This is a genomic window from Janthinobacterium rivuli (assembly GCF_009208735.1).
In the GTDB taxonomy this organism is placed as follows: Bacteria; Pseudomonadota; Gammaproteobacteria; order Burkholderiales; family Burkholderiaceae_D; genus Janthinobacterium.
Genome location: NZ_WFLJ01000001.1, coordinates 168,549 through 282,836 on the forward strand (window position 1 = coordinate 168,549; position 114,288 = coordinate 282,836).

Genomic DNA, 114,288 nt, shown 5'->3' on the forward strand with positions numbered 1-114,288 from the left:
CGTCGCTTCCAGGGTCGATAACTGGTCTGGCGCGTGCGCCTTGCGGATCAGGTAATGGGAAGCGGGCGTATCGCGCAGGGGCAGGCGCGGCAACTGTTGCAACGGGGGATTCAGATACAGCATCTTGCGGCTCTTGCGCCAGGTGGCGTCCAGCACCACCAGCCGCAATCGGCTCAAGAATCGGGCCGGATCGAGCAAGATGGCGGGGTCGAGCGCTGGCGGCGGCGCGATGCCCAGCGAACGGTCGCCTGGCGTGTCCGGGTACAGCAGCACATTGTGCTTGTCGGCCAGCAATTCGGCCAGCACCTCCGGGGCAAACTGCTCGCCCGTCAGCATGCGGCTGTTGGGCAGACTCAGGTGCAGCAAGCGGGCGCTGCCCTTGGCGTTGTGGGCTTCCAGCGGATGCTGCAGGATCAGCACATCCACCGCATGCGCAACGGGGGCGATCCAGCGGCAGATGCAGCTGGATACGGCGCGCAAGCAGGCTGGGCAGCGCGCGCGTTTGGCCGGTTCAGCCTGGAAAGACGATGCAGCGGCAGGGCTGGAGGGATGGCTGGAGGTAGAGCTTGAGGTACGGCGGGTGGTCATGGCGGAGCGCGTGCGCGGCTGTCTTCAAGCCGCGATTGTAGCGCCCGCGCCATGCCAAGGGGAATCTGCGCTTAAAACTCTTCCCATTCGTCGGCGCCGGACGCCACCGGCGTCTTCGGCACGCGTGCGCGCACCGCTTCCGCTGGCGCCGCTTTGTCCGGCGTCGGCGCGGTCACGGCGGATGCCGACGCGCGTCGCATGGTCGGCTGCGTGGCGCGCCGCGCGGCAGGTCGCGTGGCAGCGGGTGCGGACGCCGTCACGGACGGGGCGGCACTGGCGGAAACATAGTGCTGCGTTGCATCGAGTTTGAACACGCCCACCACGTCGGCCAGCCTGGCCGCCTGTTCCTGCATGGATTCGGCCGCCGCGGCAGCCTCTTCCACCAGGGCCGCGTTTTGCTGCGTTACCTGGTCCATCTGACCGATGGCCTGGTTGACTTGCTCGATGCCGGCGCGCTGTTCATCGCTGGCGTCGGTGATCTGGTTCATGATCTGCGTCACATGGCTGATGCTTTGCACGATCTCGTCCATGGTGCGGCCCGCCTTGTCCACCAGTTGCGAACCGGCCTCGACCTTTTGCACGGAATCGTCGATCAAGCCCTTGATTTCCTTGGCCGCCGCGCTGGAGCGCTGTGCCAGGTTGCGCACTTCGGAAGCCACGACGGCAAAACCACGGCCCTGCTCGCCGGCCCGGGCCGCTTCCACGGCCGCGTTCAGGGCCAGGATATTCGTCTGGAAGGCGATGGCGTCGATGACGCTGATGATGTCGACGATCTTGCGCGCGGAATCGTTGATCGAGCCCATGGTGCTGACCACTTCCGATACCACCACGCCGCCCTTGCTGGCGATCTGCGAGGCGTCGATGGCCAGTTGATTCGCGCTACGCGCATTGTCCGCGTTGAGTTTCACGGTGGAAGTCAGCTCTTCCATGGAAGACGCCGTCTCTTCCAGCGAGCTGGCCTGCTCTTCCGTGCGCGACGACAAGTCCAGGTTGCCGGCGGCGATTTCGCTCGACGCCGTGCTGATCGATTCGGTGCCGGCGCGCACCTGGCCCACGATACTGACCAGTTTATCGTTCATGTTTTTCAGCGCATGCATCAATTGCCCCGTCTCGTCGCGGCTTTCCACGACGATATGGCTGGTCAGGTCGCCAGCGGAAACGGCTTCCGCCACCTCGACGGCACGCGTGATGGGACGCGTGATCGAGCGCGTGATCCAGTAGGCGCAGGCGATGCCCAGCAAGATGGCCACCACGCCCAGCGAGATCAGCAGCAAACGGCCGTTTTCGTAGCGCGAACGGATTTGCGCGGCCGTTTCATCGAGCAATTTCGCTTCCAGCACTTCCAGTTTTTTGAGCGACGCCAGATAGATATCGCGCTTGACGGCCATGTCGCCTTCGTACAGGCGCTTGCCCAGCTCCAGGTCGCCCGCATTCTTGGCCTTGAACACATTCTTGCGCACGTCCGTGTAGGCCTTGCGCGTGCTCAATACTTCCTGGTAGAGCGCCTGCTCGTCCGCGCTCAGTTCGCTCTTGCCGATGGCGTTCTGGATTTCCGTCGCGCGTGCCGACGACACCGCCATTTCCTTTTCAAACTGTTTCTGGTGTTCGGGATCGCTGACTTTCCAGGCGGCCGCCGTGCGCGCCGCATTGACCTCGATGACCTTGGTCCACTCGGCGATCAGGCGCTCGTTGCGCACCTTGACGTTGACGAGCGCATCGGTTTCCTTGCTGGCGCTTTGCATCTGCACGATGCCCACCACGGTCAGGCTGGTCAACAGGAACAGGACGGCGGCAAAAGCGCCACCGAGGCGTACGCCGATTTTGAGGTTTTTCATTGCGTGATTCCTATCTGAAAAAAAACAATGCACAGACGCCACGAAACCGACTGACCACTACCAACCAAGATAGCAGGCATCTGCCGTGCGGCAATCACGAGCGGCGACGCGACGCGACCCGCGTCACCAGAATGGCAGCACGCCGCAGCGCACCACTTTGGAGCAGATTGTGAGTGAATCAGAGTGGTATTGCAAGAAATAACATGCAGAAAAGCAACAACCGGAAGGCGCTATGCCGCCACGAACGGGCGGCAGGCAGGCAGAGTCAGTTTTGCTTCACGTAGATCAATTTTGACGTATCAAAACCCAGGCCACCGGCTTTCTCGATCAGGCGCTGCTGCAAGGCAGGGTCCATGGTGGGCGTACGCGACAGCAACCAGAAGTACGACTTGTCGGGGCCGCTGATCATGGAATAGCTGTAGTTTTCCTGGTCCAAATCAAACACGATGTAGGAACCATAGAAGGGGCCGAAAAACGACACTTTCAGGTAGCCCACGTCTTTCTTGTCCACGAAATACGCCTTGCCTTCCGCTTCCTTCCACTTCGCATCCGCATCCTTGTAGCCGCGGTTAAGCACTTTCAGGCCGCCATCCTGGCGCAGGCTGTAATCGGCCGTCACATGGCTCAGGCCACGCTCGAACGAGTGATCGAGGCGCGCGATCTCATACCACTTCCCCAGATAGCGGGTCGTGTCGAAGTGACTGACGGGATGAATATTCTCGGGACGGCCCACGCAGCCGGCCAGCACGAGCACTGTCAGGAACAGCAGTTTTTTCATGGTCTTCTCCACAGATGGAATCAGGGTTGCAGCGCGTGGTCGACGATGCGACGGATCGCGCCATTGTTTTGCATGCGCACGATGGCGGCATTGAATTGTTCGATAAAGTCATCGCGATAGGGGTAGGCGACCGGCCGGCGCACCGTAAAACCGAGGTGGCCCTGCTGGCTGGCCAGCTGCGCCGTTTCCTGTATCGCCTGCATCGGCGTGCCCGGCGGCCCCTCGCGCCGGATGCGCTGCAATTCCCACTGCGCCGACAGACGGTCGCTGACATAGCAATCGATACGCCCGCGCATCAGCTTGAGCAGATTCGTGCGCGTACCCTTGGCCGGGTCGAGCACGATTTTTTCAGCGCGCAAGGACGCCATCAGCCCTGCATCGCCCAGCAAAAACCCCGCGTTCACGCCGAGGTGCAGGCCGGCGTAATCGACGGGCCACTGCTGCAGCCTGCGCCTGGCCAGCACGTCCTGGTTGCACAGCACCACCAGCTGCTCCATCAGCAGCGGCACGGAATAGCGCAGGTACGGCCGCTCGCTGCGCCACGAATACGGCGGATACAGGGCGAAGGCATCGCCCGTCTGCAGCATCAGCACGCCCCGTTTCCAGGGCACGGGACGCAGCTGCACCGCATACCGCGGCATCGATTGCGTTGCTTCGCGCACGATCTCCGTATAGATGCCTTTCATCCGGCCATTCTCAACGTAGGAGTACGGCGGATAATCATCGTCGCCATAAATCACCAGCGGCACCGCCGCACCGGCCCGCGCGCTGGCGGCGATGGACAGGCATAGGGCGGCAGGCAACATGAGCATTCTGGACATGCCCGAAGAGTAGCATGGAAGGGGGTAACGCCATCATCCATTCGCGCTGTTCGTGCCCAGCATGTCGTCGAGCTGCGCCAGGGTATTCGAGTCCTTCACGACGGCGCGCAGCCACAGGTGCAGCGGCAGCTCGCCCCAGCTGGCGGCCTTCTCGGCCAGGTAGGCGACGGGGCTGTGCGGCTCCGTGCGGCGAAAAAAATCGGCCACCTGGCGCAACTGGGCCAGCGCCTGCTGGCGCTGCACGATGGCGCCCCCGCCCCCGCCGGCGACCTGGCCGGAAGCGGACGGCGCGTCGGCAAGATCCGCCCCAGGCGACAGCGGCGCGATGAAATGGATGGCGCTTTCCAGCGCTTCGCGCGCGGCGCGAAAACTCGGGCCATCGGCGCCGAAGCGCGCATCGACGCTGCGCTCGAACGCCAGCAGCGACTGCATGCAGTATTGTGCATCGGCCAGCAAGCCGGCGGAAAAGGCGCGCGTGTTCCTGTGCCGCGCCGCCTCCATCTGCGCCAGGGTCGCCCCGTCGTCCTGGTGCGCATCGCCCCAGCCCTGTTCCGCCGCGCCCTGCGCCAGGCTGGCGGCCGCGCGCTGGCGCGCCGCCTCGAAATCCTGCAGCGCATACAGGCCTTCGGTCCCTTCGGTCAGCGGGATCTCGCGCAGCAGCTGCGGCGTGCGCGACAGCAGCCAGAACACGTTGCCGATGCGCTGTTCCTGATCGCCCTCTTCCGCCGGCGGGTACAGCCCCTCCCAGTAACGCTCGCACAGGCCGGCCAGCAGCGCGTAGCCATCGCCCAGGCCACGGAAGTGGCGCGTCTTCGCGTGCGCCTCGGCCAGCCATACGGCCACGCGCAAATCCTTGCTGCGCGCCGCGATCAGTTGTTCGCAGCGCGTCGCCACGAAGGGCCAGTCGGCTTCCTTCAGCGCCGTCACCCACTCGCCCTGGTCCAGGCTGGGATCGTCGTGCTGGCGCGCGCGCGCGATGGCGTCGAGCTCCTGGCTGAAGGTGAGGTCTTCGCCGCATGGACTGACGGCGCTGACGGGGTGCAGCAACTGCTCCAGATTGAACATGGCGCTCTCCGGAAGGTGGATTATCGGATCGTGTACTTGAACTGTCCCTGCTTGCTCGCGCTGACGCGTATCGACGCGACCGGCTCGCCGTCCGCCATGCGCGCCAGCACCGCTTCGGCGATCGCCGGCAGCAGGCTGCCGTTGAGGATCTGGTCGACATTGCGCGCGCCCGAATCGACCTCGGTGCAGCGCGCCAGCACGGCGTCGACCAGGCCCGCGTCATGGCTGAATTGCGCCTGGTGGTTGCGCGCGATGCGCTGCCCGATGCGCGCCAGCTTCAGCGCGATGATCTCGGCCAGCACCGCGTCGTTCAGGGGGTAGAAGGGCAGCACCTTCAGGCGCCCGAGCAGGGCTGGCTTGAAATGCGCCACCAGTTGCGGGCGCACCAGTTCTTCCAGCGCGGCCGGTGTGGGCAAGTCTTGCGCCGCCCGGTTCAGGCAAGCGGCCATCATGGCGCCCGAACCCAGGTTCGAGGTGGCGATGATGATGGTGTTGCGAAAATCGACCTCGCGCCCTTCCGCATCATCGAGGACGCCCTTGTCGAACACCTGGAAAAACAGTTCCAGCACGTCGGGATGGGCTTTTTCCGCCTCGTCGAGCAGCACCACGCTATAGGGCTGGCGCCGCACGGCTTCCGTCAGCACGCCGCCCTCGCCATAGCCGACATAGCCGGGTGGCGAGCCTTTCAGGCCGGCCACGCTGTGCGCCTCCTGGTATTCGCTCATGTTGATGCTAATGAGCTTGCGTTCGCCGCCATACAGCAGGTCGGCCAGCGCCAGCGCCGTTTCCGTCTTGCCCGTGCCGGACGGTCCCGTGAACAGGAACACGGCTTGCGGCTTGTTCGGGTCGTCCAGGCTGGCGCGCGCCGTGCGCACGCGCTGCGCCACCGCCTCGATGACGTGGTCCTGTCCCAGCACCCGTTCGCGCAGCGCCCCATCGAGGGTCAGCACCGTGCGGATCTCGTCCTTGAGCATCTTTCCCAGCGGGATGCCGGTCCAGCCGGCGACGATGCCGGCCACCACCTGGGCATCGACTTCCAGCGGCGACAGCGGCGCCTCGCCCTGCAGGGCCGCCAGTTCTTCCTTCAGCGCCAGCAGGCGCGCCGCGCCGACTTCGCCCGGCCGCTCGCCGCGCAGCTGCGCGCGCAAGTCGCCGATCTGCATCACCAGCGCCTTTTCACGCTCCCAGCGCTGCGCCAGCGCCGCGATCAGCGCCTGCCCTTCCTCATGCTCGCGTCGCAGCTGCGCCAGGCGCGCGGCGCCGGCCTTGCCGGGCGCGTCGCCGTCACCTGCCTCGCGCATCAGGGCGGCGATTTCCGTGCCGGTGCGTTCCTGGCGCCGGTGCGCGTTTTCCAGCTGCGCCGGCGTGGCGCGCTGGCCCAGCGCCACCTTGGCGCACGCCGTATCGAGCACGCTGATGGCCTTGTCGGGCAGCTGGCGCCCGCTGATGTAGCGGTGCGACAGGCGCACCGCCTCGACGATGGCGGCATCGCGCACGCGGATGCCGAAATGGCGCTCCATCAGCGGCGCCATGGCGCGCAGCATGGCGCAGGCGATGTCTTCGCTCGGTTCCTCCACCTTCACCACCTGGAAACGCCGCGCCAGCGCCGCATCCTTTTCAAAATATTTCTTGTACTCGCTCCAGGTGGTGGCGGCGATGGTGCGCAGGGCGCCGCGCGCCAGCGCCGGTTTCAGCAGATTGGCCGCATCGTTCTGCCCCGCCTGGCCACCGGCGCCGATCATCGTGTGCGCCTCGTCGATGAAGAGGATGATCGGGTGCGGGCTTTTCGTCACCTCGTCGATGACGTTCTTCAAGCGGCTTTCGAATTCTCCCTTCACGCTGGCGCCGGCCTGCAGCAAGCCCATGTCGAGCGCGTGGATGCGCGCGCCCTGCAGAACCTCGGGCACGTCGCCGGCGGCGATGCGCAAGGCCAGGCCTTCCACCACGGCCGTCTTGCCCACGCCCGCCTCGCCCGTGAGAATCGGATTGTTCTGGCGCCGGCGCAGCAGGATGTCGACGGCCTGACGTATCTCGGCCTCGCGGCCGATCACGGGATCGAGCTTGCCGTCGCGCGCCAGCTGCGTCAGGTCGGTGGTGAACTGGTCCAGCGCCGGGGTCTTGCTGGCCAGACTAACAACAGGATCGTCGCCGGTGTCGGAAAGCCGCGGCACCGCCGCGCTTTCCTCCTCGCCGGAGCCGGCCGTCAGCTTGTCCGGATGGTGCTTCAATTGCTCCACGCTGAAGCGGGCGAACAGCTTCGAGCCGCGGTAGGCCAGCTGCGACAGTTCCGGCTCCGTCAGCAGCGCCAATAGCAGATGGCGGCTGCGGATGGGCCCCGGCTGCGCCGTGTCCAGCGAGGCGATCAGCCAGGCGTGTTCGAACAGCAGCGGCAAGTGGGGCGAAAACACGGGCGTGCGCGCGCTGCCCGTGCGAAAGCCGCCGATCTCGCGCCGCAGGTCCGCCTCCAGCGCCGTCAGGCTGATTTCGCTGCGCCGCGCGATGGTGACGAAATCGCTGCTCTCCTGCTCCAGCAGGGCCAGGAACAGGTGTTCGATATCGACTTCGTACTGGCCCAGACCCACGCAGATGCCGGCGGCGCGGGTGGCGGCCGTGCGCGCCGTGTCATTCAGTTTGGCGATCAGTGTCTTGAGGTTGTTGCTCATGCGGCGGCTCCCTTGCGGTTGATCGAATAGCGCAGCGACGATGGCTGCAGCACGGCGTCGAAATTGACCGTCTCGCCGCCGGACTTCACTGCCAGGGTGCCGCTGATGACGAAGCCGACGCGGTTGATGCTGCCCGCCTCACGCTCCAGGCGGGCGCGCACATTGCGCAGGCGCGGTTCGTGGCGTTCGATGGCGGCCTTCAGCGCGGCGCAGATGCGGGCGCGGTCATCGCTGCTGGACAAACACATGCCGGCGAAATCGATCAGGCCATAGTTGACGATGGAAGCCGTGCATTCCGGATAGGCGTCGAGCGCGCCCGGCGGCAGGGCCACGCGCGTGTTGAGCAGCTCTTCCAGGTCGCGCGCCACCGCATCCTTCAATTGTTCCAGCGACAGGCGTGCCGCCACGCCGCCCGCCGCACCGCCGTCGCCCATCAGGCGGTCGAACAGGCCAGGTACATAACTGTCCATGCGCTCTCCTGAGAGTGAGCGCGCCGCGCGGGCGGTGGTGGCCGCCGCGCGCCGCGCGCCATGGATCAAGCCACGCGGTTCGCGGCCAGGTCCCAGCCGCCCGAAGTATTGCCGCCGGCGCCGCCCGTCACTTTTTGCTGCGTGTATTTCCACTTCACTTTCGAAAACTTGAAGCCGACGTGTTCACCGAGGATGTCGCCCTCTTCCACGTTCGGTGTCACGGCACCGATCAGCACATTTTCGATTTCGATTTCAAAGTACTTGACGCGCTCGCCCTGGCCGTCGGCGCGCATAAATTCGAAGCGCGCCTTGGGGATGGTCTTGCCGGCCGAGCAGGTCTGCAGCAGCACCGGCGAGGCCAGGTCGGCCAGCTTGGAAATGACGATGTCCTTGTGCTCGCAGCGTTCGGCCGTGTGGCCGCCGCCCGTCGACGCGGTGGCCGATTTCGGCTGCTCGACGCTCCAGCTGACCGATTTGCACTCGATCCAGTCTTTGTGCTTGTCATCGGTGGACTCGCCCTTGATGCCGTCTATCTGCAGATATACATCGATTGCCATGGTGTACTCCTGTGGTTGAAAGAGGGATGAATCAGGAATTGGTCGACTTCGGCAACTCCGCGACCAGTCGGAGCGAAACGGATAATTCATCGAGCTGGAAATGCGGCCGCAGGAACGACACGGCGCGGTACACGCCGGGCCGGCCCGGCACTTCATGCACCTGCACGGACGCTTCGCGCAGGGGGAACTGCGCCTTCTGTTCCTGGCTGGCGTTATCGTCGAGCAGCACGTACTGCATCAGCCAGCGGTTCAAGAAATCTTCCACGTTGGAGGCGGCGGCAAAGCTGCCGATCTTGTCGCGCATCATGGCCTTCATGTAATGGGCGATGCGCGAGACGGCGAAGATGTACTGCAGCTGCGACGACAGCACCGCGTTCGCATTGGCCGCGTCGCTGTTGTACTTGCGGCTTTTCTGCGCCGATTGCGCGCCGAAAAACGCCGCATACGCCGTATTCTTGCAGTGCACCAGCGAGATGAAGCCGAGGTCCGACAATTCCTTTTCGCGGCGGTCGGTGATCGCCACTTCGGCCGGACATTTCAGGGCCACATCGCCCTCGTCCGTCTTGAACGTATGCGTGGGCAGATCGTCCACCAGGCCGCCGCCCTCCACGCCGCGGATGGCGGCGCACCAGCCGTAGTCGGCAAAGGCGCGCGTCAGCTTGCAGCCGAACGCATACGCGGCGTTACACCACAGGTATTTGTGATGGTCGCTGCCGTCGACTTCCTCGACGAAGTTGAAACCTTCGACGGTGGTGCCATCGACGGGGTTGAACGGCAACCGGCCCAGGAAGCGGGGCAAGGTCAGGCCGACATAGCGCGCATCCTCGGATTCGCGGAAGGCTTTCCATTTCGCGTACTCGATGGTGTCGAACACCTTGGCCAGGTCGCGCGGCTTGCCCAGGTCGCCGTAGCTTTCCAGTCCAAACAACTCGGGTGCGGCCGAGGCGATGAACGGCGCATGCGCGGCGGCGGCGATGTGCGACATCTGCTCGACGAAATACATGTCTTCCGGCTGGCGCGAGATGGCGAAGTCGCCCAGCAACGCGGCGAACGGCGCGCCGCCGAAGGTGCCGAATTCCTCTTCATACACCTTCTTGAACATGCTGCTCTGGTCGAACTCCAGCGCGGCCTGGAAATCCTTCACCAGCTCGCGCTTGGTGGCGTTGAACATGCGGATCTGCAGGCGCGTGCCGGTATCGGAATTGCCGACCAGGTAGCGCAGCCCCGTCCAGCTTTGCTCGAGCTGCTGGAACGGCGCCGCGTGCATGATTTCGCTGAGCTGGGCGGAGATCAGGCGGTCGATTTCCGCCACCCGCGCGTCCAGCGTGGCCGACAGGTTGCTGGACATCAGCACCGTGCCGTCGAGCACCTGCGCGACCAGTTCCGAGATCAGGTCGCGGGCGCGCGCATGTTCGGCGCCGGACTTGGCGACGCGGCTTTGCTCGACGATCTGGTCCAGCAAATCGGTGGCGGCCGGCGCATCGGGTGCGGATACGGCGAGGGATTCTGGGGCTTCTGCCTGGGCGCTCATCTCAATCCTCCTGCGCTGGGAAATGCGGTTTCAGGGTGGCCAGGCTGTCCGTGTTGTTCAGCACTTCCGTCAGCAAGTCTTCCAGCTTGTCGTTGCCGGCCAGCTTGTTGCGCAAATCGGCCAGCTTGGTGCGCGCCTCGAGCAGCTTGCGCAAGGGGTCGACCTGGCGTACCACCGATTCCGGGCGGAAGTCCTCCATCGAACGGAAGTGCAGGTCGACGGCGAACGTGCCGCCCGCCTCGCTGAGACGGTTCGGCACGGCGAAACGGGCCACCGGTTCCACGCCGGCCAGCACCTCATCGAAGTTGTCGCGGTCGAGGGCGACAAACTTGCGGTCCTTCAGGCGCTTTTTTCCGCTGTCCGGATTGCCGCCAAAGTCGCCCAGCACGCCGACCACGAAGGGCAGCTCCTTGTTTTCAATCGCGTCGCCAATCTCGACGTCATAGGTCATTTGCACGCGCGGCGCGCGTATCTTTTGCAGGCGTTTCTGCACGCTGTCGGACTTGGGCATGTCGCTTCCTTTACTCAGGGGATGGTGGGAATGCCGGCTTATTTCAGGCCGCTGAACGGATCGGCCGCGCTGCCTGGCGCCGCCGCGCCCTTCGCCGCCGGCGCGCCGGAACCGGACGTGGCGGCGCGCTTGCCGCCCGCCGACGGGCGCTTGGCCGGCGGCACCAGCACGTCTTCGCCGATGCTCGCGCGCAGCAGCTTGGCCAGGTCCTGCGCTTCCGATCGCAGCGAGCCATTCAGATTGTTTTGCCGCGACAGGTCAGCCAGCGCCTTGCCGGACAGGCGCAAGCCGCTGACGGCAACGATGCTGTTGGCGACCTTGTCGTCGGGGTCGCGCTCCAGCGCTTCGAGCGCATGGCCGATGGCGTCGCCGTACTGGCCGCGGTCGAACTTCATCTGCGCCATTTGCAGCCACGGCGCCTTGTCGGCCGGGTAGCTGCTGCCGCCGCCCCGAAGCAGAGTCATGGCGCGCTCGTACTGGCCGGCGCGCGCCGCCGCATCGGCATCGCTCATCACTTGCGCCAGGGTCGGCGCGGCAGGTTTCTTGGGCGCCGACTGGTCCGGCGTGGCGCAGGCGGCCAGCAGCAAGGCGCTGGCGAAGCAGGCAATACGGGGCAACACGGTGGCTGGCTTCATCGGGGCATTCCTTCACGTGGAGGACGCTACCGCTGGGAAAGATGGGCGGCGCCTTAGTGGAGGCCATTATTGATCGCCAATTTTCTTGCCAGATTGAGATTAATCAGCAAAGAAGAAGTTCCACATCAGAGCCGCGCGCGGCGACATGAATCCTGATCTGGCGCAGTAATTGCCACGATCGCGGGCGGATTTTGCGCCAACGCAAACAGGTCGCCCCTGCATGCGCTTAAATGACTGCAACACTTTTATTTCCACCCTTCATCTTGCGAAGATAGTCCAGCCCATGCCATCTGACGCCCCGCTCCGCCGCCTGGTCCGCGCCACCGCGCTGGCGCTGCTGTTGCTGCAGACGCTGCCGCTGGCCGGCTGTGCGGGCGGCGCCATCGGCACCCTGGCCAACGCGGCGCTGCAGATGGCCGGCGTGGCCAAGCCGCCGCCCGAGCTGCCCGACGCGCAAAAGCCGCCGCGCAATGTCAGCATCCGCCTGCATGCGGCGCAGCGCCTCAACACGGATGCGGCAGGACGGCCGCTGGCGCTGGTGGCGCGCATCTACAAGCTGCGTCAGAGCGCCGCCTTCGAGCAGGCGCCCTACGACAGCTTCCTCGACGCGCAGCGCGAAAAGGCCGCGCTGGGCGCCGATCTGATGGAAGTGAAGGAAGTGCTGCTGGTGCCGGGCCAGCGCTACGAAATGCAGGAAAAAGTCAGCAAGGAAGCGTATTTCATCGGCGTCGTGGCCCTGTTCCGCGCACCTGCGGCGCAGCGCTGGCGCGCCATATTTGCCGCCGCCGACGCGGAACGCGGCGGCATCACCGTCGGCCTGCACGCCTGCGCGCTCAGCGTCAGCGGCGTCGCCGGCATGGACAGCGGCCTGGCGCCGCTGGCGGCCCTGCGCTGCCAGTGATGCAAGCCAATGAAGCAAAGCGACACGCCACACATTCAAGGAGAAACGCAATGGGCATGGCAGCGAAAGTCTTGTGGGGCGAAGGCCTGTTTTTGCGGCCGCAGCATTTCCAGCGCCAGGATCAGTATCACGAAGCGCGCCTGCATCACACGGCCAGCGCGCTGCATCCCTACCTGTGGGGCGTGGCGCACATGGAGTGGGATCTGGCGGCGCTGAAGACGGGCACCCTGCGCCTGCAGGCCCTGTCGGCGATCTTCCGCGATGGCGAAGTTTTCGAAGCGCTGGGCGACGGCGCGCCCGGCAGCGATAGTCTGCCCCCGCCGGTGGACCTGGAAGCGCTGCCGCCGGCGGTGCAGGAAGTGACGTACTACGCGGCCCTGCCCATCCTCAACGGCGACGGCATGAATTACACGGCGCAGACGTCAACGGCGGGCACGCCGGCGGCCACGCGCTTCGCGCACGCCATGCGCGCCACGCCCGACCTGTTTACGGAGTCCGCCGTGGCCGACGTGGCCTACCTGAAGAAGACCGTGCGCCTGATTCCCGACAGTGAGGCGCGCGGCTCCTATGACTGCCTGCCGCTGATTGCACTGCGGCGCACGGTATCGGGCGGCTTCGAGCCCGTGCCCTCGTTCATGGCGCCCAGCCTGGCGATCGCCGGCGCGCCGCGCCTGCAGGGCGTGCTGGAGCACCTGCTCGACGCCTTGCAGGCGAAGGTGAGCGCGCTGCACGGCCACCACCGCGAACCGAGCCGCAACGTGATCGAATTCCGCTCGGGCGACGTGTCCTCGTTCTGGCTGCTGCACACGGTCAGCACGGCCGCCGCCGCGCTGATGCACTACGTGCGCCACCCGGCCCTGCATCCGGAACGCCTGTACGAGGCGCTGCTGGGCCTGGCGGGCGGCCTGCTCAGCTACTCCAAACATTACACGCTGGCCAGCCTGCCCGCCTACGACCACGCGCAGCCGGGCGCCTGCTTCGACGCCATCGACGCGATCATCCGCGAACTGCTCGACACCGTCATCTCGTCGAAATATTTTTCCATCGCCCTGCTGGAAGACCAGCCGTCGTACTACCTCGGCAAGCTCGATTCGGGCAAGATCGACCAGCACACCACTTTATACCTGGCGATTCGCGCCGCCATGCCGGCCATCGAACTGGTCGATGTGGTGCCGCTGCGCGTGAAAGTGGGCGCGCCCGACGACGTGGAAAAATGCGTGCTCACGGCCATGCCCGGCCTCAAATTGTCGCATGCGCCGCAAGTGCCGGCGGCCATTCCCGTGCGGCCCGACACCTATTATTTTGCGATTGAAAACCGCGGCGCGCTGTACGAACAGATGCTCAAAGCGCAGTCGATTTCCGTGTATGTGCCGGCCGGCATACGCGACCTGCAGCTGGAACTGATCGCGGTGACGGCATGAGCCAGCTCATCGAACGGCGCGCTGCGCCCTCCCTGCTGGGTCCCCGCGGCGCATCCCCGGCAGGCGGCAGCCGGCATGCCGGCAGCGCCCTGCTGGACCTGATGCACGAAGGCTTTTACATGCTGTTCATGCTGAAGCACGGTTCGGCGCCCGGCGACGAGCAAAGTTTCATGGACCGCATCACGGCCTTCCTCGACGACTTCGAACGCGAGGCGAAAAAGATCCGCGCCGATGGCGACGATATCGAGGCGGCCAAGTACGCGTTTTGCGCGGCCGTCGATGAAATCATCCTGGCCTCGCCCTTCACCCTGCGCAAGCAGTGGGAGCGGCGCCCGCTGCAACTGCTGATCTTTGGCGACCAGCTGGCCGGCGAACATTTTTTCGACCGCCTCGACGCCTTGCGCGGCAAGGGCGCCATGCGCGTGCAGGCGCTGCAAGTCTTCCACATGTGCCTGTTGCTGGGATTCCAGGGCAAGTATGCGATCGACGGCGGCGAAAAACTCAGCTACCTGACGGCGCGCCTGGGCGACGAGATCGCCCACATCAAGGGCAAGAGCCGCGGCTTCGCGCCGCGCGCGGAACGCCCCGACCAGGTAGTCAACAAACGCGGCAGCGACGTGCCGCTATGGGCCCTGTCGAGCTTTTTCGCCCTGCTGGCCATCTGCGCCTACCTGGGCCTGAAAACGCATCTGACGCGCGGCACGCAAACCACCCTGGCCGCGTATGCGGACCTGGTCAAGCTGGCGCCGCGGCCAGCGCACCTGACCATCACCCTGCCCTGAACACCTCACAGAACCTACTGCGCGTCGAGATTTGCGGCCTGCGATGCTCAATGTGCATTCGCACACCTGCGCTTCTCGGCCACAACTCTCATCCGCTCGCTACGGTTTTGTGAGGCGTCAACCCAATCTATTGCGCAATACGGAACTCGATGCGCCGGTTTCTCGCCCGGCCATCGGCCGTGGCGTTGCTGGCCACGGGACGGTCCGGTCCCTGGCCCGACACCAGCACCGAATCGGCGACGACGCCCTTGCTGGCCAGATAGGCGCGCACGGCTTCGGCGCGCGCCTGGCTCAGGGCCACATTGCTGGCGCGCAGGCCCGTGTCGTCCGTGTGGCCGATCACCTCCACCTTGCGACCCCGCAGCCTGAGCATGGCGGCCGCCATCTCGTCGAGGATGGCCAGGCCGGCCAGCGTGATGGACGCCTTGCCGCTGTCGAATTCGATGATGCGCTTGTCCAGCGCCGCGTCGAGCAAACCCTGCTCGGCCTCGGCCGCCTTGACCCGCAAGCCATTGTTGACGACATACGTGGGATTGAGGCTGGTGGCGATGTCGCTGGCGATCTGCTGGCGCTGCGCCTCGTTCGCCACTTCGCCGCGCACGCTGACGTTGTTGCCGTCGATGCTGATCTGGCCCCGTGAAATGAGCTTCAGGTTCGGCGCGATCAGTTTTTGCACGTAGCCGTTCCAGTTGGCCGGCACGGCAACGTTGCCGATGGCGATCTGGTCGACCACGCGCTCGGCGCCATACAGTTCGCGCAGGCGAGCCAGCACGGCCGCCTTGCCCGCCTCGTCGGCCAGGGTGCCCGTGACGAGGATCTGCCCCGGCATCGGCGTCTGCGGCGCTTGCGCCTGGGCGTGGCAGGGAGCGGCCGCGGCAAGCAGCAGCGGAAAAATGAGGGGAGATTTCATCGCAGTCCTTCAGGCAAAGGTATCGGCAAACATGGCGCAGGCCGAGCGCAGCGACAGTTGCTCCTGCTGCAGGCAGGCGGAAAACTGGCGCAACGCCGCATCGTGTCCCAGCTGCTCCTCGACCCAGTCCAGCTGGTCGAACACGATCAGCCGCTCGCTGCCAGCCTGCGGATCGATCAGCGCGCGCAAGCCATTCGGGTCGGCGCCGCAAAAGCCGATCACCAGCACGGGCGCCTCGTCGAGGTGGGAAAAAAACAGCGCCAGTTCGAAATCGGCCAGGCGCAGGAAAGGCGCGATCAGATGCAGCCAGAAGCTGGCCACCAGTTCGCGCAGCTGCGCGTCCTGCGGCAACGGCAGCACCAGGCTTTTCTCCAGGCGCGGCAAGCCGCTGTGGCGCACGGGCCGCAGCAGCAGGCCCAGGCCCAGCAGCAATTCGCGCACCGTCACGGGAAACGCGGGCGAGGCCAGCATGGCCTGCAAGCCATGCAGCGTCTGCGCCTGCAAAAAGGCCGCCAGACGCGCCGCGTGGCCAGGTGCGTCCGGTTCGACGTCGACCACGTTGCCGGCCAGCGCCAGCAGCGCCGGCCCCGGTTCGGCGCTGGCCACGATGCCATGCGACAGCTGCTCCACCCGCTGCCACAACGGCGCCAGCGCCAGCGGGCTGCAAGCGACAAAGGCCTCGGCGTCATCGACTTCGAGCGCGCCCATGGCCATGAAGGGGAAGCGCCTGTGCGACTGGTCGTTGCTCGCTTCCAGGCGCCCGGCGATGGCGCGCCGGCTGCGCATGCCGACAAAGGCAAAGCGCAGCGGCGGCAAGGCGTCGTAATTGAGCTTCCAGCGCGGCTCCACCGTCAGGGCATTCATGACCTGCGCCAGCCAGTCGTCGAGCAGCTGCACCAGCGCGTGATTGTCGCAAGCCTTGATGAAGTCGCCGCGCGCGGGGATCTTGCCAAAATAACCGAGGCGCACCTGCTGTTGCGCGCGCATCATGGCGACACTCCCGCTGCCACGACAGCAACGGCGGCCATGGCCGGCGCGGGTCCGGCAGGAACAGCTGGCGCGCCGACGATGGTCTCGGGCAGCTGCATGCCGCGAAAGCCCTGCTCCTGCACCGCCGCGGTCCCTCCGGCGCCGGCGCCCGCCGTCTCCGCGCTGCTGGTGATTTTCAGGTCGACCGCCACGGCCACCTCGCCGCGCGCCCAGCGCAGTTCGAACACGCCGCCCTCCTTGCGCTTCTTGGTCGCCGCGTCGATCATGCGCTTCAAGCCGAATTGCCCCGGCTCGTTGAACAGTTCCACCGTGCGCCCGTCGAAGGTGACGGCCGTGATGCGCGCGCCCTGCGCACCGGCCGCGCCCTGCGGGCCCGGATGCACCATGTTGGTCCACTGCGCCGGGGTATTGCGGTAGCGCAGCTGCTGGCCGTCGATCTCCACCGTGTATTCGAGGGTGCCCGGCGCGGGCGACGGCTGGATCTGGAACACGGTTTGCGCCGCCGTCGAGGTGGCCGCCACGCCGCCCGCGCCCAGCGGCGCGATCCAGCCGGGGAAGCGCGCCACCACCTGCGGCGACAGGCTGATGCCCATGTCGGCCCAGGTGCGCGGCGCCAGCACGTCGCCGCGCCGCACCACCAGCGGTCCCATGGAGGTCGTGACGAATTTCGCCACCAGACCTTCGGGGCCGAAGAACTGGCCGATCTCGAGGTTGCTCGCCTCGATGCGCGCCGTGGGCGCGAACGGATATTTGTTGGCCAGCGATTTCTGGAACGGTTCATACACCTGCGCCGCCCAGGTCTTGTTGATATCGAGTTCGGCCGGCGCGACGATGACGGCGAAGGTCTGCATCAGCGGGCGCACGAGGATGGGGCGGATCGCCTGCTTTTGCGCATCGCTCATCCCCGTGAGCACCTGCTCGTCGACCAGCTTCAGGGCGTCGGCCAGCTCGGAGCCGCTGCCTTCCAGGGTCTGCTGCATGAACTGGCGCGCGCCCGGTCCCGCGTCGCCCTGGTTCTTCATCTGGTTCAAACGGCTGCGCAGTTTCGACAGCGCTTCCAGGTAGGCGCGCATCAGGGACGCATTATTGTCCCTGGCCGCCACCAGCTTGCCCACGCCGGCAAATTCGCGCCCCACGGGTCCCGTGGGCTTGTCCAGGCGGGCCGGGTCGAGCTGCGCATTGAGACCGGGATTGGCCGTCAGCGGCGACGGCGCGCGGCGCAGCACGGTTTCCTTGAACCAGGCGATGATGCCCCGCTCGGCCTTGCGCAATTGGGCATTCTGCAGCGCCGGATTGTCCCACGAGGTTTCCTCGTAAATGGTCGTCAGCAGCTTGGCGATCGGCGACGACTGCGGGTCGCCCAGGCGGTTCATCGCCTGCACGGCGCCGTCGAAGCCTTTCAGGTCGGCGACGGCGACGCCCTGCACGATTTTTTGCCACTCGCGCGCGTAGTCGGCCTTGTACATGGCCACCAGGTTTTTCTCGATCTGCTCCGGACTGCCTTCCAGCGTCAGGTCGTCGGTGGAGGCGCTTTTCAGCACCCAGTCGGCGCTTTGCAGCTCGCGGTTGGCGGCGTCGCGAAACGCGCCCTCGACGAACTTTTCCCACGCCTGGCGCGTAAAGGCGCCGGAGACGGCGTGACTGCCCGCCAGCAGGGCCTGATCCTGTTCGCCGACGATGCGCGCCACCGTCATGCCGGGAAAGCGCGTCGAGGCGCGCGCCTTGACGTCGGCATACACGCGTTCGCGCGCCGGCATGCCGCGCACCACGCGGCGCAGGTTTTCGCGCGCCTGGTCGACCAGCGCCAGCTTCTGCTCGATGCGCGGCCAGGACGGGTCGCCGATCTGCGCCAGGTAAAACGTCAGCAGCCGTTCGGCGCTGCGTATCATCTGTTCGCGCGGCATGGCGCCCCGATTCCCCTCCAGCCAGCCGCGCCAGAAACGCGTCAGCTGGTCGTTCAGGTGGCTGCTTTCCGCATGCGTCTTATCGGCCAGCATCAGATAGGTTTTCAGCGCGTTGTAGGCATCTTCCACATTCGTCGCGCTGGCCGCCTGGTACTGCACGCCGCGTGTCGCCGCGGTGGGCGATACGGGCGCCGGCGTCTGCGGCGTGCGCGCCGTGGGCTGCAGTTGATCGGCGCTGGCGTTCATCTCGAACAGCAGGGCTTCCAGCGCGCCCGCCACAGGAGCGAGCATGACCTGGCGCGCGCCGGCAAAGTATTCCTCGCGCAGCTTACGCTCAAGCAAGTCGCCCTGGTACAGGCCCAGTCGCAATGACCAGGGGCGTTGCGTGCGGTACGCCTCCAGCTGCTCGATGCGGTCCTGCAAGATCTCCAGCGCTTCCAGGCGCGACTGCAGGTCCAGGCGCCGCTCCTGCAGCTTCACCACCTTGTTTAAATCGGCCTCGACATTGGCCACCAGTTGCCGGTTGCCCAGGTAGGACCAGCTCCAGCCGCCCAGGCAGGCGCCCAGCGACACCGTCGCGGCGAAGAACACGGCATATTTGAAGCGCAGCTTGGCGCGGTTGGCATAGTTGGCGACCAGGTGCTTGTCGGCAAAAATCACCTTGCGGAACAGCTCCAGCAGGAAATAGCCATGCTGGCGCGCGCCGGACGGCGCCGCGGCCGGCGCCGGCGCGAAGGCCAGGTCGAAGCGGCGCGCCACCTGCTGCGAGGAGGCACTGACGGGCTCGCCCTCCTGCAGCGCGCTGGTGAAATAAAAGCCGCGGAAGACAGGCTGGAACTGGAACGGGTTTTCCTCGAATAGGGTGGCGATGAAGGCGCGCAGGGCCGGCTTGATGGCGGCGAATTCCAGCGGAAAGGTGAAGACGCCGGGGGCCATGGTCTTGCGCTGCCGGTGCGCCATGTTGGCCAGGCTCAGCTCCGTCAAGCCATCGTGCAATTCATCGAAACTCTGGTCGAAAAACGCCAGCAAGTCGGCCGTGGGCAGCTTGCGCTGGTAGGGCATGGTGGCGCCCCAGACGCGCTCGCGCTCGCTGCGTTCGGCATCCGCGAAAAACTCCGTGAAGCCGGCGATCAGGTCCGCCTTGGTAAACACGATGTACAGGGGCGCGAACACTTCCAGGCGCTCGATGACGTCCTGCACGCGCTTGCGCAGGCTGCGCGCCAATTGCATGCCGACATCGGGGTCGCCGCTCAGCTCGGCGATGCTGACGGCGATGAGGATGCCGTTGACGGGCGCCTTGCGCCGGTATTTTTTCAGCAGGTCGAGAAAGCCGAACCACTCGCCGCGGTGCTCGTCGACGACGGAGTAACGTCCCGCCGTGTCGAGCACGATGCCGTCCGTCGTGAAAAACCAGTCGCAGTTGCGCGTGCCGCCCACGCCTTGCACGATCTTGCCGTCGGCGAAAGGGAACTGCAGGCCCGAATGCAGGATGGCGCTGCTCTTGCCGGCGGCCGGGTTGCCGATGATCATGTACCACGGCAATTCGTACAGGGCGGCGGCGCCCGATTTGAGGCCCAGCTTGGACGTCTTGATGGTCTCGATGGCGGCCAGCATGCCCGTGCGCACGGCGCCGATTTCGCCCGGCTGGGTGCTGCTGGCCGTCGACGCCGAGGCGGCCTGCGCGGCGGCGATCTCGGCCTCGTTGAGGATGGCCTGGCCCAGCGCCTGCGCATCGCGCCGCGCGCGGCGCCGGCGCCACAGCCACAGGCCCAGCCAGGTGACAAAGGCCAGCAACAGCAAGGCCAGCGCCCAGATCAGCGCCACTTCCAGCACCTCGGCGCCCAGGTACAGGAACACGGCCAGCGCCACGAAGCCGAGGATGGTCAGATTGCGGCTGTCGGTGAGGAAATGCCAGATTCGTCGCAGCATGATGAGCCCAGGGTGAGGTCGCAAAGCAGGAGGAATGTCGCCGCATAGCGAGGCGGAGTCGGCCCATGCTGACAGCAATGCGGCGTGCCTTTGTTGACATATGACAAGTACCAGGTGCCAGCGCGCGGCAGGCGCCGGCGTGCCATTGACGCTGCGCAAGCAAGCTTGCAGCCGTGAAAATCTGGCCGATACGCGGCGCTAGAATGGCTGGCGCGGCTTACTTGCCCAGCACGCGCGGTTGCGGCAATTCCGTGTGGCCGAAGTCCATCATGGTCCAGCGTCCGCCCCAGCGCAGGCCCACCGATTCGGCCGTCACGCCATATAAACGGTAGCCGCGCATGGCCCAGGCATTTTTTTCAGAAATGACGAGCTTTCCTTCATGCATGAATGCGCAATCGGCCGCCAGGCCATACTGGTGATAGCTTTGAAACGCCCTGGCGTTCGTCACGTTCGGGCCGGCCGCCGCCAGCTGGTCCTGGCGCGCCGGACTGCGGTAGCCTTCCAGCAAAACCATGTCATAGCCATGCACGTCCTTCATGATCTTGAAGACCAGCAGCAGGCGCTGCGCGTAATCGTGGTCGAGCAATTGCCAGTTGCGGCTGGCGCCGCCCAGCAGCGGGCGCAGCTGCGTCACTTCCGCCGTGGAAAACAGCAGCGGCGGCAAGGTCGGTGGCGGCACCAGTTGCTCGCCCTTGAGCAAGTCGCTGACCTGGTCATTGATCGCGTGTTGCTGGTCCGCATAGCCGCGCAGGGCGATGCGGTCGCTGGACAGCCAGGCCAGCAGCGGCGGCAAGATGACCAGCACGCTGCCTGCCAGGCTCAGCCAACGATGCCGCCACAGCAGCTGCCAGGCGCGCGCCATGCCCGTGCCCGCGTGCCGCTGCACGCGTTGCCACTGCGCGCCGCTGCCGCCCTTCAGGTGCTGCGCGCGCCGCTGCATGCGCCAGCCCAGGTTGACGAGCGTGTGCAGCACGATGGCGCGGCCGCCAGGAAACAGCAGCAGCCAGCAGGCAAAACAGGCGAGCAGGAAATACATCAGGACCAGGGCGACGAACATGGGGCGCTCCGTGATGGGATAGTCGGGGCCGGGCAGGCAATTGCTCGGCGGTATCGCTAGATCGTAGGCGTCCGCGGCCCGCATGAGCGCGGTTTACATCAAGGTCAGTCGAGTTTGATCCACTGCGGAGGTGATATTTTGTCTGTATTGAAAACCGGGGATGGCCAGGCGCGCGGTCCCAACCTGCTGAGCAAGGCCGGCGCGGCTGGCGCGCCCATCGAAGGCAAGGGCATCCTGTCGCAGCTCGAACACGGCGTCGCCGCGCCGGCGGCCATGCCGGCCCTGCGCTGGCGCCCCGGCTGGCGGCATTGGGCCGCTGGCGCGCTGGGCGTGACGGTGCTGGTCACGGCCGTGCTCACGCATGACACGAGCCTCGCGCCGCTGCCGAGCGCCCCTGCCACGGCCTCGACGGCACCCGTCATGCCGGCGCCAACGGTGCCGCCGCACGCGGCGCAGGCCGCCACCATCGTCAATACCGCGGCCCCGCCCTTGCCTGCCGCGTCGGCCACGACAGCGGGTGCGGCGCCAGGCGCAAGCGCGCCGCCCAGGACGCCGCAGCCCGTACGGCAGACGGCCGCGCGTCCACAGGGGACGAGGCCGGCGGCCGCGCCAGGCGACAGCGACGTCGCCTTGTTGACGGCGATGGTGGCCCATGCGCACGGGCAGGAAGGCACGGCAAAGCCCGTGCGCGACGTGGTGCTGCGCCAGCGGGAACAGGACCAACAACAGGAAACGGCGGAACTGTTGCGGCGCTGTCAGCAGCTGGGCTTGATCGAAGGCATGCTGTGCCGCTCGCGCATCTGCTCGGGCCGCTGGGACAGCGATCCCGCCTGCCATTGAGCGCCTGCGCGGGCCATCACGTGTTTCTCGGGTGAGCGGCCGCGTCCATGCGGCCGTGCAAAAAGCCTTCCATCAGCGCCAGCAATGCCTGCGGTTGCTCCTGGTGCGGCGTATGGCCGCACTGTTCGACGATGGCGGGCACGGCGTTGAGCGCCTGCGCCACGATGGTGTCGACCTGGGCCGCGCTGCCATACTGGTCTTCGCTGCCCTGCACCACCAGCGCCGGGCATTCGACGGAAGGCAGCAGGTACTCGATGTTCCAGAACTGGAACCCATAGCTGAGCCAAGTGTCAGACCAGGCCTTGAAGATGGTCTCCGTCTTGTCACCATGGTATTTCGCCAGCGCGCGCAGCTTGCCCGCGCCAAACGCCGCGTCCGCCACGCGGATGCCATCAAGCGTGATGCCTTCGACAAACACGTGCGCCGCTTCGGTGATGATGCCGCGCAAGCGCGGCGGCTGCTGCGCCGCATAGATCAGGGCGATGCTGCCGCCATCGGAGTGGCCGACGAGAAAATGGTCCTGCCCCGGCAGCAGTGCCGCGAGCACTTGCGGCAGCTCGCACAGCGCGTAGTCGTGCAGGTAATGGAGCTGGCGGCGCGCCGCCAGCGGCGACGACTGCCCATAGCCTTGCCGGTCATACAGCAAGCCGCGGCAACCCGTCGCCTGGCATAGCTGCGCGGGAAAATCTTTCCACATCGCACAGCAACCCAGCCCCTCGTGCAGGAACACCAGGCAGGGCTTGGCGGGGTCGCCTTCGATCAATTCGTAATAGATATCGGTTTCGGCACTCAGGTTCAGTATCGGCATGGGCTAGGCTCGCAACGGGTTGCGCATCGACAGATCGGCTGCGCCTATTGTGCCATTGTCCTGCGCGGCATGCGTGGCGGCCCGTAAAAATAGCCTGCGGGAAAAGACCTTGCCGCCTTCCTGCAAGGTGTTTGCGCCAGCACAAACGAGCACCGTTTTTCCGGCCGCCTTGCGTGCCTTTTGCCCGCGCGTTTGCCTAGAATGGCTTACTCCAACAGCATGGAGCAGGCGGCTACCTTATCAGCCAGGACGTGACACTGGCCGTCACGGCAACAGATAGGGCGTCTTGCCGCACGACGACAGGCGCGGCGTCCAAACTATCGATCAGGAGTACATCATGGAAATGAAAGTAGAAGACAGGGCTGGCAGCAATCTGGCCGAACAAGAACTCACCGACTTGCCCGCCCAGCAGGAAAGCAAAACGGCGAAAGGTACGGCCGCGAAGGATTTGAACCTGAGCGGTAATGCGTTCACCACGTATTACACGTGGCGGGCGAACGGGGTTTTTCACGCGGTGAACTTCGTCAACGGCAACGTGAATGCCAATTCGCGCGTCTTCGTCAATATCAGCGAATTCAGCACGGATGCCCAGCACCGTTTCATTGGCGCTGCCCGCATGGCGGTGTACAACATCGCCCCGTACAACGGCGGCTTCCTGGCCTGGGTGGAAATCTCCTGGGGCAGCCCGCTCAATATCCGCTTTGACGTGTTCGTCGATCCCTGATGCGGGAAACGCTGTGCGTGCCACTGGCAGCAGCGGGCCGGCATCGCGCACGTCGCTAAGAGACTGAAGGGACGGCCAGCGTGGACGGAAACCGTGCGCGCATGACAAAAGGGCCACGTGTTGCCACGTGGCCCTTTGCTACTACTTGTTCTGGCTCCCCGACCTGGACTCGAACCAGGGACCTGCGGATTAACAGTCCGTCGCTCTACCAACTGAGCTATCAGGGAAAGGAGGCCGAATTATATACGTCAAAATTTCTCATGTCCAGTCGTTACTACATGGTTGCTGCATGGTTGCTGCATGGCCAGCAAAACAGGCCGCTTGCGGTGCCTGCCTCGCCAGGTGGCCGCGTTCGTCTGCGCGGCGCCATGCAAGATAGTAGAATAGCCAGGCCTTGCCGACCCGGAAGGCGGACAACGGCATGCCGGCAACGGGGCGTCAACCACGCCGCCGCGCGGACATGCGCTTGCAAGGTTCATCCTTGCCCCTGGCTGACTGCTCTCACCCGACATGACAGAATCAAGCGCACCCTTGGTGGACCATCTCCGCAGCGGTGACAGCTCGGCGGAAATCGCCGAGCATATGGCGGCCGCCATCGTGGCGCGCCAATTGCCGCCCGGTACACGGCTGCGCGAAGAGGCGCTGTGCCGGCTGTATGGCGTCAGCCGCACCAAGATCCGCGCCGCCCTGCTGATCCTGTCCAAAGACAAACTCATACGCATGGTGCCCGACAAGGGCGCCTTCGTCAGCCAGCCGACGGAAGCGGAGGCGCGCGACATCTTTGCCGCGCGGCGCATCATCGAAGCGGCCCTGGCGCACGCATTCGTCGCGCGGGCCAAACCCGCCGATTACCGGATGCTGGAGCGCCACCTGAAAGCGGAACGCCTGGCGCTGGCGCAAGCGACGCCGCTGCGCTCGCAACTGCTGGGCGACTTCCACGTATTGCTGGCCGACATCGCCGGCAACGCCGTGCTGCGCGACATCGTGCGCGAACTGGTGGGCCGCAGTTCGCTCATCACCATGCTGTACCAGACGGGCCACGCCGCCGCCTGCTCGTGCGACGAGCACGGCCGCTTTCTCGACGCAGCGCGCAGCGGCGACGCGGATCTGGCTGCGCGCCTCATGGTCGAGCACCTGGCGCACGTGGAAGCGGCCTTGCGCTTCGACGGCAGCGTGTATGACGACAAGAAAGACCTGGTGGCGGCCCTGCTGATGTAAGCGGTGCCATCAAAAAAGGCCGCCGATGCGGATGCGCGGGCGGCCTTGTCATTGCGCCGACAACTGCTTGCCGGCAAACTCGCTATTCGCCCAGGTAGATAAACTTGAACAGGAAGATGGCGGCGATGATGTAAGCCACCACTGATACCTGCTTGCCCTTGCCCGTCAACAGTTTCAATACGGCATAGGTGATGAAGCCGAAGGCGACGCCGCTGGCCACGGAATACGTGAATGGCATCATCAAGGCCGTGATGGCGGCTGGAATGCTTTCCGTGCTGTCATCCCAGTCGATGAAGGTCAGTTCGCGCAGCATCAGGCACGCCACGTACAGCAGCGCCGGCGCCGTCGCGTACGGCGGCACCGTGTGCGCCAGCGGGGCGAAGAACAGGCTGCCCAGGAACAACAATGCAACGGCCACGGCCGTCAAGCCCGTGCGGCCGCCCGCCTGCACGCCAGCCGCGCTTTCCACGAAGGCGGTGGTGCTAGACGTGCCCAGGCAGGCGCCGGCGGCGATCGCCGTGCTGTCGGCCAGCAAGGCCTTGTTCATGCGTTCCATCTTGCCGTCTTTTAATAAACCGGCACGGTTGGCCACGCCCATCAAGGTACCCGTCGCGTCGAACAATTCGACCAGGAAAAACACCAGCACCACGTTGACGATGCCGATCGACAGCGCACCCATGATGTCGAGCTTGAACAAGGTCGGTTCGATGGCGGGCGGCGCCGAAACGATACCGTTGAACTCATTGCCGCCAAAGAAGAAGCTGGCGACGGTGATGGCGAGGATGCCGATCAGGATGGCGCCCGGCACTTTCAGGCGGTCCAGCGCGACGATGATGAAGAAGCCGAGGATGGCCAGGATGGGCGCCGCCTTGTGCAAGTCGCCCAGGGCGATGATGGTGGCCGGGTTCGACACCACCACGCCCGCGCTTTTCAGGGAAATGATGGCCAGGAACAGACCGATACCGACGGTGATGGCCGTGCGCAACGCGGGCGGGATGCTGTTGATGATCATCTCGCGCACCTTGAACAGGCTGACCAGGATGAACAGGCAGCCGGAAATGAAAACGGCGCCCAGCGCCACTTCCCAGCTCATGCCCATGCCCTTGACCACCGTGTACGAGAAATATGCATTCAAGCCCATGCCCGGCGCCAGCGCGATCGGGTAGTTCGCGTACAGGCCCATGATCAGGGTGCCGATGGCGGCCGCCAGGCAGGTGGCGACGAAAACGGAATCTTTCGGCATGCCCGCGTCGCCAAGGATGGACGGGTTGACGAAGATAATGTAGGCCATCGTCAGGAACGTGGTCAGGCCGGCCAGCAGCTCCGTGCGCACATTGGTCCCGTTGTCCTTCAGTTTGAAATAGCGTTCCAGGAACTGCATGATTAACCCCTTGTTTTGGTAAAACCGGGCGCCTGCGTGTGGCCAGTGCGCCTCTTTTTATGACGAAATGACTACTTTCCCGCTGCGCCGGCCGGCTTGAAGGCCCACCAGCGGCTGCCCGCGAAATTCCAGACCAGCCCGATGCCCGTCGCCAGCACCTGCGCCAGCCAGTAATACCAGCCCAGCTGGTGTACCAGCAGCCACATCAGGCCCGTATTGATGCACCAGCCGATGCCCAGCAAGGTGAAATACTTGCTGGCCGCCTCGCCATGGCCCTTGTCGCTCTTGAACGTGAAAAAATAATTGAGCAGGTAGTTGACGACGGAGCCGAGGATATAGCCGATGCCGGATGCAAAGGCGGCGCTGATGCCGGCCCATTCCACGCCGCCCCACAGCACGCTGTATTGCACGGCCGTGCCGGAAGCGCCGACGGCGGCGAAACGTAAAAATTGGTGATGCAGGGAATGAGACATTGTCAATTTTCAAATAGGGCGAGAACAGGATAGTGCCAGAATAAAAAATGGCTACGATTGCTCGTAACCATTTTTCAGCCTGCATTTTACTGCAAGTTGCGCCCAACGTTCATATCCGCCGCCGTTTCTACGCTGATTCCTTGCGCTGGCGGCGCCGGCGCAGCCACACAAACAGCGCGATCAGCAGCAAGAGTCCCACGATGCCGCCTGGCAGCATGAAGGGTTGCACGCGCGCCAGCACGGGTTTCTCGCCGCCGCTGCGCGCCTGCGCCACGTAGGCGGGCGTGACGGACACGTCCGGGTTGCCGTACTGCTTCAGCACGTAGTTGGCGATAGCGGCGATCTGCTCGTCCGTCAAGGGTTGCACGTAGGAACGCTGGTCGAAACGGGGCATGAACGCTTCGTGCTCCTCCCCTTCGATCTTGCGCTCGACACCAAACAACATGGCCGAGACCAGGTTGGCCGGCGTGTTGCCGCCCGTCGCCGTATTGTGGAACAGGGCCGGATACGCCTGGCCCGTGCTGCCGGTGCCGCTGGCCGAATGGCAGCTGGCGCAATAGCCGGAAAACAGCACGGCGCCGCTGTTCAGCGAATGGCGCTCGGTGGCGCCGGCCATGCCGCGCAGCAGCGGCTCTTCGCTGCCCGCGCTGCCGTGGCTGAAGGCCGCCTTCGTCTGCCCCGGCGCGCGCACGGGCGGCACGGTGCGCAGCCACGCCACGATGGCCGCCACGTCATCGTCGCGCAAAAACTGCAGACTGTTCTGGATGGCTTCGGCCATGCCGCCCGCCGCCTGCCCCTTGCCTTCCACGTGGCCCGTCTTCAGGTAGGCGGCGAGTTCCGCATCCGTCCACGCGCCGATGCCGCTGACCTTGTCGGACGTGATGTTCGGTGCGTGCCAGGAACCGAGCGACGCGCCCGCCAGGGTCTGGCTGCCGATTTCGGCCATCAGCGCGTTGCGCGGCGTGTGGCAGGCGCTGCAGTGAGCCAGGCCTTCGGCCAGGTAGGCGCCGCGGTTGATCTGCGCGCTCTTTGCCGGGTCCGGCACGAAGCGTTTATTGTCCAGGAACAAGGTATTCCAGCCCAGCATGGACAGGCGCACATTGAACGGGAATGGCAGAGCCGTCTGGCGCGCCGGCGCGTCGACCGGTTGAACCGCCTGCATGAAGTAGTAATACAGGTCGCCCACGTCCGCGTCCGTCAGACGCGCATAGCTGGTGTAGGGCATGGCCGGATACAGATGGCTGCCATCGGCGCGCACGCCTTCGCGCAGGGCGCGCGCAAAGTCGGCTTCCGTGTAGTGGCCGATGCCGCCTTGTTTCGACGGCGTGATATTCGTCGCGTAGATCGTGCCCAGCGGCGAATCGATGGCGTAGCCGCCCGCGTACGGCGTGCCGCCGGCCGCCGTATGACACGCCATGCAGTCGGCCGCGATGGCCAGGTAGCGCCCCCGCTCCAGGCGCGCATCGGCGCCCGAAGCACCTGCGGCGACGGGCGCGGCCGGGCGGTCCGGCGTCAGGGTGACGGGCGGCGCAGGCGGCGCAGCGTGCGCGGACAGCGGCAAGCCGGCCGCCAGGGTCAGGCTCAGTAACAAACGGCGCATCATGCTGCCTCCCTTGCCAGGGTGCGGGCGATGTCGTCGGCCGCGCGCAAGCCGAGCGCGGCCATGCTGAGGGTGGTGTTGACCACGCTGGCCGACGGCATGGCGCCGCCACCGGGCAGCCACAGGTTGGCGTGATCGTGGGCGCGGCAATTGCCATCGACCACGGAGTCAAGACGGTTACTGCCCATGATGACGCCACCCATGATGTGGTTGTTCGCGTTCAGGCTGTCGGTGATGTGGAATTCCACGGCGCCGAACAGCTTGCCGATGTGCTCGAGCTGCGCATGCGCGGCCTTCGCGCCAGCGCGCACGTAATCGCCCACGTCATAGTAAATGTCGGGACAGGCCAGGCCCAGCGGATCCTTGCGCGTCTTGCTCAAGGTCAAACGATTATGCGCTTCGGGCAAGGGTTCCAGGCTGATCGACAAGTCCACGCCAAACGCGGCGCGGCGGCGGATCTCGTCGTCGAGATCCTTGCCCACCAGGCCCAGCTTCAACGACTGCTGGGTAGCGGGTCCGACGCGGGTGATATTGTTCAGGATCATCTTGTTGGCCGAATACTGCGAGCGGAAGGCGCCGTCGCGCGGGCCCACCAGGCAGCTGCTCTGCGCGGGACCGCGGCCCGTCCAGATCGGCTCATTGGCGAGGAAGGTACAGTGGAAGCCCGAGTGGTCCATCATGTTGCGGCCCACTTGGTCGGAACTGTTGGCGATGCCGTTCGGATTGTTCTGGTTCGCCGCCAGCAACAGCAAGCGGGGCGTTTCGATACCATTGCAGGCAATCACGAAAGCCTTGCCCGTCGCCATGTGCGACTGCTTTTTCGCGTCATACCAGTGCACGGCCGTCACGCGATTGTTGTGGTCCGTGTCGATGCGGTAGACGACGGCCTCGGCCAATACGCCCGCGCCTTTCAGCTCGGCCCGCTCCACATGGTGGATGCCGTTGTACATGGCGCCGATGGGGCAGATCGGCTGGCAATTATTATTGCCGCAACAAGTCGGGCGTCCCTGCCATGGGCGCGTCGAGCGGCCTTGCGGGATCGGCACGGAACGGTAGCCGTGCGGGTTGACCACTTCGGCGAAACGCTTGTCGCCATAGCCCCAGGGCACCATGTCCATCGGGTACGGCGCGCTGCGTTCGCTGGGTGACTGCAGGGCGGGATCGTTGGGGCCGGCCACGCCCATTTCCTGCTCGGCGCGGCAATAGTAGGGTTCCAACTCATCATAGGAAATGGCCCAGTCGCGCCCTACCCCGTAATCGCTTTTCATGCGCATGTCGGACGGCAGATGGCGCCAGCACGACGCGGCCCAGTGCCAGGTCGTGCCGCCCACCGTGCGCAGATAGCCCTGCTGGAAACTGCTGCCGCTGGGGCCGGACAATTCCACGTAGTTATTCTTCGGAAAATACAAGGGCGCGGGCGCGTTCTCCGCCTGCGGATACAGGCCCTGGAAATCGGAACCGACGCGGTTCTCGAACGGCATGTTGCGCCAGTTTTCCACGGCCTGCCCCCGCTCGATGCGCAGACCCGCTTCCAGCATGATCACGGAGTGACCCTGCGCGGCCAGCTGGTCGGCCATCATGGCGCCGACGACGCCAGAACCGACGATGACGACATCGGCGACGACGTCGCCATTACTCTTGAATTGGGGTGATTTCATTTTGCTTGCTTGCCTTTCGGTTCGGGAGTGCCGGTGGTGGCCGGGGCCGGGACGGGTTTGGGCGCCACGGGCGCGGAGACGCCCACGGCCGGCGGCGCCTTCAGCCACCACAGGGGGCCGTAATTGCAATACGTGGGCACGACCTGGCCATCGGCCACCGTGCGGTACATCAGCGCTTCCGCATACGCGACGACGATGGACTTCGTGCCCTGCGCCGCGTTGCCCGCGACCGTGCCCGTGTACCAGGCGGCGACGATGGCCAGCGCCAGCTCGCGCAAGCTGGCGTCCGCGGCGCTGGCGGCCGCCAGCAGGGCCTTCGCTTCCTGGCCCGTGACGAGCAGCGCGCCCAGCCGTGGCAACTGCTCGGCAAAGCCGGGCACGTTGGTGCGCATGGCTTGTTCGATGCGCGCCGCCGTCGCGGCGGACAGGTCGCGGTGGCCCGTGATGGTGTGCGACAAGGTGTAGAACAGCATGGTGGCGGGCGCCGGGCCGGTGGCCGGAGCGCTGGCCGGCGCCTGCATGGCGGCGGACAGGGGATTGCTCCAGAAACCGGCCTGCGCCAGCAAGGCGGCCAGGCCGATGAGAGCGTGGCGGCGGCTGATGCGGGGAAGGGATGAAACGGATGTTGCAGATGGTTCGCTGCCTGGATGGTTCATGAGACTCCCGCAAGACTTGTTGTTTTATTGACTTCGATGATTGCGCTACATTGCATTTGCGCATAAATGGAACCGGTTCCATATTATCCTACAGAAGTAAATTGTCTGCCAATGTAGTACTACTACTGAGTATCGGTCGTGTGCCATTCCCGCATGGATGCACGCGCGGCTGCATGCAGGGGAAGGCCAATGCCAATGAAACCAGCTTTCTGACAAGGCGACATATCGACGCACCCGCCGCAGACCTTCTACGGATGCATGGCGCAAACCACGGCGGAAGCGAAACCCGTTTGCGCTGAAGCCAGCACCACCCCATCGCCCGACATCGGCGGCATCCAGCAGGTGCTGGAAATCAAGACGGACGACGCGCACAAACCCGCCCTGCGGCTCCTGTCAGGCGGGCCGGGAAGCCGCATGAACAAGGGCGCGGGTGATTTCAAGAAGCCATCATCAAGACGCTGGAGACAAGTCAAGCGAGCAGGTGCGAGCGCCTGAAACGCAAAAAGCCCAACCGGTGAAGGCTGGGCTTTGCAATACTGCTGATGTTCTGGCTCCCCGACCTGGACTCGAACCAGGGACCTGCGGATTAACAGTCCGTCGCTCTACCAACTGAGCTATCAGGGAAAAGAGGCCGCATTCTATAGGGGAAATTTTACGATGTCCAGATTTCCACCATAAAAATGTGCATTTCCCCGACGTTCCACTGCCCGGCAGCGCTCAGCCGGGATGCTCTTGCGGGTAGTAATCAAATACCAGCACCCGTCCCAGCCATGGCTTGAGCTGTTCGACAAAGGCCAGGTGGGCCGCATGGCTCAGATACCCGTCGCGCGCGGCGGCGTCATCGAAGGTCAGCGTGAAGCAATCGGTAAAGCCGTCATCGAGGCCTTCCGGGCTGACGTTCGGCCCCCATTCGAATTGCCGCACGCCGGGAATGCGGTGTTTCAGCTGGGAAAACTCATAGACGAGCTCGGCGTGCTTGGCGGACGTGATGCCATCGAGGAAGTCGCACAGGACGATATGGCGCAAGGCGGAGGTACAAGTCATGGGAAGGTGCTCCTGAAGTGATGCATTCAGGATAGCGCAAAACGCGATCACGCACAGGCAAGGCCTGCCGCCTGCGGCGAAAAACAAAAAAGGCCATGTTTTTCAACATGACCTTCCGAATTCTGGCTCCCCGACCTGGACTCGAACCAGGGACCTGCGGATTAACAGTCCGTCGCTCTACCAACTGAGCTATCAGGGAAAAGAGGCCGTATTATATAGGGCAAATTTTCAATTGTCTAGATTTCCATAGGGAAAATCTTATCTTGCCCCACGCTGCGCGCCGGCCACGCACAAACAAAAAAGGCCACGTTTTTCAACGTGGCCTTTCGAATTCTGGCTCCCCGACCTGGACTCGAACCAGGGACCTGCGGATTAACAGTCCGTCGCTCTACCAACTGAGCTATCAGGGAAAAGAGGCAATATTATATGTCGATTGTTTCGCATTTGCAAGACCAATACCGCATCCTGACAAACACGGCCATCGCCGACTTTCTACCGCCATCAGCGCCACACTTGCATGCAGCGCCGAAGAAGCAAGATCTTAAAGCACTTTGGCGATCGCGTCAATAACGATGTCGATATTGCGCGAATTCAATGCTGCCACGCAGATACGGCCCGTGTCGACGGCGTAGATCGATTGCTCGCGCAGCGACGCCACCTGCTCCTTGGTGAGACCGGAGTACGAGAACATGCCGATTTGCTGGCGCACGAATTCGAAGTCGTGGCCTGGCGCCTTGGCTTTCAGCTTTTCCACGAAGGCGTTGCGCATTTCGCGGATGCGCACGCGCATGCCGGCCAGTTCCTCTTCCCACAGCTGACGCAGTTCCGGCGTGGCCAGGACGGTGGCGACCACCTTGCCGCCGTGTACTGGCGGGTTCGAGTAGTTGGTGCGCACGACGCGCTTCAGCTGCGACAGCAGGCGTGCCGCTTCATCGGCGCTGGCCGCGACGACGCTCAGGGCGCCCACGCGCTCGCCGTACAGCGAGAACGATTTCGAGAACGAGTTCGACACCAGCAGCGGGCCGCCCGCGTCGGCGAAGCGGCGCACCACGGCGCCGTCTTCGGCGATGCCGTTGGCGAAGCCTTGATAGGCCATGTCGAGGAACGGCACCAGGCCGCGCGACGTCACCACGCTGATGATCTGATCCCACTGGGCGACGCTCAGGTCGGCGCCGGTCGGGTTGTGGCAGCAGGCGTGCAGCACGACGATGGAGCCGGCTGGCATGGCGTTCAGGCTGGCCAGCATGCCGTCGAAGTTCACGCCATGCGTGGCGGCATCGTAGTAGGTGTAGTTATTCACGACGAAACCGGCGTTCTCGAACAGCGCGCGGTGGTTTTCCCAGCTTGGGTCGCTGATGTAGACTTGCGCGCCCGGCGCGAAGCGCTGCAGGAAGTCGGCACCGATCTTCAGTGCGCCCGTGCCGCCGATGGCTTGCACGGTGACGGCGCGGCGCTCTTGAATTACGGCGCTATCGGCGCCAAATACGAGTTCTTGCACCGCCTTGTCGTAGGCAGCGAGGCCTTCGATCGGCAGATAGGTGCGTGGCGCGGCCTGCTCGATCAGGATGGCTTCCGCCTTGCGTACGCAAGCTAACAGAGGCACTTTACCGTTGTCGTCATAATAGACGCCAACGCCCAGATTGATTTTGGCGGGATTCTGGTCCGCGTTAAATGCTTCGGTGATGCCCAGGATCGGGTCGCGTGGGGCCATCTCGATGGCGCTAAACAGACTGGCAGAAACAGTTGGGTTCGTCATGATAAGATTGGATTCGATTGGAAGCAGGTTCACAGCGGAGTTGTAGACAGCGCCCCAAAATACAACGCCAGGGCCGCCAGCAGAGCACTATTCTAACAAAGGTCTGATTCACATGCCCGAATTATCTACCGCCAGCGAGGCGGAAAGCGCAATTATCTCTTTCCCGGACTCCCCCTTCAAGCTGCACCAGCCCTTCCCTCCGGCCGGCGATCAGCCGGCGGCGATCGCCCAGTTATCCGAGGGAATTGCCGACGGACTGGCTTTCCAGACCCTGCTGGGCGTGACCGGTTCCGGCAAGACCTACACCATGGCCAACGTCATCGCGCGCATGGGCCGGCCCGCCATCGTCTTCGCGCCGAACAAGACCCTCGCGGCGCAGCTGTACAGCGAGTTCCGCGACTTTTTCCCGCAGAACGCGGTCGAATACTTCGTCAGCTACTACGATTACTACCAGCCGGAAGCCTACGTGCCGCAGCGCGACTTGTTCATCGAGAAGGACTCGTCGATCAACGAGCATATCGAGCAGATGCGCCTGTCGTGCACCAAGTCGCTGATGGAACGGCGCGACGTCATCATCGTCGCCACCGTCTCGGCCATCTACGGTATCGGCAATCCGAACGAATACCACCAGATGATTCTGACGTTGCGCGTCAAGGACAGGGTCGCGCAGCGCGACGTCATCGCGCGCCTGATCCAGATGCAGTACACGCGCAACGAGGTCGATTTCGGCCGCGGCACCTTCCGCGTGCGCGGCGACACCATCGACATCTTCCCCGCCGAGCACGCGGAACTGGCCGTGCGCCTGGAAATGTTCGACGACGAGATCGAATCGATCCAGCTGTTCGACCCGCTGACGGGCCGCGTGCGGCAAAAGATCCCCCGCTTCACCGTGTATCCGGGTTCGCACTATGTGACGCCCCGCTCCACCGTGCTGCGCGCCGTCGAAACCATCAAGGACGAACTGCGCGAGCGCCTCGAGTTCTTCCGCAAGGAAAATAAACTGATCGAGGAACAGCGGCTGGAACAGCGCACCCGCTTCGACCTGGAAATGATGGCGGAAATCGGCTTCACCAAGGGCATCGAGAACTACTCGCGCCACCTGTCCGGCGCGCTGCCGGGCGAACCGCCGCCGACCCTGGTCGATTACCTGCCGCCCGACGCATTGATGTTCCTCGACGAGTCGCACGTGCTGACGGGCCAGCTGAGCGCCATGTACAACGGCGACCGTTCGCGCAAGACCAACCTGGTCGACTACGGCTTCCGCCTGCCGTCGGCGCTCGACAACCGGCCCTTGAAGTTCGAGGAATTCGAACAGAAGATGCGCCAGACCGTGTTCGTCTCGGCCACGCCGGCCGAATACGAAAAGAACCATTCCGACCAGGTGGTCGAGCAGGTGGTGCGCCCCACGGGCCTGGTCGACCCGCAGATCATCGTGCGCCCGGCCAGCAGCCAGGTGGACGACCTGATGTCGGAAATCGTCGAGCGCATCAAGAAGGACGAGCGCGTGCTGGTGACGACGCTCACCAAGCGCATGTCCGAGCAATTGACGGAATACCTGGGCGACCATGGCATCAAGGTGCGCTACCTGCACAGCGATATCGAGACGGTGGAGCGCGTGGAAATCCTGCGCGATCTGCGCCTGGGTACCTTCGACGTGCTGGTGGGGATCAACCTGCTGCGCGAAGGCCTGGACTTGCCGGAAGTGTCGCTGGTCGCCATCCTCGACGCGGACAAGGAAGGCTTCTTGCGCTCCGAGCGCAGCCTGATCCAGACCATCGGCCGCGCCGCGCGTAACCTGAACGGCACGGCGATTTTGTACGGCGACCGCATCACGGACTCGATGCGCCGCGCCATCGACGAGACGGAACGCCGCCGCGCCAAGCAGATCGCCTTCAATACGGCCAACAACATCATCCCGATCGGCGTCAAAAAATCGATCCGCGAAATGATCGACGGCGTCTACAGCCCGCAGGAAGCACGCGAAACCCTGCAAGTGGCGCAGGAAGCGGCGAAGTTCGAGGCCATGAGCGAAAAGCAGGTCAGCAAGGAAATCAAGCGCCTGGAAAAACTGATGGTCGACCACGCCAAGAACCTGGAGTTCGAAAAGGCGGCGCAGGTGCGCGACCAGCTGCACATCCTCAAGCAGCAACTGTTCGGCGCGCCCGGCACCGACAATGTGGCGTCGATACTGGGCAAATAAACGGCTATCCGTGCCTTGGCTGGCCTACGGCTCCGGCAGCGAATAGTCGATGTCGTAGAAATGCTGGCCGTTGACGATGCGGATGGCCAAGGTGCCGCTGATGCCCGTCAGCTGCCCCGTGCCGGAATGCGGCACGATGACGATGCTCAGCTCCTGCCTGCCATCGGCCATCGTGCCGGCATGCTGCGCCACGAAGCTGCCTTCCCTGCCCTGCAGCACACCCGTGATGGCTTCCATGGCGACATAGCCGGCCGCGCCTTGGGTGTCTGTCACGGCGTTGAGCATCTCGCCCTTGGCCGTGGCGACCAGGTCGCCGGCATAGACTTTGTCGAGCAGCACCTTGCCCAAGGTCGTGCGCCCCGCGCGCTGCGGTGCCGCGGACGGCGTCATGCTGATGCTGAAAGTTCCCGTGGCGTGCGCTTGCATGCGATGATCTCCTTGTGTCGATATAGACGAGGCGGCGCCGGCTGGCGCCACCGATAGACAACATGCGGCCAGCACCAGGCCAGCCAGGCTGTGTGATGTCATGATTCCCTTTCCATCAATGCGAGAAGACCATCTTAAAGCCGCACAGGAGACAAATCTTGGATAAATCCGACAGCACGCGCAATGTGCTCGCCGCGCGCGGGCTGGCGCCGAAAGGCATCGTCGACCCGCGGGCGGCGGCGCGCCGCATACGGCTGGCGACCTATCCGCCGGCTGGCGCGCTGGCGTCGTTCGTCGAGTACTTCTGGGTCGTGGAATGGGACCGGCGGGGCTGCGCGCCGGAGACGCAGCGCGTGCTGCCCTACCCGAACGCCCACCTGGTATTCGACCTTGGACGCAGCGCCATCCATGGCGTGGTGCGCGGCACCTTCGACCGGCCCTTGAGCGGCGCGGGCAAGGTGTTGGGCGTGCGTTTCGCGCCGGGCGGCCTGCGCCCGTTCATCACGCAGCCACTGTCATCGTTCACCGACACGACCATCGCGGCAGATGCGCTGCTGGGCATGCCGGCCGCGCAAGCCGAGGCGCGGGTGTTAGGTCAGTCCGACGATCTGGCCATGGTGGCGCAGGCGCAGGCGCTGCTGCTGGCACGGTTGCCGCAGGTCGATGAGGCCGCGCTGCTGGCCGCCAGGCTGACCGCCGCGGCGGCGGCCCATAATGGCCCGGCGAGCGTGGCGCAGCTGTGCGAAAACATGGCCATCGGCGAACGCCGTCTGCAGCGCCTGTTCGCCAACTACGTGGGCGTGCCGCCGAAGTGGGTGATCCAGCGCTACCGCCTGCAAGAGGCGATCTGGCGCCTGGCGCAAGCCGATGCGCCCGACCTGGCCAGCCTGGCGCATGCGCTGGGCTTCTTCGACCAGGCCCATTTCAGCCGCAGCTTTACGGAACTGGTGGGCAGCACGCCGCTCGACTATCGCCGTTCGCAGCTGGCGATGGTCGCCTAGCCCGGCGCTTCGGCGCGCTCACCGCGCCGCACTGCGCTCATGCCCGCCGCCCCTGCTTGACGATGCTCGCGCTCATCATGTCGAACAGGGTGCGTGACGCGGGCGGCATCGCGTGCCGATGCCGGCTGATCAAGCCCAGTGTCCGCTTCACGGCAGGATTGACGAGCGGCACGCCGACCACCGTGCTTTGCCGCTCCGGCAAGATGGACAGCCCCGGCACGGCCGCCACGCCCAGCCCCGACTCCACCAGCGCCAAGATGCCTGACACGTGGTTGATCTCGCACGAGATCCACGGGTGCTTCTCCACGCCGGCCAGCGCCGCGTCAAGCACGCTGCGGTTGCCGCTCGACTTGGCCACCGAGATATAGCGTTCGTCGACGGTGTCCTTCCAGTTCAGTTTCTTGCGCTTGGCCAGGCGGTGATCGTGCCGCATCGCCAGCACGTAGGTCTCGACATAGATGGGCTGGAAATGAATCTCCGGATTTTCCGCGCCGGTAAAGCAGATGCCGAAGTCCGCCTCGCCCGCCAGCACCAGATTGAGCACGTCCTGCGCGCTTTCGTCATGCACGCGCACGCGAATTTTCGGAAACTGCGCGCTGAAGCGCTTGAGCACGTCCGGCAGGAAATGCCATACGGCCGAAGGCACGCAGGCGAACGTCACCGTCCCGGTGCGGTGCGCGGCGAGGTCGGCGACGCCCAGCACGGCATCCTCGAGGCCATTGAGCGCATCGCGTACGTTCACCAAAAACACCTGCCCGACGTTGGTCAGCTGCACGCGCCGGGTGGTGCGCTCGAACAGCTTGACCCCCAGCGCATCCTCGAGTTTTTCAATGCGGCGGCTGAGCGCCGGCTGCGACAGGAACAGGTCGGCCGCGGCCTGGCGAAAGCTGTTGCGCTCCGCCACGGCCACGAAGGCCCGCAAATCATGAAGGTCGTAATTGATGCGTGACATGCATTAATCCCTGGAAAAATTGCAATTATCAAATTATGCCATTTCAACGATGATGGGGTCTTAATGCTGAGCCTCGCCAAGAAGGCATCACCCCAAAAAAAACGGAGACACCATGCCCGCCATCCGCCGCGGCATCAACAACACAAGCCACTGGCGACCCGCTACGCCTCATCCCATCCGAACGTCAACTGCACGCAGCGCCACGCGCGCCCTCATGCACCCATTTTAACGACAGGAGAAACAACGATGCTACAACATAGCCTGGTGCGGCGAGCCGCACCCTTACTGGCCGGCTTCCTGCTGCTCGCCGCGAGCGCGGCCCATGCCGCCGACATCCGCGTGGTCAGCTCGGGCGGTTTCGCCCAGGCCTACAAGAACCTGGCGCCCGCCTACGAGCGCGCCAGCGGCGACCATCTGGTATCCGAATGGGGGCCGTCGATGGGCACGACCAGGAATGCGATCCCGGCGCGCCTGGCACGGGGCGAGCCGATCGACGTCGTCATCATGGTGGGCGACGCGCTCGACAAACTGATGCAGGAAGGCCGCCTGGTCCCCGGCAGCAAGGTGGTCCTGGCCAATTCGCCGATTGCCTGCGCCGTGCGGCGCGGCGCGGTACAGCCCGACATCAGCACCACCGAGGGCTTGCGCAGCGCTTTCCTGCAGGCGCACAAGGTGGCCTATTCGGACAGCGCCAGCGGCGAATACATCGAGAAGCAACTGATGAAGACACTGCACATCGAGCAACAGATGCAGGGCAAGGCGGCCAAAATTCCCGCCACCCCCGTCGGTGAAATCATCGCGCACGGCGAAGCCGATTTTGGCTGCCAGCAGCGCAGCGAGCTGATGCCGGTCGAGGGCATCGTCATCGTCGGCCTGCTGCCGCCGGAAGTGCAGCGGATGACGCAGTTTTCGGCGGCGCTGGTCCCGGGCGGCAAGCAGCCGGAAGCCGGCCGCGCCTTGCTGCGCTTCCTCGCCGCCCCCGCCAACGCCGGCGCGATCGATGCGACCGGGCTGGAAGCGGCAGCGGCATCGGCGCCAACGACGCACTAGCCGACGTCACTCATCTTTCATCAAGAGGTAAACCATGGCCATTCCATCCACCGCCACGCCCGTCGCCGAGGCAGCACCACCGCGCGCGCAGGTACGCCCTCCCTCGCGCATCGCCACCGTCATCCGGGTGACGAGCGGGAACTTCATCGAAATGTACGATTTTTTCCTGTTCGGCTTTTACGCGACGTATATTGCCAAGGCCTTCTTCCCCGCCACCAGCGAATACGCGGCCCTGATGATGACGTTCGCCACCTTCGGCGCGGGATTCTTCATGCGGCCGCTGGGCGCCATCATCCTCGGCAGCTATATCGACCGCATCGGCCGCCGCAAGGGCCTGGTGCTCACCCTGGCCATCATGGCTTCCGGCACGGCGCTGATCGCCTTCGTGCCCGGCTATGCCACCATCGGCCTGCTGGCGCCGTTCCTCGTGCTGATCGGGCGCTTGCTGCAAGGCTTCTCCGCCGGCGTGGAACTGGGCGGCGTGTCCGTCTACCTGTCCGAGATGGCGACACCCGGCAACAAGGGCTATTACGTGAGCTGGCAATCGGCCAGCCAGCAGGTCGCCATCATCTTTTCCGCCGCGCTCGGCTACTTCCTCAACGAGACCCTGAGCAAGGAATTCATCGCGGACTGGGGCTGGCGCATCCCGTTCTTCATCGGCTGCTCCATCATCCCGGTGGTGTTCTACATCCGCCGTTCGCTGCAGGAGACCGAGGCCTACCTGTCGCGCAAGTCCCATCCCACGTTCCGGCAAATGCTCAGGACGATCACCCGCAACTGGCCGCTGGTGGTCGCCGGAACGATGCTGATCGTGCTGACGACGGTCGCGTTCTACCTGATCACCGTCTATACGCCGACCTTCGGCAAGAACGTGCTCAAGCTGAGCACCGAGGAAAGCCTGCTCGTCACCTTGTGCATCGGCTTGTCGAACTTCATCTGGCTGCCCGTCATGGGCGCGCTGTCCGACCGGATCGGGCGCTGGCCCATCATGGCCGTGTGCTCGGCGCTGACGGTGCTGACCGCGTATCCGGCATTGTCCTGGCTGGTCTCGCATCCCAGTTTCGACCACATGCTCATGGTGGAGCTGTGGCTGTCCTTCCTGTACGGCAGCTACAACGGGGCCACCATCGTCGCGCTGACGGAAATCATCCCGGCCAGCGTCAGGACCACGGGGTTTTCGCTGGCCTACAGTCTGGCCACCGCGCTGTTCGGCGGCATGACGCCGCTGGTATCGACCTGGCTGATCGAGAGCACCGGCGACAAGGCGGCGCCAGGCTACTGGATGGCGGGCGCCGGCGCCATCAGCCTGCTGGCGACGTGGCTGATCTATCGCGGCATCGTCAGGGAGCGCCATCCCGTCCCGGCGTAAGCCAGTCCGGCCTGGACGGACATCGCGTCATGGCCAGGCGGGCCGGCGCATGTGGAACAGGCTGTCCGGCCCGATCTCAAAATAATCGGCCGGCCCGCCGCCGCGCAATATCGGCGCGGCGGCCGCCGTGTCGTACACGCCATCGGTCAGCAGGTGGCACGCGATGTGCACGCCCACCACTTCGCCCAGCACCAGCCAGCTGCCGACGCCATCGCCATTGACGCCTTGCAGCTCGATGATCTGCGTGCGCCGGCATTCGAAGGACACGGGGCTTTCGGCCACGCGCGGCACGCTGACGATGCGCGAGGCGGCCGGCGTCAGGCCGGCCAGCGCGAATTCGTCGACCTCGGGCGGCGCCGGCGCGCAGCTGGCATTCATCGCCTCGGCCAGCGGACGCGTCGCCAGGTTCCACACGAATTCGCCCGTCTGCTCGATATTGCGCAAGGTATCCTTGCGGCCGATGCTGGAAAAACCGATCAGCGGCGGATGGTAATTGAAGGCGTTGAAAAAGCTGTACGGCGCCAGATTGAGCACGCCTTCGCCGCTGCGCGAAGCGATCCAGCCGATCGGACGCGGTCCGACAATCGCGTTGAACGGGTCATGCGGCAGGCCATGGCCCTGTGCAGGTTCATAAAAGTGAATGGGGTCAAGCACGCGCGTTCCTGAAGTCAAAAGAGGTCAACGGCGCCCGGGATGGAACGCCTGGAACGACAGCTTACTGGAATTGCCGCCACCGCGCTGCCTGCCCGCCGGCGCCGGGTGCGCTCGCGCACGCAGCGCAACAATTGTATGGCGCGCCGCGCCGCGCCTCGCTTATGATGGGACAACTCAACCCTGATCATTGCGCCTCTCATGCTTACCCTCACGCTGCACCAGAAAGTGTTCCTGCTCCTCCTGAGCGTCGTCACCATCGGCTTCGGATGGATACTGGCGCCGTATGCGGGCGCCATCTTCTGGGGCGTCATCCTGGCGATCCTGTTCGCGCCCGTGTACCGCTGGCTGCTGCGGAAAACCGGGGGCCGCGCCGGCCTGGCATCGGTGCTGACCTTGCTGCTCATCGTCGTCATCGTGATCCTGCCGCTGTCGCTCATTTCCGTGTCGCTGGTGAACCAGGCGGCCAGCGTCGTGGAGATGGTGCGTTCGGGCGAAATCACGGTCGCCATGTTCTTCGATAAAATCATGGCGGTGCTGCCGCAATGGCTGATCAACTTGCTCGAGCGCTTCCACCTGACCAGCCTGGCCAGCCTGCAGGACAAGCTGGCCGAGGGCGCCACGCAGGTGAGCCAGGTGGTGGCGGTGAAAGCCATCAATGTGGGCTTGTACACCTTCGAATTCCTCACCAGCCTGTGCATCATGCTGTACTTGCTGTTTTTCCTCATGCGCGATGGCTCCGCCCTGTCGGGCCGCATCAAGGGCGCCGTGCCGCTGAGCCGCAAATACAAGCAGCGCCTGTTCACCAATTTCACCACGGTGATCCGCGCCACCGTGAAGGGCAACATCCTCGTGGCGATTGCCCAGGGCGCCCTCGGCGGCCTGGCGTTCTGGTTCCTCGACGTGCCCGCCCCCCTGCTGTGGGCGGTGCTGATGGCCTTCCTGTCGCTGCTGCCGGCCGTCGGCGCCGCCCTCGTCTGGGCGCCCGTGGCCGTCTACTTCCTGGCCACGGGCGCCATCTGGCAAGGCGCGGGCCTGGCCGCCTTCGGCGTCTTCGTCATCGGCCTGGTCGACAACGTGCTGCGCCCCATCCTGGTGGGCAAGGACACCAAGATGCCCGACTACGTGGTGCTGCTGTCGACCGTGGGCGGCATGGCCCTGTTCGGCCTGAACGGCTTCGTCATCGGCCCCGTGGTGGCGGCCCTGTTCATCGCCTCGTGGGACCTGTTCGTCTCGGCCAGCGAATTCCAGGCCGAGGATTGAGGCGTGGCGGCCGAACAAAATCATCGCGCAGGCGCATTTTTCAGTACCCTGGGGAGCACCATCCGCGTTCTGCCCGAAACCTGTTTACAGCGCTGTTGCAAATTTGCATACTGGTGCCACCTTCATCACAGCAGACGTGACACCGATGCGCATCGACATTGCACGACAGGAGCAGGATTTTTCTCTCGGCCGGCGCCCTCAGGGCCCGTACGTCGCCGCCATTGTCCTGCTGCACCTGGCCCTGCTCTGGGCCGCCACGCGGCCAGTCCACACAAGAAGCGAGCACGATGACCGAGTCTGGCTGCAGCTGATGCCGTCACTGCCGCCAATGCAAAGGTTCATTCCACCCGCCAAGCCCGATCCGGCGCCCGCACGTCCGCCAGCAATCCGAACCGTCCCCGCCGACACGAGGGCATCGGCGGCGCAAGCATCGACGCAAAACCGGCCGCCAGACGATGCCCCGCCGGCAGATCCGCTGCCTGTCGCCCCCAGGGCCAGCCCCCTCACCCTGGCGCAACAGGCGCTGCAGGCCGCCGGCGCCATCGACCGCCAACTGCGCGCCGAGCATCCGCAGGAGTTCGTGGCGCCGCCCGATACGCCGCAGACGCGCCTGGCAAAGGGCTTTGCGGAAGCGCACGCGGCGGTCAAGCCAAAGTGGTTCGAAGCGGCCCGCATCGAGCTGTTCAGCGCGCCAAACGACCCGAAGCGCATCTACCGCGTCATTACGGCAACGGGCGAATACTGCATCTATATGCCAGACAAAGGCAACATGACCTTGAACCTCAGCGCCAGGTCCGGCTATGCCGGTTTTGGCGAAGGGACCGCGGCGCCTTGCCCCATCCGGTTTTAACAGCGGGCGAGGCAGCGCGTCTCCTCGGTGCAGCGGTGCATGGCAACCTGGCAGCCGTCCCATCTTGCAGAAATAATCCCGCCAGAATCCGGCGCCGCCAACGGCGCCCCTTGCGCTTCCCGAAACAGGCCGGAACAGCCTGGCGGCAGAGTGTCCGCCGGCGCCGAGCAGCGCCGGCAACTATCCACATGAGACCGCATTTCGCCTCAACTATCATGTTGCAATAGTGTGTATTTAACAACAAATTCGAAAATATAGTTTTTGACGCAATGGGCGCCGCGGCGTAGTGTCGGTCGTCCCGACAACCACGTAATGAGGAGCCTCCCATGGCAAATCCACTGTGCTTAATGATGCCGGTACTGCCCGGCACCAATCCGACCGCCATCGCCGCAACGTTGCTGGAATACCAGGCGAAGATCAATGCCGCCCTCACCGATATCGGTACCGTGCACTTTGCCCGCTTCACCCTGCTTGACCGCTCCCAGCCCAATCTGCTGCCCAACCTTGGCTCGATGGGTGCTTCCGATACCCTGATCATCGGCGTGATCACCGAGTATGACGGCAGCTTCAACAGCTACATCGAGGATTTCGTGGCACAGTTGGGCGAAGTATTCGACGCGCTGCTGCAGTTTGTCGTGGGCGGCAAGGCACTGATGCCCGTTGCCAACCATGTGGCCGCGTTTGAAGCCTTCATCACCGCCAACGACGCCGCGCAGCACTTGCCCAATACCGGCCTGTATAGCGCCTATCCGCAGACCGTCCAGCAAATCCTCGCCTCAGTCTGAGCCTGAACCGCACGCCACGCCGGGGCCGCGCAAGCGGCCCCGCCACCCTGTCAGCCACACCCCCCAGCCCCCGGAGAGACAGCATGGCCGATTCCCCCATCGATTACGACGACGTGCAAGGCACGATCCTGCGCGGCTACCGCGTCAACCTGGCGCGTCATTTCATCTTCAGCATCGCGGACGCGGCGCAGGCACGGCGCACCATCGCGGCCCTGCTCGACGGCAGCGACGGACTGCCGTCGATTACCACGGCGCGCCATATCCATCCCAAGCCGCCCTGCTTCCTGAATCTCAGTTTTACCGCGCCCGGCCTGTCCGCACTGGGGGTGAACGCAGCCGACCTGGCCACCTTCGACCAGGCCTTCCAGCGGGGCGCCGCCGACCCGCTCAGCGTCGCGGCCGTCGGCGACGTGGGCGACAGCGCCCCCGCACACTGGCTCGGCAACCTGGGACAGGCCACCGAGGATCGCCAGGTGCATGCGCTGCTGAGCCTATGGGTCAGCGAATCGGAGGAAGTTCTGGAGGCGACGTCGGCCAAGCTACGCCGCGCCTTTTCCGCCGGCTGGCGTGAACTGTATGCGCACGACGGCGTGGCCTTGCCAGGCAACCGCGTGCATTTCGGCTACCGCGACAACATCGCCCAGCCGGACGTCGATGGCGCCCCGCCGCGCAAGCACGAGTACGAACCTGACCCGCTCAACAGCGTCAAGACGGGGGAATTCCTGCTCGGCTACGAGAATGAAAACGGCGGCATTTACCAGGTGCAGCCGCCGCAACTGTCCACCAATGGCAGCTATGCCGCCTTCCGCATCCTGGAGCAGGACGTGGCCCTGTTCGACACCATCCTGAGCCAGGGCGCGGCCAGTTCCGGCCTGTCCACCGAGATGGTGGCCGCCAAGATGTGCGGGCGCTGGCGCAACGGCAACCCGCTCGTGCTCAGCCCGGACGAAGCCGGCCCCGTGCTGCCGGACGCCAGCCTGAACCGCTTTCACTATGTCGATGCCCAGCCGGAACAGGACGACACCTTGGGCCTGAAATGTCCGATCGGCGCGCATATCCGCCGCAACAATCCGCGCGACGAAGGCGTCGTGGGCACTTCCGCCCGCCACCACCGCATCGTGCGGCGCGCCATGCCCTACGGCAGCGAATACGATCCCGCCGCGCCGGCGACGGAACGGCGCGGTCTGGTCGGCTATTTCATCAATGCCAACCTGCGCAATCAGTTCGAATTCCTGATGCAGCAATGGAACGATGACGATACCTTCGTCAAATCGGCCGTCGGCCCGGCCGGTCCCGAAGCGGGCAATGCCACGCTCAACATCAGCGGCCAGGACGTGTTCCTGGGCATCAATGACCCGGCCGTCAGTTCCTTCACCCTGCCCGGCGTTGGCGCCAAGGGCAGCGGCAATACGAAACTGCAGCATTTCTCGCGCAGCGTCATCACGCGTGGCGGCGTGTATTGCTTCTTCCCCAGCATCACGGGATTGCGCTATCTGGCGAACCTCGGCTAGGCAGGCGAGCCACGGATGCAGGCGGGAACGGCGGCGCACGAACGGCCCGGACCGCTTGCATTGAACCTGTCATGGCACTATCCTTGCCACACGCCCGTGTTGCCAACCTTGCACTGGAGATCCCACCGTGTCGCTGATCCTCTACGGCCATCCCTTTTCCTCGTACACGCAAAAGGTGCTCATCGCCCTGTACGAAAACGCCCTGCCGTTCGACTTCCGCACCCTGGCGCCGGACATGCCGCAGCACCTGCAGCAGTGGCTGGAGCGCTGGCCGCTGCGCAAGTTTCCGCTGCTGGTGGACGGGGAGCGCAACGTCGCCGAGACCAGCATCATCATCGAATACCTGCAACTGGCCCATCCCGGCCCGCTGCGCCTGCTGCCGGACGACCCGATGCAAGCGCTGGAAGTGCGTTTTCTCGACCGCTATTTCGACCTGCACGTCATGTCGCCCGTGCAGCATGCCGTCGGCGCCGCCCTGAGCGGCGACCCGGCGAAAACACGGGAAGGCCGCGCGTTTGCCGGCGAAAAGCTGGACCTCGCCTACGCCTGGCTGGAAGCCCATCTGGCAGGCAAGACGTGGGCCGCCGGCGAACACTTCAGCCTGGCCGACTGCGCCGCCGCTCCCTCGCTGTTCTACGCGGATTGGACGCAGCCGATTCCCGCAACGCTGCCCCTGCTGCGCGCGTATCGCGCGCGCCTGCTGGCCCGCCCATCGTTCGCCCGCGCGGTGGAAGAGGCACGTCCGTACCGCCACCTCTTTCCCCTGGGCGCGCCGCAGCGCGATTGACGCCGTTCAGCCAAACACGGGCCGGAAAAAGCTGCGCTCGTAGCTGACGATGCAGCGCGTCTCCTCGGCGTAGCGGAAGGCGGCCTGGCAGTCGGCGTCCAGCATCGAATCGATGCGGTACTGCTCGTACAGGGCCAGGCTGGGAAACGAGAACATGGCCAGCGCGACGTTGCTGGCGCCTTCGGACGGTAAAAAATAACCGTGGTGCTGGCCGCCGAAACGTTCGACCAGCGGTATCCACAGCTTGCCGTAGGCTTCGAATTCCTGCAGTTTGTACGGGTCGATGATGTAACGCAAATAACAGGTGATCATGCGGTTTCCTTGTGAAGGTTCAACTCCATCAGCATGCCAGCTTCCCACGAGCCGATGGCGGCCAATGGCGAAGCAGGCAAAAAGTCCAGCGCGCAGGGATACTTGACGTCTTCCTGCGCCAGCACACCGAGGCCAGGCCAGGCGTAAAACAGCAGCTTGCCCTTGCCGATGCGCCCCAGCGCACTGCCGTCAGGCAGCCAGCGCAAGGCATCGCCCGTGCCGCCGCCCTCCTCCACCGGCACCGTGGCCAGCACGCGGCCATCGTCGATCGCATGCACGGACAGGTATTCGTCGCCGCCAGCGTGGTGCAGCACGGCCAGGCGCTCGCCGTCCGGCGATGTCGCGCAGGACTTCCAGCCTGGCAGCGACAGCACCACGCGGCCGCCCCCCGCCTTCAGCGGCCAGTCCCACACGCTGCAATAGTCGGGCGGCTGCACCTGCCCCTCGTCCACCGACTTGACGCCATGCTGGACCAGCAAGCGCCGCCCGCCATCGATGGCGCAGATATCGCGCAGCATTTCGCCCGCATGCGCCTGCGTGAAGAGCACCTCGCCCGTTTGCGCGTCGCGCAGCCGCAGGCTGCCATCCCAGCCGCCGTCGGCCAGATACCGGCCGCACGGCGACCACACGGGACCACAGCCTTCGCCCTCCTTCTTGTTCTGGAAGTTCAGCAGCAGCTGGCCCGCCTCGGCATCCACCACGGCCATCTGGCCCGTCGTGCTCTTGATGGCCAGGCGGCTGCCGTCGGGCGAAAAGGCCATGTCCGACATGTGCGCGATGAACTTGCCGCGCCACAGCTTCTGACGCACCGCCACGTCCCACAGGACCAGGTCGCGTCCCAGCACGGCCAGGCGCGTGCCATCCGGCGAAAAGCACACGCCGTAGCTGCAGCCCAGTTTCAGGGGCTTGGGCCTTGCCGTCATGGGCGCGCCAGCCGGTACACGACGCTATCGAGGTCGTAATGGCGCTCCATGCCCACGTACTGCATGCCCAGGCGCGTCATGACCTTGATCGAGGCGGCGTTGTCCGGATGGGCCACGGCCACCACTTCGGGCGCGCCGACCACATTGAACGCATGCGCGACGATGGCTTGCGCCGCTTCGCTGGCGTACCCCTGGCCCCAGCTGGTGCGCGCCAGGCGCCAGCCGATTTCAAGGGGATTGGCACGGTCGCCGGAGAGATGCTGCAGGCACGCCATGCCCACCAGCGCGCCATCATCGAGGCGTATCATCGCCCACCACGAATAACCCCACTCGGCCCAGCGGCCCATGGTGCGCGCGATGGCCGCGCGCGTCACCTCTTCCGTCTCTGGCTGGCCCGCGTTCAGATAGGTCATCACCTCGGGGTCGGTGTTGAGCGTGCGCATGCGCTCGTAGTGCTGCTCGGTGATCGGTTCCAGGCGCAGGCGCGCCGTCGTCAGTATGGTCATCGCATTTCCTTGGTCGAAAAAAAAGACGATACACGATCGTCTTTTTTTAGCAAGAGTGCACGCAAAATTACTTGCCTGCTTCGCCCTTCTTGATCCACGCCGCCAGCTGGTGCGGGCGCAGGCCGTCGTAGTCTTCGAACGGCTGGTGGATCCACGGATTGTGCGGCAGTTCGTCGAGGAAGTAGTCGGGACGCACAACGGAGCAGCCTTTCAGCCAGATCACGGCCGATTTGACTTCGGTCACGTCAGGGAAGTTTTCCTTCAGGTGACGCGTGACCTTGTCCAGCGTGACGCCGGAATCGGCCAGGTCGTCGACCAGCAGGATGCGCCCGGCCAGCGGACCCTTGGTCATGGTCATGTACTTGGCGATATCGAGGTCGCCGCGCACCGTGCCCGCGTCTTCGCGGTAGGAGCTGGTCGACAGGATGGCCAGCGGCAAATCGAAAATGCGCGAGAATACGTCGCCGGGACGCACGCCGCCGCGCGCCAGGCACAATACCTGGTCGAATTTCCAGCCCGATTCGTAGACCTTGAGCGCCAGGCGCTCGATCAGGCGGTGGTATTCTTCCCAGTTGACCCAGAGATGTTGATCGTTCGATTGTGGGGTAGTCATGATAGTGGAATCTTATTATTAGCGTGATTAAAAAAATCCGCCTTGCGGCGGATTGTGTCCAGCAGCTTACTCGAATGGGTGGCGCAGCACGATCGTTTCTTCACGATCCGGACCGGTCGAAACCATGTCCACCGGCACGCCGACCAGTTCTTCGATGCGCTTGATGTAAGCGCGGGCCGTTGCCGGCAGGGCAGCCAGCGATTTCGCGCCGACCGTGCTTTCCGTCCAGCCTGGCATCTCTTCGTACACCGGTACGCAACGGGCGGCTTCTTCGGCGCCCGATGGGAAGATGTCCGTGGCCACGCCGTCGATGGTGTAGCCGGTGCACAGTTTCAAGGTGTCGATACCGTCCAGCACGTCCAGCTTGGTCAGGCACATGCCCGTCACGCCGTTGATCTGCACGGAACGGCGCAGCAAGGCGGCGTCGAACCAGCCGCAGCGGCGGGCACGGCCCGTCACGGTGCCGAATTCATGGCCGACTTGCGCCAGGTGATGGCCGACGCCCGCATCCGTTGGCAGTTCCGAAGGGAACGGGCCGGAACCGACGCGCGTCGTGTAAGCCTTGGTGATGCCCATGATGTAGTGCAGCATGCCTGGGCCCACGCCCGAACCGGCGGCGGCATTGCCGGCCACGCAGTTCGACGAGGTGACGAACGGATAGGTGCCGTGGTCGACGTCCAGCAGGGAACCCTGCGCGCCTTCGAACAGCAGGTTGGCGCCGGCCTTGTGCGCCTTGTACAGCGCGCTCGACACGTCGGTGACCATCGGACGCAGGCGCGGCACGTAGGCCAGCGCGTCGTCGAGGGTCTTCTGATAGTCGACTTTCGGCGCTTTCAGGTAGTTTTCCAGCACGAAGTTGTGGTAATCGAGGTTTTCGGCCAGCTTTTCGGCGAAGCGCTTCTCGTTCAGCAGATCGGCGATACGGATCGCGCGGCGCGCCACTTTGTCTTCGTAGGCCGGGCCGATGCCCTTGCCGGTGGTGCCGATCTTCGCATCGCCACGCTTGGCTTCACGCGCCAGGTCGATGGCGGTGTGGTAAGGCAGGATCACGGGCGCCGCGTCCGACACTTTCAGGCGCGAGGCGACTTCGACGCCGACGGCTTCGAGCTTGTCGATTTCACGCAGCACGTCCGGCACGGAAACGACCACGCCGTTGCCGATGTAGCAGGCGACGCCTGGACGCATGATGCCCGACGGGATCAGCTGCAGCGCGGTTTTGACGCCGCCGATGACCAGCGTGTGGCCTGCATTGTGGCCGCCCTGGAAGCGCACCACACCCTGGGCGTGATCGGTCAACCAGTCGACGATCTTGCCTTTACCTTCATCGCCCCATTGGGTGCCGATGACAACAACGTTCTTTGCCATAATTTTCTTTGACATCACTCAACCTAAGTTTTTAAGAATCCAGCTACTACCATTATCGGCAAGTACCAGCACGCGATCGCACTCGAACTCGTCTTGTTCATTACTGTGACCCGGCATGCTCTGGATCACGACCTCGCCCGCCTTGCGCAACTCGGCGATTTTTTCCTTCAATTCTGGCGCGCTGCCCCACGGCGCGCGGATCGAATGCTTCCGTTCCGCGGTCGGCAACAGGCGCGCCAGTTCGCGCAAATCGAGCGAGAAGCCGGTCGCGGGACGTGCCCGGCCGAACGCTTCGCCGACGTGGTCATAACGGCCGCCGCGCGCAACCGCGTTCGGCAAGCCTGGTACATACAGCGCAAACATCGCGCCACTTTCATATTGGTAGCCGCGCAGATCGGCCAGGTCGATCGCCACTTCGGCGCGGCCCAGGGCGGAGCCCGCCAGCGCGGCCAGTTCGGCCAGCGCCTTCAGGACGCCCGGCAGCGGCGGCAGCACTTCGCGCGCACGCGCCAGCACGTCGATGTCGCCATACAGGTTCGGCAAGGCCAGCAGCGCGTCGCGCGTCACGGCGTCATAGCCGGCGGTCAGCGCGCGCAGGCCCGGCGCATCTTTCGCGCGCAGCAAGGTGTACAGCGCAGCTTCGTCGCGCACGGCGTTTGCGTCTTGCGCAATGATAGCGCGCAACAGGCCGACGTGCGACAAGTCCAGGCGGACCGCGTCGAACCCGGCCAGTGCCAGCGAGGCGAGCGCCAGTTCCTGGATCTCGGCGTCCGCTTCCAGGCCGGCGTGGCCATAGATTTCGGCGCCGATCTGCAGCGGCTCGCGGGTGGCGTGCAGACCCGACGGACGGGTATGCAGCACGCTGCCGGCATAGCACAGGCGGGTGACGGTGGCACGGTTGAGCAGGTGCGCGTCGATGCGCGCCACTTGCGTCGTCATGTCGGCGCGCAGGCCGAGCATGCGGCCCGACAGCTGGTCGACCAGTTTGAACGTGCGCAGGTCGGTATCCTTGCCAGCGCCAGTCATCAGCGATTCCAGATACTCGAGCAGCGGCGGCATCACCAGTTCATATCCGTACAGACGGAAATTATCCAGCATGAGGCGGCGCAGCTCTTCGATCTTGCGCGCTTCCGACGGCAGAACATCGGCAATATTTTCGGGCAAAAGCCAATTCGGCATGAGGGAGCGAGATACGGAAGAAAGTTGAAAAAATGCATCATGCGAGGCAGCGGCGGGCGCGCCAGGCAAGAGGCCGAACCTGATATTTTACGCGAAAACCCGGGCCTTTAGGGATAAGTTGTCCGAATCGCTGCCGCACAGCCCTAAAAACACCGCATTTTACGCCTTCCCGCAACAGCATGCCGGACACAAAAAAACGGGGCCGGCATTGACGCCGGCCCCGCCGCTGCCGCCCCCGTCCTTGCGGCGGGGCGGTCTGTATGCTGCCTTACTTCTTGGATGGAGCGGCCGTGCCGTTACCCTTGAAGTACTTGAAGAATTCCGAACTCGGATCGACCACCATCACGTCGCCCTTGTCCTTGAACGTGGCGCGGTAGGCTTCCAGGCTACGGTAAAACTTGTAGAACTCCGGATTCTTGCCAAACGCTTCCGCATAGACCTGCGACGCCTTGGCATCGCCCTCGCCGCGGACCTTCTCGGCTTCGCGATACGCTTCGGCCAGGATCACCGTGCGCTGCTTGTCGGCGTCGGCGCGGATTTTCTCGGAATCGGCCGAACCGGTCGAACGCAGCTCATTGGCCACGCGCACGCGCTCGGACTTCATGCGGTCGTACACGGAGTTGTTGATCTGCTCGACGTAGTCGACGCGTTTCAGGCGCACGTCGACGATGCCCACGCCGATGGACTTGGCTTCGGCCGACACCTTCGCCAGGATCGCTTCCATCACCTTGCCGCGCTGGCCCGAGATCACTTCGCGCACGGTGCGCTTGGTGATTTCATCGTTCAGCGCCGCCTTGACGATTTGCGACATGCGGTTGCGGGCACGGCTTTCATCGCCGCCGAAACTGCGGAAATACAGTTTCGGATCGGAGATGCGCCATTTGACGAAAGCGTCGACGAGGATGTTCTTCTTCTCGGCCGTGATGAAGCGTTCCGGCTCCGGCGTGTCGATGGTCAGCACACGCTTGTCCAGGTACATCACGTTCTGGAACGGCGGCGGCAGCTTGAAGTACAAGCCTGGCTCGCTAATGACTTCCTTGACCTCGCCGAGGGCGAAGACGATGGCGTACTTACGCTGATCGACGACGAACACGGTCGAGGACAGCAGCATGATCGCGATAAAGCCCGCGATCAGGGCGGCGACGATACGATTCATTAGCGGCTCTCCCGTTCACGCGAAGAACGGCTGTCGCGGCGCGTATTGACTTCTACTGTCGGCATGGCTTCCTGTGGCAAAACGGTGTTGGCTGCGGGTGTCGCGGCAGCACGGGCGGCGGCAGCGGCGGCATCGGTGGCAGCCGTCTGGGCGATCAGCTTGTCGAGCGGCAGGTACAGCAGATTGCTGCCCGTCTTGGCGTCGACCATGACCTTGCTGGCACTGCTGAACACTTGCTGCATCGTTTCCAGATACATGCGGTCGCGCGTGACGGCCGGCGCCTTCTGGTACTCGACCAGCACCTGCTTGAAGCGCGACGCATTACCTTCGGCATTCTCGGTCACCATGGAACGATAAGCCTCGGCTTCCTGGATCAGGCGGAATGCGGCACCACGGGCCTTAGGAATGACGTCATTGGCGTAAGCCTGGCCTTCATTCTTCTGGCGCTCGCGATCCTGGCCAGCCTTGACGGCATCGTCGAAGGCGGCTTGCACCTGCTCCGGCGGCTGCACGGCCTGCATCGTCACGTTGTTGATGAAGACGCCGACCTTGTAGCGGTCGAGAATCTGCTGCATCAGCTGCTGCGTTTCGAAGGCGACCTTCTCGCGTCCTTCATACAGCACGAAATCCATCTTGCTGCGGCCGACCACCTCGCGGATCGCCGTCTCGGCGACCTGGCGCAAGGTGTCTTCCTGGTCGCGCACGTTGAACAGCCACTCGCCCGGGTCTTTCAGGGTGTATTGCACCGCGAACTGGATATCGATGATGTTTTCATCGTCCGTCAGCATCAGCGACTCGCTGGCCTGCTTGTTGCGCAAGGAAGTGCGGTAACCCACTTCCACCGTGCGCACCTGCGACACGTTGACGGTTTCGTCGGTCTGGAACGGGTACGGCCAGCGCCAGTTGAAACCGGCCGGCGCGGTGCGCGTAAACTTGCCGAACGTCAGCACGACGCCGCTCTGCCCCTCTTGCACGATGAAGGCGCCGCTGGCGAGCCAGATGAAGACGGCGATCACGCCGACCACGCCGGCCGTGATGCCGGCGCCCTTCATGTCGGGACGCGGGCCACCGCCACCACCGTTGTTATTGCCGCCGTTGTCGGGACGGTTCTTCTGTCCGAAAAAAGCGTTCAGGCGCTGATTGAAATCGCGCCACAACTGATCGAGGTCCGGCGGACCTTCGCCGGGCTTTTTGCCTTCTTGGGCTTTCTTGCCGTCGTCCTTGCGATTGCCCCAGCGGGGATCGTTCAGGGACAACTTCAAGCCTGTTTTTTTGAGTAGGGAGACAAGCATAACTATCGTGTTCCGACTTGGGAGTGGGTGGAAATCGTATCGTCCTCGCCAGGCTCTTCGTCCTGGTCCGGGGCGGCGCCATCGTGCTGGTCGTACTGACCGTCCAACTGATCTTCCTGCCGTGCTTCGTCGTTCTGATACAGGTGGGCCGAACCGGGCGCCTTCCTGGCCATCTCGACAATCGCATCGCGCAGCAGGTCAAGCCCGCTGCCCTTCTGCGCACTGACGAACACGCGACTGATCGTAGCATATTCGTCGCGTTCCACCGAGGGCTCCAGCCCGGCCGCATCGATCTTGTTCCACACGAGGATCTGCGGAATATGATCGGCGCCGATCTCTTTCAAGACCAGGTTGACCTGCTCGATCTGCTCCATGCGCACCGGCGACGCGGCGTCGACGACGTGCAGCAGCAGATCGGCATGGATGGTCTCTTCGAGCGTGGCGCGGAAAGCCGCCACCAGCTGATGCGGCAATTCGCGCACGAAGCCGACCGTGTCGGAGATCACCACGTTGCCCACGTCCTGGCCCAGGTAAACCCGGCGCGAGGTGGTGTCGAGGGTGGCGAACAACTGGTCGGCGACATACACGCCGGCCTTGGTCACGGCATTGAACAGGGTCGACTTGCCGGCATTGGTATAGCCGACCAGGGACACCGAGAATGTGTGATTGCGGCCGCGCGCGCGGCGCTGCGTTTCGCGCTGCTTGTGCAGCTTTTCCAGGCGCGCGCGCAAGGCCTTGACACGGTCGCCGATCAGCCGGCGGTCGGTCTCGAGCTGCGTCTCGCCGGGACCGCGCAAGCCGATACCGCCCTTTTGCCGTTCCAGGTGGGTCCAGCCGCGGATCAGGCGCGTGGCCAGATGCTGCAGCTGGGCCAGCTCGACTTGCAGCTTGCCCTCGTGGCTCTTGGCGCGTTGCGCGAAGATGTCGAGGATCAGGCTGGTACGGTCGAGCACGCGCACATTCAGACGCTTTTCCAGATTGCGCTGCTGGGCAGGCGAGAGGGCATGGTTGAAGATGACGATTTCCAGGCCATCGTTGACGACGACGTCGCCAATTTCATCGGCCTTGCCGCTGCCGACGAAATAGGCGGAATCGGGACTGGAACGCTTGGCCGTGATGGTGGAAATCGGGTCGGCGCCAGCCGAACGCGACAACAGCATGAGTTCCTCCATGCTGGCGGCGAAGTCGCTGTGACCGAAGTCAACCCCGACTAGTGCCGCGCGCATGATGGCATCTGATGAGTTGCGGCGGACGCCGACGCCGATGCAAACGCATCAGCGCCGCTGGCGCGGACGGGGGCGATGGAGGGTGAAAGGCGCTGGGCCGTCAAGCTCAACGCTTTACTCCGCTTCAGATTCAATATTGAGATTGACGGCACGGGCCGGCACCACTGTCGAGATGGCATGCTTGTACACCATCTGTGTCACCGTATTGCGCAGCAATACGACATATTGATCGAACGATTCGATATGGCCCTGCAATTTAATGCCATTGACCAGGTAGATCGAGACAGGAACATGCTCTTTGCGTAATGCATTGAGGAATGGGTCTTGTAACAGTTGCCCTTTGTTGCTCATAACAGCTCCGTTGTTTATGTTGTTGTGTAAGAATTGGAGGCGACTCGCTTGATTTCAAGTGCTCTCACACCTTTCAAAGAAAGAAAGATGCGTCATAGCTACTGTAACCTGTTTTCGCGATCGCTGTCGCGCATGGCGCATTAACACTTTATTATTTCCGTGCAAAAGCCATTGAATTGGCTGTCGGCGCCGCATTATCTCCGCGGCGCCTTAATATGCACTTAATTTTACTTGCTTGGCGTGCGTGCAAACGGGTTTTTACCCGTGCGCAGTTCGATGCGCAGCGGCGTGCCGACCAGGGCAAACGTATCGCGGAAATGTTTTTCCAGATAGCGCTTGTAGGGATCGCCGACGGCGTCGAGCGCATTGCCGTGAATTACGATCACAGGCGGGTTCATGCCGCCCTGGTGCGCATAGCGCAGCTTCGGACGGATCGAACCCTTGCGGCGCGGCTCCTGCTTCTCCACGGCCTCGATCAGGGCGCGCGTCAGCTTCGGCGTCGACAGGTCGCACATGGCGGCCGCATAGGCGGCATTGAGCGACTTCATCAGTGGACCGATGTTGGTGCCCTTCAGCGCCGAAATGAAATGCATCTGCGCGAACGACAGGAAATCGAGCTTGCGGTCGATATCGATCTTGATCTCGTCGCGCTGATGCGATTGCAAGCCATCCCATTTATTCACGGCCACGACCAGCGCGCGGCCCGATTCCAGGATGAAGCCGGCGATGTGCGCATCCTGCTCGGAAATATCCTGCTGCGCGTCGAGCATCAGCACCACCACGTTGGCTTCGGAAATCGACTGCAGGGTTTTCACCACCGAGAATTTCTCGATCGCCTCGAACACCTTGCCGCGGCGGCGGATACCGGCCGTGTCGATCAGCGTGTATTGCTGGCCATCGCGCTCGAACGGGATCTCGATCGAGTCGCGCGTCGTGCCCGGCATGTCGAAGGCGATCACGCGCTCTTCGCCCAGCAGGGTGTTGATCAAGGTCGACTTGCCCACGTTCGGACGGCCGACGAGGGCGATCTTGATGCCGCGGTCGGTCTTTTCCAGCTCTTCAGGCTCATCCGGACGCTGCGCGAACGCCAGGTCCAGCATCACTTCGACGAGGTCGTTGACGCCGTCGCCGTGCGCCGACGAGATCGCATACGGATCGCCCATGCCCAATTCATAGAATTCGGACACGACGGCCGTGTAGCGCATGCCTTCGCTTTTGTTGACCACCAGCAAGACCGGGCGGCCGCTCTTGCGCAGGAAGTCGACGATGGTCTTGTCATGCGGGGTCAGGCCTTGACGGCCGTCCACGATGAACACCACCACGTCGGCCTCGGCCACGGCCTGCTTGGTCTGCAGTGCCATCTGGTGCATGATGCCTTCCTTGGCGACGGGTTCGAAACCACCCGTATCGATGACCAGGAAGGGACGTTCGCCGACACGGCCTTCGCCATAGTGACGATCGCGCGTCAACCCAGGCAAATCCGCCACCAGCGCATCGCGCGAGCGGGTCAGACGATTGAATAAAGTCGATTTCCCAACATTGGGTCGACCTACTAGTGCAATTACCGGCTTCATTGTATTACTCGACCGCGAGAGCGGTCACTGTCCCTGATTGGGTTTGAAAAATCAAATTCGAACCGGCAACGACGGGAGCCGAAACAATCGGGCTACCGTCGGTGCTGACACGACCTATTAATGCGCCATCTTCCCGTGACAGGAAGTGGATATAACCTTGATAGTCGCCGACGGCGACGCTGCGGCCGTAGGAGGCCGGCGTCGACAGGCGGCGGCGTGCCAGCGCCTCATTCTTCCAGGCGCTCTGGCCGCCATCGCGGCTGAACGCCACCACGGCGCCCTTGTCATCGGCAACAAACACGAAACGCTGGTCGACGGCCACGCCCACATCGGACGAGATCGGCTTGGTCCAGCGCGGCACGCCCGTGGCGGCGTCGAAGCAGCCCGCCTTGCCCTGGTACGTGACGGCGCACACTTCGCCTTCGAACACCACCGGCGTACCGGCGATGTCGGAGACGCGCTCCAGTTCGGTGGCGCCGCGCGGTTCGCTGACGACGATCTCCCAGCGTACCACACCGGTTGCCGCCGTCAGTGCCAGCAGCTTGCCGCCCGGCTGGGCCACGTAGATGTTCGCGCCGCCCAGCACCATGCCCGGCGCATTGCGCAAGGTCAATGCCGGCGTGGCGCGCTGCACCGTCCACTTGCGCTCGCCCGTCTTGGCATCGAAGCCGACGATGCGGTTGTCCACGCTGCGCACCACCACGACGCCCTGCCCTACGACGGGCGCCGTCAATACTTCGCTGGACGCCTGCGCCTTCCACAGCTGCTTGCCGTCCGCATCGAACGCCAGCACGGCGCCCTTGGCGGCGCCCACGGCCACCAGCGCGCCATCGCTGCCGGCGCCGGAGGTGATGTCGCTGCCGGCCTTGATGCGCCACGTTTCACGGCCGCTGGCCGCGTCCAGGCGCGCCAGCGCGCCGTCGGCGCTGACCACGTACAGGCTGTTGCCGGCCAGCGCGGGCGTAAACGCGTACACGCCGGCCTTGCCGATCGAATACTTCCAGGCGTCGCGCACGGCGATGCTCGATTTTAACTCGACCAGCTTGGCCGGTTCGACTTTCGGGTCTTTCGAGGCGAACGGGTTCCAGGACGAGCAACCGGCCATCAGGGCCAACAGACTTGCAGCTACCAGCTTTTCAGTGACACGCATAAGTGTTATCCAACCTTTTTCTTGTACTTGTAAGGGCAAGGCAGGCGGCGCACAACGCCGCGCGGCCACACCGTCAGTGTTCCTGTCAGGCGGCGGCCTTGTCAGCCTTGGCCTTGTCTTCCGGCACCGTACCGCCGATCGCTTCCAGTTTGACCTGGATCAGTTGACGGCCTGGATTGTTCTTGTCCGTCGCGGCTATCGCGGCCAGGTAGGCCGTGCGCGCATCGGCCAGCTTGTTTTGCGCCACCAGGATGTCGCCCTTGCGGTCGGCCACGGCGCCGGCAAATTGCGCCACGGAAGCCGTCGCCAGCACTTTCAACGCTTCATCGTAGGCTTTTTCGTCCAGCAAGACACCGGCCAGGCGCAGCTTGGCGATGGCCTTGTACTCTTCCGTGCCATGCTCGGCCACCCATTGCAGCTGGGTCTTGGCCGTTTTCAGGTCGTTCGCGTCGAACGCCACCTTGGCCGCGGCCAGGGCGCTCATCTGCGCATACGCCGTGCCGCTGAAACGCGATTGCATGTCGCCGGCCGCGCGCATCACCTTGGCGGTGTCCTTGGCGGCGATGGCGTTTTGCAGTTCGTCGTACAGTTGGCCCGCCTGCGCGGCCTGCGTGCGCTGGTAGTACTGCCAGCCGGCCCAGCCGCTATAGCCTGCCAGCGCCACGATCAGGACCCAGGAGGTCAGATTGCCATTGCGCTGCCACCAGGCCTTGAGGGTTGCCAGTTGTTCTTGTTCTTCGTGATCGTATGCCATGGGTCGTCAGTTTGAATGAGTAGTTGATCGAGGGTACAACGGTCTTGCTGCAAATCAGTGGTGGTGATGCACGTGGCCGCCAGGACCGTGGTCATGGCCGCAATCGTGGTCGCCGATGATCTGGTCCACCACGTAATCGACGACATCGTCGAACGGCACCGTGTTCTGCTGCGCGCCCGCATCGGCTTCGCGCATGGCTTTCACCGTGGCCACATTGTTGGCGATTTCATCGTCGCCCATGATCACGGCAAACGCCGCGCCGCTGGCATCGGCCTTTTTCATTTGCGTCTTGAAGCTGCCGCCACCGTTGCTCGCCGCGCAATGTAGCACAACGTCCAGGCCCGCATCGCGAATCCGCTCGGCCAGCACGAACGCTTGCAAGCCCGCCTGCTCGCCCTGGTGCACCAGGTAGACGTCGCACTGGGCCGGTTGTTCCGGCTCGGCCGCGTCCTTCATCAGCAGTACCAGGCGCTCGACGCCCATGCCGAAACCGACGGCTGGCGTCGATTTGCCGCCGAACATTTCCACCATGCCGTCATAGCGGCCGCCGGCGCACACCGTGCCTTGCGCGCCCAGCTTGTCGCTGACCCACTCGAACACCGTGCGGTTGTAGTAATCGAGGCCGCGCACCAGGCGTGGATTGATGGTGAACGGAATATTGTTGTGGTTCAAGATCTTCTGCACGCCGTGGAAGTGGGCCAGCGATTCCTCGCCCAGGTAGTCCAGCAGCTTCGGCGCGCCATTGACCAGGTCCTGCATGGCAGGGTTCTTGGTGTCGAGGATGCGCAGCGGATTGCTGTGCAGGCGGCGCTTGGCTTCTTCGTCGAGCAGCTCGCTGTGACCTTCCAGGTAGGCGATCAGGTCGGCGCGGTGGCGCAGGCGCTCGGCCGCGTCGCCGATCGAGTTCAATTCCAGGCGGATGCCTTCCAGGCCCAGGTCATCCCACAGGCGGCGCGACAGCATGATGATCTCGGCGTCGATATCCGGGCCCGTGAAACCGATGGCTTCCACGCCGAACTGGTGGAACTGGCGGTAGCGGCCCTTCTGTGGGCGCTCATGGCGGAACATCTGGCCCTTGTACCACAGGCGTTTCGGGCCTTCGTAGACGAGGTTGTGCTCGACCACAGCGCGCACCACGCCGGCCGTGCCTTCAGGACGCAGGGTCAGGTTGTCGCCGTTCATCGAATCGGTGAACGAATACATTTCCTTTTCCACGATATCCGTCACGGCGCCGATGGCGCGCGCGAACAATTTCGTTTCTTCCACGATCGGCGTGCGGATCTGCTGGAAGCCATAGCTTTGCAGCACGGATTGCGCCGTGTTTTCAAACAATTCCCACAGCGGGGCGTCGGCCGGCAGGATATCGTTCATGCCTTTGACTGCGGTAATCTTGTCGAGCTTTTTATTTTCGGACATAGTGTTCTTCTTTACTTTTTTATCGGATCAGGCTCAGACGGCAACCGTTTTTCCGTAGTGACTCTTTACATAATTCAAGACGATGTCCTGGAATTCCTCGACGATGCGTTCGCCGCGCAGGGTGACGACTTTTTCGCCGTCGACAAACACGGGCGCGGCCGGCGACTCGCCCGTGCCGGGCAGGCTGATGCCGATGTTCGCATGCTTCGATTCGCCAGGGCCGTTGACGATGCAGCCCATGACGGCCACGTTCATCGCTTCCACGCCCGGATACGATTTTTTCCACTCCGGCATCTGCTCGCGCAGATACGTCTGGATGTTGTCGGCCAGCTCCTGGAAGGTCGTCGACGTCGTGCGCCCGCAACCGGGGCAGGCGATGACCATGGGCGCGAACTTGCGCAAGCCCATGGTTTGCAGGATTTCCTGACCAACGATGACTTCGCGCGTGCGGTCGCCGCCCGGTTCGGGCGTGAGCGAGATGCGGATGGTGTCGCCGATGCCCTCTTGCAGCAGCACGGCCAGGGCGGCGGTAGACGCCACGATGCCCTTGCTGCCCATGCCCGCTTCCGTCAGGCCCAGGTGCAGCGGATAGTCGCAGCGCTGCGCCAGTTCGCGGTACACGGCGATCAAGTCCTGCACGCCCGAGACCTTGCACGACAGGATGATCTTGTCGCGCGCCAGGCCCAGTTCCTCGGCGCGCACGGCGTTTTCAATCGCCGACGTCACCAGCGCTTCATACATAACGGCTTGCGCCGGCCACGGTTCGGCGCGGCCCGCGTTTTCATCCATGATGCGCGCCAGCAAGGCCTGGTCCAGGCTGCCCCAGTTCACGCCGATGCGCACCGGCTTGTCGTAGCGGCAAGCCGCTTCGATCATTTGCGCGAATTGCGTGTCGCGCTTGGCGCCCTTGCCCACGTTGCCGGGATTGATGCGGTACTTCGACAGCGCGCGCGCGCAATCGGGGTAATCGTTGAGCAGGGTATGGCCGTTGTAATGGAAATCGCCCACCAGCGGCACGTCGATGTCCATCTTGTCGAGCTGCTCGCGGATGTAGGGCACGGCCGCGGCCGCTTCCGGACGGTCCACCGTCAGGCGCACCAGTTCCGAACCGGCACGCGCCAGTTCCTTGATCTGGATCGCCGTGCCGATGGCGTCGGCCGTATCCGTGTTCGTCATCGACTGCACCACCACGGGGGCGTCGCCGCCCACCCAGATCTGGCGCTGGCCGTGCGCGATCAGCACCTTGCGGCTGTCGCGCCGGCCGGAGGGACCGGAACCGATCGCTGTTTTCGAGGTAGCCATAAATATTATCTTCTGAGTTTGCTTGAACGATGACTGCGATTATTTGATGCTGACACGGGAAATCGTGCCGCCGGCAACGGTCGGCAGATCCAGCTTGGCGCCGCGCAAGGTTGCCTGCACGACACCGGGCTTGCCCACCACCAGGGTGGCCGGTCCCGTGATATCGAACGTTTCCGTGCTGCCCGCCTTGACCATGCGCGAGATCAGCGGCGAAGCGCCTGGGCGGCGGATTTCCACCCAGGAATCCTGCTCCACCTTCAGCACCAGCGCATTCGCGCCCACGGCAGCGGCAGCCGGCGCGGCGGCGGCCGTGGCCGCTGGCGTTACTGCTGGCGTCGCTGTCGGCGGCACGGCGGCGGCCGGCGCCGACGCGGCGTTGGCGGCGGGTGCGCCCGTCTGCGTATCGTTGCCTGGCGGCGGCGGGACGGAAATCAGCGGCACGGACGGCGTCTGCACGGGCGTCAAGTCCTGGCCCGGCTTGATCAGGGTCGTTTCCACGGGGCCCACTTCCGCATGCGCGGTTTCTTTCTCCGCGTGCGAGGACAGCAGGCTGGCCGGCACATAGCCCAGCTTGTACGCGCCAAAGGCGGCCGCCACGACGACGGCCACGGCGCCGGCGATCCACAGGGGCGTCTGGTTCGACGAGCGCTGCGTCATCGACGGGAAGCGCGATTCCGAGAACGTGGCGGAAATTTCACGCCGCACGGGCGCGGCCGGGTCTTGCGCCGGCGCCGGATGCACTTCGATCATGGCCACCAGCGGCGCCGCGTCGAGACGCACCACCTTGGCGTAGGCGCGCACGAAACCGCGCACCACGGCCACGTTCGGCAAGGCCGCCATGTCGCCCTCTTCCAGCGCGATCACCTGGCGTGGCGCCAGCTTGAGCTGGTCGGCCACCTGCTCCACCGGCCAGCCCAGCGCTTCGCGCTGCGCCTTCAACTGTGCGCCTGCCAACGCAAGATTGCCCTGGGGCTGCTGCTGAGGCGTTTCTGCCCACTCTGAATTCATTGGTATCCCTGTCTCACTCATCAAACGCCCCATTTTGATAAGCAGCATATTCGGGGGAGGCGGCATGGTGGTTGCGCAAAAGCGCCCCCAGGCCAGCTTCCGCACCCGCATCCCCGAGCTTATGCTGCACCTTGATCCCGAGCCACAGCACATCGGCCGTCTGGCTCTCCATTGTTGCTGTCTTACCGAGCCGCTGCCAATAATCAGCCGCTTGCCGGTAGTCTTGCTGTTGGTAATACACGCGCACCAGGCCGGCATAGGTGATTGCCGCGCCAGGTGCGATGCGCTCCGCCTTGAGCCAATAGCCGGCGGCGCGCGGGTAATCTTTCATGAGCAGGCTGCACGACGCCGCATTATGCAGCGCAAGTTCAGGCGTGCCATACGCGGCATCTTGCACTGCGGCATCAAAATATGCCAACGACTGCGCCGCGCGCCCGGTCTGGCACAGAAACAGGCCATAATTATTGCTCAACTCGGGATTGTGGGGCGCCAGGCGCAATGCGTAAAGAAAATCTTTTTCAGCAGCCACAGGTTGGCGCAGGGCAGCAAAAATCAGGGCGCGCATGCCGCGTACCTGGGCGTTGTCCGGCACCAGCTGCACCGCCTGCTCCGCTTCGGCCAAAGCCACCGCAAACTGGTCTTGCATATAATAGGCGCTGGCCAGCTGCAAGCGCAAGGCGGCGCGCTGCTCGACAGAGGCAGCCTGCTCCTTGTCCGCGGTGGAAGCACAGCCGGCCAGCAGCACGCCCAGGCTGACAACAGCCACGGCCAGTGCGCCAGGATAAGCCATGCTTCCCCGCATCAGGAGCGGATCTCCACGATCTTGCCGAAATTGGCGCCAAATTTCTGTTGATACTCGGTCATCTTTTCCATGCGCTCCTGCACCCGGGTGCGATCCTTGACTTCGCCGGCCAGCTGGCCGCAAGCCGCATCGATATCGTCGCCGCGCGTCTTGCGCACGGTGGTGATGATGCCGCCATCCATCAGCACCTGGGCAAAGGCCTTGATGCGCGGGTTTTTCGAGCGGAACAGGCCCGACTCGGGGAAGGGGTTGAACGGAATCAGGTTGAACTTGCAGTTCACGCCGAACTCGCGGTCTTGCACCAGCGCCAGCAGCTCGCGCGCGTGCTCGTCGCTGTCGTTGACGCCGTCGAGCATGCAATATTCAAACGTGATGAAATCGCGCGGCGCGAATTCCAGGTAGCGCTTGCAGGCCGCCATCAATTCCTTCAGCGGGTATTTCTTGTTCAGTGGAATCAAACCGTCGCGCAAGGCGTCGTTCGAGGCGTGCAGCGAGACGGCCAGGGCCACCGGCACTTCCTGCGACAGCTTGTCCATCATCGGCACCACGCCCGACGTCGAGAGGGTCACGCGACGGCGCGACAGGCCGTAGGCGTTATCGTCGAGCATCAATTTCAGGGCCGTGACGGTCGGCTCAAAGTTCAACAGGGGCTCGCCCATGCCCATCATCACCACGTTGGTGATCTGGCGCTCGCCTTTCGGGCCCGGTTCGATGCCCTTGGTGCGGCGCAATTCGAATTCCGCCATCCACAGCTGGCCGATGATTTCGCCAACGCTGAGGTTGCGGTTGAAGCCTTGCTTGCCCGTCGAGCAGAAACGGCAGTTCACGGCGCAGCCGGCCTGGGTCGAGATGCACAGGGTGCCGCGGTTTTCTTCCGGGATGAACACGGTTTCCACGGCATTGCCATTGCCCACGTCGACCAGCCACTTGCGCGTGCCGTCCGTCGACGTGTGGTCACTGATGATGGCCGGGGCGCGCACTTCGGCACGCGTGGCCAGCTTGTCGCGCAGCGACTTGGCCAGGTCCGTCATGGCGTCGAAATCGGAAGCGCCGAACTGATGTATCCAACGTTGCAATTGTTTCGCACGAAACGGTTTCTCTCCCAACTCGGCGCAGTAGGCGATGAGTTGCGCGGGATCGAGGTCCAGCAAGTTGGTGAGGGTCGTCGTATTCATGATCATGTCTATTCTAAAAATCCGTCCCCGCGCGCATCCGGAGCGAAAACTCCACAGCGCAGCGGGAACAGGGGGTGATAAGTTATTTCACAGATAACGCCAGGAAATAACGTTATCTAAGGCAATTAAGCCTTCAGTTCTGGGAAGAAGTAAGCGATTTCCACTTTAGCAGCTTCGACAGCGTCGGAACCGTGTACGGCGTTGGCGTCGATCGAATCGGCGAAATCGGCGCGGATCGTGCCTTTTTCTGCTTTCTTCGGATCGGTCGCGCCCATCAGGTCACGGTGGGCCAGAACGGCGTTTTCGCCTTCCAGGGCTTGGATCATGACTGGACCGGAAACCATGAAGTCAACCAGATCCTTGAAGAAGCCGCGCTCTTTGTGCGCTGCGTAGAAGCCTTCAGCTTGTTCGCGGGTCAGTTGGGTCATGCGCGCAGCGATGATTTTCAAGCCAGCGTTTTCAAAACGGGTGTAGATTTGACCGATTACGTTTTTTGCAACTGCGTCTGGTTTGATGATCGACAGGGTGCGTTCGATTGCCATGTGTGAAAACTCCAATAAAAAGAAAGGTTTAAAACGATAAATTGATAACTCAATCAACCTTTGATTTTACCATACTCCACCCCATATCACCCAGACAGGCAGGGGGCATCCTTCCCTGCCGCTTGAGTTTAATGAAATCTTAAGCTGCTTTTTTGGCAAATTCCGGCCCTCATGCTATCCTTGGGCAAAGCAGTAATTTGAATTGACAACACGGAGGCACTATGAATCAGAACATGCAACGCACCTTTGACCTGTCGGGGGGCATGCAGCAAGTCCGCCATCAGGTCTTGCGCAACACTTACTGGCTGCTGGCACTGTCCATGATCCCGACCGTGCTGGGCGCCTTCATCGGCGTGCAAATGCATTTGCCGATGCTGACCGGCGGCATGGGCTTCATCATCTTCATGGCCGTCGCATTCGGCTTCATGTACGCGATTGAAAAAACCAAGAACTCGGGCCTCGGCGTCGCCGTCCTGCTGGGCTTTACCTTCTTCATGGGCCTGATGCTCACGCCTATCCTGACGCGCACGCTCGGCTACTCGAACGGCGGCATGCTGATCATGACGGCGTTCGGCGGCACGGCCACCATCCTGGCCGTCATGGCGACGATTGCCACGGTGTCGAAGCGCGACTTCTCGGCGATGGGCAAATGGCTGTTCGCCGGCGTGATCGTGCTGATCCTGGCATCGGTGGCGAACATCTTCCTGGGCCTGTCGGCACTGTCGATCGTGATCTCCATGGTCGCCATCGCCATCTTCTCGGCCTACATCCTGTATGACGTGCAGCAAATCATCAACGGCGGCGAGACCAACTACATCTCGGCCACCCTGCGCATCTACCTGGACGTGTACAACATCTTCACCAGCCTGTTGTCGTTGTTAGGATTTGCAGGCGGCAGCCGCGACTAAGCACTGCGTTTGAAACAGCAAAAAGCCGACCCTCGGGTCGGCTTTTTTACGTCCGTCGCACCTATTTGCCCTTCTCCGCCACCTCGAGCAGGCAGGCGCGGGCGCGGTCCAGGGTCGGGTTGTCGCGCTGGGCCGCGTAGACGGCGTAGGCGGAATGCGAGAATTCGGGCGCGTCGCGCACGCGGTGCAGCAAGCCCGCATCGAGATACGATTGCGCGCTGCCGATGCGAAAGTAACTGGCGCCGCCCACGTCCAGCAGGTAGACGAGGGCCAGCGGCCCCAGCGAGATCGAGATGGGCGGGCTGCTCAGCTCCGGGTACGCCGCCTGGTGGTTGGCCGCGAAGCTGGGGCCCCAGTCCACATACACATACGTATCGACATCCATCTGCCCATCGGCACGCGTGGTCACCATCACAAGCTTTTCCTCGGCCAGCAATTCGCTGGCCAGTCCCGGGCGCTGCGGCGGGTTGTACAGCACGGCCAGGTCGAGCGAGCCGTCGTGCACGGCGTCGAGCAGGCGCGCGGGACTGTCGACCTCGGCCCGCAAGGCGATCTTGGGGCAGTCGCGGCTCATGCGTATCAGCCAGTCGCCGAGCAGCGGCTGCCACAGGCTCAGTTCGCAGCCGATGCTGACGGCATCGTCGCGCCCCGGCGGCAGGGCCACCTGATGGCGCGCCCTTTCCCACACTTGCACCATGGTGGCCGCGTGGCGCATGAAGCGCTCGCCGGCCGGCGTCAGGCGCGCGCCCGCCTTGTTGCGCACGAACAGCTGGCGCCCCAGTTGCTGCTCCAGAGTGCGGATGCGGGCGCTGACGGCCGTCTGCGTCACGTGCATGCGTTCGGCCGCCATGATGAAGCTGCCGCAGGAAGCCACTTCCAAAAAGGTACGCGCTTGATTGATATCCATCAATCCATCATATCAGCTCACACGCTCATAGCCGCCCAATACGCCCTGCTTTGACAAGACCCATTGCCACAGCTGCAAGTCGCGCGCGCGGAAGGCGCCCGCGCAGGACAGCAGGTAATACGACCACATGCGGTGGAAGCGCTCGCCCAGCTGGGCGGAAAAGCGTGGCCAGGCCTCCTCGAAATTCGCGTGCCAGGCCATCAGTGTCTTGTCGTAGTCGGCGCCGAAGTTGTGCAAGTCCTCGGCGACAAACAGATCGTCCATGGCGTCGCCGATCTGCCCGAGCGACGGCAGGTCGCCATTCGGGAAGATGTATTTGTCGATCCACGGATCGCACGTGGAGTGGCGCTTGTTTTTGCCGATCGTGTGCAGCAGGAACAGGCCGTCGTCTTCCAGGCAGCGGTGCGCCACCTCCATGAAGGTGCGGTGGTTCTTGTGGCCCACGTGTTCGAACATGCCGATGCTGACGATGCGGTCGAATTTTTCATCGGTGTCGCGGTAATCCTGCAGGCGGAAGTCCAGGTGCTCGCCACCCGGCATGGCGCGCGCATAGGCGGTCTGCTCTTGCGAGATCGTCACGCCCACGCACTTGACCTGGTATTTTTCCGCCGCATAGCGCATGAAACTGCCCCACCCGCAGCCGATGTCGAGCACGCGCATGCCCGGCTCCAGGCGCAGCTTGCGGCAGATCAGATCGAGCTTGGCTTCCTGCGCCTCGGCCAGGTTGCTGGCATCCTTCCAGTAGCCGCACGTATAGGTCATGCGCGGATCGAGCATGGCCGCATAGAAGGCATTGCCCAGGTCGTAGTGCTCCTTGCCCACCATCCAGGCGCGGCGCTCCGTCTGCAGGTTGAACAGGCGCGCATACAACGTGTGGAAGGCCAGGCGCATGGGCCGCACGTCGTCGGCCACCCTGGCGCGCAGCAGGTGACAAAAGAATTCGTCGAGCTGCTGCGCATCCCAGTCGCCATCCATGTACGCTTCGCCCAGGCCCAGGTTGCCGCTGGCGAAGGCGCGTTCCGGTACGCCCGGTTTGCGCAGCTGCATGTCCCAGGCGGCGCGGCCATTCAGATGGATGTCGGCCCTGGCCAGCAGCTCGGCCGCTTCGCGGGTCAGCCGCGTGTCGAGCTTGAGTACGGGAACTTGCTGTAATTGCGTTTGTGTCATTTGCTGCGTGTTCATGCCCTGCCGCCTCCAGATGGTTGTCGGTGCTGGCGCGCGCCGGCAAGCCCCATCAGCGGCCCGGCGCCGCGCCAGCCATAAAATTATCCGCCCGCCATGACCATCTGGATAATGAAACATCATGGCCATTCATATCAAAATAATTGCTTCAAAATGATTTTAATCAATTATTTTGTGGAAATATTTTATACAAGAAGCGCCCCGTAACATGAAAAAAGCCGCCTGTTCGGCGGCCGTTCGGGTCCTGTTCGCATCACGATCAAAAGTCGTGATTCGGCGGATACTTGCTGTAGAAATCGTTATCCCATTTAAAATTGGTAAACGCCACCGTCATCGATATGTCGAGCGCTTCGACGAAATGCCAGCAGCCGACGGGCAGGAACAGGATCTCGCCCGGCGCCAGCACGCATTCGCGCACCTGCACGTCGGCCATCAGCGGATAGCGCCGCAAGTCGATGTCGCGCCCGTCGACGGGCGTAAAACAGTGGCGCTGGTTATACACGCGCGCAACCTCGCAGGCGGCCATGATGCGCAGCCGCTTGCGCCCCTTGACCTGCGCCATGAAGTTATTCGTCAAGTCGTGGTGAAACGGCGTCACCGTGCCGGCCGGGCCAAACCATAAAAAGCCCGTGGGACCGCCACTCTGTTCCAGGTATTCGGGCAGCTGGCCGATATCGTCCCACAGCTCGCGCAAGGCTTGGCGGTTCTGTGAATTGTTGTTCGCCGTCATATAAAAATCGTTGGTCGCGCCGCTGCACTCGACCAGGCTGGCGTACTCGCCAAAGGCCATCTTGCGCTTGTGCGCCACGCTGTTCATTTCATACTGGGCATCCGCTTCGCGGCCGAACTGCACTTCCACCTCGCGCTGCGCGTAATGCTCGCGGAAATACGCCGGACTCCATTTGCTCACGGCGGGCCAGTCGTCCATCATGCCCGTGATGATGACGGGCTGGTTGGTGGAATAGTACTCGTCCAGGAATGCCTGCGCGGAGAGCCGCTCGCGGCGGGGAATCTCGGGCGGGCGCAGGTGGTTCAGCTTGCGCTGGATATCGATCACCCAGTCGCGCTTGGCCAGGCGGTTCGACAGACGCACGGCGCCTGCCAAGTAGGGACTCTGCAGCGCCAGCTCGATTTCGCGGCGCGCCAAAGCCTCGGCGATGCCGGCCTTTTGCAGCACCGGCATCAGCGCCGACGGATGGCTGCCCAACATGAGGTTTTCCGCGATCCAGCTGCGCCACTCGCGGCTCAGTTCCTGCTCCGTCTGCTGCTGCTTGATTCCGAATGTCGATACCGCCGCCATCGTCCGCCTCCTGTGTTTTTCATGAATACACGGCCGGACAGCATGGCTATCCGGCCGCGTCTTACGCTACATCAACATTACCGCACCTTCCACACCTCGGTCGCCAGCACGCCATTCGCGTCGCCATCGAGTTCCCACGAGAACGCGCCGCGCAAGCCCTGGTCCTTCACGTATTTCACCTTGGTGCCGATGACGGTCGGATCGTCATAGCTCCACCACTGGCCGCCCGCGCCCGTGTACAGGTACAGCTGCTTGGTGACGGGATGGTAATAGCGCGTGCCGGCCTTGGCGACGAGGATTTTATAGTCCTCGATGCCCGACTCGTAGGTGCCTGGCGCCGTGCCCGTGGCCGCCTGGTACAGGCCATCGCCGTTCGGCCCTGGCGCCACGCCCGTCCAGCCGCGGCCATAGAACGGTATGCCCAGCAGCAGCTTGTCGCGCGGCACGCCGGCGGCAATCATGTACTGCACCGCCTTGTCGCCCACGTATTCGCGCGCCATGCCGGTCGACGGATCGGCGGGGTCGGCAAACAGCTGGGCGTTGAAGTTGGTGCTGTTTTCCCAGCCGCCGTGGAAGTCGTAGGTCATCAGGTTGATCCAGTCCATGTACTGCGAGTACAGGGCCGGTTCCGTGTTGTCGATCTTGTCCTTGCCGGCGCCGACGGCCGCCGTCAGCAGGTAGCGCTTGCCGTTGGCCGCGCCCAGCGCATCGAGCTGGCTGCGGAATTCCGCCATCAGCAAGGTAAAGTTGCGCTTGTCGTTCGGGCTGACCGTGTTGTACGGCTGGCCGCCGCCGACCGGGTATTCCCAGTCGATGTCGATACCGTCAAAGATGTTGGCCGCCGCGCCCACGCCGCCGCGCCCGCCCTGCACCGGCAGGTTGCCCTTGATGTAGATATCGATGCAGGAACGCACCATCTGCTTGCGCAGCGCATCGGTGGCGGAACCGACGGAGAAGTTCTTCGACCAGCTCCAGCCGCCCAGCGAGATGAACAATTTCAGGTTCGGGTGCGCCGCCTTCAGCTTTCTCAACTGCAGGAAGTTGCCCGACAAGGGAGCGTCCCACGGGATGGCCTGGCCATCGACGGTGCGCTTCGGCGTGCGGATGTAATCGGCCTCGGCATCGCCGCCCGTGCCCGCGTCCGGCGAATTCGGATTCGTCGCGCCCGGCTCCGTCTTGGTGATCATCGCGCATTCATAGCCGCCGTTCTTCGGATAGATATTGCCGAAGGCGTAGTTGATGAAGGTCAACTTGTCGGCCACGCCGCTCGTGTGCACGTTCGCCACTTCATAGTCGCGGCCATACACGCCCCACTGCGCGAAGTACGACCCCACTTCGCGGCCCGTCGGGGTTGGCGTCGGGGTTGGTGTCGGGGTTGGTGTCGGGGTTGGTGTCGGCGTTGGCGTTGGCGTTGGCGTTGGCGTCGGCGTGGTGCTGCAGATTTCCAGGCTGGTCCATGGCTTGCCCGTGCCGGCGGCGCCGCTGCTGGTCGACGGGTTGTCGCCCTGCGTCCAGTAATTGGCGCGGTAATTCGTGCCGCCGTAGCTGACGGTGGCGCCCGCGCTGTAAGCCGTGCCGGCCACCCATGCCAGCGCGCAGGTGCCGCCGGTGGGCGTCGGTGTCGGAGTGGGCGTCGGATTTGGCGTAGGCGCCGGTGTCGGCGTGGGCGTGGGCGTCGGGGTCGGGGTCGGGGTCGGCGTAGGCGTTGGCGTGGTGCCGCCGTCGCACGTGCCGCCGGCGCTCCACAGACTCGGCGTGGCGACGGGATTCCAACCCGAGCCCACATGATCGGTCTGCGTCACCAGGGCCGTGTAGTTGGCGCCCAGGTAGGTAACCACCGTGCCGGCGTTATACGTGCCGCCCTCTTGCCACGGCACGCAGGCGACCACCGCGCTGGCCGCCAGCAATTGCGCACCGGCCGGCGCGCCGGCGTCGCCGCCGCCACCGCATGCCGCCAGCACGCCACCGCTGGCCAGGCATACCATCATGTTTCTGATCGTTTTTTTGAGTATTAAATTTTCCACGTTGTCTCCTGTTCAGGTTTGCGGAAATACCACTCTGCTTCAATGAAAAAGCTACCTGTGATTTTGTTTTTTGCAGTTGCAAGAACAGCATGCTGCTGAAAAAATAGGCGGTCAAGTGGTTTTAAAGTGGCATCAAAGTGGGCAATACCACTTCGTGCAGAAAGCGCAGCGACAGAGGCGCCTGGCGCGTTGTCCTACTGGACAAGCAAAAAAACGGCAGAGGGAGGAGGAAAAAAGACGCTGGATCGGGAAAATACAGACCAGTTTTATGACACGCTGTAAGTGGTATGGGGGCAGCGCAGAGAGAAAAGGTGAAATCCGTGCAAACGGCCTGAATAGCCTCGGCGCGCCTGAAAAACGTTCAGAGCAAGGCGCCTTGCCGAAGACAGTACGAATAGTACGGCTAGGCAAGGCAACGCAGCTATGGACGTTTTATCAGGTTTGCCCTCAGATCAGATCAAACACCGCCATCGATTCGACATGCGAAGTATGGGGGAACATGTTCACCACGCCAGCCTTGCTCAGCACATAGCCCGCTTCCAATGCCAGGATGCCGGCGTCGCGCGCCAGGGTCGACGGGCTGCACGACACATACACGATGCGTTTGGGCAGCAGGTCCGGACGCACTTGCGACAGGCCGACCAGCGCCTGGCACAGGGCCATGGCGCCATCGCGTGGCGGGTCGACGAGGATGCGGTCGAACTTGCCCAGCGCGATCAGGTCTTCCGTCGTCACTTCAAACAGGTTGCGCGTCGAGAACGAGGTTTTTTCCGCCAGACCGTTGGCCAGCGCGTTTTCCAGCGCCCGTTCCGTCAGGGTGGTGCTGCCTTCGATGCCCACGACTTCGCTGCCTTGCGTGGCCAGCGGCAAGGTAAAATTGCCCAGGCCGCAGAACAGGTCGGCCACGCGGTCCGTCGGCTGCACTTCCAGCAGGCGCAGGGCTTTCGACACCAGCACGCGGTTGATGTGGTGGTTCACCTGCGTGAAATCGACGGGCTTGAACGGCATCTTGACGCCGAACTCGGGCAGCAGGTAGTGCAATTGCTTGTCGAGCGGATAGAACGGCACGGCCGTTTCCGGACCCTTCACCTGCAGCCACCATTGCACGCCGTATTCGTCGGCAAAGGCCTTCAATTTCGTTTCATCATCCGCCGTCAACGGCGCCATGATGCGCAAGACCATGGCGGTGACGTCTTCGCCCACGGCCAGTTCGATCTGCGGCATCTGGTCGAAGATCGACAGCGATGCGATCAATCCGCGCAGCGGCAGCAGCATGGCGGAAATGTGCGGCGGCAAGATTTCGCAGCTATCCATGTCAGCGACAAACGCCGATTTCTTTTCATGGAAACCCACCAGCACGGCGTCTTTCTTCTTGACGTGGCGCACCGACAGGCGCGCGCGGTAGCGGTAGCCCCAGGTCGGGCCATACATGGGGCGCATGATGCTTTGCGGACGCACCTTGCCGATATGCCACAGATTGTCTTCCAGCACGCGTTGCTTGATCGCCACCTGGGCCGACGGCTCCAGGTGCTGCATCGAGCAGCCGCCGCAGTTGTCGAAATGCTTGCACTTGGGCGTCACGCGCATCGACGATTCGCGGTGCAGCGCCGTCATGCGGGCCATTTCCCAGTTCTTCTTTTTCTTGAACGTCACAAAGCTGACGCGCTCGCCCGGCAACGCGCCTTCGACAAACACGACCTTGCCCGGCGAGCCGTCTTCGTTCTCAATATGGCCAACGCCACGGGCGTCCATGTCGAGCGATTTGATTTCGATGATATTTTCTTGCATAGCGATCAATAGGTAAGAGTGGGCCAGGACGCAGGGCCGCGCTGGAACTTGAAAGAATGGGGGAAAGGTCAGGCGCCGCGAGCGGGGCGTATGATAGCAGATGCGGCCCCGGAAATACCGGGAGCGGGCGTCCTACAATAACGAGTCGCGCACGACGCCGCGTGCGGCCATGGCCCGTTTGAGCTTGATCAAGGCCTCCTGTTGGATCTGGCGCACGCGTTCGCGCGTCACGCCCATTTCCTCGGCCAGGGTTTCCAGGGTGGCCGGGTCGTCGTTGTCGAGGCCAAAACGGCGCATGATCACCACGCGCTGCTTGTCGGGCAGCTTGGTCAGCCAGTCGCGCACCAGCACCGTCATTTCATGGTGTTCGGCGCGCGCGTCGGGACCGTCTTCGCTGGCGCCAGGCAGCATGTCCATCAAGGACGACTGCGGGTCGTTGTCGAGCGGCGCGTCGAGCGAGGTGGCGTGCTCGGACAGGGCCAGGATATCCTGCACCTCTTCCACGGGACGGCCCACCAGGTGAGCGATGTCTTCCGCGGTGGCATCCTTGCCATCGTGGTGCTGGGCTTCCAGGTGGTATTTGCCGCGCAGGATCTGATTCAGTTCGCGCACCATATGCACGGGCAGGCGCACCGTGCGCGCCTGGTTCATGATGGCGCGCTCGATGCTCTGGCGTATCCACCAGGTGGCGTAGGTGGAGAAGCGGAAACCGCGTTCGGGCTCGAACTTGTCGATGGCCCGCATCAGGCCGATGTTGCCCTCCTCGATCATGTCGAGCAAGACCACGCCGCGGTTGATGTAGTGCTTGGCGATCGACACGACCAGGCGCAGGTTGTGCTCGATCATGGTTTGCCGGGCTTCGAAATTGCCCTGCTTGGCGAGGGTGGCGTAATGCACCTCTTGCGCCGCCGTCAGCAAGGGCCGCGTGCCGATCTGGTTCAGATAGTGCTGCGTGGTATCGGTCGACAGCTCGGCCGCCAGCACCTTTTTCAATTCATCGACACTTTCGACCAGCACGCTGACGCTGGCCACCTCGCCGCCCTCGCCCGCGTCGACGGCGTCAATGCCGTCGAGTTCGCCGGCATCGTCCGTCACGACTTCGTCTGCCCCGTCTTCCGGCAGTTCCGGCTCATCGTCCAGCTGATCGTGCGGCGCGTGTGTCATTGCTTTACCTAACGGTTAGGCAGGAATTTCGAAGGGTCGACAGGCTTGCCCTGCTGGCGGATTTCAAAGTGCAGCTTCACGCGGTCGGCATCGGAATCGCCCATTTCGGCGATGGCCTGGCCTTTGTTGACGTTCTGCCCTTCCTTCACCAGGATGCTGCGGTTATGCGCATACGCCGACAATAAACTATTACTGTGCTTCACGATAACAAGATTACCATAACCGCGGATTCCGCTCCCGGCATACATGACTTTCCCCGCGCCGGCGGCCACCACCTGCTGGCCCGCCTTGCCGGCGATATCGACGCCCTTGTTCTTGCCTTCGTCAAAAGTGCCGATGACCTTGCCTTCGGAAGGCCACATCCAGCTGATCTTCTCGTCGCCAGGCGCCGATGCCGCAGGCGCTGCCGCTGCCGGTGCGGCGACGACGGCGGCTGCCGGCGCGGGCGCTGGCTTGGCGTCGCCGCCGCCGCCATCGGCGCGCAACTCGGCCAGGGTGGCGTCGGAATACGCGCGCTTCTCGCCGCGCGGGCCCGTTTTCTTCGGCACGACAGGCGCGGCCGGCTTGATTTCCGTCACCGGCGGCATGACGATGGCCGACGTCTGCGCGCCGCCCGTGTCGCCAGTCGGCGGCAGCACGCGCAGCACCTGGTCGACCTTGATGTCGTTCGGGTTGCTCAAGTCATTCCAGGCCACCAGGTCGCGGTAATTCTGGCCGTGCTCGAGGGCGATGCGCAACAGCGTGTCGCCGCGCTTGACCGTGTAATAGGCCGGGTCGCGGTCGCGCGGGTCGCTGGCGGCGGCGCTGCTGCTCGAGGGGTGGCGCTCGACGACGGGCGCCTGGACGCCCGTGGTGCCGCAACCGCTCAACAACGCGGCCAAGGTGATGCTACATAGAAGTATGTTACTTTTCTTAATCATTCGCATGTATGTGTATGTCCTGCTTGCTAGCTGATCCGGGGATCATATGGTGCCCGGGCGCAAAGGTACGAAATGGCAATCTTCCAGGGTCTGGCTAGTCCATTCCATTTTCCCCACCCGGGTAATGAGTTGTAAGTGTTGCAATTTAGCCCCCACTGGCGCAACCAGACGCCCGCCGGGCGCCAGCTGTTCCAGCAGGGCTTGCGGGACTTCCAGGCCGGCTGCGGCAAGGATGATCCCGTCGAAGGGCGCCGCCTGCGGCAGGCCAAGCATACCATCTCCGTACTGCAAGCGCAGATTTGACACGCGCAGCGGGCGCAGATTGGCCTTCGCCAGCTCGTGCAGGGGCCGGATGCGCTCGATCGAATACACCTCTTTCGCCACCAGCGACAACACGGTTGCCTGGTAACCGCAGCCCGTGCCGATCTCCAGCACGCGCTGCAGGCTGCCGCCATTGCGCATCACTTCGATCATGCGCGCCACGATATACGGCTGGGAAATGGTCTGGTGGTGGCCGATCGGCAGCGAGGCGTCGATATACGCCTGCGAGGCCAGCGCCTCGTCCATGAACATGTGGCGCGGCACGGCTTGCATGGCGTCGAGCACCACCTGGTCCTTGACGCCCTGTTTCGCGATGCGCGCCACCATGGCCCGGCGCACGGCTTCCGAGACGAGCGGATTTTGCCGTAGCGGCGACAGCACCGGCGGCTGCGCCCGCTCATTGGCGATGGCTTGCGCGCGCGACGGCGCGATGGCCGCGTGCGCGCCATACGGCTGTGCGATGCCGCGCGCCGCGCTTTGCGCCGCATTCTGCGTGGCCGTCTGCGGCGTGGCGATGCGCGACTGGGCCAGCGACTGTCCCCCGCCCTGTCTGGCGGGCTTGCCGGCCAGCGAATCGAGGGTAAGGGGGAAGGTACGCGGCTTGTCAGTCATAGTGAGCGCTCATGCCAGGCCTTTTGCCAGTGCATCGAGTTGGGTGGTATGGGTCAGGTCGATCTGCAGCGGCGTGATCGAGACTTGTCCATGTTCAACGGCATGGAAGTCCGTGCCCGGACCGCCTTCCTTGGCGGCGCCGGCCGGGCCGATCCAGAAGATTTCACGGCCACGGGGGTCGAGGGCGCGGATCACGGGCTCGGCCGAATGGCGCTTGCCCAGGCGCGTGGCCACCATGCCTTGCAATTGCTCATAAGGAATGGCGGGGATGTTCACATTCAGCAGATAAGGTTTCTGCAGCGCGTCAAACTGGCGCTCGACGATTTCCCTGGCCACGCGGGCGGCCGCATCCAGGTTGGCCCAGCCGAACTGCGACTGGGAAAAGGCGATGGCGGGAATGCCGAACAGATAGCCTTCCGTGGCGGCCGCCACAGTGCCCGAGTACAGGGTGTCGTCGCCCATGTTGGGGCCGTTGTTGATGCCGGACACCACCAGGTCGGGGCGCTCGATCAGCATGCCCGTCAGCGCCACGTGCACACAGTCGGTGGGCGTGCCGTTGACAAAATAAAAGCCGTTGGCAGCCTTGTGCACGGACAAGGGCCGGTCCAGGGACAGCGAATTGGAGGCGCCAGAACGGTTGCTGTCGGGTGCCACCACGACGATCTCGGCAATGGGTGCGAGCGCGTCGGCCAGGGCCGCCAGGCCGGGCGCCAGGTAGCCGTCGTCGTTACTGATAAGAATTCTCATAACGAGATTTTAACCGAAGCAATGCCAACACTGCGCGTGGCGCACGCCGATAGTCAGCATTATTTATGCCGCTGCGCGGGCATGGCGCGCCGCGTCAGCGCTGCTCGATGCGCGCCTCCGACAAGGCCCCCTCCAGCGCCTGCACTTCATCCTCTTGCAAGGCCAGCAAGGCGTTCAAGTCGCCTTGCAATTTGTACATTCTTTTCAACTGCGCCATGCCGCGCCTGCGCAGCTTGCCCGGTACGCCCGGGCGCAGCAGGCAGGACTTCAAATGGTCGGCCAGTTCGCCCGCCTGCGGATACTGTTCGCGCTCTATCATGCCTTGCAACATCGAGATCATGCTGGCCAGGGTATCTGGCTCGGCCCCTTCCTGTCCGCTGGCGCGGCCGGCCAGGATGGTTTCCTGCAAATGCCGCGCGCCGTCCAGCACGCTGTCCGCATGCCCCGTGACGGGCGCGTTCAAGAGCCGGTCGCTGCCACTGAGGACGGCGTCTTCCAGCCGGCGCGCCGCCTCGCTGTCGCCCTGCTGCTGCAAGGTGCCGGCCAATTGCGTCTTGCTGTGCAAGGTATCGAGGTGGTCTTCGCCCAGCAGGCGCGCATGCACTTCCAGCACCTGCTCCTGCACGCTGCGCGCCGCATCGAGTTCGCCGCGCCGCAGCAGCGCCTCAGCCAGCTTGCGCTGGCTCATCAGGGTTTCCGGATGGTCGAGCCCGTGCGTGCGCTCGCGCGCCGCCACCTGGTCTTCATGCAACTGGCGCGCGCCGGCCCAGTCGCCCTGTCCGGCCACGATGTCGGCCAGCAAATCACGCGTGGCCAGGGTGGCCGCATGGTCGCTGCCCAGGCGCCGCTCCTGCGCCTGCAGCACGGCGACGAGCAGACGCCGCGCACCTTCCAGGTCGCCTTCGCGCCCCAGCGCCTGCGCCAGGGCCAGCTTGCTGCGCAAGGTATCGCCATGCTCGGCGCCAAACAGGCGCTCGCGCGCCGCCACCACCGTGGCCAGCACTTGCTGCGCCTGCGCCAGCCGGCCCATGCGCAGCAAGGTGGCGGCGCGGCCATCCATCGCTTCCAGGGTCAGCGGATGCTCGCCGCCCAGCTGGCGCGCGTAGATCGCCAGCACCGCATCCTGCAACAGCAGCGCCGCCGCCAGTTCGCCTTGCAGCAACAGGGTTTTCGCCAGGCAGGCCCGCGCGGCCAGGGTGTCGGGATGTTCGCTGCCCAGCACGCGCTCGCGCACGTCGAGCACGTCTTCTTCCAGGAAGCGGGCTTCCTCGAGCTTGCCCAGCTGGCGCAACAGGCGCGCCATGCCGCTCTTGCATGCCAGGCTGTCGGGATGCTCCTCGCCCAGCAGGCGCACGCGGATCTCGACGCTCTGGCGGAAGGCCTCGAGCGCCTGCGCGCTGCGCCCATCCTTGCGGTACAGCTCGCCCAAACGGGCGAGGTCGCGCGCCAGCGGCAATGCCACGGCGCGGCCGGGTTCGGCCAGCAAGGCCTGGCGCGCTTCGCCGATGGCGCCCAGCAAGGCGATCTCACGGCTCGATTGCCATGGAAAGTAACCGCCCGTCAGCCAGTGCAAGAAGGCTTCGAAGGTGCGCGTGAGGGAAAAGCGGTCGCCGCCCTGGTCGATGCGCACGGCCAGTTGTTCGCCATAGGCAAAGGTTTTCGTCTGCTGCAGCTGGACTTCGTCGAAATAGCTGTCGAGAGAGATCTGCTGCAAGCCGTAGGAAGTGCGCAGCAGGCGCTCGAACATGGGCTGGAAGCCGGCGATGCCCTTGTGCGCATCGCCGCGGCGCCACTCGGCGCGCTGCGCCCAATCGCCCATTTCTATGCGCGAAGGCAAGGGATACACGAGCAGCGGACGCTGTTCGTCTTCATGGCTGCGACGGTACTCGACGGCCCGCGTGACGAGCGCATCGACGCCTTCCAGGCTTTGCCGGTTCGGCGTGAAGACCACCACCAGCTTTTTCGGCAGCAAGGTGGTGCAGATGCCGGCGCTGTCCGTGCGGCCCGTGCGCGAATCGACCAGCACATAGCGGAAATGCTGGGCCAGGGTATCGGCGAAGCAGCGGAACAGGGCCGGGCAGCTGTCGAACAGCTGATCCCAGCGCATCTGCGCCAGGCGCTCGCTGTAGCTGGCGTCGAAGCGCCCGGCGCGCATCAGGTACAGCGGACTGCCCTGGTCGACGCGCACCACGTACTGCTGCCAGTCGATGGCGTCGAGCACGCGCTGGGCCAGCGCCGCATCCTCGCGGCCCGCGCCCTGCCCGCCGGCGCGCCCGCCCGCCGTTTCCAGGCTGATGCGCTCGAGCTGCTGGCGGCACGCCTCGAAGAACTCGAGCACGCCCGGTCGCTCCTCGTGCTGTTCGAAATAATGGTGCAGGCCCGGCGCTTCCATGTCCCAGTCCAGCATCAGCACGGGCACGCTGGCGTTTTCGCGGCGCGCCAGCAGCACGGCGATGTTGGACAGGGCCATGGTGCGGCCGGTACCGCCCTTGTAGGAATAGAAGGTGACGACTTCGCCAGGGGCGCTCAAAGGCGGCAGGGAGAGGCGTTGGCATTCCATGACAGGACCTTTTACGTGATTAACGTGGAAAGTGGGGAGGCGGAATGGCGCGCCATTCCGGTGGAATAGCGGGCAACACGAAACGGCTGCAATCGTGGCCGGGCGGTGTTGACCGCTTGAGCAAGTGGTAATGCGTGGCGATGCGCTGCACGATGCGTTCGATGTCGGGCAGGTATTGCGGATTCGATTTCAGGTCGCCGCTGGCCAGGGTGTAACCGGAGAAATCGACATACAGGCCCGACTCCGTGATTTGCGGCGGCAAGCCGTCCGGATGGCGCGTCATGATGATGGGAATGATCAGGTGGCTGGGCAGTTCATACCAGGCGCGCCGCTCCTGCTCGATCAGCTGCATGGCGGCAAATTCGCGCCGCGTATAGCCGTGCGCCTCATATTTGGGCGTGTACAGCACGATCATGCAGACGCTCTGGCACATGGCGCGCGCCACGCGCAGGTCGATATCGTCGCCGCCACCCAGTTGCTCGCTGTCGATGAACAAGACTTCCTCGCGGTCCAGGTGCGGTTCCAGATAGCAAGCCAGCGCCTCGATGAGGTCATTCTTGAACTTGTTCATGAACGCATATTGGCCGTGCGCGTAGCTCAAGAAACAGCCGTAGCGGATCTCCATGGCATCCCCCTGTTCCCCGTGCGGCCCTGCCATCGCCGCGCCTTGATCCTGCAAGGCATGAGCTCACTGTAGACCGCTCGGCAACAAGCCTGTTTGCGCTGGCGCAAAGATGTGTCTGGCGTCCTGGACATGGGGAAAAAAGCCAGAAACTGGCGTGATCGCGCCGCTTTCTGGCATGCCGGGCGCGCCAGCCCACGCCGCGCGAAAAACGCCATGCGTTTGATAACAAAGGGAAATAAGCCGGCGCGCGAACGGCGCCGGCAGGCAGGACGCAAGCGAGGACTTAAGCGTCCCTGGCGGGCAGGTTGCGGAAGAACTCCACCACTTCGGCGGTGTCGCGCGTGCGCTTGAACGGCGGCAAGCTTTGCCAGATGCGCTTGCCGTACGGCTTGGAAATGAGGCGCGGATCGCAGATCATCAGCACGCCGCGGTCGCCCTCGTCGCGGATCAGCCGGCCCGCGCCCTGCTTCAGGTTGATGATGGCTTCCGGCAGCGAGTGGTGCATGAAACCATTCTTGCCCTGCTTTTCCATCACCTCGATGCGCGCGGCCAGCACGGGGTCGTCCGGCGGCGCGAACGGCAGCTTGTCGATGATCACCAGCGACAGCGCATCGCCGCGCACGTCGACGCCTTCCCAGAAACTCTGGCTACCGATCAGCACGCCGTTGCCGGCCGCGCGGAACTGGTCCAGCAATTCCGTGCGCCCCTTTTCTCCCTGCACGAACAGGGGGAAGTTCAGGCCCCGCTGCTTGAATTCGTCGGCCAGGCGTTCGGCCGCGCGCTTCACGGCGCGCAAGGTGGTGCACAGGAAGAAGGTGCGCCCGCCCGCCGCCTCGATGATGGGCAGGGCGCAGTCGATGACGGCGTCCGTGTAGCCCAGCGAGTTCGGCTGCGGCAGATTTTGCGGCACGAACAGCAAGCCTTGCTGGCCATAGTCGAACGGGCTCGGCCACGTATGCGACGGTTCGCCCGTCAAGCCCATCTGTTCGGAAAAATGCTTGAAATCGTTCTTCACGGCCAGGGTGGCGGACGTGAAAATCCAGCTGCGCGGCGTGCCTTCGCGCTGGTTGTTGAAGATCGGCGCGATCGACAATGGTGTTTTATGCAATTGCAGGGAACTGGAAAACGCTTCCACCCAAAACACGGCTTCTTCGCCGGCCGCCACTTTCGCCTTCGGATCGAACTTCCAGCCGCTCAGCTGCTGCGCCAGCTCGACGCCGCGCACGCGGCACTGCTCCAGCGTCTCCGCCCGTTCCGCCTGGGTTTCCAGCACGGCCATCATGCCATCGAGCTCATCCTTGAGGGTGTCGAGCGCGGGGAAAAAGTCGCTCGAGGGGGCGATCTGCGGCAGGGACAGACGCACGATATCCTGCGGGAAGGTCAGGCGCAGGTCGCGCGCCGCCTTTTCCACCACCGTGACGGTCTTGGCCCAGTCGATGCCGCGCGCATGCGCGAGGCCCTCGGCCAGCACGTCGCGGCACAGTTCCAGGATTTGCGAGGTCGACACCGTATTGCCAAAGAATAAAGTGGCCGTATCGGGCAGCTGGTGCGCCTCATCGAAGATGATGGTGTTGGCCGAAGGCAGCAATTCCGCCACGCCCGTATCCTTCAGGGCCACGTCGGCAAAGAACAGGTGATGGTTGACCACCACCACGTCGGCCTGCTGGGCTTCCTTGCGGGCCTTCATCACGAAGCAATCCTGGTAATACTGGCACTCGGCGCCCATGCAGGTATCGCGCGTGGACGTCACCAGATTCCAGATCATGGCGTTCTCCGGCACCTTGGTCAGCTCGGCCTTGTCGCCGGAACTGGTCATCTTGATGAAGCGCGAGATTTCGCGCAAATGGCCCACGTCGTCGCGCGACGTCATGCGGCCGTTTTGCAGGGTGCGTTCCAGGTGATAGTGGCAGACGTAGTTCGAGCGGCCCTTGAGCAAGGCGACGGAGACGGGCGCCTGCAGCGCGGCGCGCACGGTGGGGATATCGCGCAGGAACAATTGATCCTGCAAGTTCTTCGTGCCGGTCGACACGATGGTCTTGCCGCCCCACATCAGGGCCGGCACCAGGTAGGCGAAGGTTTTACCGGTGCCCGTGCCCGCCTCGGCGATCAGGGTCGTCTGGCTGTCGATGGCGCTGGCGATGGCTTTCGCCATGTCCGTTTGCGAGCGGCGCGGCTTGTAGCTGCCCACGGCCGGACCGAGCGGGCCGCCGGCGCCAAACAGGCGCTCGATGTCGGCATCGTGCTTGCCAGGCGCCGCCTGGGGTTCGGCGGGCGGACTGGCTTGCAGATCGGCAGGCTGGCCTTCTGGGCTTGCGGGCAATAAATTGTGATCGGTCAAAATATACTTAGGTGAAGGCTGGACTGGACGCTACTGGCGCCCCTCAGGCGGGAACGTCGGGCACCAACTGCATTTTCAGCAAGGTGATGTGATCCTTCAATTGCAATTTGCGTTTTTTCAGGCGGCGCAGTTGCAGCTCATCATGGTGGCCATCGAGTATCAGCAACTCGATGACGGCATCGAGGTCGCGGTGTTCCACGTTGAGTTCAATCAGGCGCCGCTCTATTTGCTGTGCATCGCTCATGTGTTGCGTTCCAGGCAGTGTTGGTAACAGTATTGTCAAACCGGCGCGCGCAGCGTACGCAGGCAGCCAGTGTGCGTAGTTTAACCTGCCGCGCGCCTGAGGGCACGCCATTTCCGGCATGCCCCTGCGCGGCGCAGTTACTTGGCAGGCGGCACGGGCACAGGTACAGCAACGGCCGGCGTGCTGGCAGCGGCGGCGGCCGCCTTGGCCGCCTTCGCCTGCGCTTCGGCCTGGCGCTCGGCCAGGCGTTGCGCCACGCGTTTCTGGCGCGCCACGGCGTCAGCCTGTTTTTTCGCATAGGCTGCTTCGCGGGCGGCGCGGCGCGGGGCCTCGGCAGCGTCGGCGGCGGCCTGTTTCGCCACCTTCGCCGCTTGCTCGGCTTCGCGTTCGGCCACGCTCTTGCCTTGCGGTTTGGGCGGCGCCGGCTCGGGCGTGACCACTTTCACGGGCTTGGGCAAGGCCGCGGCACGCTGCTCGGCGTCCACGCGCGCACTTTCCTGCGTCCGGGCCAGGTCGATATCGCGCAGGCGCACGGATTCGGCGCGCTTGAAGTAGTTCGCTTCCGCTTCGACGGCGCGCAGGCGCACGAGGATCAGGCGGCGTTTTTCCTTGGCCTTGTCGAGGCAGCTATTCACGAAGAACTTGTCGTAGCACTCCAGTTCGCGCGCGGCGAACTCGTCTTCCGCCGCCGCGCGCTCGCTGGCGACCTGCTTCAGCTTGGCGTCCGCTTCCTCCACCGACAAGGTGGCGGGCACCTGCGGCACTCCGACCTCATCCAATGCGGCGGCACCCTGGTGCGCGCAGCCGGACAACGCCAGGACCAGGCCCAGCGCCGCACCCAGCTTGTATAGTGTATTTGCCATCATGTTCCTTATCCCTGCCTCAAACGATCGCGTCGGCCGCGCCGCGCTGTTCTTTTTCCATGTATTCGCGCGATTGCATCTCGATGATACGCGAAACGGTGCGGTGAAACTCGTTGGCCAGCATGCCGTTCGTGTACAGCTGCTCGGGCGGCACTTCGGCCGACATGATCAGCTTGACCTTCTGGTCATAAAACACGTCGATCAGCCACGTGAAGCGGCGCGCCTCGGACGACTGCGCCGCCGACATGGCCGGTATGCCGGACAATATCACCGTATGGAAGCGGCTGGCGATTTCCAGGTAATCATTTTGCGAGCGGGGACCGCCGCACAGGGTGGCGAAATCGAACCAGATGATGCCGCCGGCGCGGCGCAGGCAATGGATTTCGCGGCTCTCGATGCGGATGCGCGCATCTTCGTCTCCCGTCTCGGCGATGCGCGTATAGGCGTCGCGCAGGGCCTTGTCGGTGGCGGCGCCCAGCGGCGTGTAGTAGCTTTCCACTTGTTCCAGCGCGCGGCCGCGATAATCGACGCCCGCATCGACGTTCATCACGTCGAGCTTTTCCTTCAGCAGCGCGATGGTCGGCAGCATGCGGTCGCGGTGCAGGCCGTCCGGATACAGCAGGTCCGGATCGTAATTCGAGGTCATGATGAAGGACACGCCATTGGCGAACAGGGCCGACAGCAGGTTGTACAGGATCATCGCGTCGGCGATGTCGGAGACGTGGAATTCATCAAAACAGATGAGGCGGTATTTCTTGGCGATGCGCTTGGCCACCTCGTCGAGCGGGTCGGCCACGCCTTTCAATTCGTCGAGCTGCTGGTGCACGCCGCGCATGAATTCGTGGAAGTGCAGGCGCGTCTTGCGCACCAGGGGCACGACCGAGTAAAAGCTGTCCATCAGGAACGATTTACCGCGCCCCACCCCACCCCACATGTACACGCCTTTCGGCACGGCAGGACGGTTCAGCAGGCGCTTGAAGGTGCTCGAGCGCTGGCCCTTGTAGGCCACCCACTCGTCATAGCACAGCTGCAGGCGGTCGACCGCGCGCCGCTGGGCGGCATCGGCCTTGAAATCACGCTTCTGCAACGCGTGCTGGTAAAACTCTTCTACGTTCATGGGATTCGCTTTAACGCACAAGGGCGCCGGCGGAAAAAATCCGCGAGCGCCCCTGTAGGACTAACTACAATTAAAAGTTCAACGTGCGCTTGTCAACCGCCAGTGCCGCTTCCTTGGTCGCTTCCGACAGGGAAGGGTGAGCGTGGCAGATGCGCGCGATGTCTTCGGCCGAGGCCTTGAATTCCATCGCCACGACGGCTTCGGAAATCAGTTCGGAGGCCATCGGGCCGACGATGTGCACGCCGAGGATTTCATCGGTCGTCGCATCGGCCAGGAATTTCACCATGCCCGAGGTGTCGCCCAGCGCGCGCGCACGGCCGTTGGCCATGAACGGGAAGGTACCGGCCTTGTAGGCGATGCCTTCGGCCTTCAGGGTTTGCTCGGTCTTGCCGACCCACGCGATTTCCGGCGAGGTGTAGATCACCCACGGAATCGTGTTGAAGTTGGTGTGACCATGCTGGCCGGCGATACGCTCGGCCACGGCAACGCCCTCTTCTTCCGCCTTGTGCGCCAGCATCGGGCCGCGCACGACGTCGCCCACCGCCCACACGTTCGGCAGATTGGTCTTGCAGTCGCCGTCGACGGCGATGAAGCCGCGTTCGTCCAGCTGCAGGCCGACCTTGTCGGCACCCAGGCCATTCGTGTTCGGCGTACGGCCGATCGAGATGATCAGTTTGTCGAACACGGCTTTTTGCGCTTCGCCCTTGGCGTCCACGAATTCCACGGTGACGTCTTTCTTGCCTGGCGTGATCGCACCGATCTTACAACCGAGGTTGATCTTCAAGCCTTGCTTGGTGAACAGCTTCGACGCTTCCTTGGCGATCTGCTCGTCGACGGCGCCCAGGAAGACCGGCAGGCCTTCCAGCACGGTGACGTCGGAACCCAGGCGGCGCCAGACGCTGCCCATTTCCAGGCCGATCACGCCGGCACCGATGACGCCCAGCTTGGCTGGCACGGCGTCGATGGCCAGTGCGCCCGTGTTCGACAGGATCAGTTTCTCGTCGAATGGTGCGCCCGGCAGTTCGCGCGCGTTCGAGCCCGTGGCGATCACCACGTGCTTGGCGCTCAGGGTTTCGTTGGCTTCGCCCGTCACGCTGATCTCATACGTGCCAGCGGCGGCGGCAGCGAAAGCGGCGCGGCCGTGGAAGAAGGCGATCTTGTTCTTCTTGAACAGGTACAGGATGCCGTCGTTGTTTTGCTTGACGACGGTGTCCTTGCGCTTGAGCATCTGGCCCAGGTTCAGCTTCAGGCCGGCGACATCGATGCCGTGCTCGGCGAAGCTGTGGCCCGCGTGCTCGAAATGCTCGGACGATTGCAGCAGCGCTTTCGACGGGATGCAGCCGACGTTGGTGCAGGTGCCGCCAGGTGCGGCGCCGCCCTTGGCGTTCGACCACTCGTCGACGCAGGCGACGGAAAAGCCCAGCTGCGCTGCGCGGATGGCGGCGATGTAGCCGCCAGGGCCCGCACCGATGACAACTACGTCAAATTGTTTAGTACTCATGTTTTGTTATTCCAATCTCTTCGTCTGGTACGAAAATCCACAATAGAAGGTAAATCACCACGCCGAAGCCGAAGGTCAATGTAAACAGGACGAAGACGAGGCGCCAGATCCACGCTTCCATGCCGGAAGCGCGTCCCAGGCCGCCGCAGACGCCGCCGAGCCAGCGGTCGGTGCGCGAGCGGCGCAGGCGGTTGAATTCCTGCACCAGGTCGTTCGACGGACCGGCGCCGGACGTGCTGTCCGGCTTGTCCAGGTTGATATTGCTCAGGAGCTTGGCTTTCGCTTGCGCGAATTCCGCGTCGCTCAGGGCGCCCGCCAGGTGCAACTCGTGCAGACGCTTGATTTCTTCAGAGACGTTCATGGGAATCCTCTTTCATTGAGATCAGCCAGCTGCGTCTTCTGGCAAGGGTATCAACTACATTGCCCCGGCGGCAACGCCGGGGGACTACGGTGCTTACAGGTCCAGCAGCAGGCGTGCAGGATCTTCCAGCGCTTCTTTCATCGCCACCAGGCCCAGGACGGCTTCGCGGCCGTCGATGATGCGGTGGTCGTAGGACATGGCCAGGTAGTTCATCGGACGCACCACGATCTGGCCGTTTTCGACCACGGCGCGGTCCTTGGTCGCATGCACGCCCAGGATGGCCGATTGCGGCGGGTTGATGATCGGGGTCGACAGCATGGAGCCGAAGGTGCCGCCGTTCGAGATCGAGAACGTGCCGCCCGTCAGGTCGTCCAGGGTCAGCTTGCCTTCCTTGGCTTTCGCGCCGAATTCACCGATTTTTTTCTCGATGTCGGCGATCGACAGCTGGTCCGCGTTGCGGATGATAGGCACGACCAGGCCGCGTGGCGAACCGACAGCGATGCCGATGTCGAAGTAGCCGTGGTAGACGATGTCGTTGCCGTCAACGGAGGCATTGATGATCGGGTACTTTTTCAGGGCGGCGACGGCGGCCTTGACGAAGAAGGACATGAAGCCCAGCTTGACGCCGTGCTCTTTCTCGAACTTGTCCTTGTACTTGTTGCGCAGGTCAATGACCGGCTGCATGTTCACTTCATTGAACGTGGTCAGGATGGCGTTCGTCGATTGCGATTGCAGCAGGCGCTCGGCGATACGTGCGCGCAGGCGGCTCATCGGCACGCGCTCTTCCGGACGGTCGCCCAGGCTGGCGATGCTCGGCGTAGCCACTTGTTGCAGGGCTGGCTTGGCGGCGGCTGGCGCCAGTGGCGCGACAGCTGGCTTGGCGGAAGCGGCCAGGGCGTCGCCCTTGGTCACGCGGCCATCTTTGCCGGAACCGGCGACGTCGCCAGCGGACAGGCCTTTTTCGGACAGGATCTTGGCGGCGGCAGGCATGGCGACATCGCCTTTGGTCGCGGCGGCTGGCGCCGAAGCGGTAGCAGCGTCTTGTGCGGCGGCAGCCAGGGCTGGCGCAGGCACGGCCGATACTTCCATCGGGCTGACTTTGGCCGAGCCGTCGGTGTCGATGATGGCGATGACTTCGCCGGCGACGACGGTGGCGCCGTTATCCTTGATGATCTGCACGATCACGCCAGCGGCGGGCGCCGGCAGTTCCAGCACGACTTTATCGGTTTCGATATCGATCATGTTTTCGTCGCGCGCAACTGACTCGCCGACTTTCTTGTGCCATGCCAGCAGGGTCGCTTCTGCGACCGATTCCGACAACTGGGGAACTTTGACTTCGATTTGTGCCATGTAAAACTCCGTTTATTTTGTTATTGCGGCGCCGCCCCTGCGTAGCAAGGGCGGCGCTCCGTCATGATGTATGCGAGCTGACGCCATGCATACACATGGCGCCCCTCATCGAGCCACTTACTTGGTCAGGATAAAACCCTTCAGCTTCGAGAATGCCGTTTCCAGCAGATCTTTTTGCTGGGCGTAGTGCTTGTCATAGTAACCGACAGCAGGCGACGCCGAAGCAGGACGGCCGGCGTAGGCCAGACGTTGACCCGATTCCAGGCCTTCGAAGATGTTGTGCTGGATCTGGAACCAGGCGCCCTGGTTTTGCGGCTCGTCCTGCGCCCAGACGACTTCGACCAGGTTCGGGAACTTCTTCAGTTCAGCGGCGAACGACTTGTGCGGGAACGGATACAGCTGTTCCAGGCGCACGATGGCCGTGTCGGTCTGGCCGCGGGTCTTGCGTGCATTGACCAGGTCGTAGTAGACCTTGCCCGAGCAGGCGATGACGCGCTTGACCTTCTTGACGTCGATTTTGTCGTCGACTTCGCCGATGACGGTCTGGAAACCGCCCTTGGCCAGGTCGGTCAGCGGCGAACCGGCATCCTTGTTGCGCAACAGCGACTTCGGCGTCAGGATGACCAGCGGCTTGCGGAACTGGCGCACCATCTGACGGCGCAGCAAATGGAAGATCTGCGAAGCCGTCGTCGGCTGCACCACTTGCATGTTGTTGTCTGCGCACAGCTGCAGGAAACGCTCTGGGCGCGCGGACGAGTGCTCAGGACCCTGGCCTTCGTAACCGTGCGGCAGCATCATGACCAGGCCCGAAGCGCGGCCCCACTTCACTTCGCCGGAGCTGATGAATTGGTCGATCACCACTTGCGCGCCGTTGGCGAAGTCGCCGAACTGGGCTTCCCAGATCGTCAGCGTGTTCGGTTCAGCGGTCGAGTAGCCGTATTCGAAGGCCAGCACGGCTTCTTCGGACAGCACCGAGTCGATGACGGTGAACGGCGCCTGGTTGTCCGACACGTTTTGCAGCGGAATGTAGGTACCTGCATCCCAACGCTCGCGGTTTTGGTCATGCAGGACGGCGTGGCGGTGCACGAAGGTGCCGCGGCCGGCGTCCTGGCCCGTCAGGCGGATGGCGTAGCCGGACGATACCAGCGACGCGTAGGCCAGGTGTTCGCCCATGCCCCAGTCCAGGTTCATTTCGCCACGGCCCATGGTGCCACGGTCGCCCAGTACTTTTTCAACCAGCGAGTGGACCTTGAAGTCCGCCGGCACGGTGGTGATGCGGGTGGCCAGGCGTTTCAGTTCCGTCATCGGCACGGCGGTGTCGGCCGAGTCGGTCCATTTCTTGTTCAGGAACGGCAGCCAGTCGACGGCGTACTTGTTCTTGAAGTTCGAGATGACAGGATCGACGGTATGCTTGCCGGCGTCCATGGCGTCGCGGAAAGCGGCCACCATCTTGTCGCCGCCATCGGCAGGGATCACGCCTTGCGCCACCAGTTTGTCCGCGTACAGCTTGCGGGTGCCCGGATGCTGGCCGATCTTCTTGTACATCAGTGGCTGCGTCAGGGCCGGCGTATCTTGCTCGTTGTGGCCAAGCTTGCGGTAGCAGATGATGTCGAGGACGATGTCCTTCTTGAATTCCATGCGGTAGTCGAGCGCGATCTGCGTCGCCAGCACCACGGCTTCCGGATCATCGGCATTGATGTGCAGGACCGGTGCTTCGATCATCTTGACGACGTCCGAGCAGTACAGGGTCGAGCGCGCGTCGCGCGGATCCGAGGTGGTGAAACCGATCTGGTTGTTGATCACGATATGCACCGTGCCGCCGGTATGGTAGCCACGGGTTTGCGCCAGATTCAGCGTTTCCATGACCACGCCCTGGCCGGCGAAAGCGGCATCGCCGTGCACCAGGATAGGCAGCACTTGCGCGCCTTGCGCGTCGCCGCGGCGGTCCATGCGGGCCTTGACGGAACCTTCGACCACAGGGTTGACGATTTCCAGGTGCGACGGGTTGAACGCCAACGACAGGTGGACCGGGCCGCCTGCGGTGGAGATGTCCGACGAGAAGCCCTGATGGTATTTCACGTCGCCGGCAGGCAGGTCGTCGCCATGCTTGCCTTCGAATTCTTCGAACAGTTCCTGCGGCGCCTTGCCCAGGGTGTTCACCAGCACGTTCAGGCGGCCGCGGTGGGCCATGCCGATGACGATTTCCTGCACGCCTTTTTCGCCGGCGCGCTGGATGGTTTCATCCATCGAGGCGATGAAGGTTTCGCCGCCTTCCAGGGAGAAGCGCTTCTGGCCCACGTAACGGGTGTGCAGATAGCGTTCCAGGCCTTCAGCCGCGGTCAGGCGGTCGAGGATGTGGATTTTTTTCTCTGGGGTGAAATTCGGGGTGGAGCGGATCGATTCCAGTTTCTCTTGCAGCCAGCGCTTTTCGGCCGGATCGGAGATGTACATGAATTCGGCGCCGATCGAACGCGTGTAGGTATCGCGCAGATAGTTGAGCAGATCGCGCAGGGTGGCGGTCTCGGGGCCAAAATAGGTATTGCTGATGTTGAACACGGTGTCCATGTCCGCATCGGTGAAACCGTAGAAGCTCGGCTCGAGCTCAGGGATCATCGGACGTTCCTGGCGTTGCAGCGGATCCAGGTTGGCCCAGTGCGAACCGAGGTAGCGGTAAGCGGCGATCAGTTGCGTGGCGGCGACGCGCTTGCGGCCCATTTCGGCATCGAAGGAAGCGGTCACGGTGCGGATCGGACCGGCTTTTGCGCGCTCGGCGAACGAGGCGACGACGGAGGCATGCGCCACGTCAGGCTTGTTGGTGCCGTCGACGGCAGGCACGTGCTGCATTGCGTCGAAGTAGGAACGCCAGTTATCGGGTACCGAGCCTGGATTGTTCAGATACGCCTCGTACAGGTCTTCCACGTACGGAGCATTCCCACCGAACAGGTAGGAGTTGGTCGTTAATTGCTGCATATATTGCTCACCTTTCTTCGCGCTTCGCGAGGAATTAGCGGGTTAATCTAACCTTCCGCGACACGGCCTGACCGGTTAGCGGATTGCACATCAAGTTGTGGGGAAGGGCTTTTTTATTGCACCAGCATTCTGCATACCGTCATTTAGAATAGCACGCGGTATTGTAACGCAACAACCACTAGTTGAATTTTATTTGGCAAGCAAATGTAAGCTGTGTTGTTGATTTTCCCGGGCTTGCAGCCCATTAGTGTTGCGCTTATGCGATTGCGCCGCCGGCACCGGCGCGGCGCTGGCGCGCAAGTGGTCTGACTGATAACGGCGGCGTCCCGATGGCCGCCAGCCAATCGGCATCGCCGGCAAACCAGTCCACCAGAAAGTCGAGCATGGTGCGCAGCAGCGGCGACATGTGCTGGCGCGAGGTGTAGATGCCGTAGATGCCCATGTCCTGCGGCACGTACGCGGGCAGCAGCTCCACCAGCTGCCCGCTGGCGATCAGCGGCGCGGCCGAATAGCGCGGCTGCATGGCGATGCCCGCCCCCGCCACTGTGGCCACCAGCAGCACCAGCGATTCATTCGCCGACAGGCGGCCGCTGACGGGGACAGTGAGCGCTTCCCCGTCGTGCGTGAATTGCCACAGGCTCTTGCCGAAATACGTGTACGTCAGGCAGTTGTGCAGGGCCAGGTCTTCCGCCCGGCGCGGCGTGCCGTGCGCGGCCAGATACGATGGTGCGGCGCACACCACCGAGGCGCAGCTGGCCAGCTGGCGCGCGATCAGGTTCGGCTCGAGCGCGTTCGTGATGCGGATCGCCAGGTCGATGCGCTGCTCCACCAGGTTGACGGCGCGGTTCTCCATCTGCAAGTCGACGGCGGCGCGCGGGTAGCGCCGCAGGTAAGCGGTCACTGCGCCGGCCAGCGCCGTCTGCGCCAGCGATTGCGAGCAGGTGATGCGCAGCAAGCCATGCGGCGTGTCGAGGCCTTCGGGCGACGTGACGGCCATGGCGCCGGCCACTTCCAGCATCTGCCGGCAGCGCGCCAGGGTGGCATCGCCCGCGTCCGTCAGGCTCAAACGGCGCGTGGTGCGATGCAGCAGGCGGGCCCCCGCCCACTGCTCCATCTCGGCCAGGTAGCGCGTCACCATGGCGCGCGACATATCGAGCGCCTCGCTGGCGGCCACCATGCTGCCACGCTCGGCGATGGCGACGAAAACTTGTGCGGCGGTGATGCGGTCCATGCGGCTACTCCCTTGATTCATCCGATCCATGCAACTAAGTATTGCAATCTACCCTATTTCTCGCGCCTGGATGAAACGATAGTATGCGACAGAGTATCCAACGCAGAAAGAATCCTATGCTTGCACGCGCCGCCCGCCCCTTCCGCACGCTGGAGACCTTCCGACTCGACGTGCTGGGATGCGCACCGTCCACTTCCCTGCTGCTGAGCGGCGCGGCGGACGCCATCCTCGTCAACGCCCAGTTCTTGCGCGACGATGCGGCGCAGTTAGCGCACACCATCGCCAGCAGCGGCAAGCGCCTGACCACCATCTATATCAGCGCGGCCGAGCCGCAAGCCTATTTCGGCCTGGGCGTGCTGCAGCAAGCCTTTCCGCACGCCGAGATCCTGGCCAGCGGCGCCACGGTCGAGGCGATCCGCCGCCAGGCCGGCGCCAGGGTCGCCCACTGGGGCGGCATCCTCAAGCACAATGCGCCGCGCCGTATCGTCCTGCCCCAGCCCTATGAAGGCGACAGCCTGCCACTGGAAGGCCGGCACATCGCCCTGCGCCAGCTGGAAGCGGCATTCAACTGACACCCCGCGCCTTACAAGGCGGCCAGGAAGCGCTCATACTCTTGCGCGCTGCGCGCCAGCCGTCCGGCATAGTCCGGCTCCTTCGGCCCGTCTTCCGCGCCGTAGAAGGCAAAGAAGCGGCGGTTGTCGGCGCCGATGTACGCGAGGGTGACGTCGAACGGCGCCAGCAGCTGCGCCAGGGTGACGTTCCATTTGCCGTGCGGCGTGAAGTCCTGCTCGCGGATACCCGCCGTGACGGCCAGCGCCACTTTCCGCCCCCGGAAGGCGTCGCCGCCCGTGCCGTAGGCCCAGCCATGCGCCAGCACCTCGTCGAGCCAGCGCTTCAGCAAGGGCGGGCAGTTGAACCAGTACACGGGGAACTGCAACACCACATTGGCGTGCGCCTCCACCAGCGCCTGCTCGCGCGCCACGTCGATCTTCCCGTCAGGATAAGCCTGTTGCACGTCGTGGATGGTGTAACGCTCGGGATACCGCGCCAGCTCCTGCAGCCAGCGCTTGTTGGCCACCGAAGTGGCGATGGAAGGATGGAAGACGATCACAAGGGTTTTCATCATGCTGCTTTCCTGAAAATGAGATGGATGCACCGGACCCGCATGCACAGGAAAGCAGGCAAGCCGATACCCTGCCCCGTGGCGCGCGGTCGCGCCCCCCGGAGGCAGAAACAGCATAGCCATCGCGGGTACTTTTCACAAGTACGCACATTGACTACACATACCCCACAAAAAGTAAGCTACTCGACCGTGGAAATCCCGCTGCCCTGCACTTGCGGATCAAGCTGGCTGGTGCCGTTCGCCCCACTCGCACAGGGTATGCAGCACGGGGATCAGCGAGGCGCCCTTGGCCGAGAGGGAGTATTCCACCTTGGGCGGCACTTGCGGGTATTCCTTGCGCACGATCAGCGCATCGGCTTCCAGTTCCTTCAGGACCACGCTGAGGGTCTTGAAGGCGATGCCGCCCAGATGCCGTTTGAGTTCGTTATGCCGCAGCACGGTGTTTTCCGCCAGCGCATACAGGATCAGCATCTTGTATTTGCCGCCGATCAGCGACAAGGTGTAGCCAAATGCCGTATCGCCCAGGGCCACGCCGCCGGGGGCGCAGATTTCTTCATTCATCGCGTCGCACTTCCTGTTGAACCAAGGGCCGAGCATACCAGCCCGGCATAAAAAAACGGGCCGAAGCCCGTTTTTTGTTTGCAAGATACGCCGTGGATTAACGCTTGTCCAGTGGCAGTACTTCGCGCGTGGTCGAGCCGACGAACAGTTGGCGCGGACGGCCGATTTTCTGTTCCGGGTCGGCGATCATCTCGTTCCATTGGGCGATCCAGCCGATCGTACGGGCCATGGCGAAGATACCGGTGAACAGCGATACCGGGATGCCCAGTGCGGATTGCACGATGCCCGAGTAGAAGTCGACGTTCGGGTACAGTTTGCGCGACACGAAGTACTCGTCGTTCAGCGCAATCTTTTCCAGTTCCATCGCCAGCTTGAACAGCGGGTCGTCTTGCAGACCCAGTTCTTGCAGCACTTCGTAGCAGGTTTCACGCATCAGCTTGGCGCGTGGATCGAAGTTCTTGTACACGCGGTGGCCAAAGCCCATCAGCTTGACGCCGGAGTTCTTGTCCTTGACTTGCGCGATGAAGGCAGGGATGTTCTCGACGGTGCCGATTTCTTTCAGCATGTTGAGTGCCGCTTCGTTGGCGCCGCCGTGGGCAGGGCCCCACAGGCAGGCGATGCCGGCAGCGATACAGGCGAACGGGTTGGCGCCCGACGAACCGGCCAGACGGACGGTCGAGGTCGATGCGTTTTGCTCGTGATCCGCGTGCAGGATCAGGATGCGGTCCAGGGCGCGCACCAGCACGTCGTTGACCTTGTACTCTTCGCACGGGTTGGCGAACATCATGTGCATGAAGTTGGCGCTGTACGACAGGTCGTTGCGTGGGTACACGAACGGCTGGCCGACCGAGTACTTGTAGGTCATGGCGACCAGGGTCGGCATCTTGGCGATCAGGCGGATGGCCGACACTTCGCGGTGACGCGGGTCGTTGATGTCCAGCGAATCATGGTAGAACGACGCCAGCGCGCCGACGGTGCCCACCAGGACCGACATCGGATGCGCGTCGCGGCGGAAGCCACGGAAGAAGAATTGCATCTGTTCGTGCACCATCGTGTGCTTGGTGACGGTGTCGACGAACTTGGCTTTTTGCGCCGCGTTCGGCAGTTCGCCGTTCAGCAGCAGGTAGCACGATTCCATGAAGTCGGCGTTGACGGCCAACTGTTCGATCGGGTAACCACGGTACAGCAGCTCGCCCTTGTCGCCGTCGATGTAGGTGATCGACGAGTTGCAGGCGGCCGTCGACATAAAGCCTGGGTCGTAGGTGAACTTGCCGCTACCGGCGTACAGTTTGCGGATGTCGATGACGTCCGGGCCAACCGTGCCTTTGTAGATTGGAAATTCAAGCGATGGGCTGCCATCGGAGAACGACAGGGTAGCTTTTGTGTCAGAGATATTCATGGGCTCTTCCTTCTCGGGAGTGAGTCGAAATTAAAATCAAAAATTCTGGCTGCAATTCGCACCGCACTCGGCAGTGCTACAGCGCGCCACTCGCACCGTTTGCAATATATCGCCCAGGCGTCTAGGCAATGCGCAGTCGTTGCAGCAGTGCGCGCACATGCGGCAGATCGACTTCGCCTTCCGGCTCTTTACGGGCCAGTACCAGATCCATTAACGCATTGTCCGATAAATCCAGCAAACGCGTCAGCGCGTCAACTTCTTCATCGGTCAATTCGGTTTCATACGCATCGAGAAAACGGGTCAGGATAATGTCGTTTTCCAGCAAGCCACGGCGTGAACGCCAGCGCAGGCGGGCGCGGTTGGCCGGGTCGGCCTGATGCGAGGACAAAATTGATTCTGTCATTTGGTTTACCACTTTACGTGTGCCTTGCGGCACGGTGCGGCTTTGCAGGCGCCGCCTGCAGGCAAGAGAGGATACCCTCTTCCGGCAAACGGCGCCCGGCGGACGCGATCAGGGTGATCAGATCGCGCGGCGGACCATCAATTCCTTGATCTTGCCGATCGCCTTGTTCGGGTTCAAGCCTTTCGGGCAGACGTCGACGCAGTTCATGATCGAATGGCAGCGGAACAGGCGGTACGGGTCTTCCAGGTTGTCCAGACGCGCGCCGGTGGCTTCGTCGCGCGAATCGGCGATGAAGCGGTAGGCTTGCAGCAGGCCGGCCGGGCCGACGAACTTGTCCGGATTCCACCAGAACGACGGGCACGACGTGGAGCAGCATGCGCACAGGATGCACTCGTACAGGCCATCGAGTTCTTCGCGCTGTTCCGGCGACTGCAGGCGCTCTTTTTCAGGCGGGATCGAATCGTTGATCAGGAAAGGCTTGATCGAATCGTACTGCTTGAAAAATTGCGTCATGTCGACGATCAGGTCGCGGATGACCGGCAAGCCTGGCAACGGGCGCAGCACGATAGGCTCCGACAGTTCGTTCAGGTTGGTCGTGCATGCCAGGCCGTTCTTGCCGTTGATGTTCATCGCGTCCGAACCGCACACGCCTTCGCGGCACGAGCGGCGCAGGGCCAGCGAGTCATCGACGTCCGCCTTGATGCGCTGCAGTGCGTCGAGCAGCATCTTGTCGGTGTCTTTCAGTTCGACCGTCAGGTCTTGCATGTACGGCTTGGCATCCTGGTCAGGATCGTAGCGGTAGATTTTGAATTTAAGAGTGCGTGCCATGGTATAGCCTTAGAAAGTACGTGGTTTCGGTTTGAAGGTATCAACCGTCAGCGGCTTGGTCACGACTGGCTTGTATTCCAGTCGGTTGCCTTCCGAATACCACAGAGTGTGCTTCATCCAGTTCTCGTCGTCGCGTTGCGGATGGTCGTCCTGGGCGTGCGCGCCGCGCGATTCCTTGCGGGCCGCTGCCGAAACGATGGTCGCTTTCGCCGTTTCGATCAGGTTGTCCAGCTCCAGCGCTTCCACGCGGGCCGTGTTGAAGACCATCGATTTATCCTTGAAGGAGACGTGCTTGCGGCGCTCGTCGAGCTTCATGATTTCTTCGACGCCCTTGTTCAGCATCTCGTCGGTACGGAACACGCCGCAGTACTTCTGCATCGTTGCGCGGATGTCGTTCGCCACGCCCTGCACGGTTTCCGTGCCGGTCGAGTTTTCCAGGCGCGCCAGGCGGCCCATGGCAAAGTCGGCAGCGTCGGCTGGCAAAGGCTTGTTTTCCTTGGCTTTCAGGCCGCTGTTGACGATGTGGTTGCCGGCCGCGCGGCCGAAGACCACCAGGTCGAGCAGCGAGTTCGTGCCCAGGCGGTTGGCGCCGTGCACGGACACGCAGGCGCATTCGCCGATCGCGTACAGGCCGTTGACGACTTTCGCCGAACTATCCGGACCGGTCGGGGTGACGACCTGGCCGTGGATGTTCGTCGGGATGCCGCCCATCTGATAGTGAATCGTCGGCACGACAGGAATCGGTTCCTTGGTGGCGTCGACGTTGGCGAACTTGTGGCCGATTTCCAGGATCGACGGCAGGCGCTTGGCGATGGTGTCGGCGCCGATATGGCGCAGGTCCAGCATCACGTGGTCCTTGTTCGGACCGCAGCCGCGGCCTTCCTTGATTTCCTGGTCCATCGAACGCGAGACGAAGTCGCGCGGCGCCAGATCCTTCAGGGTCGGCGCATAGCGCTCCATGAAGCGTTCGCCTTCGCTGTTGATCAGGATGCCGCCTTCGCCGCGCACGCCTTCGGTGATCAATACGCCCGCGCCGGCCACGCCGGTCGGGTGGAACTGCCAGAATTCCATGTCCTGCAGCGGCAGGCCGGCGCGTGCCGCCATGCCCATGCCGTCACCGGTGTTGATGAAGGCGTTGGTCGACGCGGCGAAGATACGGCCTGCGCCGCCCGTTGCCATGACCGTCGTCTTTGCTTCCAGAATCATGCATTCGCCGGTTTCCATTTCCAGCGCAACAACACCGATCACGTCGCCGTCGGCGTCGCGGATCAGGTCCAGCGCCATCCATTCGACGAAGAAGTGCGTACGGGCGCGCACGTTGCGCTGGTACAGGGTGTGCAACAGGGCGTGACCGGTACGGTCGGCTGCCGCGCAGGCGCGCTGCACCGGCTTTTCGCCGAAGTGGGCCGTGTGGCCGCCGAACGGACGCTGGTAGATGGTGCCGTCAGGATTGCGGTCGAATGGCATGCCGAAGTGTTCCAGTTCGTACACGACCTTCGGTGCTTCGCGGCACATGAATTCGATGGCATCCTGGTCGCCCAGATAGTCGCCGCCCTTGACGGTGTCGAACATGTGCCAGAACCAGTTGTCTTCGGCCATGTTGCCGAGCGACGCGCCGATACCGCCCTGCGCCGCCACGGTGTGCGAGCGGGTCGGGAAGACTTTCGACAGAACTGCGACGTTCAGACCGGCTTCGGCCAGTTGCAACGACGCGCGCATGCCGGAACCGCCGGCGCCAACGATTACCGCGTCAAAGCGGCGGGTAGGGATTGCAGATTTATATGCTGCCACGATTACACACTCCAGAGTATCTGTACCGTCCAGCCGGCACAAGCGATCAACCACAGCATGGTGGCAATTTGCAGGGTCAGACGGAGGCCAGCGCTTTTCACGTAGTCCATCCAGATGTCGCGTACGCCGACCCATGCGTGGTAGAACAGGGCGACGAAGGTCACCAGGCTGAACAATTTAAACCACTGCTGTGCGAACAGACCGGCCCAGCCTTCATAGCTGAAGTTGCTGCCGGTCAGGAAAGAAATAAGCAGGATGGCCACATAGGCCACCATGACGATGGCGGTAACGCGTTGCGCCAGCCAATCGCGCAAGCCGTAATGGGCACCGACGACGAGGCGTTTCGGTCCGATATTATTGTCTGCCATGTTTAAAATACTCCAAACAGTTTCAAAGCGACCAAGGCCGTCAACACCAGGCTCACGACCAGCACGGACGACGCGGTCTTGCGCGCCGACTCTTTTTCGATGGCAACGTGCACATCCATGAACAAGTGACGGATACCGGCGCAGAAGTGGTGCAGGAAGGCCCAGACCAGACCCAGGGTGATCAGCTTGACGAACCAGTGCGAGGCGATGCCCTGGAAGTAGGCGTAGGACATTTCGGAACGCAGGCTCAGTTCCAGCATGTACAGTATGCATGGCAGCAAGGCGAAAATGATGAAACCGCTGATGCGATGCAGGATCGAGACGATGGCGCCGACAGCCATGCGGTAGTTCGACAATTCGGTAACATGAATGTTACGGAATTGCGGCCGTTCTTTTTTTGGTACTTCTCTTACGGCTTCAGACATAACAAAAACCTCCCCTTTGAATTTCAACTAAATATTGAAGCCGCGATTTTCGCCGATTTTCGCAACCCATACCAATATCTATTGTCACATATAACCAAAATGGTTTTTTACTACAAAATACCGCGCTACTTTCCGTAGTTCACGTAATTTAATTACAGAATCGCCGGCAAAACACGGCCCGCCGGAGCGGGCCATGCTGTCGCTGCGCTTTCTGTTGTCTCCGTTGCCCGCCTTGCGGCAGGCATCTTGCAAACGATGCACTTCAGCCTTGCTGCTTGTCCGGGCACCCGTGGGCGCCCCGCCGCTTCAGCTGAGTTCATTCTGATAATGATGGCGACTGGTCAGGTACAGGCCCCGGCGCAGTTCGACCGGCTTGTCGCCATAGGTAAACGACACGCGCTCGGAACTGAGCAAGGGCGTGCCGAGGTCGATATTCAACAGTTGCGCGGCGCCCGCGTCGGCGCACACGGCGCGGATCTGCTCGGACGCGCGGATCATGCGCGTGCCAAATTCCGTTTCGAACAGGCCGTACATCGGGCCCTTGTATTCGACCAGGCGCTCGGCCGTCAAACCCTTGAAGATCAGGCCGGGCAGCCACAGCTCTTCGACGATGGTCGGCACGCCGTCGAAATACTGCACGCGCTTGATGAAGATGACGGCGTCGCCGGACTTCAGGTCCATCAGGCGCGCCACGTCGGCCGGCGCGCGCACGCGCTTGACTTCGATAAATTTGCTTTCGGGGTAATGCGGCACGCCTTCGTCCGGCACCAGACGCAGGAAGCGGAAATGCGCGCGCGCCTCGTGGTGGGTGGACACGAAGGTGCCCTTGCCCTGGCGGCGCATGACGAGATTCTCGGCGGCCAGTTCATCGATGGCCTTGCGCACCGTGCCCTGGCTGACCTTGAAGCGGCCGGCCAGCTCGACTTCGCTGGGAATGAGCTCGCCCGGCTTCCATTCGCCGGATTGCAGGCTTTGCGTGATGAGCGCCTTGATCTGCTGGTACAGGGGACTGAAGGTGGGCGAGGCATTCGCGGCAGGCGCGGGCACGGCGGTGGTGGCAGTGGTATTGACGCTGACGACTGGGGTGGCGGCGTTGCCGGCGGCCGCGGCGACGGGCGTGGCCGGGGTGCCCGCGGTCGGACTGACCGCCCCGCTTGCAGCAGTGGCATTGTTGGTCAGATTGGACGAGGCGGAATTCATAGTCCGACATTTCAACACAAATCACTGCCCGCGTCCAGTAAAACACTCGTAGTTATCTGTCTTATATAAGACATAAGATATGATTGACAGATACAGATCAGAGGCCTAAACTGCCCTCGATAAAACATATGAGCCAGCGTTTTATGTTGTCGGCCAGCCACTCTGGCCTCGTGCAGCACGAGCGTGACGGCGGCGTACACCAGCAATTCGGTGGCGCGGGCCGGTTTTGGTATCATTATAGTTTTTCCGGATAAGCGTAAGCCCAGCTTCAAGCCCGTTTTCTTTCCCATTTTTGGAGATTCATCATGGCTAAAACCCCAATGCGTGTTGCAGTGACCGGCGCCGCCGGCCAGATCGGCTACGCCCTGTTGTTCCGCATCGCCAATGGCGACATGCTCGGCAAAGACCAGCCTGTCATCTTGCAACTGCTTGAAATCCCGGACGAAAAAGCCCAGAAAGCGCTCAAGGGCGTGATGATGGAAATCGACGACTGCGCCTTCCCGCTGCTGGCCGAGATGACCGCCCACTCCGATCCACTGACCGCCTTCAAGGATGTCGACGTGGCCGTACTGGTTGGCGCGCGTCCACGCGGCCCAGGCATGGAACGCAAGGACCTGCTGGAGGCGAACGCCCAGATCTTCACGGTGCAAGGCAAGGCGCTCGACGCCGTCGCTTCGCGCAACGTCAAAGTGCTGGTGGTCGGCAATCCTGCCAATACCAACGCCTACATCGCCATGAAATCGGCGCCATCGCTGCCGGCGAAAAACTTCACCGCCATGCTGCGCCTGGACCACAACCGCGCGCTGTCGCAAGTCGCTGCCAAGACCGGCACCGCCGTGAAAGACATCGAGAAGCTGACCGTCTGGGGCAACCACTCGCCAACGATGTACGCCGACTACCGCTTCGCCACCGTGAACGGCAAGGCCGTCAAGGACCTGATCAACGACCAGGAATGGAACGCCAACGTGTTCCTGCCTACCGTCGGCAAGCGCGGCGCGGCCATCATCGAGGCGCGCGGCCTGTCGTCGGCAGCGTCGGCAGCAAACGCCGCCATCGACCACATCCATGACTGGATGCTGGGCACGAACGGCAAGTGGACCACCATGGGCGTACCGTCGGATGGCTCGTATGGCATCCCTGAAGGCACCGTGTTCGGCTTCCCGGTCACCACCGACAACGGTGAGTACACCATCGTTCAAGGTCTGGAAATCGATGCATTCTCGCAAGAGCGCATCAACCTGACCCTGAAAGAACTGACCGAAGAGCGCGAAGGCGTGAAACACCTGCTGGCATAAATGCAGTATTGGCGGCGCGGCCTGAGCGCCGCCCGCCAAGAAGGCCGCCCCGCGAGATTCGCGGCGCGGCTGTTTTATCAAGTAGTTTTTACCTGCAGAAATGCCTTAAGCATGCACCCTTCCGAGGTTTTATTCCAAGGCAAACGCCAGCCGCTGTTGCTCGCCGCTTGCGACCACTACGCCGGCTCCGAAAAGCTGATGCGTAAATCGATTGCTTTGCAACAAGAGCTTGGCCCCCTGTTCGACATCACGTTCGACTGCGAAGACGGCGCCAGCGCCGGCAATGAAGAATCCCACGCCCACATGATCGCCGGCCTGCTGGCCAGCGAGGCGAACCAGTTCAACCGCATCGGCGTGCGCGTGCACGACGTCGACAGCCCGTATTTCGCGCGCGACGTGGAAATCATCTGCGGCGCCGCGTCCCGCCTGGCCTACATCGCCGTGCCGAAAGTGGGCGGCGTGCAGGATGCCATGCTGGCCATCGACCTGATCAACCTGCACGCGCGCCGCGCCGGCCGCGACAACCTGCCCGTGCATATCCTGATCGAGACGCACGGCGCGCTGCGCGACGCCTACGCCATCGCCGCCCTGCCCCAGGTCGAATGCCTGTCCTTCGGCATCATGGATTTCGTCTCGGCCCATTACGGCGCCATCCCCGCCGCCGCCATGCGCACGCCGGGCCAGTTCACGCACCCGCTGGTGGTGCGCGCCAAGCTCGAAGTGGCGGCCGCCTGCCATGCGCACGGCAAGGTGCCGTCGCATAACGTGACGACGGACGTGCGCGATTCGGCCGTGGTGGCAAATGACGCCCAGCGCGCGACAGCCGAGTTCGGCTACACGCGCATGTGGAGCATCCACCCGGACCAGATCAAGCCCATCATCAAGGCCTTCACGCCGCGCCTGTCCGAAGTCAACGAGGCCAGCAACATCCTCAATGAAGCGCTGCGCGCCAACTGGGGACCGATCGCGCAAAATGGCCGCTTGCACGACCGCGCCAGCTACCGATATTATTGGACCGTTTTGCAACGCGCCAAACTGGCAGGCCTCGGCTTGCCCGAGGCGGCAGCTGCATTACTCAACGCCCCCTCTTCCAGCACCACTGAAAACTGACAGGAATTACACGATGTCCCTCTCCAAATTAGCCATTGCCTGCAGCGTCGCGCTGGGCGCCATGACCCTCACGCTGGCGCCAGCCAGCTTCGCCGCCACGGCAGAGGCAAATCCCAAGGCAGTCAAGGCCAAGCCAAAGGCCAAGACCGCCAAAGCCAAGGCGGCCGCCAAGGAAGCGCATCCGCTCGCCATGTCGGTCGCCGACAAGGAAGAAGCCGATGAACCGAGCACCACAGGCTCGGCCTCCACCGATTTCAATTGTGAACTTGGTAATAAAATTACCATCTACACCAATGCGACTGACGACAAACACATCGCCCTGCGCTGGAAGAAGCGCCTGCACCGCCTGAGCCGCGTTGGCACCACCACCGGCGCCAACCGCTTCGAGAACCGTCTGTACGGTCTCGTGTGGATCGGCATCCCGGCCAAAGGTATGCTGCTCGATTCCAAGCAAGGCCGCCAGCTGGCCAATGAATGCAAGGATGCGGAGCAAGCCAAGCCGGCGGCAGTGGTGGAACCCGCGCCATCGCTGGGCGTGCTGCCGGCGACCGGCGGCTGATGTGCGTAGCAAGGGCCTCTTCGGGGGCTCAGTCATGTTTTGTAATTTGAATAATCAATAATAGACGATACCCAACAAGGAGAGGTCATGTCCCGCAACACTCTGAACACGCTCAAGGACTTTAATATTTCGGACAGCAAGAAGGGCAAGCTGTATTCCCTGCCTGCGCTGGAAAAAAGCCTGGGCATCAATGTCTCCCGCCTGCCAGTGTCGATTCGTATCGTGCTCGAATCGGTATTGCGCAACTGCGACGGCAAAAAAGTCACCGAAGAACACGTCAAGCAATTGGCGAGCTGGGGCCCGACCGCCGAGCGCACCGACGAGATCCCGTTCGTAGTGGCGCGCGTCGTGCTGCAAGACTTCACCGGCGTGCCACTGCTGGCCGACCTGGCAGCGATGCGCAACGTGGCCGCCAAGATGGGCATCAACGCCAAGAAGATCGAACCGCTGGTGCCGGTCGACCTGGTGGTCGACCACTCGGTCACCATCGATCACTACCGCGAAAAGAAAGCGCTGGACCTGAACATGAAGCTGGAATTCTCGCGTAACAACGAGCGTTACCAGTTCATGAAATGGGGCATGCAGGCGTTCGACACCTTCGGCGTCGTGCCACCGGGCTTCGGCATCGTCCACCAGGTCAACCTGGAATACCTGGCGCGCGGCGTGCACCACGCAGGCAAGAAAGCCGGCGACGTGTACTACCCTGACACCCTGGTCGGCACCGACTCGCACACCACCATGATCAACGGCATCGGCGTGGTCGGCTGGGGCGTGGGCGGCATCGAGGCGGAAGCGGGCATGCTGGGCCAGCCGGTCTACTTCCTGACGCCGGACGTCATCGGCGTGAACCTGTCGGGCGCGCTGCGCGAAGGCTGCACCGCCACCGACCTGGTGCTGACCATCACCGAACTGCTGCGCAAAGAGAAAGTCGTCGGCAAGTTCGTCGAATTCTTCGGCGAAGGCACGGAATCGCTGACCCTGACGGACCGCGCGACGATCGCCAACATGGCACCGGAATACGGCGCGACCATGGGCTTCTTCCCGGTCGACGAAGCGACCATCGATTACTTCAAGGGCACCGGCCGCAGCAAGGCTGAAATCGCCGCGTTCGAAGGCTACTTCAAGGCGCAAAACCTGTTCGGCGTGCCAAAAGCCGGCGACATCGACTACACCCGCGTGGTGGAACTGGACCTGGCATCGGTCGCTCCGTCGCTGGCCGGCCCGAAACGCCCGCAAGACCGTATCGAAATCGGCAACGTCAAGGCGAACTTCGCCGAGCTGTTCGCCAAACCGACGACGGAAAACGGCTTCAACAAGAATCCGGCCGACCTGGCTGCCGTGTACGAAACGACGAACGGCGTGAAAGTGTCGAACGGCGACGTGCTGATCGCCGCGATCACCTCGTGCACCAACACCTCGAACCCGAGCGTGATGCTGGCTGCCGGTCTGCTGGCCAAGAAAGCCGTGGAAGCCGGCCTGAAAGTCGCTCCGCACATCAAGACCTCGCTGGCCCCTGGCTCGCGCGTCGTGACCGAGTACCTGACCGCCGCCGGCCTGCTGCCGTACCTGGAAAAACTGGGCTTCGGCGTCACCGCCTACGGCTGCACCACCTGTATCGGCAATGCGGGCGACCTGACGCCCGAGCTGAACGCAGCGATCGCCACGCACGACATCGTCGCGTCGGCCGTGCTGTCGGGCAACCGTAACTTCGAAGCGCGCATTCACCCGAACATCCGCTCGAACTTCCTCGCTTCGCCACCGCTGGTCGTCGCCTACGCCATCGCCGGCAACATGACGCGCGACCTGATGACCGAACCTGTCGGCAAGGGCAAGGGCGGCAAGGACGTCTACCTGGGCGACATCTGGCCAACCTCGGCTGAAGTGTCGGCCATGATGAAGTTCGCCATGAACGCCAAGGTGTTCAAGGATAACTACGCCGACGTCAAGGGCGCGCCAGGCAAGCTGTGGGAAAAAGTCACCACCGTGTCCGGTCAAGTCTACAACTGGCCGAAATCGACCTACATCGCGGAACCACCGTTCTTCGACAACTTCTCGATGACGCCAGCGGCAGTGGCCACCGGCATCGAAGGCGCGCGCGCGCTGGGCGTGTTCGGCGATTCCATCACCACCGACCACATCTCGCCAGCCGGTTCGATCCAGGAAAACGGTCCTGCAGGCAAATGGCTGAAGGAAAACGGCGTCCTGAAAGCGGACTTCAACTCCTACGGCTCGCGTCGCGGCAACCATGAAATCATGATGCGCGGCACGTTCGCCAACGTGCGTATCAAAAACCGCATGATCCCTGCCAAGGCGGACGGTTCGGCGGTCGAAGGCGGCATCACGATTCACCAGCCTTCCGGCGAACAGATGTCGATCTACGACGCAGCGATGAAATATGTTGCTGAAGGCACGCCAACCATGGTCTTCGGCGGCGAAGAATACGGTACGGGCTCGTCGCGCGACTGGGCAGCCAAGGGCACCCAGCTGCTGGGCGTGAAAGCCGTGATCACCCGTTCGTTCGAACGCATCCACCGCTCGAACCTGGTGGGCATGGGCGTGCTGCCGCTGCAATTCATCGGCGACGACAGCGTGCAGACGCTGGGCATCACCGGCAATGAAACCTTCGACCTGAAAGGCCTCGAAGGCGAAATCAAGCCACAGCAACTGGCCACCCTGGTGATCCACCGCGCCGACGGCACCAGCGTCGACGTGAAAGTGCTGCTGCGCATCGATACGCCGATCGAAGTCGATTACTACAAGCACGGCGGTATCCTGCCATTCGTGCTGCGTCAACTGCTGGCCGAGTAATCAGCCCAGCTGTGATGTAAGATAAGAGCGCCGGTTTCGACCGGCGCTTTTTTTCGTCCCTGCGCCCCGTTCCGACTTGAAATTTCGACTATTGGCATGATCTAGGGACAGCTTACGTATTGCGTGCGGCTGAATCCTCTACAATACGGTTATAAGGGTTTATCATTGTTTGACTGATCCATTTTTTTCACTTTCCGAGACTCTTATCCCGCTATGCGTCGTCCTTCCAAAGATTCATCCCATAAACTGACTGCCGACAGCCAGCGCCTGGTCACCTTTGCCCAGGCGATCGTACAGGCAGCCAGCCGTCTCGAAGAGCGGTCCTGGGAACACAGCCTGGATACGCAGCTCCAGAAATTACTCAAAACCGGCCACCAGGACACCATCGACAACACCCTGGGCAGCTTGTTCAAGGAAGACTTGAACGCCTACGACGTGCTGATGGACTGCGTTGAAGCCATCAGCGAATCGACCGTCATCACGCATGAAGACGTGCGCTATGACGCCCTGCTGGTGGCCGTGCCCATCCTCGCGTGGACGCGCTTTTCCATCGCCTCGGGCCCCATGGCCGGCGACGCGCACGGCGTGCTGTCGGCACATTTCGCCGCCCACCTGCTGGCCGATGGCACGAAGATGGCCATGGCGCCGACCCTGTACTCGATCGACCAGCTGCCGCGCAGCCACGTCGAGACCTATGCCAAGACGCAGAAGCTGGCACTGGCCGCGCTGAAAGGCACGGCCGTCAAGCCATCCGCCAAAGAGGCGGAAACGGCGCCCTTCCTGGCCGACACGCGCTACCTGCTGGTGGCCGTGGTGGCCCCAAGCGGCGCGCCGCTGTTCCGCTGGCAGACGCCGGCCAGCCAGCTCGACTTCATCGCCGAGCGCAGCGCCGCGCTGGAACAATGGCGCACGCAGGCGACGCCGACCATCGCCCGCCTGCTGCCAGGCTGCGGCCTGGAATTGCTGCTGCCGGAAGCGTATTACGTGGCGTGCCGCGAAGCGGATAAGCTGATCCGTCCCGTCTCCGTGCGCGCCGCCGTGCACTACCTGACGCACACGCTGGCCATCGAGCCGTCGGAACTGCGCGCCGTCATCGCCGGTTTCGGCGAGGAAGCGGCCGATGGCCAGGTCGACGAGTACCGCATCGCCTTCACCCTGCGCCAGGCCCCGGACGTCATCTACGGCATCGTCTGGCCTTTATATGGCCAGGAAGACGAGGATGGCACGCCGGTCGAAGGCCTGATCCAGGTCGGCATCGCCGCGCTGGACAAGCAGAAGACGCCCGTCGATGAAATCATCGAGCACCTGAACGCCGCCGGCGTGACGCAGATCAAGCGCCACGCGGAACGCTTCGTCGGCGAGTACTGCGACGATTGCGGCGCACCGCTGTTTGCCGACCCGGTCGGCGAGCTGGCGCATGCGGAAATGCCGGAAGATACGCCGCAGGGCACGGAGCACTTCCACTAAATCGTACAGACGTAAAAAAGGCGGAACCTCGGTTCCGCCTTTTTCGTTTCAACAAGCTTGTTGACGCCTCGTCACCACTGCGAAAACGGGTGGCGGATCAGGTTCGCATTGTAGTAGCGCGCATCGCCCGACACTTCCGCGCCCACCCAGTCGGGCTTGTCGAATGGCTGGTCTTCCGAGGCCAGTTCGATCTCGGCCACCACCAGGCCCGCATTGGCGCCCTGGAACTCGTCGACTTCCCACACCATGCCCGCATGTTCGATGCGGTGGCGGACCTTTTCGATCAGCGGTTGTTCGCACAGGCCGTCGAGCAGTTCGGCGGCGTCGGCCAGCGGGATCGGATACTCCCACTCGCCGCGCGTCGCGCCCACGTTGGCGCCCTTGATGGTCAGCATCGCCTGCTCGCCTTCGATGCGCACGCGTACGACGCGCTCGCGCGCGGACGATAAATACCCTTGGCGCAACAGGACCGACTGGCCCAGGCCGCGCCAGGCGTCGCTGGCAAGCAAAAATTTACGCTCGATCTCGATACCCATGAACAACGCCGTTCAATCCAGCGACAGCAGGATAGGCTGCAGCATGGCCGCGCCCAGGGCCGCGCTGCGCGCGCCATTCCAGCCCACGGCCGGATCGGGCAGGTCGGCGTTTTCCTTGAACGGCATTTCCAGAGTCAGCGCCAGGCAGCCGAAGTGGTGGCCGATGTATTTCGACGCCAGGGTCAGCATGTCCGCTTTGTACTTGCTGGCCGCATAGCCGAACTTGTCCTGGAAGTCGGGGCTGGCCTGCTTGTAGCGCTCGATGAAGGCCTTCTGGTGCGCCGCCTGGGCCGGCGTGAAGTTTTCCAGCATTTCATTGCCGGCCACAAAGTTGTACGGCAACGCTTCGTCGCCATGGATATCGAAGAACATGTCGACGCCCGTTTCGTGGATCTTGTTTTTCACGCACAGCACTTCCGGGCTGGACGCCAGCGATGGCGTCATCCATTCGCGGTTCAGGTTGGCGCCTGCCGCATTCGTGCGCAGGTTGCCGCGGATGGAGCCGTCCGGATTCATGTTCGGCACGATGTGGAACACGGCGCGCTGCAGCAGTTTGCGCGCGATCGGATTGGCGTCGTCGAGCAGCGCGTCGATGAGGCCTTCGACGAACCATTCGGCCATCGATTCGCCCGGATGCTGGCGCGCGATGACCCAGATCTTCTTTTCCGCCTGCGGATTGCCGATGGTAACCATGTTCATGTCGCGGCCGTCGACCGTGCTGCCCAGGTCGGAGACGCGCGCCAGCGGATGCTCGGCCACTTCGCCCAGCAGGCGCAGATGGCGCTCCCACGAATACGGCTCGAAATACGCGTAGTACACGCTGTCGAGTTCCGGCGTGTGCGAGATCGTCATGACCTGGCCGTCGAACGAGGTCGGCACGCGGAACCAGTTTTCGCTGTCGTAGCTGGCCACGGCCTGGTAGTCTTCATAGCCGGCCGGATAGGTGGCCTGGCCCGCGTTCAGGAAGCGCAGCGTGCACGCCTGGCCACGCGCGCCCTGCAGGCGGAAGTGGAACCACTGGTGGATGTCGGCGTGGCTATCCTTGCGCAAGTTCAGGTCGATGGCGCCGGCACTGGTGGCGCTCACCACGTCGATGGCGCCCGAGTCGAAGTTCTGGCTGATTTTAATGGTCATGTAATGATCCCGTCCGAATGTAAGTGTTCCGGCGTTGCCTCGTGGGCGAGCGCCGTTGCGCTAAAAAACGCAGTGTAAGCTATCCCGCTATTTTCCGCCCTTTGCCCCCGTTCGCAAAGCCTGGTCCGGCGATTTATGCACCAATCCGGGGCATCGATGGAAAAGTGCCGGGCAAAAGCGCGAAAAATCGGTCAGCTGTTGCATCTACCGGACAAAAAACTGATTTGTAACAGCGGCTGACACATTGGCACCGGGTCGCCCCCCTATAATTCTTGCTTTCATAGAGTCGCCAGGAAAGAGTCGTGGACAAGAAGTTAACTAACATCCAGGAAAGAAAGTTACGCGAGGCTCAGGCGCGGCGCGAACACATCATCGACGTCGTCAAAGATCTCATCAAGAAGGGCGGCGCGCGCGCCGTCTCCATCCGCAAGGTGGCCGAGGCGGCCGGCTTTTCCACCACCGTCGTGTACGCCCTGTTCCGCGACAAGGCCACCCTGATCGCCCAGGCCATGGACAAGGACTTGCTGGAACTGGTGCGCGCCATGCACACGGCGTGCGCCAGCAGCGATGACCCGTGGCAGCGCATCAGCCTGGTCGGCCGCGCCTACATCGAATACGGCTTCCAGCATCCCGACGAATACTCGCTGATCTTCATGGAATTGCGTCCGCATGCGGAAATCGACGCCGTCGAAGTCGAACACGGCAACATCGAGCAAGACCCGTACGCCTATGCGCTGCACCTGTTCGGCGAGCTGGCGCAGGCGGGCCAGGTGCGCCAGGACGAGCCGGCGCTGCACACGATGACGCAAATCTTCTGGCAATCGCTGCACGGCCTCGTCTCGCTGCGCATCGTCATGGATGCGGGCGACCCGTGGACGCCGCACCCGGAAATGAACGCGCATATCGACGACTTGCTCGCTGTCGTCACGGCAGGCATCCGTTTGCGCTTTGCGCCGGCTGCCTGACGTTTGATCCAGCACAAATCACGCGGACTAAAAAAGCGGACAGTGGAGTGACGCCGCCTGCGCTGGTGCAGCGCGGCCCGCGCGAAGGAGGGCGAGATGAACGAAGCCTATGCCACGGACCTGCTTGACAAACAGCAAAGCGCGAACAATGCTGTACGGATGGAAGCGCGCCTGACAAAACTGGAAACGGACCGTGAGCACGACCGGCTATGGTTCAAGACGCTGGAACAGCGTCTTGGCGAAGGCTTGGACAAGGTGCGCACGGAATTGCATGACGAATCGCAGCTGTTGCGCGCCGACCTGACGCAGTTTCGTGGCGACCTGCGCGGCGACTGCCACGCCCTGCGCACGGAACTGGGCGACATCCGCAAGCACATGCACACCCACTTCCTGTGGTTCATGGGCATCCAGGCCACCACCACGTTTGCCCTGCTGGGCCTGGGCGCCAAGGCGCTGCATATGTACTGAATAGTGAAAAAGGCAGGTGCGGTGCTGTACCGCCCTGCCCTGTCCTGATGTTGGCGAAGCTTATTCAGCTATCAGCATGCTCTGCGTTTCCTGGTAGCGCGTATGCCACGACAGCGCCTCTTGCAGGATGTGCGGCGTGTGGCCGCCGCGCAGGCATGCCGCGTCGTAATACGCGCGCAGCTGATCGCGGTAATCGGGATGCGTGCAGCGCTCGATGATCAACGGCGCCCGTTCGCGCGGCGCCAGGCCGCGCAAGTCCGCATAGCCCCACTCCGTCACCAGCACGTCGACGTCATGCTCCGTATGGTCCACATGCGAGACCATCGGCACGACGCTGGAAATGCGTCCGCCCTTGGCCGCCGATTTCGACACGAACATCGACACTTGCCCATTGCGCGCGAAGTCGCCCGAGCCGCCGATACCGTTCATCATGTGCGTGCCGCACACGTGCGTGGAATTGACGTTGCCGTAGATGTCGAACTCGAGCGCCGTGTTCAGGGCGATGATGCCCAGGCGGCGCACGATCTCGGGATGGTTGCTGATCTCTTGCGGACGCAGCACGATTTTTGACCGGTAATGGTCGATATTGTCCATCAGCTTTTGATGCACGGCGGCCGACAGGGTGATCGACGAGGCCGAGGCGAACGCCAGCTGGCCGGAATCGAGCAGCTCGATGGCGCTGTCCTGCAGCACTTCCGAATACATCGTCATGTTGCGGAAAGGCGAGCCGATCAGGCCATGCAGCACGGCGTTGGCGATGGTGCCGATGCCCGCCTGCAGCGGCAGCAATTCCGGCCCCATGCGTCCGGCAGCCACTTCGCCTTGCAGGAAAGCGATCACGTGGCCGGCGATGGCCTGCGTTTCCGCGTCGGGCGGCAAGGCGTTCGACGGGCTGTCGGGGCTGTCCGTGATGACGATGGCGGCGATGCGGGCCGGGTCGATGGCGATGGCCGTGCTGCCCAGGCGCTGGTCGACGCGCGTGAGCGGTATCGGTGCGCGACCCGGCAAGGTTTGCGGAATATAGATGTCGTGCAAGCCTTCCAGCGCCAGCGGCGTGGACAGGTTGATCTCGATGATGACTTGGGTGGCCTGCTGGGCGAACGCGGCGGAGTTGCCCACCGACATGGTCGGGATGATGGCGCCGGCCGCCGTGATGGCCGTCGCCTCGATGACGGCGATGTCGACGGCCGCCAGGTTGCCCGAGCGCAGCTGCTCGGCCGTTTCCGACAGATGCTGGTCGATGAACATGACTTCGCCGTTGTTGATCTTGCCGCGTAGCACAGGGTCGACCTGGAATGGCATGCGGCGCGCCAGCACGCCCGCCTCGGCCATCAGGCCGTCGCTGCCATTGCCCAGCGACGCGCCCGTGATCAGGGTCAGGCTCAGCGGGTCTTGCAGGGCGCGCTCGGCCAGTGCGCGCGGCAGGGCCTTGGCGTCGCCGGCACGGGTAAAGCCGCTCATGCCGACACGCATGCCGTTGTGGAACAATTTGGCTGCCTCATCGGCGCTCATGATTTTACTGAGCAAGCCTGGGTGGCGGATACGGTCCTCGTACATCGTGATGCTCCTGATATTCTTAATATTCTCAAACTGGATGGCTGTCATACACCAACCCCATAAGTGGATTCAGTATAAAATCCCGACCACATGTATGGCATGAATTAATTTCGTCAAACCCAGTCGATATTTTCATGCCCTGCCAACGCCGAGCACCCTCTTGGATATCCGTTCCCTGCGCTATTTCGTCGAAACCGTACGCCTGTCGAGCTTTACGCAGGCGGCCGAATCGCTGCACCTGACCCAGTCCACCATCAGCAAGATGGTGCGCCAGCTGGAAGACGAGGTGGGCGCGCAATTGCTGGTGCGCGACGGGCGCAAGCTGACGCTCACCGACACGGGCCGCATCGTCTACCAGCACGGCCAGGAAATGCTGGCCAATATGCGCCAGCTGACCTTGGAAGTGCGCGACACCCAGGCCTTGCAGCGCGGCAGCCTGACGGTGGGCATCCCGCCCATGATCAATCTGCTGTTTACGCCGGTATTGAAGGCCTTCCGCGCGCGCCACCCGCACATCAGCCTGACCCTGCAGGAAGACACGGGCCAGCAGATCGAGCGCAAGGTGGCGGCGGGCGAGCTGGAAATCGGCATGACGGTGCTGCCGGCCGATCCGGAACTCGATCTCGTGGCCGTGGAAGTGGCCAATTACCCGATCTGGGCCCTGGCCGAGCCGGGCACGTTCCAGAAAAACCGCACGACACTGCCCTTCAAGGCGCTGGCCGACTTGCCGCTGGTGTTATTGAAAGACGATTTCGCGCTCACGCGCAGCCTGCGCCAGCATTTCGCGCAGGCGGGCTTCACGCCGACCATCGCCGCGCAGAGCGGCCAGTGGGACTGGCTGGTGGCGATGGCGTCGGCGGGCCTGGGCGTGGCCCTGCTGCCCGAGCCGTTCATTCACCGCCTGGCCGGCGAACCGTTGGAAGCGGTGCGCATCGTCGAACCGGAGGTGGCGTGGCAGGTGGCGCATATCTGGAGCGGGCGCTACCTGTCGCATGCGGCGCGCGCCTGGCTCGAGGTATGCCAGGACGTGCTGGGCACGCCGTTCGCGCACTGACGCAAAAAAGGGTGGCCGAGGCCACCCTTTTATTGATCGCGACAGCGCGGCTTATTTGGCGTCGTCGTTGTACATGCTGGCGTACTTCCAGCCGAAGTACAGAATGAAGGTGTAGCACAGGGCCGGCACGAGGAAGGACAGCTGCAGGTTGATATGATCGGCCAGGAAGCCCTGGATGAACGGCACGATGGCGCCGCCGACGATGGCCATGCACAGGATGCCGGAGCCTTGACCCGTTTGCGCGCCCAGCTTGTTCAGGGCCATGCTGAAGATGGTCGGGAACATGATGGAGTTGAACAGGCCGACGGCGATCAGTGCCCACATGGCCGTGTGACCGCTGGAGAACACGGCGACGAGGATCAGCGCGATGACGACGGCGGCGTTGAAGGCCAGGGTCTTGCCCGGGCTGACATAGCGCATCACGGCAAAGCCGACGAAGCGGCCCAGCATGGCGCCACCCCAGTAATAGCTGACGAAATAGGCGGCGTCGGCGTGGCTCAGGCCCGCGATATGGCTCTCGCCCAGGAAGTTGATCAGGAAGCTGCCGATGCTGACTTCACCGCCCACGTACAGGAAGATGGCCAGCGCGCCCAGCACCAGGTGGCGGTGCGACCAGATCGAGACCTTGTGGCCATCCTGCGCCAGGGCGGCCGCATCGTCGGCATGCGAAATCTTCGGCAATTTTGCCAGCGCGAACAGCACCGCCAGGATCACCAGGGTGGCGGCCAGCACCAGATACGGGCCTTGCACGGACGCCGCTTCCTTGGCGCGGTAAGCCAGTTGTTCGGCCGCCGGCAGCAGGTCGAACTGCTGCACCGTCAGCACGGTGCCCGACAGGATCAGCATGCCGCCCAGCGCCGGCGCCACGGTGGTGCCCAACGCATTGAACGCCTGCGTCAGGGTCAGGCGGCTCGACGCCGTCTGCGGGTCGCCCAGTTCCGTCACGTACGGATTGGCCGCCACTTGCAGCACGGTGATGCCGGCCGCCAGGATGAAGAAGGACAGCAGGAACAGCGCATAGCTGCCGGTGGACGCCGGGTAGAACATGGCGCAGCCGGCGGCCGCGATCAGCAGCCCGGCGACGACACCGCGCTGGTAGCCGATTTTCTTGATCAGCATGCCGGCTGGCAGCGAGACGATGGCGTAGGCGCCAAAGAAGCAGAACTGCACCAGCATCGCCTGGACGTACGTCAGGGTGTAGATCGAG

Annotated in this window: 104 protein-coding genes and 4 tRNA genes (2 of these 108 running past the window's edge); 26 read left to right on the forward strand and 82 right to left on the reverse strand. The window is 63.5% G+C overall.

Going from position 1 to position 114,288, the window contains the following annotated elements:
• From GCN78_RS00820 to GCN78_RS00870, 11 genes are all read right to left on the reverse strand, one after another.
• A protein-coding gene (locus tag GCN78_RS00820; RefSeq protein WP_152249941.1) for a tRNA-uridine aminocarboxypropyltransferase crosses the window boundary here: on the reverse strand, positions 1-588 show its 5' portion. It extends 120 nt beyond the left edge of the window; only the first 588 of its 708 coding nucleotides appear in the window; its start codon is at positions 586-588; its stop codon lies off the left edge, out of view.
• A gap of 71 nt (positions 589-659) precedes the next feature.
• Positions 660-2,423, reverse strand: coding sequence for a methyl-accepting chemotaxis protein (locus GCN78_RS00825; protein ID WP_152249943.1), 1,764 nt, complete (start codon positions 2,421-2,423; stop codon positions 660-662).
• Positions 2,424-2,688: 265 nt separating this feature from the next.
• Positions 2,689-3,201, reverse strand: a complete 513-nt coding sequence (locus GCN78_RS00830) for a lipocalin family protein (RefSeq protein ID WP_152249945.1) — start codon at positions 3,199-3,201, stop codon at positions 2,689-2,691.
• Between the two features lie 20 nt (positions 3,202-3,221).
• Entirely contained in the window at positions 3,222-4,007 is a 786-nt protein-coding gene (locus tag GCN78_RS00835) for a substrate-binding periplasmic protein (RefSeq protein ID WP_226939398.1), read from the reverse strand.
• A gap of 48 nt (positions 4,008-4,055) precedes the next feature.
• Positions 4,056-5,087 carry a type VI secretion system protein TssA gene (gene tssA / locus GCN78_RS00840; protein ID WP_152249949.1) on the reverse strand — a complete coding sequence of 344 codons (1,032 nt, stop codon included), beginning with the start codon at positions 5,085-5,087 and terminating at the stop codon, positions 4,056-4,058.
• 20 nt (positions 5,088-5,107) lie between these two features.
• Positions 5,108-7,750, reverse strand: a complete 2,643-nt coding sequence (tssH, locus tag GCN78_RS00845) for a type VI secretion system ATPase TssH (protein WP_152249951.1) — start codon at positions 7,748-7,750, stop codon at positions 5,108-5,110.
• Positions 7,747-8,220 carry a type VI secretion system baseplate subunit TssE gene (gene tssE / locus GCN78_RS00850; RefSeq protein ID WP_152249953.1) on the reverse strand — a complete coding sequence of 158 codons (474 nt, stop codon included), beginning with the start codon at positions 8,218-8,220 and terminating at the stop codon, positions 7,747-7,749. The genes tssH and tssE overlap by 4 nt, the downstream gene beginning before the upstream one ends.
• Before the next feature lie 65 nt (positions 8,221-8,285).
• The gene (locus GCN78_RS00855; RefSeq protein ID WP_034750126.1) at positions 8,286-8,777 is read right to left on the reverse strand and encodes an Hcp family type VI secretion system effector; all 492 of its coding nucleotides are present in this window, start codon (positions 8,775-8,777) and stop codon (positions 8,286-8,288) included.
• A 31-nt stretch (positions 8,778-8,808) separates the two neighbouring features.
• Positions 8,809-10,308, reverse strand: a complete 1,500-nt coding sequence (tssC, locus tag GCN78_RS00860; protein ID WP_152249955.1) for a type VI secretion system contractile sheath large subunit — start codon at positions 10,306-10,308, stop codon at positions 8,809-8,811.
• 1 nt (position 10,309) lies between these two features.
• On the reverse strand, positions 10,310-10,819 hold the full coding sequence (gene tssB, locus GCN78_RS00865) for a type VI secretion system contractile sheath small subunit (protein WP_152249957.1): 510 nt from the start codon (positions 10,817-10,819) through the stop codon (positions 10,310-10,312).
• A gap of 38 nt (positions 10,820-10,857) precedes the next feature.
• Positions 10,858-11,454, reverse strand: a complete 597-nt coding sequence (locus GCN78_RS00870; protein WP_152249959.1) for a hypothetical protein — start codon at positions 11,452-11,454, stop codon at positions 10,858-10,860.
• A gap of 283 nt (positions 11,455-11,737) precedes the next feature.
• Between GCN78_RS00870 and tssJ the strand changes: the two genes are divergently transcribed.
• From tssJ to icmH, 3 genes are read left to right on the forward strand one after another with little or no spacing between them, the layout of a single operon-like run.
• Positions 11,738-12,355 (forward strand): type VI secretion system lipoprotein TssJ, encoded by a 618-nt coding sequence (gene tssJ / locus GCN78_RS00875; protein ID WP_152249961.1) that lies wholly within the window; start codon positions 11,738-11,740, stop codon positions 12,353-12,355.
• Positions 12,356-12,405: 50 nt separating this feature from the next.
• Entirely contained in the window at positions 12,406-13,776 is a 1,371-nt protein-coding gene (gene tssK, locus GCN78_RS00880; protein WP_152249963.1) for a type VI secretion system baseplate subunit TssK, read from the forward strand.
• The gene (gene icmH, locus GCN78_RS00885; protein ID WP_152249965.1) at positions 13,773-14,558 is read left to right on the forward strand and encodes a type IVB secretion system protein IcmH/DotU; all 786 of its coding nucleotides are present in this window, start codon (positions 13,773-13,775) and stop codon (positions 14,556-14,558) included. The genes tssK and icmH overlap by 4 nt, the downstream gene beginning before the upstream one ends.
• A gap of 127 nt (positions 14,559-14,685) precedes the next feature.
• Here the strand turns inward: icmH and GCN78_RS00890 are convergent, their stop codons facing one another.
• The 4 genes from GCN78_RS00890 to GCN78_RS00905 form a co-directional block, all read right to left on the reverse strand.
• Positions 14,686-15,468, reverse strand: coding sequence for an OmpA family protein (locus tag GCN78_RS00890; RefSeq protein ID WP_152249967.1), 783 nt, complete (start codon positions 15,466-15,468; stop codon positions 14,686-14,688).
• A 9-nt stretch (positions 15,469-15,477) separates the two neighbouring features.
• A complete protein-coding gene (tagF, locus tag GCN78_RS00895; RefSeq protein ID WP_152249969.1) occupies positions 15,478-16,458 on the reverse strand; it encodes a type VI secretion system-associated protein TagF in 981 nt (326 codons plus the stop codon).
• Complete coding sequence (gene tssM, locus GCN78_RS00900; RefSeq protein WP_152249971.1) at positions 16,455-20,291, reverse strand: type VI secretion system membrane subunit TssM; 3,837 nt, start codon at positions 20,289-20,291, stop codon at positions 16,455-16,457. Before tssM ends, tagF begins: the two co-directional genes overlap by 4 nt.
• 217 nt (positions 20,292-20,508) lie before the next feature.
• Positions 20,509-21,348: a M15 family metallopeptidase gene (locus GCN78_RS00905; RefSeq protein ID WP_152249972.1), complete on the reverse strand. Its 840-nt coding sequence runs from the start codon at positions 21,346-21,348 to the stop codon at positions 20,509-20,511.
• Between the two features lie 138 nt (positions 21,349-21,486).
• On the opposite strand from GCN78_RS00905, the gene GCN78_RS00910 reads away from it, so the two are divergent.
• Positions 21,487-22,188, forward strand: coding sequence for a hypothetical protein (locus tag GCN78_RS00910; protein ID WP_152249973.1), 702 nt, complete (start codon positions 21,487-21,489; stop codon positions 22,186-22,188).
• A 16-nt stretch (positions 22,189-22,204) separates the two neighbouring features.
• Here the strand turns inward: GCN78_RS00910 and GCN78_RS00915 are convergent, their stop codons facing one another.
• Positions 22,205-22,996 (reverse strand): alpha/beta fold hydrolase, encoded by a 792-nt coding sequence (locus tag GCN78_RS00915; protein WP_152249974.1) that lies wholly within the window; start codon positions 22,994-22,996, stop codon positions 22,205-22,207.
• Between the two features lie 337 nt (positions 22,997-23,333).
• Between GCN78_RS00915 and GCN78_RS00920 the strand changes: the two genes are divergently transcribed.
• Entirely contained in the window at positions 23,334-23,720 is a 387-nt protein-coding gene (locus GCN78_RS00920) for a hypothetical protein (protein ID WP_226939399.1), read from the forward strand.
• A gap of 151 nt (positions 23,721-23,871) precedes the next feature.
• Here the strand turns inward: GCN78_RS00920 and GCN78_RS00925 are convergent.
• Positions 23,872-23,947 (reverse strand) — tRNA-Asn (locus GCN78_RS00925).
• Positions 23,948-24,251: 304 nt separating this feature from the next.
• On the opposite strand from GCN78_RS00925, the gene GCN78_RS00930 reads away from it, so the two are divergent.
• On the forward strand, positions 24,252-24,938 hold the full coding sequence (locus tag GCN78_RS00930; RefSeq protein ID WP_413465169.1) for a GntR family transcriptional regulator: 687 nt from the start codon (positions 24,252-24,254) through the stop codon (positions 24,936-24,938).
• Positions 24,939-25,020: 82 nt separating this feature from the next.
• Here GCN78_RS00930 and GCN78_RS00935 read toward each other — a convergent pair whose 3' ends face one another.
• The 5 genes from GCN78_RS00935 to GCN78_RS00955 all read right to left on the reverse strand — a co-directional run bounded on the left by GCN78_RS00935 (position 25,021) and on the right by GCN78_RS00955 (position 30,706).
• The gene (locus GCN78_RS00935; protein WP_152249977.1) at positions 25,021-26,319 is read right to left on the reverse strand and encodes an NCS2 family permease; all 1,299 of its coding nucleotides are present in this window, start codon (positions 26,317-26,319) and stop codon (positions 25,021-25,023) included.
• Positions 26,320-26,390: 71 nt separating this feature from the next.
• Entirely contained in the window at positions 26,391-26,792 is a 402-nt protein-coding gene (locus tag GCN78_RS00940; protein WP_152249978.1) for a GtrA family protein, read from the reverse strand.
• Between the two features lie 127 nt (positions 26,793-26,919).
• Positions 26,920-28,395 carry a c-type cytochrome gene (locus tag GCN78_RS00945; RefSeq protein WP_226939400.1) on the reverse strand — a complete coding sequence of 492 codons (1,476 nt, stop codon included), beginning with the start codon at positions 28,393-28,395 and terminating at the stop codon, positions 26,920-26,922.
• Positions 28,392-30,050: a GMC family oxidoreductase gene (locus tag GCN78_RS00950; protein ID WP_152249979.1), complete on the reverse strand. Its 1,659-nt coding sequence runs from the start codon at positions 30,048-30,050 to the stop codon at positions 28,392-28,394. The genes GCN78_RS00945 and GCN78_RS00950 overlap by 4 nt, the downstream gene beginning before the upstream one ends.
• Entirely contained in the window at positions 30,047-30,706 is a 660-nt protein-coding gene (locus tag GCN78_RS00955) for a sugar dehydrogenase complex small subunit (RefSeq protein WP_152249980.1), read from the reverse strand. The genes GCN78_RS00950 and GCN78_RS00955 overlap by 4 nt, the downstream gene beginning before the upstream one ends.
• Positions 30,707-30,964: 258 nt before the next feature.
• Between GCN78_RS00955 and GCN78_RS29200 the strand changes: the two genes are divergently transcribed.
• Positions 30,965-31,201 carry a hypothetical protein gene (locus GCN78_RS29200; protein WP_193316565.1) on the forward strand — a complete coding sequence of 79 codons (237 nt, stop codon included), beginning with the start codon at positions 30,965-30,967 and terminating at the stop codon, positions 31,199-31,201.
• 53 nt (positions 31,202-31,254) lie between these two features.
• Here the strand turns inward: GCN78_RS29200 and GCN78_RS00965 are convergent.
• The 5 genes from GCN78_RS00965 to GCN78_RS00985 form a co-directional block, all read right to left on the reverse strand.
• Positions 31,255-31,330 (reverse strand) — tRNA-Asn (locus tag GCN78_RS00965).
• Positions 31,331-31,423: 93 nt separating this feature from the next.
• Positions 31,424-31,750, reverse strand: a complete 327-nt coding sequence (locus GCN78_RS00970; RefSeq protein ID WP_077407257.1) for a Dabb family protein — start codon at positions 31,748-31,750, stop codon at positions 31,424-31,426.
• Positions 31,751-31,873: 123 nt separating this feature from the next.
• Positions 31,874-31,949, reverse strand: a tRNA-Asn gene (locus GCN78_RS00975).
• A 135-nt stretch (positions 31,950-32,084) separates the two neighbouring features.
• Positions 32,085-32,160 (reverse strand) — tRNA-Asn (locus GCN78_RS00980).
• A gap of 131 nt (positions 32,161-32,291) precedes the next feature.
• A complete protein-coding gene (locus GCN78_RS00985) occupies positions 32,292-33,506 on the reverse strand; it encodes an amino acid aminotransferase (RefSeq protein ID WP_180278725.1) in 1,215 nt (404 codons plus the stop codon).
• Positions 33,507-33,618: 112 nt separating this feature from the next.
• On the opposite strand from GCN78_RS00985, the gene uvrB reads away from it, so the two are divergent.
• The gene (gene uvrB, locus GCN78_RS00990) at positions 33,619-35,706 is read left to right on the forward strand and encodes an excinuclease ABC subunit UvrB (RefSeq protein WP_152249981.1); all 2,088 of its coding nucleotides are present in this window, start codon (positions 33,619-33,621) and stop codon (positions 35,704-35,706) included.
• 24 nt (positions 35,707-35,730) lie between these two features.
• On the opposite strand, the gene GCN78_RS00995 is transcribed toward uvrB, so the two are convergent.
• Positions 35,731-36,234: a DUF3224 domain-containing protein gene (locus GCN78_RS00995; protein ID WP_226939401.1), complete on the reverse strand. Its 504-nt coding sequence runs from the start codon at positions 36,232-36,234 to the stop codon at positions 35,731-35,733.
• A gap of 56 nt (positions 36,235-36,290) precedes the next feature.
• On the opposite strand from GCN78_RS00995, the gene GCN78_RS29855 reads away from it, so the two are divergent.
• On the forward strand, positions 36,291-37,133 hold the full coding sequence (locus GCN78_RS29855; RefSeq protein WP_152249982.1) for a helix-turn-helix domain-containing protein: 843 nt from the start codon (positions 36,291-36,293) through the stop codon (positions 37,131-37,133).
• A gap of 37 nt (positions 37,134-37,170) precedes the next feature.
• Here the strand turns inward: GCN78_RS29855 and GCN78_RS01005 are convergent, their stop codons facing one another.
• Complete coding sequence (locus GCN78_RS01005) at positions 37,171-38,085, reverse strand: LysR family transcriptional regulator (protein WP_152249983.1); 915 nt, start codon at positions 38,083-38,085, stop codon at positions 37,171-37,173.
• A gap of 246 nt (positions 38,086-38,331) precedes the next feature.
• On the opposite strand from GCN78_RS01005, the gene GCN78_RS01010 reads away from it, so the two are divergent.
• Both GCN78_RS01010 and tcuC read left to right on the forward strand, forming a co-directional pair.
• Positions 38,332-39,135 (forward strand): substrate-binding domain-containing protein, encoded by an 804-nt coding sequence (locus GCN78_RS01010; protein WP_152249984.1) that lies wholly within the window; start codon positions 38,332-38,334, stop codon positions 39,133-39,135.
• Positions 39,136-39,169: 34 nt separating this feature from the next.
• Positions 39,170-40,504: an MFS transporter gene (gene tcuC / locus GCN78_RS01015; protein WP_152249986.1), complete on the forward strand. Its 1,335-nt coding sequence runs from the start codon at positions 39,170-39,172 to the stop codon at positions 40,502-40,504.
• Between the two features lie 27 nt (positions 40,505-40,531).
• On the opposite strand, the gene GCN78_RS01020 is transcribed toward tcuC, so the two are convergent.
• Positions 40,532-41,158 carry a flavin reductase family protein gene (locus GCN78_RS01020; protein ID WP_152249988.1) on the reverse strand — a complete coding sequence of 209 codons (627 nt, stop codon included), beginning with the start codon at positions 41,156-41,158 and terminating at the stop codon, positions 40,532-40,534.
• A 198-nt stretch (positions 41,159-41,356) separates the two neighbouring features.
• On the opposite strand from GCN78_RS01020, the gene GCN78_RS01025 reads away from it, so the two are divergent.
• From GCN78_RS01025 to GCN78_RS01045, 5 genes are all read left to right on the forward strand, one after another.
• Positions 41,357-42,418 (forward strand): AI-2E family transporter, encoded by a 1,062-nt coding sequence (locus GCN78_RS01025; protein ID WP_152249990.1) that lies wholly within the window; start codon positions 41,357-41,359, stop codon positions 42,416-42,418.
• Positions 42,419-42,563: 145 nt separating this feature from the next.
• Positions 42,564-43,268 carry a hypothetical protein gene (locus GCN78_RS01030; protein ID WP_152249992.1) on the forward strand — a complete coding sequence of 235 codons (705 nt, stop codon included), beginning with the start codon at positions 42,564-42,566 and terminating at the stop codon, positions 43,266-43,268.
• A 326-nt stretch (positions 43,269-43,594) separates the two neighbouring features.
• A complete protein-coding gene (locus tag GCN78_RS01035) occupies positions 43,595-44,053 on the forward strand; it encodes a hypothetical protein (RefSeq protein WP_152249994.1) in 459 nt (152 codons plus the stop codon).
• Positions 44,054-44,136: 83 nt separating this feature from the next.
• Positions 44,137-45,564, forward strand: coding sequence for a Dyp-type peroxidase (locus tag GCN78_RS01040; RefSeq protein WP_152249996.1), 1,428 nt, complete (start codon positions 44,137-44,139; stop codon positions 45,562-45,564).
• 127 nt (positions 45,565-45,691) lie between these two features.
• Positions 45,692-46,351, forward strand: coding sequence for a glutathione S-transferase family protein (locus GCN78_RS01045; RefSeq protein ID WP_152249998.1), 660 nt, complete (start codon positions 45,692-45,694; stop codon positions 46,349-46,351).
• 6 nt (positions 46,352-46,357) lie between these two features.
• On the opposite strand, the gene GCN78_RS01050 is transcribed toward GCN78_RS01045, so the two are convergent.
• The 19 genes from GCN78_RS01050 to ndk all read right to left on the reverse strand — a co-directional run bounded on the left by GCN78_RS01050 (position 46,358) and on the right by ndk (position 64,997).
• Positions 46,358-46,663, reverse strand: a complete 306-nt coding sequence (locus GCN78_RS01050) for an NIPSNAP family protein (RefSeq protein ID WP_152250000.1) — start codon at positions 46,661-46,663, stop codon at positions 46,358-46,360.
• The gene (locus GCN78_RS01055) at positions 46,660-47,586 is read right to left on the reverse strand and encodes a WD40 repeat domain-containing protein (RefSeq protein WP_152250002.1); all 927 of its coding nucleotides are present in this window, start codon (positions 47,584-47,586) and stop codon (positions 46,660-46,662) included. The genes GCN78_RS01050 and GCN78_RS01055 overlap by 4 nt, the downstream gene beginning before the upstream one ends.
• Complete coding sequence (locus tag GCN78_RS01060; protein ID WP_152250004.1) at positions 47,583-48,092, reverse strand: GNAT family N-acetyltransferase; 510 nt, start codon at positions 48,090-48,092, stop codon at positions 47,583-47,585. The genes GCN78_RS01055 and GCN78_RS01060 overlap by 4 nt, the downstream gene beginning before the upstream one ends.
• Before the next feature lie 67 nt (positions 48,093-48,159).
• Positions 48,160-48,705 carry a phosphoribosyltransferase gene (locus GCN78_RS01065; protein ID WP_034752020.1) on the reverse strand — a complete coding sequence of 182 codons (546 nt, stop codon included), beginning with the start codon at positions 48,703-48,705 and terminating at the stop codon, positions 48,160-48,162.
• 66 nt (positions 48,706-48,771) lie between these two features.
• Positions 48,772-50,085: an adenylosuccinate synthase gene (locus GCN78_RS01070; protein WP_100873861.1), complete on the reverse strand. Its 1,314-nt coding sequence runs from the start codon at positions 50,083-50,085 to the stop codon at positions 48,772-48,774.
• A 3-nt stretch (positions 50,086-50,088) separates the two neighbouring features.
• Entirely contained in the window at positions 50,089-51,249 is a 1,161-nt protein-coding gene (locus tag GCN78_RS01075) for an ATP phosphoribosyltransferase regulatory subunit (RefSeq protein ID WP_152250006.1), read from the reverse strand.
• A gap of 268 nt (positions 51,250-51,517) precedes the next feature.
• Positions 51,518-52,405, reverse strand: coding sequence for a protease modulator HflC (gene hflC / locus GCN78_RS01080; RefSeq protein WP_152250008.1), 888 nt, complete (start codon positions 52,403-52,405; stop codon positions 51,518-51,520).
• Positions 52,405-53,697, reverse strand: a complete 1,293-nt coding sequence (hflK, locus tag GCN78_RS01085; protein WP_152250010.1) for an FtsH protease activity modulator HflK — start codon at positions 53,695-53,697, stop codon at positions 52,405-52,407. Before hflK ends, hflC begins: the two co-directional genes overlap by 1 nt.
• A 2-nt stretch (positions 53,698-53,699) precedes the next feature.
• Positions 53,700-54,923, reverse strand: coding sequence for a GTPase HflX (gene hflX / locus GCN78_RS01090; RefSeq protein WP_152250012.1), 1,224 nt, complete (start codon positions 54,921-54,923; stop codon positions 53,700-53,702).
• Between the two features lie 114 nt (positions 54,924-55,037).
• Positions 55,038-55,274, reverse strand: coding sequence for an RNA chaperone Hfq (gene hfq / locus GCN78_RS01095; protein ID WP_008450615.1), 237 nt, complete (start codon positions 55,272-55,274; stop codon positions 55,038-55,040).
• 227 nt (positions 55,275-55,501) lie between these two features.
• Complete coding sequence (gene der, locus GCN78_RS01100; RefSeq protein ID WP_070221915.1) at positions 55,502-56,848, reverse strand: ribosome biogenesis GTPase Der; 1,347 nt, start codon at positions 56,846-56,848, stop codon at positions 55,502-55,504.
• 4 nt (positions 56,849-56,852) lie between these two features.
• A complete protein-coding gene (gene bamB, locus GCN78_RS01105; protein WP_152250014.1) occupies positions 56,853-57,998 on the reverse strand; it encodes an outer membrane protein assembly factor BamB in 1,146 nt (381 codons plus the stop codon).
• A gap of 85 nt (positions 57,999-58,083) precedes the next feature.
• Positions 58,084-58,752, reverse strand: coding sequence for a YfgM family protein (locus GCN78_RS01110; protein ID WP_092710303.1), 669 nt, complete (start codon positions 58,750-58,752; stop codon positions 58,084-58,086).
• Positions 58,753-58,806: 54 nt separating this feature from the next.
• Positions 58,807-60,168 carry a histidine--tRNA ligase gene (gene hisS, locus GCN78_RS01115; protein ID WP_099378206.1) on the reverse strand — a complete coding sequence of 454 codons (1,362 nt, stop codon included), beginning with the start codon at positions 60,166-60,168 and terminating at the stop codon, positions 58,807-58,809.
• 33 nt (positions 60,169-60,201) lie between these two features.
• The gene (gene ispG / locus GCN78_RS01120) at positions 60,202-61,470 is read right to left on the reverse strand and encodes a flavodoxin-dependent (E)-4-hydroxy-3-methylbut-2-enyl-diphosphate synthase (protein ID WP_152250016.1); all 1,269 of its coding nucleotides are present in this window, start codon (positions 61,468-61,470) and stop codon (positions 60,202-60,204) included.
• A 39-nt stretch (positions 61,471-61,509) separates the two neighbouring features.
• On the reverse strand, positions 61,510-62,424 hold the full coding sequence (locus tag GCN78_RS01125) for a helix-turn-helix domain-containing protein (protein WP_319633123.1): 915 nt from the start codon (positions 62,422-62,424) through the stop codon (positions 61,510-61,512).
• A gap of 67 nt (positions 62,425-62,491) precedes the next feature.
• A complete protein-coding gene (pilW, locus tag GCN78_RS01130) occupies positions 62,492-63,268 on the reverse strand; it encodes a type IV pilus biogenesis/stability protein PilW (RefSeq protein ID WP_226939402.1) in 777 nt (258 codons plus the stop codon).
• Positions 63,269-63,279: 11 nt separating this feature from the next.
• Positions 63,280-64,455 carry a dual-specificity RNA methyltransferase RlmN gene (gene rlmN / locus GCN78_RS01135; RefSeq protein ID WP_034752035.1) on the reverse strand — a complete coding sequence of 392 codons (1,176 nt, stop codon included), beginning with the start codon at positions 64,453-64,455 and terminating at the stop codon, positions 63,280-63,282.
• Between the two features lie 125 nt (positions 64,456-64,580).
• Positions 64,581-64,997: a nucleoside-diphosphate kinase gene (gene ndk, locus GCN78_RS01140; RefSeq protein WP_092795197.1), complete on the reverse strand. Its 417-nt coding sequence runs from the start codon at positions 64,995-64,997 to the stop codon at positions 64,581-64,583.
• Between the two features lie 221 nt (positions 64,998-65,218).
• Here ndk and GCN78_RS01145 point away from each other — a divergent pair, with 221 nt between their 5' ends.
• Complete coding sequence (locus GCN78_RS01145) at positions 65,219-65,905, forward strand: Bax inhibitor-1/YccA family protein (protein WP_034752039.1); 687 nt, start codon at positions 65,219-65,221, stop codon at positions 65,903-65,905.
• A 61-nt stretch (positions 65,906-65,966) separates the two neighbouring features.
• Here GCN78_RS01145 and GCN78_RS01150 read toward each other — a convergent pair whose 3' ends face one another.
• The 20 genes from GCN78_RS01150 to GCN78_RS01245 form a co-directional block, all read right to left on the reverse strand.
• Entirely contained in the window at positions 65,967-66,812 is an 846-nt protein-coding gene (locus GCN78_RS01150) for a LysR family transcriptional regulator (RefSeq protein WP_152250022.1), read from the reverse strand.
• A 12-nt stretch (positions 66,813-66,824) separates the two neighbouring features.
• On the reverse strand, positions 66,825-67,994 hold the full coding sequence (gene cfa / locus GCN78_RS01155) for a cyclopropane fatty acyl phospholipid synthase (protein WP_226939403.1): 1,170 nt from the start codon (positions 67,992-67,994) through the stop codon (positions 66,825-66,827).
• A gap of 259 nt (positions 67,995-68,253) precedes the next feature.
• Complete coding sequence (locus tag GCN78_RS01160) at positions 68,254-69,294, reverse strand: cupin-like domain-containing protein (RefSeq protein WP_152250024.1); 1,041 nt, start codon at positions 69,292-69,294, stop codon at positions 68,254-68,256.
• Positions 69,295-69,371: 77 nt separating this feature from the next.
• Entirely contained in the window at positions 69,372-71,282 is a 1,911-nt protein-coding gene (locus tag GCN78_RS01165) for a glycosyl hydrolase family 18 protein (RefSeq protein ID WP_264372659.1), read from the reverse strand.
• 483 nt (positions 71,283-71,765) lie between these two features.
• Complete coding sequence (gene rlmD / locus GCN78_RS01170; RefSeq protein WP_152250026.1) at positions 71,766-73,106, reverse strand: 23S rRNA (uracil(1939)-C(5))-methyltransferase RlmD; 1,341 nt, start codon at positions 73,104-73,106, stop codon at positions 71,766-71,768.
• Between the two features lie 132 nt (positions 73,107-73,238).
• Entirely contained in the window at positions 73,239-74,270 is a 1,032-nt protein-coding gene (gene rpoS, locus GCN78_RS01175) for an RNA polymerase sigma factor RpoS (protein ID WP_152250028.1), read from the reverse strand.
• Between the two features lie 8 nt (positions 74,271-74,278).
• Positions 74,279-75,190 (reverse strand): peptidoglycan DD-metalloendopeptidase family protein, encoded by a 912-nt coding sequence (locus tag GCN78_RS01180; protein ID WP_152250271.1) that lies wholly within the window; start codon positions 75,188-75,190, stop codon positions 74,279-74,281.
• Between the two features lie 42 nt (positions 75,191-75,232).
• Positions 75,233-76,123 (reverse strand): protein-L-isoaspartate(D-aspartate) O-methyltransferase, encoded by an 891-nt coding sequence (locus GCN78_RS01185; RefSeq protein WP_152250031.1) that lies wholly within the window; start codon positions 76,121-76,123, stop codon positions 75,233-75,235.
• A gap of 9 nt (positions 76,124-76,132) precedes the next feature.
• Positions 76,133-76,870, reverse strand: coding sequence for a 5'/3'-nucleotidase SurE (gene surE / locus GCN78_RS01190; protein WP_131688190.1), 738 nt, complete (start codon positions 76,868-76,870; stop codon positions 76,133-76,135).
• A gap of 94 nt (positions 76,871-76,964) precedes the next feature.
• A complete protein-coding gene (locus tag GCN78_RS01195) occupies positions 76,965-79,430 on the reverse strand; it encodes a tetratricopeptide repeat protein (protein WP_152250033.1) in 2,466 nt (821 codons plus the stop codon).
• 19 nt (positions 79,431-79,449) lie between these two features.
• Positions 79,450-80,055, reverse strand: coding sequence for a toll/interleukin-1 receptor domain-containing protein (locus tag GCN78_RS01200; RefSeq protein WP_102121582.1), 606 nt, complete (start codon positions 80,053-80,055; stop codon positions 79,450-79,452).
• Positions 80,056-80,338: 283 nt separating this feature from the next.
• Positions 80,339-82,393: an ATP-dependent DNA helicase gene (locus GCN78_RS01205; protein ID WP_413465170.1), complete on the reverse strand. Its 2,055-nt coding sequence runs from the start codon at positions 82,391-82,393 to the stop codon at positions 80,339-80,341.
• A 43-nt stretch (positions 82,394-82,436) separates the two neighbouring features.
• Positions 82,437-82,637 (reverse strand): YdcH family protein, encoded by a 201-nt coding sequence (locus GCN78_RS01210; protein ID WP_034752051.1) that lies wholly within the window; start codon positions 82,635-82,637, stop codon positions 82,437-82,439.
• Between the two features lie 137 nt (positions 82,638-82,774).
• Positions 82,775-83,500, reverse strand: a complete 726-nt coding sequence (locus GCN78_RS01215; protein WP_152250035.1) for a hypothetical protein — start codon at positions 83,498-83,500, stop codon at positions 82,775-82,777.
• Positions 83,501-83,519: 19 nt separating this feature from the next.
• Complete coding sequence (gene zapE / locus GCN78_RS01220) at positions 83,520-84,617, reverse strand: cell division protein ZapE (protein WP_152250037.1); 1,098 nt, start codon at positions 84,615-84,617, stop codon at positions 83,520-83,522.
• A 70-nt stretch (positions 84,618-84,687) separates the two neighbouring features.
• Positions 84,688-86,118, reverse strand: a complete 1,431-nt coding sequence (gene lpdA / locus GCN78_RS01225; protein WP_099400301.1) for a dihydrolipoyl dehydrogenase — start codon at positions 86,116-86,118, stop codon at positions 84,688-84,690.
• Positions 86,108-86,479: a PspC domain-containing protein gene (locus GCN78_RS01230; protein ID WP_152250039.1), complete on the reverse strand. Its 372-nt coding sequence runs from the start codon at positions 86,477-86,479 to the stop codon at positions 86,108-86,110. Before GCN78_RS01230 ends, lpdA begins: the two co-directional genes overlap by 11 nt.
• A 93-nt stretch (positions 86,480-86,572) precedes the next feature.
• Positions 86,573-87,829, reverse strand: a complete 1,257-nt coding sequence (gene odhB / locus GCN78_RS01235) for a 2-oxoglutarate dehydrogenase complex dihydrolipoyllysine-residue succinyltransferase (protein ID WP_152250041.1) — start codon at positions 87,827-87,829, stop codon at positions 86,573-86,575.
• A gap of 117 nt (positions 87,830-87,946) precedes the next feature.
• Entirely contained in the window at positions 87,947-90,799 is a 2,853-nt protein-coding gene (locus tag GCN78_RS01240) for a 2-oxoglutarate dehydrogenase E1 component (protein ID WP_152250043.1), read from the reverse strand.
• A gap of 256 nt (positions 90,800-91,055) precedes the next feature.
• On the reverse strand, positions 91,056-92,030 hold the full coding sequence (locus tag GCN78_RS01245) for a LysR family transcriptional regulator (RefSeq protein WP_152250045.1): 975 nt from the start codon (positions 92,028-92,030) through the stop codon (positions 91,056-91,058).
• Between the two features lie 116 nt (positions 92,031-92,146).
• Between GCN78_RS01245 and GCN78_RS01250 the strand changes: the two genes are divergently transcribed.
• On the forward strand, positions 92,147-92,602 hold the full coding sequence (locus GCN78_RS01250; RefSeq protein WP_152250047.1) for an MBL fold metallo-hydrolase: 456 nt from the start codon (positions 92,147-92,149) through the stop codon (positions 92,600-92,602).
• A gap of 11 nt (positions 92,603-92,613) precedes the next feature.
• On the opposite strand, the gene GCN78_RS01255 is transcribed toward GCN78_RS01250, so the two are convergent.
• From GCN78_RS01255 to GCN78_RS01295, 9 genes are all read right to left on the reverse strand, one after another.
• Positions 92,614-93,156, reverse strand: a complete 543-nt coding sequence (locus GCN78_RS01255; RefSeq protein WP_226939404.1) for an NAD(P)H-dependent oxidoreductase — start codon at positions 93,154-93,156, stop codon at positions 92,614-92,616.
• 216 nt (positions 93,157-93,372) lie between these two features.
• Complete coding sequence (locus GCN78_RS01260; protein ID WP_152250049.1) at positions 93,373-93,714, reverse strand: winged helix-turn-helix transcriptional regulator; 342 nt, start codon at positions 93,712-93,714, stop codon at positions 93,373-93,375.
• A gap of 97 nt (positions 93,715-93,811) precedes the next feature.
• Positions 93,812-95,113 (reverse strand): citrate synthase, encoded by a 1,302-nt coding sequence (gene gltA / locus GCN78_RS01265; RefSeq protein WP_034752071.1) that lies wholly within the window; start codon positions 95,111-95,113, stop codon positions 93,812-93,814.
• 121 nt (positions 95,114-95,234) lie between these two features.
• The gene (locus GCN78_RS01270) at positions 95,235-95,516 is read right to left on the reverse strand and encodes an FAD assembly factor SdhE (RefSeq protein ID WP_034752073.1); all 282 of its coding nucleotides are present in this window, start codon (positions 95,514-95,516) and stop codon (positions 95,235-95,237) included.
• Positions 95,517-95,633: 117 nt separating this feature from the next.
• A complete protein-coding gene (locus GCN78_RS01275; protein ID WP_034752075.1) occupies positions 95,634-96,344 on the reverse strand; it encodes a succinate dehydrogenase iron-sulfur subunit in 711 nt (236 codons plus the stop codon).
• A 9-nt stretch (positions 96,345-96,353) separates the two neighbouring features.
• Complete coding sequence (gene sdhA, locus GCN78_RS01280) at positions 96,354-98,135, reverse strand: succinate dehydrogenase flavoprotein subunit (protein WP_152250051.1); 1,782 nt, start codon at positions 98,133-98,135, stop codon at positions 96,354-96,356.
• Positions 98,136-98,137: 2 nt separating this feature from the next.
• A complete protein-coding gene (gene sdhD, locus GCN78_RS01285) occupies positions 98,138-98,503 on the reverse strand; it encodes a succinate dehydrogenase, hydrophobic membrane anchor protein (protein WP_034752078.1) in 366 nt (121 codons plus the stop codon).
• Positions 98,504-98,505: 2 nt separating this feature from the next.
• Positions 98,506-98,928, reverse strand: coding sequence for a succinate dehydrogenase, cytochrome b556 subunit (gene sdhC, locus GCN78_RS01290; protein ID WP_152250053.1), 423 nt, complete (start codon positions 98,926-98,928; stop codon positions 98,506-98,508).
• Between the two features lie 306 nt (positions 98,929-99,234).
• The gene (locus GCN78_RS01295) at positions 99,235-100,128 is read right to left on the reverse strand and encodes a GntR family transcriptional regulator (RefSeq protein WP_152250055.1); all 894 of its coding nucleotides are present in this window, start codon (positions 100,126-100,128) and stop codon (positions 99,235-99,237) included.
• A 305-nt stretch (positions 100,129-100,433) separates the two neighbouring features.
• Between GCN78_RS01295 and GCN78_RS01300 the strand changes: the two genes are divergently transcribed.
• The 5 genes from GCN78_RS01300 (at position 100,434) to GCN78_RS01320 (ending at position 107,367) form a co-directional block, all read left to right on the forward strand.
• A complete protein-coding gene (locus GCN78_RS01300; protein WP_121670132.1) occupies positions 100,434-101,423 on the forward strand; it encodes a malate dehydrogenase in 990 nt (329 codons plus the stop codon).
• 111 nt (positions 101,424-101,534) lie between these two features.
• On the forward strand, positions 101,535-102,533 hold the full coding sequence (locus GCN78_RS01305; protein ID WP_152250057.1) for an HpcH/HpaI aldolase/citrate lyase family protein: 999 nt from the start codon (positions 101,535-101,537) through the stop codon (positions 102,531-102,533).
• A 13-nt stretch (positions 102,534-102,546) separates the two neighbouring features.
• A complete protein-coding gene (locus tag GCN78_RS01310; protein WP_152250059.1) occupies positions 102,547-103,092 on the forward strand; it encodes a hypothetical protein in 546 nt (181 codons plus the stop codon).
• A gap of 87 nt (positions 103,093-103,179) precedes the next feature.
• The gene (gene acnA, locus GCN78_RS01315) at positions 103,180-105,900 is read left to right on the forward strand and encodes an aconitate hydratase AcnA (protein WP_152250061.1); all 2,721 of its coding nucleotides are present in this window, start codon (positions 103,180-103,182) and stop codon (positions 105,898-105,900) included.
• A 213-nt stretch (positions 105,901-106,113) separates the two neighbouring features.
• On the forward strand, positions 106,114-107,367 hold the full coding sequence (locus GCN78_RS01320) for a DUF2863 family protein (RefSeq protein WP_152250063.1): 1,254 nt from the start codon (positions 106,114-106,116) through the stop codon (positions 107,365-107,367).
• A gap of 71 nt (positions 107,368-107,438) precedes the next feature.
• Here GCN78_RS01320 and GCN78_RS01325 read toward each other — a convergent pair whose 3' ends face one another.
• Both GCN78_RS01325 and GCN78_RS01330 read right to left on the reverse strand, forming a co-directional pair.
• Positions 107,439-107,903, reverse strand: a complete 465-nt coding sequence (locus tag GCN78_RS01325; RefSeq protein ID WP_152250065.1) for a CYTH domain-containing protein — start codon at positions 107,901-107,903, stop codon at positions 107,439-107,441.
• 12 nt (positions 107,904-107,915) lie between these two features.
• On the reverse strand, positions 107,916-109,037 hold the full coding sequence (locus GCN78_RS01330; RefSeq protein WP_152250067.1) for a M14 family metallopeptidase: 1,122 nt from the start codon (positions 109,035-109,037) through the stop codon (positions 107,916-107,918).
• Between the two features lie 302 nt (positions 109,038-109,339).
• On the opposite strand from GCN78_RS01330, the gene GCN78_RS01335 reads away from it, so the two are divergent.
• Positions 109,340-110,002 (forward strand): TetR/AcrR family transcriptional regulator, encoded by a 663-nt coding sequence (locus GCN78_RS01335; protein ID WP_152250069.1) that lies wholly within the window; start codon positions 109,340-109,342, stop codon positions 110,000-110,002.
• A 96-nt stretch (positions 110,003-110,098) separates the two neighbouring features.
• A complete protein-coding gene (locus GCN78_RS01340) occupies positions 110,099-110,470 on the forward strand; it encodes a hypothetical protein (protein ID WP_152250071.1) in 372 nt (123 codons plus the stop codon).
• Between the two features lie 60 nt (positions 110,471-110,530).
• Here the strand turns inward: GCN78_RS01340 and GCN78_RS01345 are convergent, their stop codons facing one another.
• A complete protein-coding gene (locus tag GCN78_RS01345; protein ID WP_152250072.1) occupies positions 110,531-112,027 on the reverse strand; it encodes an acetyl-CoA hydrolase/transferase family protein in 1,497 nt (498 codons plus the stop codon).
• A 160-nt stretch (positions 112,028-112,187) separates the two neighbouring features.
• On the opposite strand from GCN78_RS01345, the gene GCN78_RS01350 reads away from it, so the two are divergent.
• Positions 112,188-113,081: a LysR substrate-binding domain-containing protein gene (locus tag GCN78_RS01350; RefSeq protein WP_152250074.1), complete on the forward strand. Its 894-nt coding sequence runs from the start codon at positions 112,188-112,190 to the stop codon at positions 113,079-113,081.
• A gap of 51 nt (positions 113,082-113,132) precedes the next feature.
• Here GCN78_RS01350 and fucP read toward each other — a convergent pair whose 3' ends face one another.
• Positions 113,133-114,288 carry the 3' portion of an L-fucose:H+ symporter permease gene (gene fucP, locus GCN78_RS01355; RefSeq protein ID WP_152250076.1) on the reverse strand. The gene runs 146 nt beyond the window's last position, so only the last 1,156 of its 1,302 coding nucleotides appear in the window; its start codon lies off the right edge, out of view; the stop codon is at positions 113,133-113,135.

Coding starts and splice junctions, on each gene's coding strand:
- GCN78_RS00825 (WP_152249943.1), bottom strand. CDS start 2,423: ATGAAAAACCTCAAAATCGGCGTACGCCTCGGTGGCGCTTTTGCCGCC.
- GCN78_RS00830 (WP_152249945.1), bottom strand. CDS start 3,201: ATGAAAAAACTGCTGTTCCTGACAGTGCTCGTGCTGGCCGGCTGCGTG.
- GCN78_RS00835 (WP_226939398.1), bottom strand. CDS start 4,007: ATGTTGCCTGCCGCCCTATGCCTGTCCATCGCCGCCAGCGCGCGGGCC.
- tssA (WP_152249949.1), bottom strand. CDS start 5,087: ATGTTCAATCTGGAGCAGTTGCTGCACCCCGTCAGCGCCGTCAGTCCA.
- tssH (WP_152249951.1), bottom strand. CDS start 7,750: ATGAGCAACAACCTCAAGACACTGATCGCCAAACTGAATGACACGGCG.
- tssE (WP_152249953.1), bottom strand. CDS start 8,220: ATGGACAGTTATGTACCTGGCCTGTTCGACCGCCTGATGGGCGACGGC.
- GCN78_RS00855 (WP_034750126.1), bottom strand. CDS start 8,777: ATGGCAATCGATGTATATCTGCAGATAGACGGCATCAAGGGCGAGTCC.
- tssC (WP_152249955.1), bottom strand. CDS start 10,308: ATGAGCGCCCAGGCAGAAGCCCCAGAATCCCTCGCCGTATCCGCACCC.
- tssB (WP_152249957.1), bottom strand. CDS start 10,819: ATGCCCAAGTCCGACAGCGTGCAGAAACGCCTGCAAAAGATACGCGCG.
- GCN78_RS00870 (WP_152249959.1), bottom strand. CDS start 11,454: ATGAAGCCAGCCACCGTGTTGCCCCGTATTGCCTGCTTCGCCAGCGCC.
- tssJ (WP_152249961.1), top strand. CDS start 11,738: ATGCCATCTGACGCCCCGCTCCGCCGCCTGGTCCGCGCCACCGCGCTG.
- tssK (WP_152249963.1), top strand. CDS start 12,406: ATGGGCATGGCAGCGAAAGTCTTGTGGGGCGAAGGCCTGTTTTTGCGG.
- icmH (WP_152249965.1), top strand. CDS start 13,773: ATGAGCCAGCTCATCGAACGGCGCGCTGCGCCCTCCCTGCTGGGTCCC.
- GCN78_RS00890 (WP_152249967.1), bottom strand. CDS start 15,468: ATGAAATCTCCCCTCATTTTTCCGCTGCTGCTTGCCGCGGCCGCTCCC.
- tagF (WP_152249969.1), bottom strand. CDS start 16,458: ATGATGCGCGCGCAACAGCAGGTGCGCCTCGGTTATTTTGGCAAGATC.
- tssM (WP_152249971.1), bottom strand. CDS start 20,291: ATGCTGCGACGAATCTGGCATTTCCTCACCGACAGCCGCAATCTGACC.
- GCN78_RS00905 (WP_152249972.1), bottom strand. CDS start 21,348: ATGTTCGTCGCCCTGGTCCTGATGTATTTCCTGCTCGCCTGTTTTGCC.
- GCN78_RS00915 (WP_152249974.1), bottom strand. CDS start 22,996: ATGCCGATACTGAACCTGAGTGCCGAAACCGATATCTATTACGAATTG.
- GCN78_RS00920 (WP_226939399.1), top strand. CDS start 23,334: ATGGAAATGAAAGTAGAAGACAGGGCTGGCAGCAATCTGGCCGAACAA.
- GCN78_RS00935 (WP_152249977.1), bottom strand. CDS start 26,319: ATGCAGTTCCTGGAACGCTATTTCAAACTGAAGGACAACGGGACCAAT.
- GCN78_RS00940 (WP_152249978.1), bottom strand. CDS start 26,792: ATGTCTCATTCCCTGCATCACCAATTTTTACGTTTCGCCGCCGTCGGC.
- GCN78_RS00945 (WP_226939400.1), bottom strand. CDS start 28,395: ATGATGCGCCGTTTGTTACTGAGCCTGACCCTGGCGGCCGGCTTGCCG.
- GCN78_RS00950 (WP_152249979.1), bottom strand. CDS start 30,050: ATGAAATCACCCCAATTCAAGAGTAATGGCGACGTCGTCGCCGATGTC.
- GCN78_RS00955 (WP_152249980.1), bottom strand. CDS start 30,706: ATGAACCATCCAGGCAGCGAACCATCTGCAACATCCGTTTCATCCCTT.
- GCN78_RS29200 (WP_193316565.1), top strand. CDS start 30,965: ATGGCGCAAACCACGGCGGAAGCGAAACCCGTTTGCGCTGAAGCCAGC.
- GCN78_RS00970 (WP_077407257.1), bottom strand. CDS start 31,750: ATGACTTGTACCTCCGCCTTGCGCCATATCGTCCTGTGCGACTTCCTC.
- GCN78_RS00985 (WP_180278725.1), bottom strand. CDS start 33,506: ATGACGAACCCAACTGTTTCTGCCAGTCTGTTTAGCGCCATCGAGATG.
- uvrB (WP_152249981.1), top strand. CDS start 33,619: ATGCCCGAATTATCTACCGCCAGCGAGGCGGAAAGCGCAATTATCTCT.
- GCN78_RS00995 (WP_226939401.1), bottom strand. CDS start 36,234: ATGACATCACACAGCCTGGCTGGCCTGGTGCTGGCCGCATGTTGTCTA.
- GCN78_RS01005 (WP_152249983.1), bottom strand. CDS start 38,085: ATGTCACGCATCAATTACGACCTTCATGATTTGCGGGCCTTCGTGGCC.
- GCN78_RS01010 (WP_152249984.1), top strand. CDS start 38,332: ATGCTACAACATAGCCTGGTGCGGCGAGCCGCACCCTTACTGGCCGGC.
- tcuC (WP_152249986.1), top strand. CDS start 39,170: ATGGCCATTCCATCCACCGCCACGCCCGTCGCCGAGGCAGCACCACCG.
- GCN78_RS01025 (WP_152249990.1), top strand. CDS start 41,357: ATGCTTACCCTCACGCTGCACCAGAAAGTGTTCCTGCTCCTCCTGAGC.
- GCN78_RS01030 (WP_152249992.1), top strand. CDS start 42,564: ATGCGCATCGACATTGCACGACAGGAGCAGGATTTTTCTCTCGGCCGG.
- GCN78_RS01035 (WP_152249994.1), top strand. CDS start 43,595: ATGGCAAATCCACTGTGCTTAATGATGCCGGTACTGCCCGGCACCAAT.
- GCN78_RS01040 (WP_152249996.1), top strand. CDS start 44,137: ATGGCCGATTCCCCCATCGATTACGACGACGTGCAAGGCACGATCCTG.
- GCN78_RS01050 (WP_152250000.1), bottom strand. CDS start 46,663: ATGATCACCTGTTATTTGCGTTACATCATCGACCCGTACAAACTGCAG.
- GCN78_RS01055 (WP_152250002.1), bottom strand. CDS start 47,586: ATGACGGCAAGGCCCAAGCCCCTGAAACTGGGCTGCAGCTACGGCGTG.
- GCN78_RS01060 (WP_152250004.1), bottom strand. CDS start 48,092: ATGACCATACTGACGACGGCGCGCCTGCGCCTGGAACCGATCACCGAG.
- GCN78_RS01065 (WP_034752020.1), bottom strand. CDS start 48,705: ATGACTACCCCACAATCGAACGATCAACATCTCTGGGTCAACTGGGAA.
- GCN78_RS01070 (WP_100873861.1), bottom strand. CDS start 50,085: ATGTCAAAGAAAATTATGGCAAAGAACGTTGTTGTCATCGGCACCCAA.
- GCN78_RS01075 (WP_152250006.1), bottom strand. CDS start 51,249: ATGCCGAATTGGCTTTTGCCCGAAAATATTGCCGATGTTCTGCCGTCG.
- hflC (WP_152250008.1), bottom strand. CDS start 52,405: ATGAATCGTATCGTCGCCGCCCTGATCGCGGGCTTTATCGCGATCATG.
- hflK (WP_152250010.1), bottom strand. CDS start 53,697: ATGCTTGTCTCCCTACTCAAAAAAACAGGCTTGAAGTTGTCCCTGAAC.
- hflX (WP_152250012.1), bottom strand. CDS start 54,923: ATGCGCGCGGCACTAGTCGGGGTTGACTTCGGTCACAGCGACTTCGCC.
- hfq (WP_008450615.1), bottom strand. CDS start 55,274: ATGAGCAACAAAGGGCAACTGTTACAAGACCCATTCCTCAATGCATTA.
- der (WP_070221915.1), bottom strand. CDS start 56,848: ATGAAGCCGGTAATTGCACTAGTAGGTCGACCCAATGTTGGGAAATCG.
- bamB (WP_152250014.1), bottom strand. CDS start 57,998: ATGCGTGTCACTGAAAAGCTGGTAGCTGCAAGTCTGTTGGCCCTGATG.
- GCN78_RS01110 (WP_092710303.1), bottom strand. CDS start 58,752: ATGGCATACGATCACGAAGAACAAGAACAACTGGCAACCCTCAAGGCC.
- hisS (WP_099378206.1), bottom strand. CDS start 60,168: ATGTCCGAAAATAAAAAGCTCGACAAGATTACCGCAGTCAAAGGCATG.
- ispG (WP_152250016.1), bottom strand. CDS start 61,470: ATGGCTACCTCGAAAACAGCGATCGGTTCCGGTCCCTCCGGCCGGCGC.
- pilW (WP_226939402.1), bottom strand. CDS start 63,268: ATGGCTTATCCTGGCGCACTGGCCGTGGCTGTTGTCAGCCTGGGCGTG.
- rlmN (WP_034752035.1), bottom strand. CDS start 64,455: ATGAATACGACGACCCTCACCAACTTGCTGGACCTCGATCCCGCGCAA.
- ndk (WP_092795197.1), bottom strand. CDS start 64,997: ATGGCAATCGAACGCACCCTGTCGATCATCAAACCAGACGCAGTTGCA.
- GCN78_RS01145 (WP_034752039.1), top strand. CDS start 65,219: ATGAATCAGAACATGCAACGCACCTTTGACCTGTCGGGGGGCATGCAG.
- GCN78_RS01150 (WP_152250022.1), bottom strand. CDS start 66,812: ATGGATATCAATCAAGCGCGTACCTTTTTGGAAGTGGCTTCCTGCGGC.
- cfa (WP_226939403.1), bottom strand. CDS start 67,994: ATGAACACGCAGCAAATGACACAAACGCAATTACAGCAAGTTCCCGTA.
- GCN78_RS01160 (WP_152250024.1), bottom strand. CDS start 69,294: ATGGCGGCGGTATCGACATTCGGAATCAAGCAGCAGCAGACGGAGCAG.
- GCN78_RS01165 (WP_264372659.1), bottom strand. CDS start 71,282: ATGATGGTATGCCTGGCCAGCGGTGGCGTGCTGGCGGCATGCGGTGGC.
- rlmD (WP_152250026.1), bottom strand. CDS start 73,106: ATGCAAGAAAATATCATCGAAATCAAATCGCTCGACATGGACGCCCGT.
- rpoS (WP_152250028.1), bottom strand. CDS start 74,270: ATGACACACGCGCCGCACGATCAGCTGGACGATGAGCCGGAACTGCCG.
- GCN78_RS01180 (WP_152250271.1), bottom strand. CDS start 75,190: ATGATTAAGAAAAGTAACATACTTCTATGTAGCATCACCTTGGCCGCG.
- GCN78_RS01185 (WP_152250031.1), bottom strand. CDS start 76,123: ATGACTGACAAGCCGCGTACCTTCCCCCTTACCCTCGATTCGCTGGCC.
- surE (WP_131688190.1), bottom strand. CDS start 76,870: ATGAGAATTCTTATCAGTAACGACGACGGCTACCTGGCGCCCGGCCTG.
- GCN78_RS01195 (WP_152250033.1), bottom strand. CDS start 79,430: ATGGAATGCCAACGCCTCTCCCTGCCGCCTTTGAGCGCCCCTGGCGAA.
- GCN78_RS01200 (WP_102121582.1), bottom strand. CDS start 80,055: ATGGAGATCCGCTACGGCTGTTTCTTGAGCTACGCGCACGGCCAATAT.
- GCN78_RS01210 (WP_034752051.1), bottom strand. CDS start 82,637: ATGAGCGATGCACAGCAAATAGAGCGGCGCCTGATTGAACTCAACGTG.
- GCN78_RS01215 (WP_152250035.1), bottom strand. CDS start 83,500: ATGGCAAATACACTATACAAGCTGGGTGCGGCGCTGGGCCTGGTCCTG.
- zapE (WP_152250037.1), bottom strand. CDS start 84,617: ATGAACGTAGAAGAGTTTTACCAGCACGCGTTGCAGAAGCGTGATTTC.
- lpdA (WP_099400301.1), bottom strand. CDS start 86,118: ATGAGTACTAAACAATTTGACGTAGTTGTCATCGGTGCGGGCCCTGGC.
- GCN78_RS01230 (WP_152250039.1), bottom strand. CDS start 86,479: ATGAACGTCTCTGAAGAAATCAAGCGTCTGCACGAGTTGCACCTGGCG.
- odhB (WP_152250041.1), bottom strand. CDS start 87,829: ATGGCACAAATCGAAGTCAAAGTTCCCCAGTTGTCGGAATCGGTCGCA.
- GCN78_RS01240 (WP_152250043.1), bottom strand. CDS start 90,799: ATGCAGCAATTAACGACCAACTCCTACCTGTTCGGTGGGAATGCTCCG.
- GCN78_RS01245 (WP_152250045.1), bottom strand. CDS start 92,030: ATGGACCGCATCACCGCCGCACAAGTTTTCGTCGCCATCGCCGAGCGT.
- GCN78_RS01250 (WP_152250047.1), top strand. CDS start 92,147: ATGCTTGCACGCGCCGCCCGCCCCTTCCGCACGCTGGAGACCTTCCGA.
- GCN78_RS01255 (WP_226939404.1), bottom strand. CDS start 93,156: ATGATGAAAACCCTTGTGATCGTCTTCCATCCTTCCATCGCCACTTCG.
- GCN78_RS01260 (WP_152250049.1), bottom strand. CDS start 93,714: ATGAATGAAGAAATCTGCGCCCCCGGCGGCGTGGCCCTGGGCGATACG.
- gltA (WP_034752071.1), bottom strand. CDS start 95,113: ATGAATATCTCTGACACAAAAGCTACCCTGTCGTTCTCCGATGGCAGC.
- GCN78_RS01270 (WP_034752073.1), bottom strand. CDS start 95,516: ATGACAGAATCAATTTTGTCCTCGCATCAGGCCGACCCGGCCAACCGC.
- GCN78_RS01275 (WP_034752075.1), bottom strand. CDS start 96,344: ATGGCACGCACTCTTAAATTCAAAATCTACCGCTACGATCCTGACCAG.
- sdhD (WP_034752078.1), bottom strand. CDS start 98,503: ATGGCAGACAATAATATCGGACCGAAACGCCTCGTCGTCGGTGCCCAT.
- sdhC (WP_152250053.1), bottom strand. CDS start 98,928: ATGTCTGAAGCCGTAAGAGAAGTACCAAAAAAAGAACGGCCGCAATTC.
- GCN78_RS01295 (WP_152250055.1), bottom strand. CDS start 100,128: ATGAATTCCGCCTCGTCCAATCTGACCAACAATGCCACTGCTGCAAGC.
- GCN78_RS01300 (WP_121670132.1), top strand. CDS start 100,434: ATGGCTAAAACCCCAATGCGTGTTGCAGTGACCGGCGCCGCCGGCCAG.
- GCN78_RS01305 (WP_152250057.1), top strand. CDS start 101,535: ATGCACCCTTCCGAGGTTTTATTCCAAGGCAAACGCCAGCCGCTGTTG.
- GCN78_RS01310 (WP_152250059.1), top strand. CDS start 102,547: ATGTCCCTCTCCAAATTAGCCATTGCCTGCAGCGTCGCGCTGGGCGCC.
- acnA (WP_152250061.1), top strand. CDS start 103,180: ATGTCCCGCAACACTCTGAACACGCTCAAGGACTTTAATATTTCGGAC.
- GCN78_RS01320 (WP_152250063.1), top strand. CDS start 106,114: ATGCGTCGTCCTTCCAAAGATTCATCCCATAAACTGACTGCCGACAGC.
- GCN78_RS01325 (WP_152250065.1), bottom strand. CDS start 107,903: ATGGGTATCGAGATCGAGCGTAAATTTTTGCTTGCCAGCGACGCCTGG.
- GCN78_RS01330 (WP_152250067.1), bottom strand. CDS start 109,037: ATGACCATTAAAATCAGCCAGAACTTCGACTCGGGCGCCATCGACGTG.
- GCN78_RS01340 (WP_152250071.1), top strand. CDS start 110,099: ATGAACGAAGCCTATGCCACGGACCTGCTTGACAAACAGCAAAGCGCG.
- GCN78_RS01345 (WP_152250072.1), bottom strand. CDS start 112,027: ATGTACGAGGACCGTATCCGCCACCCAGGCTTGCTCAGTAAAATCATG.